General features: G+C 64.7%; 100 protein-coding genes (1 of these 100 cut by a window edge). 42 read left to right on the top strand and 58 right to left on the bottom strand.

The features are described from left to right. Positions 1 to 202, top strand: a 202-nt coding sequence (locus LI72_RS20525; protein WP_033926648.1) for a hypothetical protein, incomplete at its 5' end; no start/stop codon positions are given. Between the two features lie 184 nt (positions 203 to 386). Here LI72_RS20525 and LI72_RS20335 read toward each other — a convergent pair. Then, positions 387 to 641 (bottom strand): hypothetical protein, encoded by a 255-nt coding sequence (locus tag LI72_RS20335; RefSeq protein ID WP_197051925.1) that lies wholly within the window; start codon positions 639 to 641, stop codon positions 387 to 389. Positions 642 to 1133: 492 nt separating this feature from the next. On the opposite strand from LI72_RS20335, the gene LI72_RS20075 reads away from it, so the two are divergent. Further along, positions 1134 to 1898 (top strand): hypothetical protein, encoded by a 765-nt coding sequence (locus tag LI72_RS20075; protein WP_197051924.1) that lies wholly within the window; start codon positions 1134 to 1136, stop codon positions 1896 to 1898. 298 nt (positions 1899 to 2196) lie between these two features. Here the strand turns inward: LI72_RS20075 and LI72_RS14625 are convergent, their stop codons facing one another. Then, positions 2197 to 3204 (bottom strand): zinc-dependent alcohol dehydrogenase family protein, encoded by a 1008-nt coding sequence (locus tag LI72_RS14625; protein WP_033926645.1) that lies wholly within the window; start codon positions 3202 to 3204, stop codon positions 2197 to 2199. A 49-nt stretch (positions 3205 to 3253) separates the two neighbouring features. Here LI72_RS14625 and LI72_RS14620 point away from each other — a divergent pair, with 49 nt between their 5' ends. From LI72_RS14620 to LI72_RS14605, 4 genes are all read left to right on the top strand, one after another. Next, positions 3254 to 3757 (top strand): winged helix-turn-helix transcriptional regulator, encoded by a 504-nt coding sequence (locus LI72_RS14620; RefSeq protein WP_081985033.1) that lies wholly within the window; start codon positions 3254 to 3256, stop codon positions 3755 to 3757. A 124-nt stretch (positions 3758 to 3881) separates the two neighbouring features. Next, positions 3882 to 4355 (top strand): PaaI family thioesterase, encoded by a 474-nt coding sequence (locus tag LI72_RS14615; RefSeq protein ID WP_033926715.1) that lies wholly within the window; start codon positions 3882 to 3884, stop codon positions 4353 to 4355. A 202-nt stretch (positions 4356 to 4557) separates the two neighbouring features. Continuing rightward, a complete protein-coding gene (locus tag LI72_RS14610) occupies positions 4558 to 5913 on the top strand; it encodes an MATE family efflux transporter (protein ID WP_033926714.1) in 1356 nt (451 codons plus the stop codon). 67 nt (positions 5914 to 5980) lie between these two features. After that, the gene (locus LI72_RS14605) at positions 5981 to 6727 is read left to right on the top strand and encodes a haloacid dehalogenase type II (RefSeq protein WP_033926713.1); all 747 of its coding nucleotides are present in this window, start codon (positions 5981 to 5983) and stop codon (positions 6725 to 6727) included. Between the two features lie 55 nt (positions 6728 to 6782). Here LI72_RS14605 and LI72_RS14600 read toward each other — a convergent pair whose 3' ends face one another. Genes LI72_RS14600 through LI72_RS14590 form a run of 3 tightly spaced genes read right to left on the bottom strand, consistent with a single transcriptional unit; the run spans position 6783 to position 11247 of the window. Next, entirely contained in the window at positions 6783 to 8093 is a 1311-nt protein-coding gene (locus tag LI72_RS14600) for an HlyD family type I secretion periplasmic adaptor subunit (RefSeq protein ID WP_231562486.1), read from the bottom strand. Next, entirely contained in the window at positions 8090 to 9835 is a 1746-nt protein-coding gene (locus LI72_RS14595) for a type I secretion system permease/ATPase (RefSeq protein ID WP_033926711.1), read from the bottom strand. The genes LI72_RS14600 and LI72_RS14595 overlap by 4 nt, the downstream gene beginning before the upstream one ends. Beyond that, positions 9832 to 11247 (bottom strand): TolC family protein, encoded by a 1416-nt coding sequence (locus LI72_RS14590; protein ID WP_156139628.1) that lies wholly within the window; start codon positions 11245 to 11247, stop codon positions 9832 to 9834. Before LI72_RS14590 ends, LI72_RS14595 begins: the two co-directional genes overlap by 4 nt. 244 nt (positions 11248 to 11491) lie before the next feature. Here LI72_RS14590 and LI72_RS19140 point away from each other — a divergent pair, with 244 nt between their 5' ends. Further along, the gene (locus LI72_RS19140) at positions 11492 to 16465 is read left to right on the top strand and encodes a Calx-beta domain-containing protein (RefSeq protein WP_052129899.1); all 4974 of its coding nucleotides are present in this window, start codon (positions 11492 to 11494) and stop codon (positions 16463 to 16465) included. Positions 16466 to 16815: 350 nt separating this feature from the next. Here the strand turns inward: LI72_RS19140 and LI72_RS14580 are convergent, their stop codons facing one another. Genes LI72_RS14580 through LI72_RS14565 form a run of 4 tightly spaced genes read right to left on the bottom strand, consistent with a single transcriptional unit; the run spans position 16816 to position 22697 of the window. Beyond that, complete coding sequence (locus LI72_RS14580) at positions 16816 to 18123, bottom strand: MFS transporter (RefSeq protein WP_033926644.1); 1308 nt, start codon at positions 18121 to 18123, stop codon at positions 16816 to 16818. A gap of 44 nt (positions 18124 to 18167) precedes the next feature. After that, a complete protein-coding gene (locus LI72_RS14575) occupies positions 18168 to 20318 on the bottom strand; it encodes an acetate--CoA ligase family protein (protein WP_033926643.1) in 2151 nt (716 codons plus the stop codon). A gap of 34 nt (positions 20319 to 20352) precedes the next feature. Continuing rightward, on the bottom strand, positions 20353 to 21213 hold the full coding sequence (locus LI72_RS14570) for a p-hydroxycinnamoyl CoA hydratase/lyase (RefSeq protein WP_052129898.1): 861 nt from the start codon (positions 21211 to 21213) through the stop codon (positions 20353 to 20355). 38 nt (positions 21214 to 21251) lie between these two features. After that, entirely contained in the window at positions 21252 to 22697 is a 1446-nt protein-coding gene (locus LI72_RS14565; protein ID WP_052129895.1) for an aldehyde dehydrogenase, read from the bottom strand. A gap of 83 nt (positions 22698 to 22780) precedes the next feature. On the opposite strand from LI72_RS14565, the gene LI72_RS14560 reads away from it, so the two are divergent. Further along, positions 22781 to 23233 carry a MarR family winged helix-turn-helix transcriptional regulator gene (locus LI72_RS14560; protein WP_033926642.1) on the top strand — a complete coding sequence of 151 codons (453 nt, stop codon included), beginning with the start codon at positions 22781 to 22783 and terminating at the stop codon, positions 23231 to 23233. 89 nt (positions 23234 to 23322) lie between these two features. Here the strand turns inward: LI72_RS14560 and LI72_RS14555 are convergent, their stop codons facing one another. From LI72_RS14555 to LI72_RS14530, 6 genes are all read right to left on the bottom strand, one after another. Then, the gene (locus LI72_RS14555) at positions 23323 to 24009 is read right to left on the bottom strand and encodes a TetR/AcrR family transcriptional regulator (RefSeq protein ID WP_033926641.1); all 687 of its coding nucleotides are present in this window, start codon (positions 24007 to 24009) and stop codon (positions 23323 to 23325) included. A 159-nt stretch (positions 24010 to 24168) separates the two neighbouring features. Further along, entirely contained in the window at positions 24169 to 24669 is a 501-nt protein-coding gene (locus LI72_RS14550) for a DUF3299 domain-containing protein (RefSeq protein WP_033926640.1), read from the bottom strand. Positions 24670 to 24680: 11 nt separating this feature from the next. After that, complete coding sequence (locus tag LI72_RS14545) at positions 24681 to 26015, bottom strand: ABC transporter permease (RefSeq protein WP_033926639.1); 1335 nt, start codon at positions 26013 to 26015, stop codon at positions 24681 to 24683. Next, positions 26012 to 26671 (bottom strand): ABC transporter ATP-binding protein, encoded by a 660-nt coding sequence (locus LI72_RS14540; RefSeq protein WP_033926638.1) that lies wholly within the window; start codon positions 26669 to 26671, stop codon positions 26012 to 26014. Before LI72_RS14540 ends, LI72_RS14545 begins: the two co-directional genes overlap by 4 nt. Positions 26672 to 26687: 16 nt before the next feature. Further along, positions 26688 to 27008, bottom strand: a complete 321-nt coding sequence (locus tag LI72_RS14535; protein ID WP_033926637.1) for a hypothetical protein — start codon at positions 27006 to 27008, stop codon at positions 26688 to 26690. Positions 27009 to 27107: 99 nt separating this feature from the next. Then, positions 27108 to 27524: a MerC domain-containing protein gene (locus LI72_RS14530; RefSeq protein WP_052129892.1), complete on the bottom strand. Its 417-nt coding sequence runs from the start codon at positions 27522 to 27524 to the stop codon at positions 27108 to 27110. A gap of 79 nt (positions 27525 to 27603) precedes the next feature. Here LI72_RS14530 and LI72_RS14525 point away from each other — a divergent pair, with 79 nt between their 5' ends. Both LI72_RS14525 and LI72_RS19135 read left to right on the top strand, forming a co-directional pair. Continuing rightward, complete coding sequence (locus LI72_RS14525; RefSeq protein ID WP_156139627.1) at positions 27604 to 28857, top strand: GTP-binding protein; 1254 nt, start codon at positions 27604 to 27606, stop codon at positions 28855 to 28857. Between the two features lie 3 nt (positions 28858 to 28860). Further along, a complete protein-coding gene (locus LI72_RS19135; protein WP_052129889.1) occupies positions 28861 to 29433 on the top strand; it encodes a DUF1826 domain-containing protein in 573 nt (190 codons plus the stop codon). A gap of 8 nt (positions 29434 to 29441) precedes the next feature. Here LI72_RS19135 and LI72_RS14515 read toward each other — a convergent pair whose 3' ends face one another. The 10 genes from LI72_RS14515 to LI72_RS14470 form a co-directional block, all read right to left on the bottom strand. After that, a complete protein-coding gene (locus LI72_RS14515; protein WP_033926636.1) occupies positions 29442 to 31178 on the bottom strand; it encodes a hypothetical protein in 1737 nt (578 codons plus the stop codon). A 62-nt stretch (positions 31179 to 31240) separates the two neighbouring features. After that, on the bottom strand, positions 31241 to 32320 hold the full coding sequence (locus tag LI72_RS14510; protein WP_033926635.1) for a protein-glutamate methylesterase/protein-glutamine glutaminase: 1080 nt from the start codon (positions 32318 to 32320) through the stop codon (positions 31241 to 31243). 5 nt (positions 32321 to 32325) lie between these two features. After that, on the bottom strand, positions 32326 to 33189 hold the full coding sequence (locus LI72_RS14505; protein WP_156139626.1) for a CheR family methyltransferase: 864 nt from the start codon (positions 33187 to 33189) through the stop codon (positions 32326 to 32328). Beyond that, on the bottom strand, positions 33186 to 33668 hold the full coding sequence (locus tag LI72_RS14500; protein WP_033926634.1) for a chemotaxis protein CheW: 483 nt from the start codon (positions 33666 to 33668) through the stop codon (positions 33186 to 33188). The genes LI72_RS14505 and LI72_RS14500 overlap by 4 nt, the downstream gene beginning before the upstream one ends. Further along, positions 33665 to 35608 carry a methyl-accepting chemotaxis protein gene (locus LI72_RS14495; RefSeq protein ID WP_197051921.1) on the bottom strand — a complete coding sequence of 648 codons (1944 nt, stop codon included), beginning with the start codon at positions 35606 to 35608 and terminating at the stop codon, positions 33665 to 33667. Before LI72_RS14495 ends, LI72_RS14500 begins: the two co-directional genes overlap by 4 nt. Before the next feature lie 67 nt (positions 35609 to 35675). Next, on the bottom strand, positions 35676 to 37460 hold the full coding sequence (locus LI72_RS14490) for a methyl-accepting chemotaxis protein (protein WP_197051920.1): 1785 nt from the start codon (positions 37458 to 37460) through the stop codon (positions 35676 to 35678). A 48-nt stretch (positions 37461 to 37508) separates the two neighbouring features. After that, on the bottom strand, positions 37509 to 38009 hold the full coding sequence (locus LI72_RS14485; RefSeq protein WP_033926633.1) for a chemotaxis protein CheW: 501 nt from the start codon (positions 38007 to 38009) through the stop codon (positions 37509 to 37511). A 4-nt stretch (positions 38010 to 38013) separates the two neighbouring features. Then, on the bottom strand, positions 38014 to 40071 hold the full coding sequence (locus LI72_RS14480) for a chemotaxis protein CheA (RefSeq protein WP_033926632.1): 2058 nt from the start codon (positions 40069 to 40071) through the stop codon (positions 38014 to 38016). Next, on the bottom strand, positions 40068 to 40436 hold the full coding sequence (locus LI72_RS14475; protein ID WP_033926631.1) for a response regulator: 369 nt from the start codon (positions 40434 to 40436) through the stop codon (positions 40068 to 40070). The genes LI72_RS14480 and LI72_RS14475 overlap by 4 nt, the downstream gene beginning before the upstream one ends. Continuing rightward, the gene (locus LI72_RS14470; protein ID WP_156139625.1) at positions 40433 to 40744 is read right to left on the bottom strand and encodes an STAS domain-containing protein; all 312 of its coding nucleotides are present in this window, start codon (positions 40742 to 40744) and stop codon (positions 40433 to 40435) included. The genes LI72_RS14475 and LI72_RS14470 overlap by 4 nt, the downstream gene beginning before the upstream one ends. Positions 40745 to 41264: 520 nt before the next feature. On the opposite strand from LI72_RS14470, the gene LI72_RS14465 reads away from it, so the two are divergent. Beyond that, positions 41265 to 43364: a S46 family peptidase gene (locus LI72_RS14465; RefSeq protein ID WP_231562485.1), complete on the top strand. Its 2100-nt coding sequence runs from the start codon at positions 41265 to 41267 to the stop codon at positions 43362 to 43364. A gap of 18 nt (positions 43365 to 43382) precedes the next feature. Here LI72_RS14465 and LI72_RS14460 read toward each other — a convergent pair whose 3' ends face one another. Continuing rightward, on the bottom strand, positions 43383 to 44921 hold the full coding sequence (locus tag LI72_RS14460; protein ID WP_443018124.1) for a lipopolysaccharide biosynthesis protein: 1539 nt from the start codon (positions 44919 to 44921) through the stop codon (positions 43383 to 43385). A gap of 226 nt (positions 44922 to 45147) precedes the next feature. Here LI72_RS14460 and LI72_RS14455 point away from each other — a divergent pair, with 226 nt between their 5' ends. The 4 genes from LI72_RS14455 to LI72_RS14445 all read left to right on the top strand — a co-directional run bounded on the left by LI72_RS14455 (position 45148) and on the right by LI72_RS14445 (position 47400). After that, positions 45148 to 45423, top strand: coding sequence for a hypothetical protein (locus LI72_RS14455; protein ID WP_033926627.1), 276 nt, complete (start codon positions 45148 to 45150; stop codon positions 45421 to 45423). Between the two features lie 202 nt (positions 45424 to 45625). Further along, the gene (locus LI72_RS20515; protein WP_081985028.1) at positions 45626 to 46495 is read left to right on the top strand and encodes a DNA/RNA non-specific endonuclease; all 870 of its coding nucleotides are present in this window, start codon (positions 45626 to 45628) and stop codon (positions 46493 to 46495) included. A gap of 17 nt (positions 46496 to 46512) precedes the next feature. Next, positions 46513 to 46938 carry a hypothetical protein gene (locus LI72_RS14450; protein ID WP_156139624.1) on the top strand — a complete coding sequence of 142 codons (426 nt, stop codon included), beginning with the start codon at positions 46513 to 46515 and terminating at the stop codon, positions 46936 to 46938. A 51-nt stretch (positions 46939 to 46989) separates the two neighbouring features. Beyond that, on the top strand, positions 46990 to 47400 hold the full coding sequence (locus tag LI72_RS14445; protein WP_197051919.1) for a hypothetical protein: 411 nt from the start codon (positions 46990 to 46992) through the stop codon (positions 47398 to 47400). 15 nt (positions 47401 to 47415) lie between these two features. On the opposite strand, the gene ppc is transcribed toward LI72_RS14445, so the two are convergent. Then, positions 47416 to 50118 (bottom strand): phosphoenolpyruvate carboxylase, encoded by a 2703-nt coding sequence (gene ppc, locus LI72_RS14440; protein ID WP_033926624.1) that lies wholly within the window; start codon positions 50116 to 50118, stop codon positions 47416 to 47418. A 143-nt stretch (positions 50119 to 50261) separates the two neighbouring features. On the opposite strand from ppc, the gene LI72_RS14435 reads away from it, so the two are divergent. Beyond that, the gene (locus tag LI72_RS14435) at positions 50262 to 51773 is read left to right on the top strand and encodes an alkaline phosphatase (RefSeq protein ID WP_033926623.1); all 1512 of its coding nucleotides are present in this window, start codon (positions 50262 to 50264) and stop codon (positions 51771 to 51773) included. A 226-nt stretch (positions 51774 to 51999) separates the two neighbouring features. Here LI72_RS14435 and LI72_RS14430 read toward each other — a convergent pair whose 3' ends face one another. Then, positions 52000 to 53610 carry an amidase gene (locus tag LI72_RS14430; protein ID WP_033926622.1) on the bottom strand — a complete coding sequence of 537 codons (1611 nt, stop codon included), beginning with the start codon at positions 53608 to 53610 and terminating at the stop codon, positions 52000 to 52002. Positions 53611 to 53708: 98 nt separating this feature from the next. Here LI72_RS14430 and LI72_RS14425 point away from each other — a divergent pair, with 98 nt between their 5' ends. Then, positions 53709 to 53873: a DUF2256 domain-containing protein gene (locus tag LI72_RS14425; RefSeq protein ID WP_017669924.1), complete on the top strand. Its 165-nt coding sequence runs from the start codon at positions 53709 to 53711 to the stop codon at positions 53871 to 53873. Positions 53874 to 53877: 4 nt separating this feature from the next. Here LI72_RS14425 and LI72_RS14420 read toward each other — a convergent pair whose 3' ends face one another. The 4 genes from LI72_RS14420 to LI72_RS14405 are packed head-to-tail and all read right to left on the bottom strand — an operon-like array spanning position 53878 to position 58175. After that, positions 53878 to 54750 carry an HpcH/HpaI aldolase/citrate lyase family protein gene (locus tag LI72_RS14420; protein WP_033926621.1) on the bottom strand — a complete coding sequence of 291 codons (873 nt, stop codon included), beginning with the start codon at positions 54748 to 54750 and terminating at the stop codon, positions 53878 to 53880. Positions 54751 to 54764: 14 nt separating this feature from the next. After that, a complete protein-coding gene (locus LI72_RS14415; protein ID WP_033926620.1) occupies positions 54765 to 56843 on the bottom strand; it encodes a CHASE2 domain-containing protein in 2079 nt (692 codons plus the stop codon). Then, complete coding sequence (locus tag LI72_RS14410) at positions 56818 to 57792, bottom strand: MBL fold metallo-hydrolase (protein WP_033926619.1); 975 nt, start codon at positions 57790 to 57792, stop codon at positions 56818 to 56820. The genes LI72_RS14415 and LI72_RS14410 overlap by 26 nt, the downstream gene beginning before the upstream one ends. A 47-nt stretch (positions 57793 to 57839) precedes the next feature. Next, on the bottom strand, positions 57840 to 58175 hold the full coding sequence (locus tag LI72_RS14405; RefSeq protein ID WP_033926700.1) for an STAS domain-containing protein: 336 nt from the start codon (positions 58173 to 58175) through the stop codon (positions 57840 to 57842). A 167-nt stretch (positions 58176 to 58342) separates the two neighbouring features. Here LI72_RS14405 and LI72_RS14400 point away from each other — a divergent pair, with 167 nt between their 5' ends. Next, positions 58343 to 59572, top strand: coding sequence for a Coenzyme F420 hydrogenase/dehydrogenase, beta subunit C-terminal domain (locus LI72_RS14400; protein WP_033926699.1), 1230 nt, complete (start codon positions 58343 to 58345; stop codon positions 59570 to 59572). A gap of 23 nt (positions 59573 to 59595) precedes the next feature. Here LI72_RS14400 and LI72_RS14395 read toward each other — a convergent pair whose 3' ends face one another. The 3 genes from LI72_RS14395 to LI72_RS14385 form a co-directional block, all read right to left on the bottom strand. Beyond that, positions 59596 to 60270, bottom strand: coding sequence for a spermidine synthase (locus LI72_RS14395; protein ID WP_033926618.1), 675 nt, complete (start codon positions 60268 to 60270; stop codon positions 59596 to 59598). A 66-nt stretch (positions 60271 to 60336) separates the two neighbouring features. After that, positions 60337 to 60627 carry a hypothetical protein gene (locus LI72_RS14390; protein ID WP_052129878.1) on the bottom strand — a complete coding sequence of 97 codons (291 nt, stop codon included), beginning with the start codon at positions 60625 to 60627 and terminating at the stop codon, positions 60337 to 60339. Between the two features lie 159 nt (positions 60628 to 60786). After that, positions 60787 to 61971: an aspartyl/asparaginyl beta-hydroxylase domain-containing protein gene (locus LI72_RS14385; RefSeq protein WP_033926617.1), complete on the bottom strand. Its 1185-nt coding sequence runs from the start codon at positions 61969 to 61971 to the stop codon at positions 60787 to 60789. A 67-nt stretch (positions 61972 to 62038) separates the two neighbouring features. Between LI72_RS14385 and LI72_RS14380 the strand changes: the two genes are divergently transcribed. From LI72_RS14380 to LI72_RS14360, 5 genes are all read left to right on the top strand, one after another. Then, the gene (locus LI72_RS14380) at positions 62039 to 63085 is read left to right on the top strand and encodes a hypothetical protein (protein ID WP_052129876.1); all 1047 of its coding nucleotides are present in this window, start codon (positions 62039 to 62041) and stop codon (positions 63083 to 63085) included. 158 nt (positions 63086 to 63243) lie between these two features. Further along, positions 63244 to 63513 carry a GlsB/YeaQ/YmgE family stress response membrane protein gene (locus tag LI72_RS14375; protein WP_033926616.1) on the top strand — a complete coding sequence of 90 codons (270 nt, stop codon included), beginning with the start codon at positions 63244 to 63246 and terminating at the stop codon, positions 63511 to 63513. Between the two features lie 326 nt (positions 63514 to 63839). After that, entirely contained in the window at positions 63840 to 65063 is a 1224-nt protein-coding gene (locus LI72_RS14370; protein WP_033926615.1) for an efflux RND transporter periplasmic adaptor subunit, read from the top strand. Between the two features lie 191 nt (positions 65064 to 65254). Next, positions 65255 to 68434: an efflux RND transporter permease subunit gene (locus LI72_RS14365; protein ID WP_033926614.1), complete on the top strand. Its 3180-nt coding sequence runs from the start codon at positions 65255 to 65257 to the stop codon at positions 68432 to 68434. A 16-nt stretch (positions 68435 to 68450) separates the two neighbouring features. After that, the gene (locus tag LI72_RS14360; protein WP_033926613.1) at positions 68451 to 69704 is read left to right on the top strand and encodes a DUF445 domain-containing protein; all 1254 of its coding nucleotides are present in this window, start codon (positions 68451 to 68453) and stop codon (positions 69702 to 69704) included. Between the two features lie 166 nt (positions 69705 to 69870). Here the strand turns inward: LI72_RS14360 and LI72_RS14355 are convergent, their stop codons facing one another. Continuing rightward, positions 69871 to 71271, bottom strand: coding sequence for a protein adenylyltransferase SelO family protein (locus LI72_RS14355; RefSeq protein WP_033926696.1), 1401 nt, complete (start codon positions 71269 to 71271; stop codon positions 69871 to 69873). Positions 71272 to 71308: 37 nt separating this feature from the next. Here LI72_RS14355 and LI72_RS14350 point away from each other — a divergent pair, with 37 nt between their 5' ends. From LI72_RS14350 to LI72_RS14335, 4 genes are all read left to right on the top strand, one after another. Further along, positions 71309 to 72211, top strand: a complete 903-nt coding sequence (locus LI72_RS14350) for an alpha/beta fold hydrolase (RefSeq protein ID WP_033926612.1) — start codon at positions 71309 to 71311, stop codon at positions 72209 to 72211. Between the two features lie 20 nt (positions 72212 to 72231). Next, the gene (locus LI72_RS14345) at positions 72232 to 73395 is read left to right on the top strand and encodes a glycosyltransferase family 4 protein (RefSeq protein WP_033926611.1); all 1164 of its coding nucleotides are present in this window, start codon (positions 72232 to 72234) and stop codon (positions 73393 to 73395) included. Positions 73396 to 73467: 72 nt separating this feature from the next. Then, positions 73468 to 73851, top strand: coding sequence for a type II toxin-antitoxin system RelE/ParE family toxin (locus LI72_RS14340; RefSeq protein ID WP_033926610.1), 384 nt, complete (start codon positions 73468 to 73470; stop codon positions 73849 to 73851). Further along, positions 73835 to 74158, top strand: coding sequence for a helix-turn-helix domain-containing protein (locus tag LI72_RS14335; RefSeq protein ID WP_033926609.1), 324 nt, complete (start codon positions 73835 to 73837; stop codon positions 74156 to 74158). Before LI72_RS14340 ends, LI72_RS14335 begins: the two co-directional genes overlap by 17 nt. A 179-nt stretch (positions 74159 to 74337) precedes the next feature. On the opposite strand, the gene LI72_RS14330 is transcribed toward LI72_RS14335, so the two are convergent. After that, positions 74338 to 74895 (bottom strand): hypothetical protein, encoded by a 558-nt coding sequence (locus tag LI72_RS14330; protein WP_033926608.1) that lies wholly within the window; start codon positions 74893 to 74895, stop codon positions 74338 to 74340. 159 nt (positions 74896 to 75054) lie between these two features. Then, positions 75055 to 75930 carry a LysR family transcriptional regulator gene (locus tag LI72_RS14325; protein WP_033926607.1) on the bottom strand — a complete coding sequence of 292 codons (876 nt, stop codon included), beginning with the start codon at positions 75928 to 75930 and terminating at the stop codon, positions 75055 to 75057. Positions 75931 to 76033: 103 nt separating this feature from the next. Here LI72_RS14325 and LI72_RS14320 point away from each other — a divergent pair, with 103 nt between their 5' ends. Together LI72_RS14320 and LI72_RS14315 are read left to right on the top strand one after the other, a co-directional pair. Then, the gene (locus LI72_RS14320) at positions 76034 to 77191 is read left to right on the top strand and encodes an isovaleryl-CoA dehydrogenase (protein ID WP_033926606.1); all 1158 of its coding nucleotides are present in this window, start codon (positions 76034 to 76036) and stop codon (positions 77189 to 77191) included. Continuing rightward, positions 77191 to 78792, top strand: coding sequence for a carboxyl transferase domain-containing protein (locus tag LI72_RS14315; protein WP_033926605.1), 1602 nt, complete (start codon positions 77191 to 77193; stop codon positions 78790 to 78792). The genes LI72_RS14320 and LI72_RS14315 overlap by 1 nt, the downstream gene beginning before the upstream one ends. Positions 78793 to 78833: 41 nt before the next feature. Here LI72_RS14315 and LI72_RS14310 read toward each other — a convergent pair whose 3' ends face one another. Beyond that, complete coding sequence (locus LI72_RS14310) at positions 78834 to 79163, bottom strand: GIY-YIG nuclease family protein (protein WP_033926604.1); 330 nt, start codon at positions 79161 to 79163, stop codon at positions 78834 to 78836. 68 nt (positions 79164 to 79231) lie between these two features. On the opposite strand from LI72_RS14310, the gene LI72_RS14305 reads away from it, so the two are divergent. From LI72_RS14305 to LI72_RS14290, 4 genes are all read left to right on the top strand, one after another. Next, positions 79232 to 81115, top strand: a complete 1884-nt coding sequence (locus tag LI72_RS14305) for an acetyl/propionyl/methylcrotonyl-CoA carboxylase subunit alpha (RefSeq protein WP_033926603.1) — start codon at positions 79232 to 79234, stop codon at positions 81113 to 81115. Continuing rightward, a complete protein-coding gene (locus LI72_RS14300; RefSeq protein WP_033926602.1) occupies positions 81116 to 81568 on the top strand; it encodes a MaoC family dehydratase in 453 nt (150 codons plus the stop codon). It abuts the gene before it with no gap. Between the two features lie 146 nt (positions 81569 to 81714). Continuing rightward, on the top strand, positions 81715 to 83502 hold the full coding sequence (locus LI72_RS14295) for a DUF885 family protein (RefSeq protein ID WP_081985046.1): 1788 nt from the start codon (positions 81715 to 81717) through the stop codon (positions 83500 to 83502). 134 nt (positions 83503 to 83636) lie between these two features. Next, positions 83637 to 84089 (top strand): nuclear transport factor 2 family protein, encoded by a 453-nt coding sequence (locus LI72_RS14290; protein ID WP_081985043.1) that lies wholly within the window; start codon positions 83637 to 83639, stop codon positions 84087 to 84089. A 54-nt stretch (positions 84090 to 84143) separates the two neighbouring features. Here the strand turns inward: LI72_RS14290 and LI72_RS14285 are convergent, their stop codons facing one another. From LI72_RS14285 to LI72_RS14270, 4 genes are all read right to left on the bottom strand, one after another. Beyond that, complete coding sequence (locus LI72_RS14285) at positions 84144 to 84443, bottom strand: hypothetical protein (protein WP_033926600.1); 300 nt, start codon at positions 84441 to 84443, stop codon at positions 84144 to 84146. Positions 84444 to 84479: 36 nt separating this feature from the next. Continuing rightward, a complete protein-coding gene (locus tag LI72_RS14280; RefSeq protein WP_033926599.1) occupies positions 84480 to 87389 on the bottom strand; it encodes a M16 family metallopeptidase in 2910 nt (969 codons plus the stop codon). Between the two features lie 132 nt (positions 87390 to 87521). Further along, on the bottom strand, positions 87522 to 89681 hold the full coding sequence (locus LI72_RS14275; RefSeq protein ID WP_033926598.1) for a penicillin acylase family protein: 2160 nt from the start codon (positions 89679 to 89681) through the stop codon (positions 87522 to 87524). Between the two features lie 71 nt (positions 89682 to 89752). Next, the gene (locus tag LI72_RS14270) at positions 89753 to 90841 is read right to left on the bottom strand and encodes an aromatic ring-hydroxylating oxygenase subunit alpha (RefSeq protein ID WP_033926597.1); all 1089 of its coding nucleotides are present in this window, start codon (positions 90839 to 90841) and stop codon (positions 89753 to 89755) included. 112 nt (positions 90842 to 90953) lie between these two features. On the opposite strand from LI72_RS14270, the gene LI72_RS14265 reads away from it, so the two are divergent. Both LI72_RS14265 and LI72_RS14260 read left to right on the top strand, forming a co-directional pair. Then, positions 90954 to 91643: a GntR family transcriptional regulator gene (locus LI72_RS14265; RefSeq protein ID WP_033926596.1), complete on the top strand. Its 690-nt coding sequence runs from the start codon at positions 90954 to 90956 to the stop codon at positions 91641 to 91643. 126 nt (positions 91644 to 91769) lie between these two features. Beyond that, a complete protein-coding gene (locus tag LI72_RS14260) occupies positions 91770 to 92768 on the top strand; it encodes a glycerophosphodiester phosphodiesterase family protein (protein ID WP_033926595.1) in 999 nt (332 codons plus the stop codon). Between the two features lie 51 nt (positions 92769 to 92819). Here LI72_RS14260 and LI72_RS14255 read toward each other — a convergent pair whose 3' ends face one another. The 12 genes from LI72_RS14255 to LI72_RS14200 form a co-directional block, all read right to left on the bottom strand. Then, positions 92820 to 93524, bottom strand: coding sequence for an alpha/beta fold hydrolase (locus LI72_RS14255; RefSeq protein ID WP_033926594.1), 705 nt, complete (start codon positions 93522 to 93524; stop codon positions 92820 to 92822). A gap of 4 nt (positions 93525 to 93528) precedes the next feature. After that, positions 93529 to 94026 (bottom strand): cupin domain-containing protein, encoded by a 498-nt coding sequence (locus tag LI72_RS14250; protein WP_033926593.1) that lies wholly within the window; start codon positions 94024 to 94026, stop codon positions 93529 to 93531. Then, complete coding sequence (locus LI72_RS14245) at positions 94023 to 94988, bottom strand: fumarylacetoacetate hydrolase family protein (protein WP_033926592.1); 966 nt, start codon at positions 94986 to 94988, stop codon at positions 94023 to 94025. The genes LI72_RS14250 and LI72_RS14245 overlap by 4 nt, the downstream gene beginning before the upstream one ends. Before the next feature lie 20 nt (positions 94989 to 95008). Continuing rightward, the gene (locus LI72_RS14240; protein ID WP_033926591.1) at positions 95009 to 95938 is read right to left on the bottom strand and encodes an NAD-dependent epimerase/dehydratase family protein; all 930 of its coding nucleotides are present in this window, start codon (positions 95936 to 95938) and stop codon (positions 95009 to 95011) included. Then, a complete protein-coding gene (locus LI72_RS14235) occupies positions 95928 to 96695 on the bottom strand; it encodes an SDR family NAD(P)-dependent oxidoreductase (protein ID WP_033926590.1) in 768 nt (255 codons plus the stop codon). Before LI72_RS14235 ends, LI72_RS14240 begins: the two co-directional genes overlap by 11 nt. Positions 96696 to 96698: 3 nt before the next feature. Beyond that, positions 96699 to 97478, bottom strand: a complete 780-nt coding sequence (locus LI72_RS14230; RefSeq protein ID WP_033926589.1) for a cyclase family protein — start codon at positions 97476 to 97478, stop codon at positions 96699 to 96701. A 3-nt stretch (positions 97479 to 97481) separates the two neighbouring features. Further along, a complete protein-coding gene (locus LI72_RS14225) occupies positions 97482 to 97931 on the bottom strand; it encodes a hypothetical protein (protein WP_033926588.1) in 450 nt (149 codons plus the stop codon). Next, positions 97928 to 98248: a DUF2218 domain-containing protein gene (locus LI72_RS14220; RefSeq protein WP_033926587.1), complete on the bottom strand. Its 321-nt coding sequence runs from the start codon at positions 98246 to 98248 to the stop codon at positions 97928 to 97930. Before LI72_RS14220 ends, LI72_RS14225 begins: the two co-directional genes overlap by 4 nt. Further along, the gene (locus LI72_RS14215; protein ID WP_033926586.1) at positions 98245 to 99417 is read right to left on the bottom strand and encodes an alpha/beta hydrolase family protein; all 1173 of its coding nucleotides are present in this window, start codon (positions 99415 to 99417) and stop codon (positions 98245 to 98247) included. Before LI72_RS14215 ends, LI72_RS14220 begins: the two co-directional genes overlap by 4 nt. A gap of 5 nt (positions 99418 to 99422) precedes the next feature. Beyond that, positions 99423 to 100325, bottom strand: coding sequence for a VOC family protein (locus LI72_RS14210; RefSeq protein WP_033926585.1), 903 nt, complete (start codon positions 100323 to 100325; stop codon positions 99423 to 99425). A 44-nt stretch (positions 100326 to 100369) separates the two neighbouring features. Then, positions 100370 to 101488: an FAD-dependent oxidoreductase gene (locus tag LI72_RS14205; RefSeq protein ID WP_033926694.1), complete on the bottom strand. Its 1119-nt coding sequence runs from the start codon at positions 101486 to 101488 to the stop codon at positions 100370 to 100372. Between the two features lie 133 nt (positions 101489 to 101621). Then, positions 101622 to 102527, bottom strand: a complete 906-nt coding sequence (locus tag LI72_RS14200; protein WP_033926584.1) for a LysR family transcriptional regulator — start codon at positions 102525 to 102527, stop codon at positions 101622 to 101624. Positions 102528 to 102666: 139 nt separating this feature from the next. Here LI72_RS14200 and LI72_RS14195 point away from each other — a divergent pair, with 139 nt between their 5' ends. Further along, positions 102667 to 104973, top strand: coding sequence for a TonB-dependent receptor (locus LI72_RS14195; RefSeq protein ID WP_033926583.1), 2307 nt, complete (start codon positions 102667 to 102669; stop codon positions 104971 to 104973). After that, a complete protein-coding gene (locus LI72_RS14190; RefSeq protein ID WP_033926582.1) occupies positions 104973 to 105941 on the top strand; it encodes an MBL fold metallo-hydrolase in 969 nt (322 codons plus the stop codon). The genes LI72_RS14195 and LI72_RS14190 overlap by 1 nt, the downstream gene beginning before the upstream one ends. A 7-nt stretch (positions 105942 to 105948) precedes the next feature. Here LI72_RS14190 and LI72_RS14185 read toward each other — a convergent pair whose 3' ends face one another. From LI72_RS14185 to ligK, 3 genes are all read right to left on the bottom strand, one after another. Further along, the gene (locus LI72_RS14185) at positions 105949 to 106836 is read right to left on the bottom strand and encodes an amidohydrolase family protein (RefSeq protein WP_033926581.1); all 888 of its coding nucleotides are present in this window, start codon (positions 106834 to 106836) and stop codon (positions 105949 to 105951) included. After that, on the bottom strand, positions 106833 to 107885 hold the full coding sequence (locus LI72_RS14180) for a 4-oxalomesaconate tautomerase (protein ID WP_033926580.1): 1053 nt from the start codon (positions 107883 to 107885) through the stop codon (positions 106833 to 106835). The genes LI72_RS14185 and LI72_RS14180 overlap by 4 nt, the downstream gene beginning before the upstream one ends. Positions 107886 to 107987: 102 nt before the next feature. Continuing rightward, positions 107988 to 108659: a 4-carboxy-4-hydroxy-2-oxoadipate aldolase/oxaloacetate decarboxylase gene (gene ligK, locus LI72_RS14175; RefSeq protein ID WP_033926579.1), complete on the bottom strand. Its 672-nt coding sequence runs from the start codon at positions 108657 to 108659 to the stop codon at positions 107988 to 107990. A gap of 97 nt (positions 108660 to 108756) precedes the next feature. On the opposite strand from ligK, the gene LI72_RS14170 reads away from it, so the two are divergent. The 5 genes in view from LI72_RS14170 to LI72_RS14150 are tightly spaced (at most 54 nt apart) and all read left to right on the top strand, a layout consistent with a single transcriptional unit that may run on beyond the window. Further along, entirely contained in the window at positions 108757 to 109962 is a 1206-nt protein-coding gene (locus LI72_RS14170) for a LysR family transcriptional regulator (protein WP_033926578.1), read from the top strand. Positions 109963 to 110016: 54 nt separating this feature from the next. Further along, positions 110017 to 110880 (top strand): NAD(P)-dependent oxidoreductase, encoded by an 864-nt coding sequence (locus LI72_RS14165; protein WP_033926577.1) that lies wholly within the window; start codon positions 110017 to 110019, stop codon positions 110878 to 110880. Then, entirely contained in the window at positions 110877 to 111902 is a 1026-nt protein-coding gene (locus LI72_RS14160; RefSeq protein WP_033926576.1) for an amidohydrolase family protein, read from the top strand. The genes LI72_RS14165 and LI72_RS14160 overlap by 4 nt, the downstream gene beginning before the upstream one ends. Continuing rightward, positions 111899 to 112306, top strand: a complete 408-nt coding sequence (gene ligA / locus LI72_RS14155) for a protocatechuate 4,5-dioxygenase subunit alpha (protein WP_033926575.1) — start codon at positions 111899 to 111901, stop codon at positions 112304 to 112306. Before LI72_RS14160 ends, ligA begins: the two co-directional genes overlap by 4 nt. Further along, on the top strand, positions 112306 to 112684 hold the beginning of the coding sequence (locus LI72_RS14150) for a class III extradiol dioxygenase subunit beta (protein ID WP_033926574.1). The gene runs 464 nt beyond the window's last position; only the first 379 of its 843 coding nucleotides appear in the window; the start codon lies at positions 112306 to 112308; its stop codon lies beyond the right edge, outside the window. Before ligA ends, LI72_RS14150 begins: the two co-directional genes overlap by 1 nt.

Raw genomic sequence — 112684 nt, 5'->3', positions numbered from 1 at the left:
TGAAGTGTTTTGTCAACACGGCCTAGGCATTGTCAGTGGCAAGCAATCGGGCGGGACCAAGAACGCTGAAAAGGCACTGATAAAGGCCTTGGGCAAGGTTACCAAGTTGGGAGGCAATGGGCTTTTCATCATCACGCAAACGGATAGCTGGCTTGAAGGCACAAGCATTACAGGCGAGGCCTTGCTTTGCGCTTCTGAGTGATGCGCCCTGATAGCAACAGCGGAACAATAAATGGACCATTACGCGCGCACGCGCGCGGGAGTGTCGCAAAAATCGCGTTGACGCAGATACGTGCGGGCGCGCGCGATGTGTCCTGATAGTCCGTGACGCATTCCGCGCGCGCGTTACGGCATGACATAATCAGCGCCCGGGGTACGGTTTGGCGCTAGTCCGGCTCCGCCTCATCCTTTCCCCAAATCCCCGGTCGCTGCCCAAAATAGCCATTGGCAACCAAGTCAGCCATAATCACAGCCATCGATGCGCCAGACAGGCGGGCGGCTATGTGCTTGGCCATAGCCTCATGGGCGCGGTCGCTTTCCATCGCCAGCTTTGACCGCAACCCCGTCTTGGCAGTTGCGGGCGCTGCCTTGATGGCGTGGTATAGGATGGACTCCAGCTCGGCTTGGTCGATTCTACGCATGGTGTCAGAATGGCGCGCGGACCGGGTTGTAGGAAAGTGGAAAGGCTCGGTACAGCGCAAGACCATCGCCAGCCCTTCACTTAGTGCAATGGATCACACATCACCGCACGAGTGCATTGCATCAACGCGATGCACTCCAACGAGCTAGACCTGCATAATGCGACCCGATGCAGGTTTGGGCCAGGGGGCTCGGAACTTTTAGCGCTGGGCCCCTTGGTTAAATGGTGTCCATGGTAGCGCTCAGGCCTAGCCCTGCGTTGTCCCGACATCATACGCAGGTAGATTCCCCGAATTTTCCTTAGCCGAAAGCACGCGCGAGGATTGCGCAGGTTGTCCGCAGTCGGTTCGCCGCCATCGAGCTGGAATTTTTGGTATCCACCAACGCGCGCGCGTGTAGCTTATAGCGATGGTCACAACTGTATGCCGCACGATGCCGCGCACAGATTACTTGGGGGGGTTGCCATGCGTCCTATTTTGAGCTTTGCCTTGCTAATGACCCTTGGGTTGAACGGTTGCAGCGGAAGCAACGAGGCTGCCAACCAAAACGGGCAGAGCACGGCAATTGATTCCACGGCAATTGCCGAGGCCAGCCCAATTAGCCCGCCAGCCCCTACGCCGAATTTTGTCGAGGAAGAAGATGGGGTGTATTACTATGTCGGGGCTGTTTCGGAGGATGAACGAAAGCAGGGCAAGTCGACAGGCGATGTAATCGGCTTCCGTTATCTCGGATTAAATTCTGATGGGCATCACAGGATTGCAAACGTAGGATCCGATGGGGCTATGTTAGCATATTCCTCGTGCGCAGTCCCGTGTAAGATTATCAAATATGAGCACGGGGGAAGGACAGCCTTTAGCCCTAACTCTATCATTGGCGGTGCATATCAGGACGCTATGAATGGTCTGCTTAAACAAGAAAAAACAGACACCACCACTGCGTCGGGCGATTACCCTAAGACCGCAGCAACAGTCCCTAAGCCTTTCACCGGGGCGTGGGATGAATTGACCCAAGACGGTTGCCGCAACCGTGAGGCGCGTTTCTACCTCACCGACAAAGCGTTGTATAACTTCGAGGTAGCATGGGACGTTACCAAAGTGGTGCTGCTGTCTCGCGATGATATCGACATTCACACAACGGCACTCGGCGAAGACGGTAATCAGGTGTCAGAGATTTGGCAGTTTGCTTTAGCCGATGGCGGCAAGGCGTTAACGGGGAGAACCAAGGACAGCCCATTCTTTCGGCGCTGCCCCGGAACATAAGGTTTGGCTCTGGCCGAATCCGAACATGCCATTCTGCAGGACGCCACGCATAAGTGTGGTAAGAAACGTGGGATAGAAATGATATCCTTTGATTTTAATTCATAAAATCAGATTCTTGAGAGCGTAGTTAGACAGACACCCTCTCCGCCAGGTTCTCTTTCCGCAACAATCGTGAACGAATCCGCAGACTTATGGTGCTGTCACCTACCGGGTCCGGAAAAACCCGCCGCGCTGCGGGTCGATGCCGAATGCGATCACCACTGCCGCCGAAACGGCAGGGAATTCTCGCCCGGTCGGACTACCATTCGATGCCGATCTTGCCGAAGTGCGATCCAGACAGCTGGTACCGGAACGCATCGGCCAAGTCGGCAAGCGCGAAGCGGCGATCGATCACCGGGCGGATGCCGGTGGCCTCGATCGCGGTCACGAATTCGCGCTGTTGCTGGCACGACCCGACGACCAGACCGCCCAGCCGTGCCTGCTTCATCATTAGGGCCGCAGTCGGGACATCGCCTGCCAGCCCCGCGACCGTCCCGATCAGTGCGATATGCCCACCCAGGCGGACCGCCGCGATCGAATGGGCGAGCGTGCCCGCTCCGCCCAGTTCGAGCACCTGATCGACGCCGCGCCCGCCGGTCCAATCGGCCACCGCCCGGCCCCAATCGGGGGTTTCGCGATAATTGATCCCATGGTCGGCGCCCATCGCACGCGCCCTTTCGAGCTTCTCGCCGGACGACGAGCTGATCACCACGGTCGCGCCCATCGCCTTGGCGATCTGCAACCCCCAGATCGAGACGCCGCCGGTGCCGAGCAGCAGGACGCAGTCGCCTGCCTTGAGCCCGCCATCACCGACCAAGGCGCGCCACGCCGTCAGCCCTGCGGTCGTGATGGTCGCCGCTTCCACCGCATCATAGCCCTTGGGCGCGCGGGTAAAGGCCGTGGCAGGCACGACCACCGCTTCGGTGGCATAGCCATCCATGCCATCGCCGGGCGTGCGGGCGAAGCTGCCCAGCGGCGGCGTTCCGTCCTGCCAGTCGGGGAAGAAGCAGGACACCACCTGGTCGCCCACGGCAAATTGCGTCACGCCGTCGCCGATCGCCTCGACCGTTCCGGCGCCATCGGCCATCGGGATCCGCCCCGCCGGCGCTCCCATGCGTCCGATCACCACGCCCAGATCGTGGAAGTTGAGCGAACTGCCGTGCAGCGCGACGCGGATTTCGCCCGGACCCGGCTGGCCGGGATCGGGCCGTTCGGCCTGCGACAGCGTGTCGAGCGACGCGGGCGACCCTACAATCATGGCCTTCATGCATTTGTCTCCGGATTGACTTCAATGATTGAAGTATTAAGCCTCGTTCATGGTAAAGGTAACATCCTTTGCGGGCATGCGATGCCCGATTGCCGGAGCGCTGGAGGCGATCGGCGACAAATGGGCGCTGCTGCTGATCCGCGACCTGCTGTTTGCACCGCGCCGCTATGACGAATTGCGCGAGGGGCTGGGCATCCCGCCCGCCACGCTGGCAGCCCGGCTGCGGCACCTGGAATCCGGCGGGATTCTGGAGCGGGTCCGCTACCAGGAGCGCCCGCCGCGCGACGAATATCGACTGACCGTCAAGGGCCGCGATCTGTGGAAGGTCAGCATGGCCCTGCGCGAATGGGGTGACCGCTGGGATGCGTCCGGAACAGGCACGTCGCCGGTCGAGGTGATCGATCGCGAGACCGGTCATCCGCTGGTGCTGGGCGTGATCGATGCCACGACGGGGGTGGCGGTTCCGCGCCAGCGCATGTTGCTGCGCCCTACGGCGAGCTTTGACGCGCATGTCATGCGGATGCTCAACCCATCGAGAGGCGGCCGATCATGATGCCACCGATCGATGCATATTCCAATTTTCGCAGCGTCTGCAGCCCCTTCGGCTGGGGGCAGGTGCGATTAACGGGATCCTTTCTGGCGGAAACCCGCCGCTGTCACGAGCCATGGTGCCTATCATGAATACACCCGACGAAACCGCGCCCGATGGGCTGACGCAGCTCCAGGCGCTGCTTGGCAGTGGCCTCAAGGCCCCGATCGGACACACCCTGGGTTTTGACCTTGTCGAAGTGGAACGCGGCCGCGTGGTGTTCGAGGGCAAGCCCGGTCGCAGCGTCTACAATCCCCTGGGCGCAGTGCATGGCGGATATGCTGCCACGCTGCTCGACAGCGCCTGCGGCATCGCTACCCATTCGATGCTCGGGGCAGGGCGCGGACACACCACGCTGGAACTGAAGGTCTCCTATCTGCGCGGGCTGACCGAGAACAGCGGCACCGTCCGGGCGACGGGGCGGACCGTGTCCGTCGGAAGCCGCGTCGCCTTTGCCGAGGCCGAACTGCACGATGGCGACGGGCGGCTGTGCGCCACCGCCACCTCCACGCTGCTGGTCTTCGATGTCGCGCCGAGCAAACGCGGAAGCCTTCAGGCGTGACGCCACCCCCTACACATCCGTGAGATGAAGGCTGAAGCGATGAACACCCACAGGCAAACGATGACGCTGCAGGAATTATCCGGGCCGGTCGCCTTTTCAGCCATGGCATGGGCGTGCGGCAGAATCGCGATCCGCGGCGTCCGCGCCCTGTCGGCGGCCTGACCGCGTGGCCACGCACGCAGCGCAAACCCGCGCGGAAAAGATGCGCAAGACTGCAGCGGCGGCCGAGACAAGGGCGCAGCTGCTGCGCCATGGGCCGATCCTGTCCACGCTGGTCCGGCTCAGCCTGCCCAACCTTGTTGCGCTGTGTTCGGCGGCGATCATATCGATCGCGGAAACAGCCTATGTCGGCTCGCTGGGCGTCGCTGCGCTCGGGGGCATAGCGCTTGCCTTCCCGATCTTCATGCTGATGCAGATGCTGTCGGCCGGTGCGATGGGCGGCACGGTATCGGGGGCGATCAGCCGCGCATTGGGAGCAGGCGATGTCGAACGCGCGCAGTCTCTGGCGCTGTGCGCGCTGGTCACAGGTCTGGTGCTGGGACTGATATGGACGATGATCGTCCTTGTTGCCGGCCCCGGCATCTATGCGGGTCTCGGCGGGTCGGGCGCGGTGCTGCAGCAGGCGGTGGCGTTCTCCAACGTCGCGGCGCTGGCGATCGTGTTCATCTGGACGACCAACATGCTGGCATCCATCGCGCGAGGCATGGGCAGCATGGCGATGCCGGCATGGGTGCTGCTACTCGCCGGCCTGGCGCAAGTCGCCGTCGGCGGAACGCTGGGGCTGGGGCTGGGGCCTGCACCGCGGCTGGGCATGGCGGGTGTGGCCCTGGGGCAGGTCGTGGCCTTTGGCGCAGCCGCGCTGGTGCTGCTCGCTTATCTGCGCTCCACGCAGACGCGGCTGCCGCTGCGGTTCGACCTGGCGTTGCTGAAGCCCGCACGATTTGCAGACCTTTTGCGCGTCGGCGCAGTGGCGATGCTCTCTCCGCTGCTGTCGGTGTCGACGGTGCTGGTGCTCACCAATCTGGTGGCGCGGTTCGGGCCAGAGGCGCTTGCAGGCTATGGCATCGGGGTCAGGTTCGAATTTCTGCTGATCCCGATCGCCTTTTCGATCGGCGTCGCCAGTGTGCCTCTGGTGGGAACGGCGATCGGTGCAGGCGACATCGTGCGGGCGCGGCGCATCGCCTGGACCAGCGGTTCGCTTGCGGCATCGGTGCTGGGCGCGCTCGGGCTTGTGGTCTTGCTCTTTCCCGGAATCTGGGCGGACCTGTTCACCGATGACCTGGCGGCCAAAAGCGCCGCGTACAGTTACCTGCGCATCGCAGGCTTCGGCTATGCCTTTTTCGGACTGGGCCTGTGTCTGTATTTCTCCTCGCAGGGCGCCGGGCGGGTCGGCGGCGCGATCGCGGCGCAGGCGATGCGGCTGGCGGTCGCTCTCGTGGGAGGCTGGGCGCTGACAGCGCAGGGCGCGCCGCTGTGGACGGTGTTCGCCCTGTCGGCGGCGGCGATGGTGCCGATGGGGCTGGGCACCGCGCTGTTTATCAAAATGGCACGCTGGTGACAGCTGCGGTCCTGATGCTAACTGGCACCTGCAGGGCGGCCGGCATTGCCCGCGGGAGACCATGATCATGCACAGGCCCTTGCCCAAGGCATTCGGATTCGACGTGTTCGGCACGGTGGTGGACTGGCGCGGCGGCGTGATCCGCGATGTCGAACGGTTTTTCGCCGAGATCGGCCAAGGCGGGATCGACCCTGCGGATTTCGCCGATGCCTGGCGGATGCGCTATCTCGCGGCGATGGCGGCTTATGCTGCGTCGGGCCGGGGGTTCGTGACGCTCGATATCCTGCACCGCGAGATGCTCGACGATACATTGCGCCACTTCGGACTGGAGCCCGCATCGCTCGACCCGGAGGCGATCGACGAACTCAACCGGGCGTGGCACAGGCTCGATCCATGGCCCGATGCGGTCGCCGGGATCAGGCGCCTGAAGACGCTCTGTCCGGTCGTCACGGTGACCAACGGCAATATCGAGATGATGCTCGCCATGGCGCGCCGATCCGGTCTGGCATGGGATGCGCTGCTGGGCGCGGAGGTGACGCGGTCCTACAAGCCGGACCGGGAGGCCTATCTGCGTACCGCCGAAATTCTGGGGCTGGCGCCGCAGGACCTGTGTCTGGTCGCATCGCACCATGCCGACCTCGCTGCTGCGCGCGCATGCGGCCTCGCGACCGCCTTTGTTGCCAGGCCGCTCGAATTCGGTGGCCGCCCCGCCCCGGATGCAGCAGCAGCGCAGGACTGGGACTGGTCTTGCAACAGCATAGAGGAACTGGCCGACATCATGGGCGTGCCTGTCACCCCCGATCGTGCAGTTTGACACGCAGGAGACGCAGCGAAATCTGATCCACGAACCGTTCGCCGGGGCAGCTTCGCTATTCCCGGAAAGCGGTATCGGTCACGCGCGTGATCGGGGTCAGGATGTAGCTGAGCACGGACCTCTTGTCTCCGAGCAGGTTGACGGTCGCCACCATCCCGGCCCCGATGGGCAGCGGCTTGCCGCGCTTGTCGACCAGCGCGGATGTGTCGGTCACCACCCGCACCACATAGAAGGACTCGCCGGTCCGTTCATCGATCACGGCATCCGGCGAGATGCCGACGACCGTACCGCTGAGCGAGCCGTAGACAGCCGGATCATAGGCCGTGATGTCGACATTGGCCCGCTGCTTGAGGTGCACCGAGCCGATATCCTGCGGGCGAATGCGCGCCTCGACCTGAAGCTGCTCGCGTGCCGGAACCAGTTCGATCAGCGGCTGCCCCGGTGACACGCTGCCGCCGACGGTGGTGACCAGCACGCGGTTGATGCGACCGGCCACCGGCGCGCGAACCGTGGTGCGATAGACCCTGTCCGCCAGTGCCGGGGTCGACTGGCGACGCGCGCCCAGTTCCGCCTGCACGCTGGCAAGCTCGGTTGCGGCGCGGGCACGCCACTCCTGGCGTGCGCGGTTGGCCTCGGCAGCCGCTTCGGCCTGCGCTGCGCGGGCACGCCCCAGGGATTCAGCTGCGCCCAGCGCTTCGCTGGCCGTTACGCGCGCGGCATTGTCCGCTTGCAGCAACGCCAGCCTCGGCTCGATGCCGCGCTCGACCAGGGGCCGGATCATGTCGCGCTCGGCCGCGGCGGCATCGCGCGCCGATTGCCGTGCGGCCTGGACGGAGAGCGCCTCCTGCACCGACCGGCTGGCCTGCGCGCTGCGCGCCTGTGCGCCGGCCAGCAGGCTTTCCAGCTCTGCCATGCGCGCATCGTGCAGCGCGCGTTCGATGCGGGTCTGCGGGCTTGCGGGGTCGGGATAGACCGGCGTACGCCCGTCGATTTCGGCCTCCAGCCGGGCGATCTTGGCGGCAAGCGCGCCGCTGGTGGCCTGATTGCTGCCAAACTCGGCATTGGTCTGAGTGGGATCAAGCTTGATCAGCACCTGTCCGGCCTTCACGTCCGCCCCGCTCCGCGCCAGGATCTGGGCGACGACGCCGCCTTCGAGGTTCGAAATCACCTGCAGCCGCGAACTGGGCACCACACGCCCTTCACCGCGCACCGTCCGGTCGATTTCGGTGAAGGCGGCCCACAGGACAAAGATCACCAGAAAGGCCAGGATCGCCCACAGCAACAGGTTGGACGCGCTGGCCGGGCGCAATCGCGACAGCCGTTGCTCGATGGTGGTTTCGGGATCGGCGTTGTCCATGGCGCTCATGCGACCTTGACCGCGGTCGTCGAGGCTGCGGATGCGGGACCCGCATTCATCTTGCCCAGCACGGTATCGCGCGGACCGTCGGCGACGATCCGGCCATCCTCCACCACGATCACGCGATCGACCAGCCGCAGCATCGGCGGGCGATGGGTGATCAGCAGCACGGTGCGATCGGCGAGCTCGACCGCCAGGCGCTTGATCAGCCGCGCCTCGGTCTGCGCATCCATGGCGCTGGTCGGTTCGTCGAACACCATCACCCGGGGTGAACCGATTAGAGCGCGCGCCAGCGCTATCGCCTGGCGCTGGCCGCCCGACAGGCTTTCTCCGCGATCGGTCAGCGTAAGGTCATAGCCGTTGGCCATGACGCCGATGAAGTCGTGCGCCCCGGTAATCTGCGCGACCCGCAGCATTTCGGCTTCATCGACCCCGGTGCGTCCCAGCAGGATGTTTTCCCGGATGGTGCCGCTCAGCAGCACGCTTTCCTGGAGCGCCACCCCGATCCGGGCGCGATAGGCCGCAGGATCAAGCTGGCTGAGGTCAGTCCCGTCGATCAGCACCAGCCCGTCCGCGGGCGGATACAGCCCCAGCACCAACCGCGCGATCGTCGATTTGCCCGATCCCATGCGCCCCAGGATAGCGACCTTCTCGCCCGGGCGGATGCGCAGCGACACATCGCTCAGGGCGGCTTCAGCCTGGCCGGGGTAGCGGAAGCTGACCTTGCGCAGCTCGATACTGCCGGCAAGCTCCGCAGGCACCAGGGCCTCGCCGACCGGCCCCTCGGCGGGATGTGCCAGCAGGCCATTGATCTGCCGATAGGCGGTGCGCGTCTGGGTCAGCCGGGTCATCAGCTGGGCGATCTGCCCCAAGGGTGCGACGGCGCGGCCCGCCAGGATCGAACACGCGATCAGGCCGCCCATCGTCAGATCCTGGCTGGCGATCATGCCGACACCGGCCACGACCACGCCGGCATAGGAAATGGTGTTGGCGATGACCGCGACATTGACCGCGATCGCCGACACCAGCCGCTGGCTGAGCGAGACCTGCGAGTGTCGCTCCATCGCGGCCTGCCAGCGCCCCGACAGGAGCGGCGCGGCGTTGTTTGCCTTGACGGTCTCCAACCCGCCGATCGCCTCGACCAGGACTGCCTGCTTGAGCTGTCCTTCGCGCAGGGCACGGCTGGAAAGGCGGTCGAGCGCAGGCTGCAGGACCGCCGCCACGATCACCACCAGCGGCACCATGAACAGCGGCACGAACACCAGTGGCCCGCCGATCATGGCGATCACCGCGAGCGTGATCACAATGAACGGCAGGTCGACGACCGCGGTCAGGGTTACCGAAGCGAAAAAATCCCGCAGCGTCTCGAGCTCGCGCATCATCGCTGCCAGCGAACCGGTCGATCCCGAGCGCACATCCATGCGGATCGCTAGCAGGCGCCGGAACACATTTTCGCCAATTTCCTCGTCGATCCGCGCCCCTGCAATGTCGGCAAAATAGGCGCGCAAGGTGCGCAGCAGAAAATCGAACATCACGACAATGCCCAGCCCGAAGGTGAGGGCGATCAACGACGAGGTCGCGTTGTTGGGCAGCACCCGGTCATACACCGTCATCGTGAACAGCGATGTGACGATTCCGAAGAGGTTGATCACCGCAGCTGCCAGGGCCACCTTGACGTAGATCGCGCGGTTGCGCTGCATCGGCTCGGTAAGCCAGCGGGCAAAGCGCGGGCTGCGCTCTTCGATAGTCATCGCACGGAATCCCATGTGCTAGGCGAAAGCCTGTCAAAACCCAGCGCGGGGAGCAGCTGCCCGGTGCGCGCCAGGAGCACATAGCGCGCGATGTCGAGATCGACGATAGCCTGTACATAGGCGGTGGCGGTGGCAAAATAGGCGTCTTCGGCGCTGAGCACATCGAACAGCGATCCGCGCGCCACCCGGAACCGTTCGACCAGCACATCACGCGAGATCTTGGCCGCGACATAGCTGTTGCGGAGCGCCGTGAGCTGCAGTTCGAGCGCCCGGACATCCGATGCCGCCACCCGGATATCGCGTAGCGCTTCCTGCCTGATGCGGTCGGCGCGTGCCCCGTCTGCCATCGCCCGCGCTGCGGCCTGGTCGGCGCGCGCGTCGCCCCCGCCAAACAGACGCAGCCGGACATTCAGCCGGGCGCGGACATCGTAATCGATGTCGGTCTCGAACACGCCATAGCGGCCCGCCTCGATGCTGGCCGATACGGTGGGGAAGAGATCGGCACGCACCGCTTCGGCATCACGGGCCGCCGCATCGGCATCGGCGCGGGCGGCGCGGACGATGGGAGCCGAATCGGCCGTCTGTTCTAGCTGGTCGCCCTGCAGATCGGCGAGCGCTATCGCCACCGGTGCACGCAACAGTGTGGGAGGCGGCGGCCCCAGCAGTTCGCCAAAGCGGGCTTCGGCACCGGCCTGTCCACGCCGGTATCCCGCCAGTCGCGCCTGCGATTGAGCGATCGCTCCATCGATCCGCACCCGGTCGGAGCGCGCGGCAACACCCTCTTCGATCCGCCGGTCGATCGCCTCGCCCAATGTCTGCTGGCTGGCATCGAGCGCTTCGCCCAACGCTACCAGCGTGCGCATGGCAAACAGCTCGTACCAGGCCGCGACGGCACGCAACCCGATGTCTTCTGCGGTGGCTGCAAACCGCGCCTCGCTGCCCGCGACGCGTTGCTGCGCAGCGGCGATCCGGTCTGCGCTGGCACCAAAGTCGAACAGGGGCTGGGCCAGGCTGATCGTGGCATCGGTGCGCTGGCGTGCGCGCGAACGCTCGATGATGTTCTGCGGGTCATTGGAAAACTCGCGAGACAGGGTGCGAAAGCTGGACACCGAAAGCTCGCCTGCGGGCAGTTGCCCGGAGCGGGCGACGTTGCGCCCGGCCACAGCCTCGAGATTGCGCGCCTCTGCCTCGCGGATCGACGGGTTGGCCTCCAGCGCCTGCGCGAGCAAGGCGCGAAATGCGGTCTTTTCTGCCACCTCGCGCTCGATCGCGAGAAGGGGGTCTGTGTCCAGGTCCATCGCCAGCGGATCGCTCACGGGCGCCGGGAGCGACACCGGTTGGGCGCGCGCGGAGGACATGCCAGCATGCACCAGCAGCACGAGCAATACTGTCGAAGCTGCGATAGCGCGCAAGGTCGATCCTCGGGTTCAACGCTGCCGGGCAATGCGAATCCGGCAGGCAAGCGGCTGCGTTGGCGCAGTTCCATGGCGATTTGATGACAACCGGGAACATTCCCAAATCGGGGCGGTCATCGGTTGCGGTGTTAATGAATTTACTCGCAGCCACAAATACGTCACCAAAGCGTCACGCGGCGCAGCTAACCCCGCCGTCACGAAAGCCGACGCCTGCGCGCGGACTGTTGAAGAGGATGTTTGAATGCCCAGCCTGACCGCCCTTGGAACTGCGTTTACCGAAGATTTCAACAGCCTCGCGGCCTCGGGTACGAGCTCGACCTTGCCAATGGGTTGGTTCTTCAGCGAATCCAGCAACAACACGGTCTACACTGCCGGAACTGGTTCCTCGAACGCCGGCGATACCTACAGCTTTGGTGCTGCGGGAAGTTCGGAACGAGCGCTGGGGCAGTTGCGGAGCGGATCGACCATATCGACGATTGGGGCAACCTTCACCAACAACACCGGTGCTTCGATATCGACGCTCCAGATTTCCTATACGGGTGAACAGTGGCGTCTCGGCGCAGCTAGCCGTCCGACAGCAGACCAGATGAACTTTCAAATCAGCTTCGATGCCACCAGCCTAACGACCGGCACATGGACCGACATCGATGCGCTCGATTTCATCGCACCCGTGACGGCAGGCACCGTGGGCGCGCTCGATGGGAATTCTGCGGCCAATCAGCGCTCCGTCTCGTCAACGCTGACGCTCGCCAACGCCATTGCCGATGGGGCGACGTTCTGGATTCGCTGGGTTGATGTCGATGTTGCGAACTCGGACGACGGTCTGGGCATCGACGATTTCTCGATCACTGCGCTGGGTCAGGCCGCCAATCCGGGTGTCTTCTCGATCGCTGCGGGCTCGGCCAACGAAGATACCGGCACTGTCGATCTGGTCGTCACCCGCACCGGCGGCAGCAGCGGTGCGGCGACGCTGACCTATTCGGTCACCAACATCACCACCAGCGCGAACGACTTCCTGGCGCTCGGCAACACCATCGAATTCGCAGATGGCGAGACCAGCAAGACGATCAGCATCCCGATTGCCAGCGATACCGTGTTCGAGGGCGACGAGACCTTCCAGATCAGCCTCGACTCGACGACGGCAGGGACCATCGGCACCGCAACCGGTGTGGGGACGATCCTCAACGATGATGCGTCGCCCGTCGCGACGCTGTCGATCGCGGATGCCACGGTGACCGAAGGCAACAGCGGCACGACGCAGATCACCTTCACGGTCACGCGGACGGGCAATGCCAGCGGCGACGCGGCGGCAGACTATACGCTGACGTTCGGCAACGCCGACGCCGACGACTTTGCGCCCAACACGCCCTCGCTCGCTCGCGTGATCCTGGTCGATGGCGTGCTGACCGACGTGATCACGCTCGAGGTCAAGGGCGACACTGTGGTCGAACCCAACGAGACGTTCACGCTGACGCTGTCCAATGCCAGCATGGGCACACAGATCGGCAATGGCGTGGCCACCGGAACGATTCTCAACGACGATGTGGCTCCGCTGGCCAACGTGTTCATCAACGAGATCAACTACGATCCCGCCGGCACCGACACCAACGAGACCATTGAGGTTGCGGGCCAGGCCAGCACCGATCTTACCGGCTGGAGCCTGGTGCTTTACAATGGCAACGGCGGGGCAGTCTATTCGACCCTGGCGCTCAGCGGGACGATCGCCGACCAGAGCAATGGCTTCGGGACGGTCGCGGTGGCCGCCCCCGGCCTGCAGAACGGCGCGCCCGATGGTATCGCGCTGGTCGATGCGCAGGGCCGCGTCGTCCAGTTCCTCTCCTATGAAGGCGCGATGACCGCCACCAACGGACCCGCGCAGGGTCTGACCAGCACCGACATCGGCGTGCTGCAGAACAACGACACCATCGGCAACTCGCTGCAGCTGACCGGCACCGGATCGAGCTATGCCGATTTCACCTGGGTGGCGGGCCAGGCCAACACCTATTCGGCGGTCAACACCGGGCAGACCTTCCTGTCACCCAACGCGCCGGGAGAAATCCGCATCGGCGATGCGGTTGTGGTCGAGGGCGACAACGGCACCCAGAACCTGGTGTTCACCGTGCGGCGTGCCGGTGGCACCGCGCTCACCACGACCGTGGATTACACGGTGAACCTTGATGGCACCGCCAATGCAGGCGATCTGGCCGCCGGCGCGACCCTGACCGGAACCATCAGCTTTGCGCCCGGCGTCAGCGTCCAGCAGATCATCGTGCCGGTGCAGGGCGATCTGCTGCCCGAGGGCAACGAGACGCTGAGCGTCTCGCTCGCCAATGTCACCAACGCCAGCATCATCGATGGCCAGGCCACCGGCACGATCACCAACGACGATCCCGTTGACCTCGCGATCTTCACCATCCAGGGCCTGGGCCATCGTTCGGAGTTCGTAGGCCAGACGGTGATCACGCGCGGCGTGGTGACGGCGGTCGATACCAACGGCTATTATCTGCAGGACGTGACCGGCGATGGCGATGCGCGCACATCGGATGCGATTTTCGTGTTCACCAGCACCGCACCCGGTCGCTCGGTCGGCGACTCCGTCGAAGTCCGCGGAACGGTGACGGAAGCGCTTCCTGGCAACAACACGAACAACCTCACCACCACGCAGATCAACCAGACCAGCGCGACGCTGATCTCGGCTGGCAACGCCTTGCCGGCCGCAACGCTGATCAGCGCCGGGCCCGGCGGGGTCCTGCCGCCGACCGACGTGTTCGATAACGACAATTTCCTGGTCTATGATCCCGAAAACGACGCTGCCGATTTCTATGAATCGCTCGAAGGCATGCGGGTCACCGTGGCCGCGCCGCTGGTCACCAGCCCAACCAACGAATTCGGCGAAACGTTCGTGGTTGCCTCGGGCGGTGCCGGGGCAACGGGTGTCAACGCGCGCGGCGGCATCACCATCTCGGGCAATGCCGACGGGTTTGACGATTACAACCCCGAGCGGCTGCAGCTGGATGACGACAGCGGCCTGTTTGCCGGGTTCACGCCGAACTACACGCAGGGCGATGTCCTGTCCGACGTTACCGGCATCATCAGCTACAACTTCCAGTCGTACGAACTGCTCGTCACCGAAGCCGTGACCATCACGACCGATGCGGGCACCCCGACGCGCGAAACCACCGCGCTGTTCGGCACCAGCGATCGGCTCACGGTCGCGACCTCCAATGTCGAAAACCTCGATCCCACCGATGGCGCGGTGAAGTTCAACCTGCTGGCCAGCGACATCGTCTTCAACCTGCGCGCGCCCGACATCATTTCGCTGCAGGAAGTGCAGGATGCCGACGGTGCAGGCAGCGGCACCGATTACTCGGGTACGGTCACGGCGAACCTGCTGATCTCGGCGATCACGGCCGCAGGTGGCCCGCAATACGCCTATGTCGAGGTCGCACCGACCGCGAACAACACCACCGGCGGCGAGCCCAATGGCAACATCCGCAACGGGTTTCTCTATCAGGTCAACCGGGTCGACTATGTCGAAGGCAGCGCCACGCTGGTTCCCGGCGCCGCCTTTACCAACAGCCGTTCGCCGCTGGCCGCGACCTTCACCTTCAACGAGCAGTCGATCACCGCAATCGGGGTGCACTCGACCTCGCGCGGCGGCAGCGATGCGCTGTTCGGTGCGACCCAGCCCCCCGTCAATGCCGGTGAGGGGGCGCGCATTGCGCAGTCGCAGGCAATCCGCGCCTATGTCACCAATATCCTGAGCAACGATCCCGGTGCCAACATCGCGGTGCTGGGTGATTTCAACGGCTTCTATTTCGAAGAGTCGCTCGAATTGCTCGAAGAAGGCGGCGTCCTGTCCAACCTGCTGCGCACGCTGCCGGAAGAAGAGCGTTACAGCTATTATTTCGATGGCAACGCTCAGGCGCTCGACAACTTCCTGGTGACTCCGGGCCTGCTGGCCGATGTGATCTTCGATCCGGTGCACATCAATTCGGAACAGCCCGATGGCCCCAACCGCGCGTCGGACCATGATCCGTCGGTCGCCTCGTTCCTGCTGCCGCTGCCCAACGCTGCGCCGACCAATCTGGTGATCAGCAACGCTACGGTCGCTGAAAACAGCGCCGCCGGTTCGGTGATCGGGACGCTCAGCGCCACCGACCGCGCCAGCGACACGCTGACCTATACGCTGACCGACAACGCCGGCGGCCGGTTCGTGGTCGATGCAGCGACCGGCGTTGTGACGACAGTGGCGGGCCTCGACTTCGAGGCGACCCCGACCCTGACGATCAAGGCCACCGCAACCGATCAGGGCGGCCTTAGCACCGAGCAGAGCTTCACCGTCGCGGTCAGCAACGTCAACGAAGCCCCCAGCGCTCAGGGCGACATGGTCGCGGTCAACGAGGATGGCACCACCGGCAATCTTTGGACCCAGCTGCTGGGCAACGATACCGATCCCGACGCAGGCAGCGTACTTTCGATCAGCGCGGTCGATGACAGCCAGACGCTGGGCACGCTGATCTTCGATCCGGTATCGCAGAGCCTGCGCTATGTCGCCGACGACGACAGCTTCGACGAGCTTGCTCCGGGCCAGACCGTGACCGACCGGTTCACCTATACCGTACGCGATGCGGGCGGACTGACCAGCACCGCAACGGTCGAAGTCAAGGTCACCGGCGTGGCCGACGGCATCACCCGGTTTGGCGGGCTGTTCAGCGACACGCTGAACGGCACGGCGGGCGAGGACACGCTATATGGCCTGACCGGCAACGACACGCTCAACGGTCTGGGCGGCCATGACGAACTGTGGGGCGGCATCGGCAACGACAAGCTCTTTGGCGGTGACGGCAATGACATGCTCTCGGGCGGTATCGGCAACGACACGCTGATGGGTGGCAATGGCAACGATCGCCTGTCGGGGGATGTCGGCAACGATACGCTGACTGGTGGGGCTGGCCGCGACTCGTTCGCCTTCAGCTTTGTGGCAGGCAACGACACGATCACGGATTTCGACACGGCGCTCGATGTGATCCTGCTCGACAACGGTGTTGATATCACCCGCACCCGCGTGCGCGACTTCAATCGCGATGGCATCGACGATCTGGAGCTGACGCTGGAATTCGGCGGCACGGTGACCTTGCTGGGCGTCAGCGATTTCTCTGCGGTCAACATCCAGCGCGATGCCTTCCCGGTGTTCTCGGAAACGCTGTTCTGATCGGCGTCCGGGCGGCCGAAAGCCGCAGTTACCTTTGATCGGCCTGCCGGTGGGCGGGCCGATCGATGGCCGCCCTGGATGAAGCTTTGGTCCTGCCGCAGGCCGGTGAAGGCGGGCGGCTGTCCGGCTAGCCGGTAACCGACAGCATCTCGGCCAGCCGTCGCAAGGTCGGAAGACAGCGCAGTTCCAGCTCTTCGGCGCTCAGCCGCGCGGCCTGCGTCCCGACGCCGTGCCGCCAACCCTGCCAACGTGTCCTCCGATACCAATTCCGGTGTCGGCCAATCTAGCAGCAAAACACGATCATCCTATCATATTGTCCCCACCCGCAAGGCAGACGGTGGCGTATATTCTCAGGCCGTCGCGACGGCAGGGCGCTGCAGGCACAGCAGCGCAGCCGCCGAGACCAGCGAGCCTATGGCCATGCCCAGCGCGACGGCAGGAACGCCCAGATCGATGCTGAACAAAAGACCCGCCACGATCGGCCCCGCAGCAGCACCCCCGCGCCCGACACCGATGACAAACCCGGTACCGCTGCCGCGCACCGGAGTCGGAAAAGCCTGGGCGATCAGCGCATAAAGCCCGACGACACCGGCATTGGTGAAGAACCCCGCGGCGGCGGCCACCGTTGCCAGCGTCGCGATATCGCTTTGTCCTTGGCCGAATGCGGCGACAGCCATGAAGGACAGGACCATTGCGCCGACCAGCAGCCCGCGCACCGGGTAGCGCCAGCTGAGCGCGCTGAACAGCAGTGCGCCGCCCAGTCCGCCGACATTGGCCCAGACCAGCACGCCGCCGGCGGCCGAGGCCGCATAGCCCATGTCGACGACGATCTTGGGGATCCACTTGAGGATGAAGTAGAAGGTCATGATGTGGCAGAAATAGGCAAGGGTGAGCAGCAACGTTGTGGCCAGCAACCGCGGTGCGAACAGCTGACGCATGCTGGCCTTGGGCGCATTCGCGTCGACCTCGGGTAACATTGCGGTCTGCGGATGACCCATCCGCTTGAGGATCGCGTTGACCCTCGCCAGCGCATTGGCGGGCCGCTTGTGGACCAGAAAGCCGATGGATTCGGGCAGCAGCAGGAAGGTGATCGGCAGGAACAATGCCGTGACCCACGCGCCGAAGCTGAAGATGTCGCGCCAGTTGCCATCGACCAGCAGTTGCGATGCGAACGAGCCCCCCAGGATCGCCCCGACCGGATAGCCGGCGGCCATCAGCGCAACCGCCAGGCTGCGCGCACGGGCGTTGGCAAGCTCTGCCACCATCGCATTGGCGCAGGCCAGCATTCCGCCGATACCCAGGCCGGTGAACAACCGGAAGACCGACAGCTCGGTGACATTGCCTGCCAACGTTGCCGCACCCATCCCGGTGGCCATGATCGCGAGGCACAACAGCGTCGTGGGTCTGCGTCCGATCCGATCGGACAGCGTGCCCAGCAGAATCGACCCTGCCGCCATCCCGATCAGCTCCATGGACAGCACAAAGCCGAGCGCCGCCCGGTCGATGCCCCATTCGGCGGCAATGCCGGGCGATGCAAAGCTGATCGCCAGCACATCGAACCCGTCGAGCGCGTTGAGCAGGATGCACAGCACGATGGCGGCTATCTGTAGCCTGCCCATCGGCGCGCGATCCAGCACGGCGCGTACATCCTGTGTCATCCGATCACCCTCTCCGGTGCGATGCCGCAATTCGGCCCTGGATATTATGGTTGCTGTTCCGCCATGACCATCAGGGCATCCAGCGCAACCACGCCTTGGCCGCAAGGATAGACCATGACGGGATTGAGGTCGATTTCGCGGATGCCCGGCTCTGCCAGCATGATGCGGCCAAGCGTGGCCACCATCTGCGCCACCGCATCCACATCAAGCGCGGGAGAGCCGCGAAAGCCGTGCAGGATCGCGGCGCTCTTGAGCAGCCCCAGTTCGCGAACGATCGCGGCATGGGGCAGGTCGGGTGGCAGCAACCGGACATCCTGCAGGATTTCGGCCGTCACTCCGCCGAAGCCCACCAGAATGACCGGGCCCCATTCGGGATCATTCTTCGCACCGATAATCAGCTCGGTCCCGCGCGCGCCCATCGCCTCGACCAGCACGCCATCGAGCACCATCGCCGTATCATAAGCCGCGACATTGGCGTGGAGCCGGTCCCAGCCGGCACGCACGGCGTCCGCATCGGCAAGGTTCAGGATCACCCCGCCTGCATCGCTCTTGTGGCTGAGCGAGGGGGATTGCGCCTTGATAACCACCGGAAAGCCAAGTGCCGTGGCCGCGTCCACCGCCGCTTCAACGCTGGTGCATATAACGCCCTGCGGAAAGGCGATGCCCAGCGGCGCCAGGATCTGCTTGGCGCGGTATTCCGGAATGACCGCCTCGCCGTCGGGCAATCCTGGTGCGGGCAGGGGGGCGGCGTCGCTCGCCTGAAAATCGCGCCGCGCCAGCGCGTTGAGCCGCTGCAGCGCCCGCAACGCGCGCTCGGTCGACGGGAAATAGGGAATGCCGAGCGCGCGCAACTCGCCGACGAATTGCGGGCCGACCTGTGCGCCTTCGTCGAGCCCGGCAAGGATCACAGGCTTGCCCGGGACCAGCTCGCGCACCGCGCGCAGGATTGGCGGCAGCTTGATACCCACCGTCACCGGATCGGTCTGGATGATCCCGGCCAGCACGCTGCCGAAGCGATCATCGTCAAACACCGCCGCCAGCGTGCGATAATACAGATCAGGATCGACCAGCCCCTGCGCGGTGAGATCGAGCGGGTTGCTCACCCCGACAAACTCGGGCAGCGCCGCCCGCAGCGCAGGGGCGTTTGCGTCATCCACGACGGGCAGATCGAGCCCCAGGGCCTCGCACAGATCGAGCGTCAGCGCCTTGAATGCGCCGGATTCGCCCAGCACCGCAGGGCCGCCTGCGGGTATCGTCGGGCACCGCAGCGCGATTTCAGCGATGTCGCCCAGCTCTTCGAGTGTTTCAGCAAACACCACCCCGGCGCGCTCCACCTTGAGCCGCAACAGCTGATAATCGCCCGCCATCGCGCCTGTGTGGGTTGCGGCGGATTCGCGCGCGGCGCTGCTCTTGCCGGGGTGCAGCAGCACGATCGTCTTGCCCTGCGCGCGCGCGCGCCGTGCCGCGGCGAGAAAGCGCTGCGGCTTGCGGAACTGTTCGACGATCATCGCGATGACCCGGGTCTGGGGGTCGTCGATCAGATATTCGACATAATCTTCCACCCCGCTCGCCGCCTCGTTGCCGGTGGAGATCGAGAATGACAGGCCGAGGTCCCGGCTGGCCAGCGTGGTGCACAGCACGCAGGCCATCGCTCCGCTTTGCGAGACCACGCCGATGCCGTCGCGGGTGCCGAGCGGTGTTGCAAGGGTTTCGACGAACGTCAGCGGAATGCGGTCGATGAAATTGGTCATGCCCAGGCAATTGGGCCCCTCGATCACCATGCCGCTGGCCGCGGCGATGCGGCCGATGGCCCGCTGCTCTGCCACACCCTCTTCGCCGCCTTCGGCAAAGCCGGCGGAAAAGATGATCGCCGATCCCACCCCGCGCTCTGCCAGCGACCAGATCGTTTCGAGCACCGCTGCGCGCGGAATGGCAAGCACCGCGCAGTCGACGTTGTCGGGCAGCGCGGCGACCGAGGGCAGGCATGGCCGTCCCTCGATCTGGGCCCGCTTGGGGTTGATCAGGTGGATATCGCCCGCAAACCCGTTGCGCAGGAGATTGGACAGCACCGAATTGCCCAGCGCACCGGGTTTTTCCGATGCGCCGACGATCGCGACCGACCGGGGCCGCAGCAGGCGGTCGAGCGCGGCGGCTCCGGTGGTAGTGGCGGGCGGAAGGACGGTGTCGACGGACATGTCAGGGCGCTTTCCGGATGGCGTCTGGGTCGGATCAGGCAGAGGTCTTCGATCGGTCATAGGCGCCCAGACCCGGCTTGTAGGTCTTGTCGTCGATGAACTGCTTGATCCCTTCCTTGCGGCCGTCATTGTCGAAGCTGTTGGCGGCTTCCTGCGCGCGGATCAGATAATCCTCGGCATTGTCATAGCTCATCTCGCGGACCCGGCGGATGGCATCCTTGGTGGCCTTCAGGGCGATCGGGTTCTTCTTGAGCAGCACATGGGCCACTTCGTTCACGCGCGCGCTGAGCTGGTCGAGCGGCAGCGCCTCGTTGACAAAGCCCCATTGCGCGGCGGTCTTGCCATCGACATTTTCGCCCATCATCGCGTGATACATCGCGTTGCGGAAACTGGTGAGTTCGGTTGCGACCTTGGCCGCGCCGCCGCCGGGCAGGATGCCCCAGTTGATTTCGGACAGGCCGAACTGCGCCTCGTCGGCCGCAAAGGCGAGGTCGCAGGCGAACAGCGGACCATAGCCGCCGCCAAAGCACCAGCCGTTGACCATCGCAATGGTGGGCTTCTGGTACCAGCGCAGGCGGCGCCACCAGCCATAGCTCTCGCGCTGGGCACCGCGGGTGCCGCGCAGGCCTTGCGCTTCGGTCTCCCGGAAATATTCCTTCAGGTCCATGCCCGCCGACCAGGCGGTGCCTTCACCGCTTAGCACCAGGACGCCGACATCCTCGCGAAATTCGAGCGCATCAAGCACCCGCATCATCTGGCGGTTAAGCCGCGGCGACATGCAGTTGCGCTTGTCGGGGCGGTTGAAGCTGACCCATGCAATGCCGTTTTCGACGGTGTAGGACACGGTGGCGAGTTCGACCGGATCGATACCGTCGATGTTCAGGATATTGGTCATGTCAGAGGCTTTCCGAGATAGGCGTTGCAAGAAGGGTGTCAGATGGGGAAATGGCCGGGCTGGGTCTCGATGGTGATCCAGCGCAGGTCGGTGAAACTGTCGATGCCCGCCTGGCCGCCGAACTTGCCATAGCCAGAGGCCTTGGTGCCGCCGAAGGGCATCTGCGCCTCGTCGTGCACGGTGGGGCCGTTGACATGGCAGATGCCGGACTTGATCTGGCGCGCCATCCTCAGCCCGCGTGCGGTATCGCGGGTGAAGGCCGAGGCGGACAGGCCGTATTCGGTATCGTTGGCAAGTTCGATCGCGTGCGCCTCGTCGCGCGCGCGGATGACGGCCACGACAGGACCGAAGCTCTCTTCGCGGAACAGCCGCATGTCCGGCGTCACGCCATCGATGACATGCGCGGGCATCAGCACGCCATCGGACGTCCCGCCGTTGATCTGCCGTGCGCCGCTGGCGACGGCATCGTCGACCAGCGCCTGCACATGCGCCACCGTCTTCAGGTCGACGACCGCACCCAGCGGAGTCTTGCCCTCGCGCGGATCGCCCACCGCCAGCGTGGCGACCTTGGTGCTGAACTTTTCCGCAAAGGCATCGGCGATGGCCTCCACGACGATGATCCGCTCGGTCGACATGCAGATCTGCCCCTGGTTCATGAAGGCGCCGAAGGCGGCCGCCTTGACCGCTTCGTCGAGATCGGCGTCGTCGAGCACGATCAGCGGCGCCTTGCCGCCCAGCTCCAGCAGCACCGGCTTGAGATGTTCGGCGGCGCGTCTGGCGATGATCCGGCCCACGGCGGTGGAACCGGTGAAGTTGATCCGCCGCACCGCAGGGTGATCGATCATCGCGCCGACGACATCCCCGGCGTCTTCCGGGGCATTGGTGATCAGGTTGACGATACCGTCGCCCAAACCGGCCTCAACAAACGCCTCGACGATCAGCGCATGGGTGCGCGGGCATTGTTCCGATGCCTTGAGCACCACGGTGTTGCCGCAGGCCAGCGGTACCGCGATCGCGCGCACGCCCAGGATGATCGGCGCGTTCCAGGGGGCGATGCCCAGCACCACCCCTGCTGGTTCGCGCACCGCCATCGCGATGCAGCCGGGCTTGTCGGACGGAATCACCTCGCCGCTGATCTGGGTGGTCAGCGCGGCGGCCTCGCGCACCATGCCGCTGGCAAGCATCAGGTTGAACCGCGCCCAGCCTTCGGTCGCGCCGATTTCGTTCATCATCGCATCGACAAAGGCATCGGCCTTGGCGTCCAGCGCATCGGCAGCCTTGGCAAGCCGCGCGCGGCGGGCGTTGGGTCCCAGCGCGGACCATGCGGGGAAGGCGGCAGCGGCGGCATCGATCGCAGCGCAGGCGTCTTGCGGAGTCGCTGCGACCGCCGCCGTTGCGGCGGCGCCGGTAACCGGGTTATGGCGTGTGAAGGTTGCGCCGGCCACCACGGGCGCGCCACCGATGGAAAGGGAGATGGTGTGCATCTTGGGGATTCCTCTCACTCACTCTTATTGCTATATAGCATAGCTATAATGATTGTTATGCACAATAGCGGTTTTGAGATTTTATGACGGATCTCGCGGTCACGGATGCAGAGCCCGGGCGGCTGGCCGATCCTCTGGAGGATCTGCTGGGATACTGGCTGCGGCGTGCGTCTGGCGTGATGATGGCAGACCTCGGGGTGGGGATGGCCGAGGCGGATCTGCGCCCGACGGAGGCGACGATTCTCATCCTGATTCGGGCCAACCCCGGACTCACGCAGAGCGATATCGGGCGGGTGCTTGGCATCGCGCGCGCCAACATGGCACCTCTGATGGGGAGGCTGCAAAAGCGCGGCTTCATCCAGAAGGTGCGGGTCGATGGACGCTCGCAGGCGCTCACGTTGACCGAAGGCGGCATGGCCAAGGTCGAGGTGGCCCAAGCCATCATCGACGCGCACGAGGCGCGGTTCCAGTCGCGGATCGATCCGCAGATGCTGCCAGGGATGATCTCTTCACTGAGGGCGCTGGTCGGCACCTAGCGCTTTGGGCTGGCAATTCCGGCGTCGGCTTTCGGACCGGTGACAGCCCTGCGCCGGATACCCCGGTCTGGCCGCCATGCGAAGGTCGGTCAGTCCGCGCGCAGATACGCCAGCGACATGCGCGCCAGTTCGTGCTTCATCTGGTTCCAGTCATAGGCATGGACCGCCTCGACGCCCGTGCCTAGACTCAGCTGCCGCGCCAGCGTGGCAAAGATCACATGATAGCACGATTGCGCGCGAATCCTGTGATCATCGGGATTGCTCCCGCCGAATTCACCGGCATGCGCCAACAGCGCCTCGGTCATGTCGGTTTCCGCGCGCAAGGCCTGCTGGTTGCCCGGGATCGCCACCAGCGGATCGAACTCGGCCCGCTCCATCGTCAGGCGCAGCAGCGGGGCGTGCTTGCGCAAGATTTCGGCATAGCCTTCGACATAGGCGAAGAGAAAGCGCGCAAGCTCCGCGCAGTCGGCGTTGAGCCGCTGCACCAGGGCTGTTTCCTCCTGCGACAGCGCTTCGAGCGCTTCGGCGATCACCCCGCGGACCAGATTGTCCTTGCTCTCGAACCGCAGATAGATCGATCCGATCGAGACCTGCCCGCGTTCGCTGACCTCCTGCAACGTGAATTCCTCGTTGCCACGCTCCAGCATCAGGTTGCGCGCCGCTTCGAGCATGCGCTTGAGCGATGCCAGCGATCGGCCCTGCTGCGGCTTTCGGCTGACGTCCGCCACCGCAAGGGTTTTGGGCTCAGCCTTCTTCTTCATCATGCTGCCGTGCATGGTGAGGCTCCGTCCACGGCAGGGTCAAGGGCGTGCTGAATCACAGGCATCGAACCATCCGCTACTAATTCTCAGGATCAGTATACAATGCGCTGCGAATGGCTTTTGTGCAACTGCGAAAACATCCTTAATGAGGGTTTTTTGGCATTTTTCCGCCAATCAGGCAGGGCTTGCTTCCTTCATCCGGTAAAAGATGCCGCTCTCGTCCTGACCGGTGAGCTCGAGCACGCCGGTCACCACGATCATCTTGGTCTCGTTGGTGGGGAAGGGGATGTCGGCATACACCTCGATGAACTGGTTGGGCACCGCATGGAAATGGAAGGGGCAGCCCGGCGGATACGCGAGCAGCACGAAATGCTTCTGGCGGCCGCCGGTTTCCAGCGGCTTCATCCAGCCGGCCACCTTGATCCGCTTGCCCGCCAGGGACTTGACCGCCGGCGTGAACAGCGGCTTGGAATAAAGATAGCCATCCTTGCCGGTGCGGGTCTGCTCCTTGGTCGCCTCCAGCACCGCCCAGGACACGCCGCCCTTGGGGGTTGCAGCGGGCTTCCAGACATCATCGACGGGCGCCTTCTTGCCCTGTTGCATCGCGGCGTGACCCGCGGTCTGCGGCACGGCAATCAGGCTCAGGGCGGCGAGGGCGATCAGGGGCAGGCGCATGGAAGCTATCCTCAGCTGTAGCGGGCAAGCGTGGTGGCAAGGTCGACCCGGAAGATCCGGATCGCGGGGATCAGGGCGGCGACAAGGCCGATGACAAGCGCGGCGAGCAGGATCACGCCTTCGCCGGGAAGGAAGCGCAATGCCGAAAGACCCAGCTCGCCCAGTGTGGGGAAGCTGGCGGCAGCGAGCGCTATCAGAGCATGCGCGGCAGCGATGCCGCCCAGCGCGCCGAGCGCCGCGATCAGCAGGCCTTCGAACAGGATGGTGCCGAACACCATCGCGGGGCTCGCCCCCATCACGCGCAGCAGCGCCAGATCGCCCTCGCGCGCGCGGGTCGCGCTCCACAGGGCGACGAACAGGCTAAGTCCGGCGGAGATCGCGAGCAGCCAGCCGAAGAGCCGGGCGCCCTCGATGATCGATCCGAAGAGCCCGAGCAGCCGTGCCGCCTCGGCAGCGGGCGCTGCAGCCTGCAAGGCGCTCTGGCGGTTAATCTGCGTCGGCAGGCGCAGGGCGGCCGAGGCGTTGCGATAGCGCACCAGCAGCGCGGTGATCTCCGGCTCCATGCCAGGCGTCACGGGGCCAGCCTCGTCATCGTCATGATGGGCGGCGTCATCATGATGCTCTTCGCCCTCATGCTCGGAATGATCGGCATGATCGGCATGATCGGCCTCGGGCTGATGGCCTGCGTCATCCGCATGGTCGTCATGACCCTCGTCGTGATCATGCGCGATGCCGTGGACGTCCCAGACCGATTCGACCGAAGTGAGGATCAGCCGGTCGAGCACGGTTCCGCTCGGGGCCAGGATGCCGACCGTCTCGAACGGCGCATGATCGTGGCCCTGGCCGTCTTCCTCGCCGGTTTCCAGGCCGTGGCTGCCGATGAACTTCTGTCCCAGCGTCGCGCCAGTGCGTCGCGCCACCTCCGCGCCCAATACCACTTCGCTGGGCTTGGCGAAGCTGCGGCCCTGGGCCACGTTTGCGCCATACAACGGCAGCAACTGGTCATCGCTGCCGACGATGCGGAAGCCTTCGAAATTGTCGCCCAGTGCCAGCGGCACGACGCGCGCCACGCCAGGATCGGTGCGCAGCCGTTCCAGCTCGCCCAGCGGAATGTTTCCGGTCGGCACGTCGATATGATAGACGCTGGAGAGCACCAGCTGGAGCGGCGATCCCTTGGCGCCTACGACCAGATCGATCCCGCGCGCATCGCGTTCGAACCGCTCACCCGCCTGCTGTGCGAACTGCAGCAGCATTACCAGAGTCGCAACGGCGATCCCGAGCAGCAGCGCATTGAGCGCCACCGTCAGCGGGCGGTCGCGCATATAGGCCAGCGCCAGGCGGATCATGCCGCCGCCTCGGTCTGCCTGCTCGGGCCGATCTGCCGGACCGAAGGGAAGTGGTCGCGCAGCCGATCGTCATGCGTCACGATCAGCAGGCTCGCCCCCGCCTCGTGCGCGCATTCGCGCAGCAGGGCCGCAACCTTCTGCATGTTGTCGTGGTCGAGCGCCGATGTCGGCTCGTCGGCGATGATCAGGTCGGGCCGGCCGATCAGCGCGCGCGCAATGGCGGCACGCTGCGCCTCGCCCTGGCTGAGCTCGCGGGGGCGGGCATGGGCGCGATGGCCAAGGCCCAGACGGTCGATCAGCATCGCCACGCGTTCCTGCTCGGTGCCATGGCCGCTCAGCCGCTGGGCCAGTCGGAGATTGGCGGTGAGATCGAGCGCAGACACCAATTTGAGCGTCTGGAACACCAGCCCGATACGCCGTCGGCGCAGATCGTCGCGCGAGCCGGGTCCTATGCCCGTCATGCGCTCGCCGCCGATGGTGATGCTGCCTGCATCCGGGGTCAGCAGACCGCAGATCAGATTGACCAGCGTGGACTTGCCGCTGCCCGATGCACCGATGAGCAGGCTCTGTTCGCCCGCCGCCATGTCGAAACCGAAATCATCGAAGATCGTGCGTCCGGCATAGCGGAACGCCAGATTGTGAATCGCAAGGCTCATGACAGGATTGCGGCGGTCAGTCCTTGGTCGCGGTAAATCGCTGCGACTGGCTGGCGTTGGCATCGGCAGACACCGGGGTGAAAGCCGGGCTGGCTGAAGATTTCTGGGCGTTTTCGGCGCGTGCCTGTTCGCTCTGTTCCGTGGTCTGCTGTTCCGATGCAGCCGCGCGCTGGTCAGCCGGCGGCGCATTCTTGTCGGCAGGAACGGCCCAGGCCGCGTGCTGCGCAAACGGGTTGATCCGGGTAAAACCAAGACCTTCCAGGTCGCACGCGTTCGCCGTCTGAGCGGATGCGGCAAACCCTGCCAGACCGATGGTTGCTGCTGCCAAGATTCGCATGGTCGACACCCCTTTGCTATGAAGTGGCAACGTTACAACATATCAGGGAAGCTTGGCAAAGCCTTTGTTCGGATCGTGGATTTTAAAAGCCCGTGCCGCTCAGGCATGGAGATGCGCCTTGGGGTGTCGTGCGGCCCAGTTGGCCAGATGGGCCATCGCCAGAAGCATGCTGCCGATGCTGCTGATCGCGATCTCCTGCATGTCGGTCACGGGAAGCACCAGCGCCAGAACCAACAGGCTCAGCCCCGCAACGCCGGTTACCAGAATTCCCATGCGGGCCCGCTTGGCGGCCCTCACCAGGATCGTCAGACTGACGGGCCCTGCAATCAGCACGATCCACAGATGCAGGTCGAATGGCAGATCGAACGTCCGGCTGAGCGCGGGGGACCAGGCCAGCACCAGCGGTAGGAAAAGGCAGTGCGCCAGGCACAGGATCGATGCGGATATGGCAAGCCCTTCTGCCAGATCACTGGCTCTGGGCGTATCGCGCACCCGCGCCTCGGCGTCGCTGTCCATCGGTGATTTCTCCCCTTGTGCAATCTTGGCGCGATCTATAATGATATAACATCACATATCAAGCTGGAGAATGTTTCCCATGCCGATTTCGTCGCCCGCCCTGGACCGGAAGCTGCCCGTCACGGTGCTGTCGGGCTTTCTCGGTGCCGGCAAGACCACCTTGCTCAATCACATACTGGCCAATGTCCAAGGGCTGCGCGTTGCGGTGATCGTCAACGACATGTCGGAAGTGAACATCGATGCTGCGCTGGTCCGCGGCGGCGAGGCGGCGCTCAGCCGCGCGAGCGAAGAGCTGGTCGAGATGACCAATGGCTGCATCTGCTGCACCTTGCGCGACGATCTGCTGAAAGAGGTGCGCAGCCTCGCCGAAGCGGGGCGGTTCGATTATCTGGTGATCGAGAGCACCGGCATTTCCGAGCCGCTTCCGGTCGCTGCCACCTTCAGCTTTCGCGACGAGGCGGGCGAATGCCTGGGCGATGTCGCGACGCTCGACACCATGGTCACCGTTGTCGATGCGGTGAACCTGCTCAAGGACTATGCCAGCCACGAATTCCTCGCTGATCGCGGCGAATCGCTGGGCGAGGATGACACGCGCAGCCTGGTCGGGCTGCTGGTCGAGCAGATCGAGTTTGCCGATGTCATCATCATCAACAAGGCGTCCGATGTCAGCGCCGAGCATCTCGCCACCGTCACCAAGCTGTGCGCGTCGCTGAATGCCGACGCGCGTATCATCACCGCCGATCGGTCGAAGGTCGATCTTGGCCAGATCCTGGGCACCGGCCTGTTCGACGATGATCGCGCTGCGGAACATCCGCTCTGGGCCAAGGAGCTCTATGGCTATGCCAGCCATCGCCCGGAGAGCGAGGAATATGGCATAGAAAGCTTTGTCTACCGCGCCCGCCGTCCGTTCGCGCCGCAAGCCTTTTACGATTTTCTGACCGGCGAAGGGCTGGAAGGCGCGGTGCGGGCCAAGGGCTTTTTCTGGCTCGCGACGCGCCCGGCCTGGGTCGGCGAACTCGCCGTGGCAGGGTCGCAGACGATGACCGCGCGGATGGGGCGCTGGTGGGCGTCGGTGCCGAAGAACCAGTGGCCAGATGACAACCAGTTCGAGCAGTTCGTCGCGCACAACTGGGACCTGGAATGGGGTGACCGGCGGCAGGAGCTGGTGTTCATCGGCATCGGCATGGACGAGGCGCGGCTGCGCGCCGGGCTCGACGCCTGCCTGGTACAGGCCGATGGCTATACGCCCGAACGCTGGCAGCCGCTGCCCGATCCGTTCCCCGAATGGGGCGCAAACGCCCGCATTCTCGACCGCGCACTGGAGAGTGCCTGAGCCATGGCAGCGCTGAACGTTCTCGAACCCGCATCGGCCGCCACCCACCGGCGCTGGGAGGCGATCCGCGATCCCCGAACCCGGATCGTCATCGATGAGAATGCGGTGCTGCTGCCGCGGGGCGATATTCAGCCGCTGCTGGATATCGCCCCCTTCGGCCATCGCGCTGCAGGACGCCCCGACGCCATCCTGGCGGATATGCCGCCGTTGCCTGATGCGCTGGGCGCCGCAATCGCCGATCTGGCTGCAGATTTTGCGCGCGTGATGGGCTGCGACACCGTGCGGGTCCGGCTGGAGGGCGTGACTGGCAATGCCTGCCGCAAGGTGCATGCCGATTACACCGACCTCAGGCTGATCTGCACATTGGCGGGTCCAGGGACCGATTACACCCTGGGCGACGATCCCGACGGCGCGCTGCTGTGCATCCCCACCGGAATGGTGGCGCTGTTCAAGGGGCATGAATTCGGCCCCGGTCATGCCGCCTGCCTGCACCGTTCACCGCCGATCGAGGACAGCGGCGAGCGCAGGCTGGTGCTGGTGATCGATACGCCCGCGCGGAATGCCGCCGAGCGATGATGCGCTGATCAGAACAGGGCGTCGTCGAACAGCGCGTCATCATCGTCGAGCGCGCCGGGGCTGTCCGGCGCGCCGACGTTCGCGACAATCAGCGGCGCCATGCCGGGCAGCAGGAACTGGTCGTGGATGACGCGCTCGCTCGCCATGGTATAGCTGCGTGCCATGTCTTCCAGGATGGTTCTGACCGGATGATCGGGCCTGTCGGCCAGCATGCCTGCGGGGCCGATTTCCGCCTTGAGCAGCGCCTCGATCTGTTCGAGCGCATCTCCCAGGTCGAGGCTCCGCTCGAGTTCGTCGGTGGTCGACCGAAGCGCACCCAGAAGCCCGCTGGCCATGGTCTGGGACACCGCCATCGCATCCTCGGTCAGCTGCGCCCCATCGGCAATCGCGCTGAGCGACTGGTTCAGCCCGCCACCCCCTTGCGCATCATGATCTTTGGCCTGTTCGCGCATCCGCAACGAAATGGCGTTCAGGTCTTCCGCCTCTGCCGTGATGGCCGCGATCGTCTCATGCAGCGCATCGGAGTGCGCCCGGATTTCCTCCGCGATGACCGCCACCGGCCGGCTGATGCTTTCGACCCGCCTGCACCTCAGGCCGATGTTGATCGCCATCTGCTGGACCTCGATCCGCAGGATGCGCATGGCGGCGGCTCGGCCGGCCAGATCGTCCACCGTGTCGACGATGATGCGCAGCGTCTCGGCCGCCTGGTCGTCGGTCTTGCGCAGCTGGGTGATCATCGAATCGGCTTCGGCGATGCCCGCCTCGAGATTGCGCAGGAACACATTGCCATCGCCGTCGCTGCTGCCCTTGCTGAGCGCGATCAGGCGGTCCGCCTCCGGCACCATTGCGCGCAGCGATGTGACCAGCAGCCGGGTTTCCCGCCGAAACTGGTCGCCTGCGGCCACCACATGCGCCAGCAGCAGCTGCAGGATGTGGTTGCGCGCGGCGTTGCGGTCGCCCTCTTCCAGCTCGGTCTCGGCCAGCATGGCCTGCAGGCTCTCATAGCCCGCCAGCACATGTTCCAGCCATTGCCGGGCAATATCGCCCACCTGGATGGCAGCCAGCACGCCGGCCACATTGGCCTGGATCGACCGGGCGAGCGTCGCCGTGTCGTCGGCAAGCGCAGCCAGCAGCGCCTGGTGCGCCCGCAGCGCGGCGGCATCGGCTTCAAGCCGGTCGGGGACCTGGGGCACCACCCGTTCGCATTCGCTGGCCAGCAGCCGGTCGTGATATTCCATGCTGCGCAGGCTGGCGCCCAGCTCGTCCAGCTTGGTCTTCAGCCCCACCACCTCGACCTGGCCGACCTTGATCTGCCCCGACATGGTATTGGCAAAGTCCACGAACGTTTCGGCCCCTGATGCTGCGATCTTGACGTTGAGCCCGTAGATATCCAGCACCCGCAGCGCCCTGTGGACCTCTTCGACATGCAGCGACAGCCGGCGCGAGGCTTTTTGGATGGCGCCGATCTCGCTTGCGCGGTTCCGGGTCTGCGGGCCCACCTGCGACAACCGCCGCGCCGCCATCGTCAGGTTGCCCACCGCTGCTGCGCCGTTGCCAGACTGGAAGCTCGATGTCGCCTTGTGCAGCGCGGCGACAATCCCGTCGATCGATCCCACGGCCTGCACCAGGGTGTTGCCGACCTGGACGAAACGCGCATCGATGCCCTGGGTGATATCGCTCAACAGGTCCTGAATGGTATCCTGTGCGAAATCTGGCGGCGGCAGGGACTTGAGGGCAGGGCGCATGTCATTCTGGCCTTTCTTCGCCGGGGCATGGACCGCCCGGCAGCGCCCGTTCAGGCAAGTGTCTAGCGTGCGGTCGCATGGAGCAGTTCGCGGGCGATCGCGCCAAGCGGGACAATCTTGTCGACGGCATCGCGGGTGATGGCTTCCTTGGGCATGCCAAAGACCACGCAGGTTGCTTCATCCTGGGCAAAGGTGCGCGCACCGCCCTGTTTCATTTCCAAAAGGCCCCGCGCGCCATCATCGCCCATGCCGGTCATGATGATGCCGACCGCGTTGGATCCTGCGCTGTTCGCGGCGGACCGGAACAGCACGTCGACCGAGGGGCGGTGGCGCGATACCAACGGTCCTTCGCGCACCGAAACCAGATAGCGCGCACCCTGGCGCTGCAGCAGCGTGTGCCGCCCGCCCGGAGCGATCAGGACATGGCCGCGCATCACCGTGTCGCCGTCCTGCGCTTCCTTGACGCTGACCTCGCACAGCCCGTCGAGCCGCTTGGCAAAGGCGCGGGTGAACTGTTCGGGCATATGCTGCACCACGACGATCCCGGGGGAGTTGGCGGGCAGCGCCATCAGCACTTCGCGCAGCGCCTCGGTGCCTCCGGTGGATGCGCCGATGCACACCACCATCTCGGTCGTCCGGCTCATCGCGCGGCCGGTGGGCGGCATCAGCATGACATCGGCGGTCAGCTTCTCCTGCACCTGCACCGGGCGCGTCTGGGCCTTGCGTCCGCGCACCCTTGCCCGCGCCGCGCCCTTGACCGTCTCACGGATCATCATGCGCGATTCGGTCAGATGATCGGCAACGCCCATGCGTGGCTTGAGGATCACATCGACGGCGCCTGCCTCCAGCGCATGCATCAGCGTTTCCGAGCCTTCCTCGGTCAGCGACGAGCACATCACCACCGGCACGGGGCACTGTTCCATGATCTTGCGCAGGAAGGTGATGCCATCCATCCGTGGCATCTCGACATCCAGCGTGATGACGTCGGGCAGTTCGTCCTTGATATAGCGCGCGGCCGCAAACGGGTCCGATGCTGCGCCGATGACCTCGATCTCCGGGTCTTCCTGCAGCACCGACGTCAACGCCTGGCGCACGCTGGCGCTGTCGTCGATGATGAGCACGCGGATCTTGGGGACGGCCATCTGTGTCAAATCCTCTGGAAAATCGTGTTGCTGACGCTCTTCATGCTGCGGTCGAGCCCGACGTTCGATTCCGAATGGCCCAGCAGAAGGTATCCGCCGGGCGCAAGCTGCTCGCACAGGCGCTCGACCACGGCTGTCTGGGTGGGCTTGTCGAAATAGATCAGCACGTTGCGGCAGAAGATCAGGTCGACGGGATCACCGATGGGATAGTGGTGGTTCATCAGGTTGAGGCGGCCGAAGCTGACCTTCTTGCGCAGCGCCGGCGAAATGCGCACCTCGCGCCGCGATCGGTCCTTGGGCTCCATGACATAGCGGCGGCGCATCGCGGCCGGCACCGGCTCCACCATCTCTGCAGGGTAGATGCCCTTGATGCCGGTCTCGAGCATGTTGCTGTCGAGATCGGTCGCCAGGATTTCGTAATCGGGCCCGCCATGGGCCTGCGCGTAATCATCGAGCACCATCGCCAGGGTATAGGGCTCTGCCCCGTTCGAGCAGGCGGCGCTCCAGCAGCGCACGGTCCGCCGACCCTCGCGGCTGTAGGCGGGAAGGATCTGCGACACGATGTAATCGAAATGATTGCGCTCGCGGAAGAAGTCTGTCTTGTTCGTCGTCACCGCATTGAGCAGCGCGTCGATTTCTTCGCGCGCGACGTCGCTGCTCAGGATGTGCGCGCAATAGGCGTTGAGATTGGCGTGGCCGGTGGCGCGCACCCGCCGCCGCAGCCGGCCCTCGAGCATCGTGGTCTTGGACGGCGGCAACCGGATGCCTGCCTCGCTGTAGATCAGGCTGGCCAGCGCGCGGAAATGCTGCGGGCTGATGGCATCCGGGTTGAACACGGGCGCGCGCAGAAGCGGGGCGGCCATCGTCATGCCGCCTTCGCACTGGCGGACAAGGCGGGGGTTTCTGCGGCCGAGAATATGCTGGCGACATCGATGATCACGACAAAGCCGTATTCGCGGCGGACCACACCGGTAATATAATCCGAATTCCACCGCACCCCGATATCGGGGGCCTTTTCGACCTGGGCGGGTTCGATGGTGGTGACACCCAGAACCCGGTCAATGACCACGCCCAGCGCCAGCGCACGGTCTGGCAGCGGCATGTCCAGGATCAGGATGCGGGTTGCCAGCGTGGGCGTGGCCGGCGGCAGGCCTAGGCGGACGCGCAGGTCCACCGTCGGCACGCCTTCGCCGCGCACATCGGTCAGGCCGAGGAAATAGTCCGGGCCGTTGGGGACGTGGAACGGCTGGACATGGTCCAGGATCTCGCGGACCAGCGTGACCGGCACGGCGAATACCTCGTCGCCCAGGCCGAATTCGACCACCTGGATTTCGGACGGGGCGCTCATGCGGCCTGTCCGAAATCGGCGTCATCCTGATCCAGACCGCCGCGATCGAGATCCAGCGCGAAGCCCTTTGCGCGCTCCTGCTGATGCGCCACCGAGTTGGGCTTGCCGCGTGCCGCTGCAGGGGCGGGCTTGGCCTTGCCAGCGGGGCGGCGCGGCGCGGTCTTCACCGCCGGGCGCGCCATCCGCTCGGCAGCGGGCTTGCCTGTGCGTTCGCCCATCTGAAAGAAGGCGATGCTCTGCTGCAGCTCTTCGGCCTGGCCGGCCAGTTCTTCCGACGTCGAATTGATCTGTTCGGATGCAGCGGCATTCTGCTGCGTCACCTGATCGAGCTGCTGCAGCGCTTCGTTGATCTGTGCGGTGCCGATGTCCTGCTCGCGGCAGGCGGCACTGATCTCGGAGACCAATTCGGCGGTGCGGCGGATGTCGGGCACCAGGCGGCCCAGCATCTCGCCCGCCTCGGTGGCGGCTCGCACCGTTTCCGATGACATGGTGCTGATCTCGGCGGCCGCCCCCTGGCTGCGTTCGGCCAGCTTGCGCACTTCGGATGCCACCACGGCAAAGCCGCGGCCATGCTCACCGGCGCGCGCCGCCTCGACCGCAGCGTTGAGCGCAAGCAGGTCGGTCTGGCGGGCGATTTCCTGCACGATTCCGATCTTTTCGGCGATGGTCTGCATCGCGCTGACCGCCTTGTTCACGGCTTCGCCGCTGTGTTCGGCGTCCTTGGCGGACTGGCGGGCGATCTTCTCGGTCTGGGCGGCATTGTCGGCGGTCTGTTTGACGTTGGCCGCCATCTCTTCCATCGATGCGGACGCCTGTTCGGCCGCTGCAGCCTGTTCGGTGGCGCCTTGCGACACCTGCTCGGAGCTGGCGGCGAGTTCCTGGCTGCCTGCGCCGACCTGATCGGCCGCGCCGCCAATGTTGATCGCAAAGCGCGTCAGGCTGTCGACGAGATTGTTGATCGAATCCTTCATCCGGCGGTGATCGCCTTCGCATTCGATCTCGACCCGCTCGATCAGCGAACCCGTGCTCACCTGGTCGAGCACCCGGTTGCCTTCCGCGATGGGCAGCAAAATCGCATCGAGCATTCCGTTGATGCCATGCACGACCTGACCGAAATCGCCGGGGAAGTCGCCGGCGTTGCCGCGTTCCTGCAGCTGTCCTGCCGTGGACGCATCGATCAGGCGATGAATTTCGCCGATGATCGCCTTGAAGTTGCCGCGCAGCAGTTCGATCGTGTCGTTGATGAACGCCTTCTTGCCGGGCAGCTGCTCCATCGGCGCGTCGAAATTGCCTTCGCCAAACTGCCGGACGCAGGCCATTGCCTTCTTCTTGGCCGCGATGTGATTGACGACCATCGTGTTGACCGAATGCGCCATGGTCGCGAAATCGCCATGGAACTTGTCGGCCGGAACAAACACGTCGATATCGCCCTTGTCGTGCTCGGCCGACATGTGGTTCATTTCGGCGATCAATCCGCGCAGGTTGCCCCGCAGCAGCTCGATGGTATCGTTGATGAACGCCTTCTTGCCAGGCAGCTGCTCCATCGGCGCCTGGAAGTCGCCCTCGGCAATGCCCCTGACACAGGCCATCGCCTGCTTCTTGACGTTGATGTGGCTGGTCACCAGCGCGTTGATCAGCTGCGCAACCTCGCTGAAATCGCCGCGGAAGTCGTCGGGGCGAAGGCAGACATCGATATCGCCGCGAACATGCTCGGCCGACACGGTCTCGATCCCGCGCTTCAGCGCCGCCACGGGCGCGTTCATGGTATCGAGCAGATCGTTGACCGCCGCCAGGGTCTCGCGCGCAGGTCCCGTGGCCTGCGAAAGGTCCAGACGGGCCCGCGTATCGCCGTTGCCGATCGACTGGGTCAGGCGACGAATGTCCTCAATGGCGACATCCGCGTGCGAACTGGGCTTCAAGGTGATGGATGGGCGCAGCATGAAACAGGCCTCCTGGGCTGGTTAAGGTGTTGAAAGTTCTGGTGGAGTTATCCGGGGAGACGCTTGATCAGGCGGCCTGCCCGAATTCGGCGTCATCGTGATCCGCACCGCCGCGATCGAGGTCGAGCGCGAAACCCTTGACCCGATCCTGCTGGTGCGCGACCGAGTTTGGCTTGGCCCGGGGGGCTGCAGGCTTGGCAGCCTTGGCCTTTTGCACGGGGCGCCGCAGAGCCTTGGCGGCCGGGCGGGCATGGCTGGCGCCAGCGCCGGCTGCATGGGGATCCACGCGGAAGTAGGCGATGCTCTGCTGAAGCTCTTCGGCCTGGCTGGCCAGTTCTTCCGATGTCGCACTGATCTGTTCGGACGCAGCAGCATTCTGCTGGGTCACCTGGTCAAGCTGCTGGATCGCCTGGTTGATCTGCGCGGTGCCGATGTCTTGTTCGCGGCAGGCGGCGCTGATTTCGGAGACGAGCTCTGCGGTGCGGCGGATATCGGGGACCAGCCGGCTCAGCATCTCGCCCGCCTCGACAGCGGCCTTGACCGTTTCCGACGACATGGTGCTGATCTCTGCGGCAGCCCCCTGGCTGCGTTCGGCCAGCTTGCGCACTTCGGATGCCACTACCGCAAAGCCGCGGCCATGTTCTCCGGCCCGCGCCGCTTCGACCGCGGCGTTGAGCGCCAGCAGGTCGGTCTGGCGGGCGATTTCCTGGACGATGCTGATCTTCTCGACGATGGTCTGCATCGCCTCGACCGCCTTGCTGACGGCAACACCGCTGTTTTCGGCATCCTTGGCGGACTGACGGGCAATCTTTTCGGTCTGCGCGGCATTGTCGGCGGTCTGCTTGACGTTCGCCGCCATCTCTTCCATCGATGCGGATGCCTCTTCGGCCGCCGCGGCCTGTTCGGTCGCGCCCTGGGATACCTGTTCCGAGCTCGATGACAGTTCCTGGCTGCCCGCAGCGACATTGCCGACCGCAGCGACCGTATCCCCGACCACGGTCCGCAGCCGCTCGATCATCGCGATCAGCGCGGTGCCCAGCTTGTCCTTGTCCGACAGGGCGGTGTGCTCGATCGTCAGGTCGCCGTCGGCAATCGCTTCCGCCAGGTTCGCCGTCTGCCGCAGGTTCTTGCGCAGCAGCTCGATGGTGTCGTTGATGAAAGCCTTCTTGCCGGGCAACTGCTCCATCGGCGCGTCGAGATCGCCTTCACCGAACAGGTGGACACAGGCCAGCGCCTTCTTCTTGGCGGCGATATGGTTGATCACCATGGTGTTGACCGCATGGGCCATCACCCCGAAGTCTCCCTGGAACTTTTCGGCCGGGACAAACACGTCGATGTCGCCCTTGTCGTGCTCTGCCGACATCAGGTTCATCTCCGCGATGAGGCCGCTGAGGTTGCCGCGCAACAGTTCGATGGTGTCGTTGATGAAGGCCTTCTTGCCAGGCAGCTGCTCCAGCGGTGCCTTGAAATCGCCCTCGGCAATGCCCTTGACGCAGGTCATCGCCAGCTTCTTGACGCTGATATGGCTGTCGACCAGGCCATTGATCGCCTGTGCAATCACCGCGAAATCGCCCGGGTAGTCGGCGGGGCGCAGGCTGACGTCGATGTCGCCGCGCGCGTGCTCGACCACGACATGGTCGATTCCGGTCTTGAGCGCCTGAACGGGCGCGGTGAGGCTGTCGACCAGCTCGCCCACGGCAGCCAGCATGTCCCGGGCCGCGCCGGTCGATCCCGACAGATCGATGCGGACGTGTGTGTCACCGCTTCTGACGGCCTGTGTCAGGCGACGGACCTCCTCGATCGCAGCATCTGCATGAGAGGTCGACTTCACGGAAAAGGACGGGCGCAACATGAAACGGGTCTCCTGATTGAATGGGTCTCGCCGGGTGCGTGGCGTGTGCTACGAGCACGCGGCGTCGGTATCGGTCCTGAAAATCGCGCCCAGGTTGGGCAGCACGATGATGCCGCCGGATTGCCGGACGAGATCGTGGATGAAGTCGCGGCGCCAGCGCATGCCGACGGCGGGCGGCGTTTCGGCATCGCTGCGATTCAGCGTGGTCACTTCGTGCACCTTGTCGGTGCGCATGCCGATCTGGGTGGCCTCGCCGCCGATCTCGATCTCGATGACGATGATCCGGCTGTCGACGGTGACCTGGGCGGGCGGCATGTCGAAGGCCAGCCGCAGATCGGCGATGGGGATGATCTTGCCGCGAAAATTCACCACGCTGCTGACCAGCGGCGGAGCGCCCGGCACCTTGGTTTCGGGCAAAAGGTCCAGAATTTCGCGGACCAGCATGGCCTCCACCGCCAGCGTCTCTTCGCCAAGATCGAAGGTCAGCACTTCCAGCTGGCCATGATCGTCCCAGCGTGCCGAAGGGGGTCTGGAGAGAATATCCTGCATAAGCTCAGCCGGCTGCACGCAGCCGCTCCTCCTGGGTCTGGCCGACGGTGACGAGTTGCACGGTATCGAGGATCAGGGCGACGCTGCCGTCCCCCAGGATCGTCGCGCCGGCAAAGGCGGGGACATCGCGGTGCAGGGCCGACATGGCCTTGATCACCGTCTGGTGGCTGCCGATGATCTGATCGACGACCAGACCGACCCGCTCGCCGCCGGTGGCGATCACGACGATCTTCTGGTGCGGATCGGGGCGGGTGCCGGTCTCGAACATGTCGCGCATGCGGATGAACGGCACCAGCCGGTCGCGCAGGGTGACAAAGCTGCGACCGCGCGAGCGCAGGTCGTCTTCCAGGCTCAGCTCGATGCATTCCTCGACCGCACCCAGCGGAATGACATAACGGCCTTCACCGACCCGCACGAGCAGCCCATCGATAATGGCCAGCGTCAGCGGGATGCGCAGCGTCACCGTCGATCCTTCACCGGGCCGCGAGGTGATGTCGATGGTTCCGCGCAGACTCTCGATGGTGCGCTTGACCACGTCCATGCCGACGCCGCGGCCGGACAGGTTGGTAACCTGCGCTGCGGTCGAGAAGCCGGGCTGGAAGATCATCTGCAGCAGCTCGCTGTCGGTCAGCTGCTGCCCGGGTTCGATCAGCCCCTGGGCTTCGGCCTTGGCACGCACGCGATCGCGATCGATCCCGCGGCCATCGTCGCGGATCGTGATCAGCACCTCGCCGGCAGCCTGATGCGCCGACAGGGTGACCTGGCCGGCAGCGGGCTTGCCGCTGGCGATCCGGTCTTCGGTCGTCTCCAGCCCGTGGTCGCAGGCATTGCGGATCAGGTGCACCATCGGATCGGCGAGGCGCTCGATCACGGTCTTGTCGACCTCGGTGGTTTCGCCATGGGTGGAAAGCTCGATCGCCTTGCCGGTCTCGCGTGCGAGATCGTGCACCAGGCGGCGGAAACGGCCGAACAGGCTGGCGACCGGCACCATGCGCAGCACCATCATGGTATCGCGCAGCTCGCTGGCGAGGCGCTCGATATCTTCCGAAACCGATCGCAATGCCAGTTCGCCCACGGGCCCGCGCACGCCGCCATTGGCCAGCTGCGCGAGGCGGCTCTGCACGATGACAAGCTCGCCGACCCGGTCCATCAGCACATCGAGCCGCTCGGCGGGAACCCGGACGCTTTCGGCCGGCGTTCCGGTGGTGCGGCTGCGAGCGGCATCGGCAGGCGCGTTCGCACCGGCCTGTGGTGCCGACGGCTCGCTGGGTTCATCGACCGGCGCCGCGGCCACAAGCGCATGTTCTGCCACGACCTCGACCGGAGAGATCACCGGGCCATCCTCAGCATCGGCCAGCGGCGCGATGTCGAGCTCCATGTCGTCCATCACGAAGATGAAGACGTCCTCGATATCCTCGCGGGTGACATCGCCGCGCAGATCCACCTGCCAGCCAATATGGCACTGGCTGGCGTCAAGCTCTGCCAGGGACGGGATGCGGTCGGTGAGCGCGGTGACCTCGGCTTCGCCCAGACCGCGCATCTCGTCGAGCAGCGCCAGCGGGTTGGTGCCGTTGGTCATCGCATCGGGAGGAAGATAGAAGGTCACGCGCCAGCCCGATGCCTGGTCGGTGGCGGGCACGGCGGAGGCGTCCTCGTCGGCCGGCGGCAGCGCGGATGCGGGCTGGCTTTCATGGCCCAGTGCAGCATGCAGCCGCGCCAGAATCTCGTCGCCGGTGGCTGCCAGCCCGCTGCCGTCGCCATCGACCAGCGCCTGCATGTGGTCCATCGCCGACAAGATAACCGCTACCAGTTCCTGCGTTGCCGGCACCTGGCCCTTGCGCACGCGGTCGAAGGCGGTTTCGCAATGGTGCGTGAAGCTGGCCAGCGCATCGAAGCCGAACATCGCCCCCGATCCCTTGAGCGTGTGCAGGCCCCGAAAGACGGTATCGACCAGGTCGCGGCTGGTCAGATCGTGGGTGAGGTCGAGCAGCGCCTGTTCGATTCCTGCCAGCAGTTCGCCAGCTTCGACCCGAAAGGCGGCAATGGGGTCCTGGCCAGTCATCGGCTGAGCACCTTGGCGGCCACGCGCAGCAGCTGATCGGGGACGAACGGCTTGACCAGCCATCCCGTGGCGCCGGACTGGCGGGCGTCCTGCTTCATGCCCTCGTCGGACTCGGTGGTGAGGAAGATGATCGGCGTGCCCAGCTGGATCGGCAGCTTGCGGATTTCGCGGATCATCTCCAGCCCGTTCATCCGGGGCATGTTGAGATCGGCGATGATCATGTCGAACTTGGCGGCGCGGGCCTTTTCGAGCCCTTCGAGACCATCCTCGGCTTCAGTAACGGCATAGCCGGCACCGCTCAGCGCAATGCGGATGGCGATGCGCAAGCTGGATGAATCGTCAACGGTGAGGATCGAGGCAGTCACGGGAGAAGTCCTTCTTCAAGACAGGGCTCGTGAGCGCCTGCAAGGAGCGATGGCGAAAGCCCGGCACGGACGAGCACAGACGACAGATATTCATGGGAGGCGGGATGAAAGGTTGCGGGCTTGCCCGACGCCGAGGCGTAATTCACAGTCGCATAAGCAAGCTGCGCAAAACACAGGTCGGCATCGCAAAGTTCTGACATGTCAATGTTGACCGAACCATATTGATCCAGCCGCGCCACAATCTCATCGCGTAGAGTATTGCAATTTTGGATAGTGGCGCTGGAGCCAACTTTTAAGGTCGTGTCCATCCGTTTGGTCCCCCCTAGAACCTGTGACGATTTGACAACCAATTTCTCAATCAAAAGTTAAATTCGCGGTTCGGTTAATACGAATTGCGTCACTGACAGTGCAAATTGATTTGCATGCCAGCGGTGGGTGACGTTCGTATATTCAAAGATTGGAATATATCGCCTAAAAATCACGAGGTTGATCGATGTTTGCGGGAGCTGAGGCGAGGATGGCAGAGCGTTTCAATTCGATCATTACCGCAGCGGCAACCATTTTTATTAGACATCAGTTTGGAGATACTGGTGAATTCCGCGTTTGGGGATGTGGTAAACAACTTCGACTGGCCGCTGCGTGGTACGGAATGGCACTGATCCGACTCGCCTGGGGCCAAGTGCCTGTGTGGCTTGCCTGGGTCTCCTGCCGCCATGAGTGCGCTTGCTCCACCCGATGCCGCCGTCTATCTGCACGGCCATCCTATTTTCATGCGCCAGCTCCGGAGTTCCCCCGATGCGTTTACCCCTTTTGCTTGCTTCCACCATCTTGCTGATATCCACCCCGCTTCTGGCCGAAGAGGGCATGTGGCTGCCCGGGCAGACGCCCGCACTGGGCGAGAAGCTGAAGGAGGCCGGCCTGGAGCTGTCGCCTGCGGATCTGGGCAATCTCAACGCTGCGCCGCTTAATGCCATTGTTTCGCTGGGCGGCTGTTCGGCCTCGTTCGTCAGCCCCGAAGGGCTGGTAGCGACCAACCATCACTGCGTCTACGGATCGATCCAGTACAATTCCAAGCCCGGGCAGGACTATCTGACCGACGGCTTCCTCGCCAAGACCTATGGCGATGAACTGCAGGCCGCGCTCGGATCGCGCATCTTCGTGATCGAGGACCTGCGCGATGTCACGGCAGCGATGAACAAGGGCGTCACGTCCAAGCTCTCCGGGCTGGAGCGCTACAACCGGCTGGAAGCGAACCGCAAGGGCCTGATCGCTGCCTGCGAGAAGCAGGCCAACCGCCGCTGTGATGTGCGCCCCTATTTCGGCGGGCAGACCTATTTCCTGCAGCAGCAGCTGGAGATCAAGGATGTGCGGCTGGTCTATGCGCCTGCGGGCGGCATCGGCAATTTCGGCGGAGAGACCGACAACTGGCAGTGGCCGCGGCACACCGGCGATTTCGGCTTCTACCGCGCCTATGTTGCGCCCGATGGCGCGTCGGCGCCCTATTCCAAGGACAACGTGCCCTACAAGCCCAAGTCGTGGCTGAAGATTGCCGACAAGCCGCTGGCCGAGGGCGATTTCGTCATGGTCGCAGGCTTCCCCGGCGTCACCCAGCGCCACTGGACTGCGGCCGAGGTGCGGCACAATTTCGAGCAGGTCTATGCGATCGACCAGCAGCTGCGCGCGGATTATTCCGCCGCGATCGAAAAGGCGGTGAAGGGCAACAAGGACGCGGAGATCAAATACGCCTCGATCCTCAAGGGATCGGACAACTACAAGAAGAAGCTGCTGGGTGAGATCGCCGGCGCCGATGCCATTGATCTGCTGGGCCGCAAGGACAAGGCCGATGCCGACTTCCGCGCCTGGGTGGCGGCGGACGCGGCGCGCACCGCGCAATATGGCAAGGCCCTGGCCGATCTCGATGCCCTGGTCGCAGAATCGAACCAGGCGCGTGTCGACACTATGCGGCTGGGCACGGTCAACCGCGCGCAGCTGCTGACGGCGGCGCAGTTGCTCTATCGCTGGGCCAAGGAACGCGAGAAGCCCGACGCCCAGCGCGAGCCGGGCTTCCAGGATCGTGACCGCCTGGGCATCCGCGAGCGGCTGACCCAGATCGAGCGCCGCTTCGATGCCAGCGTCGACCGGGTGCTGTTCGAGCAGGCTCTGGGTGAATATGCCAAGGTCGCCGCCGACAAGCGCAACGCACCGCTCGAGGCCAAGATCGCTTCGATCGGCATGGACCGCATGTATGCCGATACGCAGCTGGGCGTCACCGCACAGCGTATCGGCTGGATGGACAAGCCGGCATCCGAGTTCGAGGCCTCGAGCGATCCGTTCATCCAGCTTGCCGTGGCCGCCTATCCCGGCGCCAAGGCCGACGAGGACAAGGCCAAGGAACGCGCCGGGCGCGTGCAGGCCGCGCGGTCGCAGGTGATGGCCGGCCAGCTTGCCTTCGCCAAGTCGCAGGGGCGCACGCTCTATCCCGATGCCAATGGTTCGCTGCGCTTCACCTATGGCAAGGTCACCGGCAAGCAGCGCGATGGCCTGATCTGGACGCCGTTCACCACCGCCGAAGGGCTTGTCGCCAAGCAGACCGGACGCGGCGAGTTCGATGCGCCCAAGGCCGCGATCGATACGCTCAAGGCGCGCGACTTCGGCACCTATGCCGATGCCAAGCTGGGCACGCTGCCGGTGAACTATCTGTCGACGGTGGATATCACCAACGGGAATTCGGGATCGGCGACGCTCAACGCGCGCGGCGAATTCGTCGGATTGGCGTTCGATGGCACGCTCGATGGCGTGGTGTCGGATTGGTCGTATGACGCCGCCATCAACCGCACCATCCATGTCGACAGCCGCTTCATGCTGTGGACGATGGACAAGGTCGATGGCGCGCAGCGCCTGCTGACCGAAATGGGCGTGGGCCAGTAATCGGCGGACCCGAGCGAGCTATTCTGTGCTGCCCTTGCGCATCCGGAATAGCTCGCGGTCATCGGGGCCGAAGCCGCGCCGCCAGATCACCCAGCCATAGACTCCCAGGATGGAAGGAATGCCGATGGCCAGCTCGACCCATTCGGGCAGCTTGGTAAAGCCATAGCCGACGACGCTCGCCGCTGCGGCTGCCCAGACCAGGGCCCAGCGCCAACCATTGACCGGCGCGCCCAGCAGCTTCGAGAGCAGCCGCGCCTTGACGATCGAGGCAAAGCCGAGCGCGAGTGCCAGCGCCAAGGCGACACTGGCGGCCTGGAACAGCGGCGGCAGGCCCATCGCCTGTGCCGTCAGGATCAGGGCAACGCTCAATCCGCCCTGCAGCGCCAGCATCGCCAGCGAGATCATCAGATTGCGGTGCCGCGCGATATAGACCAGCGCGGATTCGCTCACCGCTGCAGTTGCGGCCACGACCTCCGCTGCCAGCAGGAACGCCAGAGCGCCGGTGCCGCCGACGAAATTCGGCCCGACCAGCCCCATCACGCCTTCCCCCGGAATGCCCAGCGCCAGCGCGACGCCCATCTGCGCCGCGATGATCCAGAAGCCGACCTGGCTCACTTGCCGGGCGATCTCGGTCATCTTGCCGCTTTGCAGGTTGCGCGCGATCACCGGGCCCAGAATGGGGTCGAAGCTGGTCTTGAGCTTCTGCGGCAGGCTGGCGACCTGCTGGGCGATATAATAGATGCCGACCACCGCGGGCGACGCGAACAGGCCCAGCACCGCCAGATCGAGCCGGCGGCTGCCCCATTCGATGGCATCGGCCGCGGCCAGCGGGGCATTGCGCCGCGCCATGCGCAGCAGCTTGAGCGGGCGCGGGCGCCAGCCGGTGGGAACGCCGTAGTTGCGCATCATCGGCCAGATCGAGGCGATGAAGGCCGCCGCCATCGAGGCGATATAGGAGAGGATCAGTCCGTCGGTCGGGGTGAGATAGAAGAATATCCACGCGGTGATGCTGATCGTCCACGGTTCGATCACCGATCGTGCGCGCACCGTGGCGGCGATGTCGAAGCGATAGGCGAGCGCCGCGAGCGCGATATCCGATCCCGCGACCGCAAAGATCACCAGCGGCAGCAGCCGGTCGATGTCGCCCGCCTGGCTGTTGGGGAACATGATTTCGGGCAGCAGCATCAAGCCGGTTGCCGCGATGGCCGAGGCGATGAAGCTCACCAGCAGGCCATCGGCGACGACCTGGGCATGCGGGCGCGATGTGTGCGCCAGTTGCGCCGCCAGCCCGCGCTTCAGCCCTAGGGTTGCAATCTGGGCGGCAAATTCCACCACCAGCACGGCATAGGCAAAGCGGCCGAGGGCCTCTGCGCCATACAGCCGCCCGGCGATGAACAGGAACGGCAGCCGCGCTGCGAGCCGTAGCAGAAAGCCGAAGAAGTTGGTGCGGCCACCCTTGGCGAGTGCCTGGATGTCGCCGCCCGACGGAGCATCGGCGGTGGCGGAGCCATCGCCTTGCGCAGCGGTGCCGGACCCGGATGGGTCTTTGGGGGGCAATGGCTCCTGGCGCGGCGGCAATGATGTCAAAACGGTCTATCCAAGCCCAAATCCTGCTGCTCTAAAGCAGCTTTGGCACGCTTTGGCTAGGCAGCGTGTCCGGCAGGCGGGGCCAGCTGGCCGTGTCGCGCGACCGCGAAAAAATTTTCGAGCCTTGGCAACCCTTTGCTGCGCTGCCCGTAAAACCCCGCATGCATTGTGCATCAACAGGGTAGTGGAGCGAAATATGCGTAAACTGATTCTCACCAGCATCGCCAGCGTTGGCCTTATCAGCCTTGGCGCCTGCCAGAGCGAACAGGCCGACCAGGTCGAAGACCAGGCCGAAGCCGAAGCCGACGCGCTGGAAAACATGGCTGACGAAGCCCCCACCGAAGCGCAGGAAGACGCGCTCGACGCACAGGCTGACGCCGTGGAAGACGCCGGCGAAGAAAAGGCCAATGCGATGGACGACAATGGCGAAGTCGCTCCCAGCGAAGTTCCGGGTGCCACCCCGAACCAGTAAACCTTCCCCTTCGAAGGTAACAGGCGGCGGCGGATCGAAAGGTCCCGCCGCCGTTTTCGTGCGTCTGCAGGATAGCCGATGAAATAGCGCGAAATCGGATCAATCAAGCGCCTGCAGTTGGGCGGTGAGAGCTCCCGTCGATTGACTTGTTGGAAAATGTTGCTGATATGTTCTTGCCGTTTTTCCTGACAGGAGCGGCAAGATGCGGGATTCGGCGCATGAGCAACAAAGCGGTTTTGCAATCTGGTTGCGAACAGGGCGCTGGCCCGATCACGCTCCGGGCGCGGCGATCGAACGCAAGTTCAACCCCTGGCACGATCCGGACGACGGGCGCTTCACCTTTGCGGGCCAGGGGCGGCATTATGGGCAAGGGCGCGCTGGTTCTGCTGCTGCGGCGAAACCTCGCAAGCGCGGCAGGGTCGCCCCGGGCGGCGGATCGTTCGGCGGTGCTGGCGCTAGCGGGGCGTTCGGAAAGCCGGCGAGGGCCAAGCCAAAGCCGAGGCCAGCGCCAAAGACGCGCGAGCATCTGCCTGGCAGTTTTCCTTTCAAGCCGGCTCCGTGGCCGAGGCCGAGGCCTCCCGCAAGACCAGCGCCAGCGCGGCCAGTCAGAACGCCTCCGCTGCGACCCGTTGAGCGCAATGGATACACGTATCATCTGGATGAAAACGGCGATCCGCGCAAAGTTAACGTGCCCAAGCTGGCGAAGGCAGCGCAGACGCCGCGCTCAAGGTCGGCTCAGGCCAATGCGGGCAAACCCGATCGTCTTCCGACTGATGATGGGGGCCATTTCATTGCCCATCGGTTCAACGGTCCCAATGACGCCTTCAACCATTTTGCACAGGATAGATCCTCGAACAGAGGCCGATATCGCGTGGTCGAGCAGGAATGGGCGGACGCCCATAAGGTCGGCCAGGAAGTGTCCCTGAAAATGGAAATTGAATATCCCAAAGGGTCACGCCGCCCCGACTTCATAGAAATTTGGTACAATATAGGGGGAAAGGAAAAGCACGTCAAAATCGATAATCGTCCCGGCATGTCTCCACCAAAATCAAGAGGGAGTAGGAGGAAATGAAGGATTGGCAGATTGAGATGGCTGACATCATTCACGACGTCGCGTGCAACCTCTTGAGGAGGCATGGCGAAGATAATAGAGGAATTCTCGTTCTAGCTGATCTTTTTGGCGGGGTCGGTTATTCTGTCTACGTCGGAAGAAATCGATTTGTCGAATATATCTCTGTCGATAAGCAGGAAAACGTGAATGTAATGCTTTTGAACGATTTGAGGTTCGTGCCGCCGCCTGAAAAGGTGCCGCTAGGGATAGAAATTTTCATCAAGGATGGAGGGGCATCATCGAATATTGTTTATCCACAAGATGTGCCCGAAGATCAGCTGCCGTATGATGACCGAGAGTCCTTTGTCATTTCCTATTTCGGGGATTATCCAATCAAATATCCGCCGATGCCCAGCGACGCTGAAAACCTTCCGCGGTCCGGTTGGCGCACAAAAATGCGCTAAATGACAGCCAAGGCATTGCATACTGAACGATAGGCAGCGGCAATGTGGAATGTGAGCTCCAGGCGCTGGAAGGCCGATCTGCTCAGCGATCTTGCATCAACGCTGCGTGCGGAGACAAGTTTCAGTCCCCTGGGCACGCTGATGGTTGCCGCGGTGGAAAGCCGATACATCAGTATTGCGCGTTTCGTGGATCGGGGCAGCTATATCGCCTTTGGTCAGCCGGATTATGACAAGTATCGCGATACCCTGATCGAGCTCTGGGCAATGGAGCCCTTAGGTTGCCGGTGGGCCGAAATGCATTGTCTCATCCGGGGCAAGGAGGTGCGCGTCACCTATCTCTACCCCGAAGACATTGATGCCGACATTTCCGAGCTCGATCGCTGGCGCGACGCGGCGCAAGCGGTTATCGGCGCAAAGAGGATAGTCTACCCGCATGGTCGGGGCAGCTTCCAGGTCAGGTAATGCTTTCAGCAGACATCACCCGCTGTTCCTCAGTGCCGTGGCAATGGCGTTGATCGACAGCTGGATGCCCTCAGGGATCCGCTCGTCGGTCTCGCCTGCGCGGTGGCGCTTGATCAGTTCGATCTGCAGCAGGTTCAATGGCTCGATATAGGGCAGCCGCAGGCGGATCGAGGTGTCGAGCGCGGGATTGTCCGCCAGCAGCCGCGATTGGCCGGTGATGCTCAGCAAATTGTCGTGCGCCGCGTTCCAGCCTGATGTGATCTGGCCGAACACCATCTCGCGCAGGGCTTCGTCGGGCACCAGTCCGGCATAATGGCGCGCGATGCCCATGTCGGACTTGGCGAGCACCATCTCCATATTGCCGAGCAGCGCCTGGAAGAACGGCCAGCCCTGCGCCATGCTGGCAAGCAGCCCCTTGTCGGCAAAGCCGCCCAAAGCCTGGCCGACGCCGTACCATCCCGGCAGCATGATGCGCGCCTGCGCCCAGCTGAACACCCAGGGAATGGCGCGCAGATCCTCGATCCGCTGGCTCTTGGAGCGGCTGGCGGGGCGCGATCCGATCTTGAGGTCGGCGATCTCGCTGATCGGGGTGGCGGCGCGGAAGAACTGGTTGAAGCCCTCGGTGCCGTAGACCAGGTCGCGATATGCGCGGAAGGCATCGCGCGAGATCATGTCCATCGCCGCGGCAAAGCGCGCCTCGTCGCTTTCGCTCACCCCGTCATGGTCGAGCGTCGCAATCAGCGCGGCCGAGGTGATCGCCTCGAGGTTCAGCTCGGCGCTTTCCACCGTGCCGTATTTGGCGGCGATGACCTCGCCCTGTTCGGTGATGCGGATGCGGCCCTGCACCGTCCCCTTGGGCTGCGCACGGATCGCGGCAAAGCTCGATCCGCCGCCGCGTCCTACGGCGCCGCCGCGCCCGTGGAACAGCTGCATCGCGATGCCGGCGTCGGCAAACACCTTGGCCAGCGCGCGGCTGGCATGGTTTAGGCTCCAGGTGGAGGTGAGATAGCCGCCATCCTTGTTGCTGTCCGAATAGCCGACCATCACCTCCTGATAGCCGCGCGCCTTCACCAGGCCTGCGATTTCGGGCAGCGCAAAATAGGCGCGCATGATCTGCGGCGCGTTTTCGAGGTCGCCGATCGTCTCGAACAGCGGGACCGCCATGATCGCAGCCTGGGCCACCGCGCCGGGGGCCTCGCCCGGGCGGTACAGGCCCGCTTCCTTGAGCAGCAGATTGACCTCGAGCATGTCGGACACGCTCTCGGCCTTGCTGATGTTGTAGGCAGTGATCGATTGCGGGCCGTACATCGCGTGTGCGCGGGCAGCGGCCTCGATGATGGCGAGTTCCTTGGCGGTTTCCTCGCTGTAGTCGTGCCAGCGGTTGAGCAACAGACGGCCATGGCCGAGCTCGGCGCGCAGCAGCGCGATGCGCGCCGCCTCGTCGAGCGCGGCATAATCGGCGCACACGCCCGCGACCTTGAGCAGTTCACTCACCACGCGTTCGTGCACGTCGCTGTTCTGGCGCAGATCGAGCGTCGCCAGATGGTAGCCGAAGATCTCGACCGTGCGGATCAGCCGCCCGAGCGCGCCGCCGCTCGCCAGCATGCCCGCGCCGTCATGCGCCAGGCCATTGGCCAGCACGGCCAGGTCGTAGCGCAGTTCGCCGGGGCTGGCATAGGCCTCCCCCGCAAGCGCGGAGGGTCGCGGCGGCTGCTTGGAGGTGAGTGCGACATGCGTGGCGCACAGTCGCGCATAGATTCCGGCCAGCGCCCGCCGATAAGGCTCGTCGGCGCGGCTCGGCGCGTTGTCGCCGCTCTTTTCGGCCAGCGCGAGCACCTCTTGCGGGGTATCCGACAGGCCGGTGGCGATGGACAGATCCTGACCCAGGGCGTGCACGCCATCGAGATAATGCACCAGCGCGGTTTCCGCCTGCCGCCCCAGCGCATGGCGCAGCGCATCGGCAGTGACGAACGGGTTGCCATCGCGATCGCCGCCGATCCAGCTGCCCAGCCGCAGGAACGCCGGCGGGCGGTGGCCCAGCACGCGCTCCCAGCGGGCATAGAGCATCGGCAGCACCGGCAGGAACACGTCCTGCATATAGGCGCGCGCGTTCTCCACCTCGTCGGCGACGAACAGCCGCTCGCGGCGCAGCGGCCGCGTCTGCCACAGCAAGGCGATCTGGCGGTGCAGCGCCTCGTCGATCCGGTCGCCGCTGGGCGTTTCGGCAAGCCCGGCATCCTTCATCTTCAACAGATCGGCGACGCGGTTCTTGTGGTCGATCATCGACTTGCGCCGCACCTCTGTGGGGTGCGCGGTCAGCACGGGCACGATCAGGCTGTGATCGAGCAGATCGGTGATCGCCGAATCGCTGACGCCATGAGCACGCAGCCGCTCCACCGCCTCTGCCAGCGTCGCGCCGGACTCCTGCGCCACGCCCTGCCGGTCCTCGGCGAGGTTGGCGAGCATTGAAAACAGCATGAAACCGCGCACGAAGGCCAGCGTGTCGTCGAGGTTGAGCGAATCCAGCCCGGTATCGATGCCGTCGGCCCCGGCGACGCCGCGGTGCCGGTCGACGCTCGCCGAACGGATGTATTCGGTCTGACGGAACAGCTTCTCGCCGCCATAGGCGCGGATGACGTCGCCCAATATCCGGCCCAGATAGCGGATGTCGGGGTTCTGGCTGATAGGGGCGGGGGAAGCGGTGTCAAAGTCGGCCATGTGCCTATGCTGCGCTGCAAAAATCCTGAGGTCAAGGGTGTCCGTGGCGTCTATGCAATCGTTTGCAAAGGACGGATGGGAAAAAGTCTCGAATTTGTCACGGGTTCGTGACAGAGCGGCGGGGCTGTTGAAGGAGACCTCGAATGAACCGTCCGCTTGCCGCCTTGCTGTGCCTTTCCGCTCTCTGGGCAGCGCCGGTGATGGCCCAGCACAACGCCCCCAAGGAGGCCGCTCCCGACAAGGAGCGTGGCGAGCAGACGGCCGCCGATTACACCGCGCAGGGCCAGGCGCAGCTGCAGGCGCGGCTGGCGATGCAGGCGCGCACCGGCAAGGCGAAGAATCTCATCATCTTCATCGGCGACGGCATGGGCGTCAGCACGCTGACCGCGGGGCGCATCTGGCAGGGGCAGAAGGCCGGACGCGATGGGGAATCGAACGAGACCGCGATCGATGCGCTGCCCTTCTCGGCGCTGGTCAAGACGTACAGCCATGACTTTCAGGTCGCCGATTCCGCGGCCACCGCGACCGCCCTGGTCACCGGCACCAAGACCCGTTCGGGCATGCTCTCGGTCGCGCCCGCCGCGTTGCGCGGCAAGTGCGAGACCGCCGCAGGCAAGGACGTGCCGACCATCTTCGAACAGGCGGGCAGCGCGGGCAAGGCTCTGGGCCTCATTTCCACCGCACGGATCACGCACGCGACCCCGGCATCGGCTTATGCCCACAGCGTCGATCGCAACTGGGAAAGCAACAGCGAACTGCCCGAAGGCGTCAGTTGCCGCGATATCGCGCGCCAGCTGGTCGAATGGCCACAGGCGAGCCAGCTCAAGCTGGTGCTGGGCGGAGGGCGCACCGCGTTCACGCCCAAGGACCAGACCGATCCCGAATATGCTGACAAGAAGGGCAACCGCACCGACGGTCGCGACCTGATTGCCGAGTGGAAGAAGCGCCATCCCAAGGGCCAGTATATCTGGAACGCAGCGCAGTTCGGGGCGATCGATGCTGGCAGTGACGCTCCGGTGCTGGGCCTGTTCGAACCCAGCCACATGCAGTTCGAGGCCGATCGCGCAGGCGACAAGGCGGGCGAGCCTTCGCTGGCTGACATGACCGCGCTGGCGATCGACAAGCTGGCGAAGTCGGAACAGGGCTATGTGCTGATGGTCGAAGGTGGTCGCATCGACCATGCCCATCATGGCGGCAACGCGCACCGCGCGCTGGATGATACGGTTGCGTTCGACGCGGCGATCGCCAAGGCGCTTGAGAAGGTCAATCTTGACGAGACCCTGGTGCTGGTCACCGCCGATCACAGCCATGTCTTCACCATCGCAGGCTATCCGCCGCGCGGCACCTCGATCTTCGGCCTCGCCAGCGTGACCGAGGACGGCGAAGCGGTCAACGCCAAGGACGGCAAGCCCTACACGACTCTGGGCTATGCCAACGGTCCCGGCGCGAAGGTCAACGAGCCGCGCAACGATCCCTCGCAGGAAGACACCGAAGCGCTGAACTATCTGCAGCAGGCGACCGTTCCGACCTCAGGCGAAACGCATGGCGGCGAGGATGTGGTGCTGAAAGCAGCCGGCCCCCAGGCGCACCTGTTCCACGGCACGATCGAGCAGCACAGCATCTATCACATCGCAAAGCACATATTGGGGCTTTAATCGCATTCTCCCCTCCCGCCGCTAAAGCCCTCCCCCTCGATGGGGGAGGGTTGGGTGGGGGTGAGGGCTCCAGATTGCGTCGAGGGTGAGATACTGCGGAGTTGGCGCCTAGCAGAACCGTCACCCTCACCGCTGCGACTAAGGCAGCAAGCTGCCAAGTCTCGCTGCCTCTCCCATCAAGGGAGAGGCGAACCCGGACCATGTTTTCCCAAGGGAGGGGAGAGGGTCAGCGCCCGATCGGGTCCGCCACCGCGTCCGCCCGCGGCGCATAGCCCGGCGCGACGCGAGCCTTGCTCGCCTGCTCGAACGCGTAGCCCGCCTTGATCACATCATGATCCTGCCACTGGCCGCCGATGATCGACAGGCCGACCGGTAGCCCGGCGACATATCCCATCGGAACGGTGATGTGCGGATAGCCGGCGACGGCGGGCATCTGGCTTTGGCTCGGGCCGATGCTGTGATCGCCATTGACCAGATCGCTGACCCAGGCGGGTGCGTTGCTGGGGCCGACGAGGAAGCGGACATCGTGCGCCTTCAGCAGCTTGTCGATGCCTTCCGCTCCGGCGAGGCGCTTGGATTTGGCCAGCGCCTCCTTGTATTCGGGATCGTCCAGCCCCTTCTGGCTTTCGGCCAGGTCGAACAGTGACTGGTCGAACCAGGCGAGTTCGGTCGCGGCGTTTGCGGTGTTGAACGCGATCACGTCCTTGAGCGTGCGCGCCGTGACCTCGGGGGGCGTGGTCGCGAGATAGGCGTTGAGATCGGCCTTGAGCTCGACCATCAGCACCTTGAATTCGGCCTCGCCCAGCCCCTCCAGCCCGGTGCGGCTGTCCTTGATCTCGACCAGCACCGCGCCTGCGGCCTTGAGCTTTTCCAGCGCGGCGTCGAACGCGGCATGGACGCGGGCATTGCCACCCTTGCGGTCGGTGAGCACGCCGATGCGCACGCCCTTGAGATAATCGGGCGAGAGGCCTCCGGCATAATCGGTCTTGCGCGCGTCTGCCTCTGCGGTGGCAGGGTCGGCGGGATCGGTCCCGGCGAGCGCGGTCAGTACCAGCGCGGCATCGGTGACCGAGCGCGCCATCGGCCCGGCGGTATCCTGGCTGTGGCTGATCGGAATCACGTGGGTGCGCGAGACAAGGCCAAGCGTGGGCTTGAAGCCGACCAGTCCATTGATCGACGAGGGGCAGATGATCGAGCCATCGGTCTCGGTGCCGATGGTCGCTGCCGCCAGGCTCGCAGCAGCAGCAGCGCCGCTGCCCGAGGACGAACCGCAGGAATTGCGGTCGAGCGCGTACGGATTCTTCACCAGCCCGCCGACGCTCGACCAGCCGCTGACCGAATCGTTCGAGCGGATGTTGGCCCATTGCGACAGGTTGGTCTTGCCCAGGATGATCGCGCCCGCCGCGCGCAAACGCGCGACCAAGGGCGCATCGCGGTCGGTCACATTGGCGAGCAGGGCCGTCGATCCGGCGGTGGTGGGGATGGGGCCCTTCGCCTCGATATTGTCCTTGATCAGGATCGGGATGCCATGCAGCGGTCCGCGCAGCTTTCCGGCCTTGCGCTCTTCGTCGAGCTTGCGTGCTTCGCTCGGCGCATCGAACATGACGGCGATGACGCTGTTGAGCCCGACGCTGCGATCCTCGTCGATCCGGCCGATCCGGTCAATATAGGCCTGGACCAGCTGCTCGCTGGTGACCTTGCCCGAGTTCAGCATCGCGGCGAGTTCGGAAATCGATTTCTCCTCGACATCCACCATGACCTGCTCGGTCTGGGCGAATAGCGGAGCCGGGGCGGCAAGCGGGGTGAGGGCGGCGAGAGCCAGGGCAAGGGTGCGCATCCGGCCACGATAGCGCGCGCCGGTCGCCGGGCAAGATGGGGCGTGCGATTTTTGCGATGCCTCTGGCGGCCCGGCTTGCCCGCGCCCATATCGCCGCCATGCCCGAGAAACGCTACACCAAGTCGAACCTGCCCGAAAAGACCTGCGAGGCGTGCGGGCGCCCCTTTGCCTGGCGCAAGAAATGGGAGCGCGACTGGGACAATGTGAAAACATGCTCGGAGCGCTGCAAGGGTGACTTGCGGCGCAAGAACCGGGCGGGCTGAGCGTCTAGCCTTGCGCGGTGATCGCTTGCGCGATCGCGACCTGCTGGTGCGCCTGCTCCAGATGCAGCAGTTCGGCCATCCGGCCCTCGACCCGGATCGCACCCTTGCCGGCATTTTCGGGCAGCGCGAACGCGGCAATCACCGCGTTGGCCCAGGCGAGCTCGTCTTCGCTCGGCGAGAACACCGCGTTGCACGGGGCGATCTGATCGGGGTGGATCAGCGTCTTGCCGTCGAACCCGAACGTCAGCCCCTGCCGCGCTTCGGCTTCGAACACATCCAGATCGCGGAACTCGTTGCACACCCCGTCGAGCACGGCCACGCCATGCGCGCGCGCCGCAGCCACTGTCAGGGTGAGGATCGGGAGGAAGGGCGTCCGCTCGGGCGTCAGCTTCGCGCGCATTTCCTTGGCGAGATCATTGACCCCCATCACGAAGGTCGACAGCCGCGTTGACCCGCCGAGCGCTGCCAGCGCGTCGAGATGCGGAATTACCGCGCAGGTCTCGATCATCGCCCACAGCTTCAGCCGCGAAGGCGCGTCGGCCAGCGCCGCGTTGCAGGCGGTGATGTCGGACGGGCGGCTGACCTTGGGGATCAGAACCCCGTCGACATCGGCATGCACGACGGCGGCAAGATCATCCTTGCCCCAGGGCGTGTCGAGCGCGTTGATGCGGATGATCAGTTCGCGATGCGCGAAACCGCCTTCGGCCGCTGCTGCAATCGCGGCCTCGCGCGCGCTTTCCTTGGCTTCGGGCGCGACCGCGTCTTCCAGATCGAGGATGATGACATCGGCGGGCAGGCTGCGCGCCTTGGCCAGCGCGCGCGGATTGGAGGCGGGCATGTAGAGCGCGCTGCGCCGGGGTCGTGCGGTGTCGAACATGGGTCCTCCTGTGATCAGGCGGGATTAGCACCCAGATAGCGGAAGGCAACCACGGTGAGGTCGTCGCTGGCGTCGGTGCCGTCTTCAAATCGGCGCACCGCCCCGCGCAGGCTGGCGACCATCGCCGCCGCGCTCGACTGATCGGCGGTCAGCGCATCACGGGTGCGCTGGTTGCCGAACAGCTGTTCCTGCCGGTTCTGCGCCTCGGTCACGCCGTCGGTGATCAGCACCAAAGCTTCGCCGGGCTGCAACACCAGCGCTTCGGCGGGCCAGGGATAGTCCATGATGCAGAAGGGCGGGCCGCCCTCCATCGCTTCTTCGATCACCGTGCCGTCGGTGGCGATGCGCAAGGGGTTGTCGTGCCCGGCATTGACCATCTCCACCCGCCCGGTGGCAAGATCGATGATGCCCAGCAGCATGGTCAGGCCCAAGGCATCGCCGCTGTCGCGCATCAGTTCCTCGTTGAGCAGGGCTGCGGTGTCAGCAAGGCCTCCGGGCCTGCGCAGCATGACGCTGCGTGCCAGGGCCTTGGACAGCGCCATGAACAGCGCGGCCGGCACGCCCTTGCCGGTGACGTCGGCGATCAGGATCACGATGCGGTCTGCGTCCAGCCGGATGATGTCGTAGAAATCGCCGCCCACCGATTTGGCCGCTTCCAGCTGCGCGGCGATGTCGATGCGCGGATCGAGCCTCGCCAGCGCCGCGCGGTCGGGCAGCATGCCCAGCTGGATCGAGCGCGCGGCATCCAGCTCACCTTCGCTGCGGTTCTGTGCATCGCGCAACGCCGCCCGCTCGCGCCGCGCCTCGCTGAACAGCGCGGCGGATACCGCCAATACGCTGCCGGTGCCCAGCAGCAGCGGGCGGACGGGATCGAACAGGATGTCCCCCAGGCGGAACAGCAGCCAGCTCGCCAGCGGCAAGGCGCACGCCGATCCCAGCAGCACCAGCCAGCTTGCGCGACCACGCCCCGGCGCAGTCGACGCCAGCAGCAGAACCAGAGCGAGCAGCACACCTGTCAGCCATTCGGCCGCCTGGCTCCAGCCCGGACGGACCAGCCAGCCGCCGCGGCTGATCGCATCGGCGGCCTGCGCCTGGACCAGCACGCCGAACATCTCCGCGCCGAGCGGCGTGGCGACGATATCGGGCGACCCTTCGGCGGTGAGCGAGATGACGACGATCTTGTCCTCGAGCTGCGCCAGGTCGAAGCTTTCCGACATGATCTCGATCGCGGAATAGACATGCGCATCGGGTATCTGGGCAAAGTGCAGCCGCATCCGGCCGCGGTCATCCACCGGGATCGCGCGCTTGCCGATCGTGACCTTGCCGGGCGTCATCCTGATCTCGGGATCGACTCCCGTGCGCTGCTCCAGTGTGACGCGCACCATTTCCAGCGCCAGCCCCGGGACCAGGGCCTCGCCGGTTTTCAGCACCAGCGGAACGGCGCGCACCACACCATCGGAATCAGGCGTGCCGTTGAGCATGCCAAAGCCCGGCGCACGCGATTCGAGCGCTTCCAGATTGGTCTGCACCACCGGGTAGCGCGGCAGGCTGGCAGGCGGAGTGCCGGTGATCGTCGCCCATTGGGTCAGCGTCGCAGGATCGGCCCCGCCCAGCGTCACCCCGGCGCGACCGAGCACGACCGGCGCGGTGCTGATCGCATCCGAAAAATCGCCATCCTGGCTTTCCAAGCGTTCGATCCATGCCTGGATGGCAGGATCGGTGGGCGCATAAAGCCGCGAGAATCGCGTCGGGCTGACCGCGTCGGGTTCGACGAACAGGATGTCGAACCCGATCGCCGCCGCGCCGCCTTCGGTCAGCCGCCGGGTCATGGTCGCGAGCACGCTGCGCGGCCAGGGCCAGCTGCCGATGACATCGAGGCTTTCCTCGCCGATCGCGACGACACGCACGTTGCTGTCGGCCATCGAGCGCGGGGCCAACCGTTGCCAGCCATCGAACACCGCATTCTGTTCGCGATCGCCCAGCGCCAGGCTCAGCAGCCCGGCCAGCACAAAGCCGCCAAGCGCGGCCAGCCACAGGCTGCGCGACGGGCGCGCAATGACAATGGATCTAGAGGGAGACTTCAAGGCCGTCATAGGCGCACAGCACCTCCAGCGGAGCATGCTCGCGGGTCAGTTCCTCGTAGCGGACGCTTTCGGCGTGCATCCGCGCGATATCGGCATCCGAATAGACCGGTTCGTGGTGGAACAGCGCCAGCCGTTTCGCGCGGCCGCCATGGCACAGGTCGATGGCGACGATGTTGCTCGAATGGCCCCAGTCCTCCTTCATCGAGACGCTGTCGGCGAGCGAATACATCGTGTCGCAGATGACAAGGTCGGCCTCGCGGAAGAACTGCTCGACGTCTGCCTCGCCCTCCATCTTCTCCATCTTGTGCTCGCTGTCGGTGCTGAACACCGCGACCTTGCCGGCGGCATCGGTAAAGCGATAGCCGAAGCTAGTGTGCGAATGATGCTGCTCCATCATTTCGACCTGCACCGCGCCGATCTGATAGGTCTCGCCGGTCTTCAGCGTGCGGAACTCGATTCTGGCGCGCAGCCAGTCGAACGCGACCGGGAAGGAGATTTCCTCCTGCTGGCGGCGCAGCGCGGTCTCGGCATCCTCATGGCCCGAATGGATGATGATGTGCGCATTGGGGTCGAACGCGGGCACGAAGAACGGGAAGCCCATGATATGGTCCCAGTGCAGGTGCGACATGAAGAAATGATAGACCCGCGCGTGGCCCTGCGCGCAGCGGCGCATCGCGTCCAGCCCGAAGCCGCGCAGCCCGCTGCCCATGTCGCAGATGATGTAGGCGTCTCCCGCATCCGGATCGCCCGCCTCGATCTCGACGCAGGTGGTGGCGCCGCCAAAGGTGCTGCTGGTGGCAAAGTCCAGGTCGTTGCGCGCGAAGCTGCGCGCTTCCTCGATGTCGGCAAAGCTGCGGCCCGATGCGGCCAGCAGGGCCTGCGCCACTTTCTCCTGCACGACAGACGCGGTCGCCGCCACTGGCAGCGATCCGCGCGTTCCCCAGAACCGGACCAGCATCCTATCCCCCCATTTGACTGCGCCTTGCCGTCCCCCGATGCGACGTTCTAGATGGCTGCCTCTATGCTTTCGGTGACAGCAAACAGCTTGTCATAGCGGCTGATGGCCAGAATTTCCCGCATCACTTCGTTGGGACGCGCCAATGCCATGGCGACCCCTGCCGCATCGGCCTGGCGCTTGGCCAAGGTCAGCGCCCTAAGGCCGCGCGACGACATGTAATCCAGTCCGGAAAAATCGATGATCAGCTTGCGGCCCGGTGCCTCGGCGGCCAGGGTCACGCTGCTCGCCAGATGTTCGGTAAATGCTTCGGCGGTGGCCTCGTCAACGCGGCCATCGGGGCTCGCAACAATGCAACCCTGTTGCTGGGTGCTGGACCATTGCATGTCTTCTGCCTTTCGCATGATGAATCAACGTAGCGACAAATTGCGGCAGTGTGAAGTTACCCCTGCGCATTGCCGTTAAAGGCTTTACGAATCAGCGATTATTTGTCGAAAAGCGGAAAAAGGGGTAAGACAAGAGGATGGACACGGGGCCGCAAAGTCGGAATCGCGTGACGACCGGGGAATTCCCACCGGCCGTCCCGCGCAGCCTGTGTACCGATTGCGGTATCTCGCGCAGCAGCGACCCCAAGGCGTGCGGGCGCGCGTGCCAGTTCATCAAGCCCGATTACGAAGCGCTCGAGCGCAAGGTGCAAGGTCGTGCGCGCGATCCCGAGCGGCCCGATGAGCTGTTCTTCGGTCCCTTCCGCCGCATGGTCGCGGCCGAGATGATCAAGCCGTCGCCCGGCGCGCAGTGGACGGGCATCGTCACCCGGATCGGTGAACGGTTGCTCGAAACCGGCGCGGTCGATGCCGTGCTGGCGATCGGACCGGACCCGGAGGATCGCTGGCGGCCCACGCCGGTGCTGATCACCCGCGCGCAGGACATGGCGTCGGTGCGCGGGATGCGGATGGGCTATGCCCCGCTGCTCGCGCTGCTCGAGCCCGCGCGCGATGCCGGGCACCGCCGGATCGCGCTGATCGGCATACCTTGCCAGGTTCACGCGCTGCGCGCGCTCGAGGACGAGCTGGAGTTCGAGCGGATCTACGTCATCGGCACCCCTTGCGCGGACAACACCACGACCGAGAATTTCCATCTGTTTCTGGGACTGTTGTCGGAGCAGCCGGAGACGATCAGCTATCTCGAATTCCGTTCCGATTATCATGTCGAACTGCGCTTCGACGATGGACGGGTGCAGGAAATTCCGTTTCTCAAGCTGCCGATTGCCGATCTTCCGGGGGATTTCTTTCCGCTCACCTGCCGCACCTGTGTCGATTACACCAACGTGCTGGCCGATATCACGATCGGCTATATGGCAGGCGGCGGCAAGCAGTGGCTGGTCGTTCGCAACGAGCGCGGCGAGGAACTGATCGGGTTGCTCGGGGATGATCTGCGGACCCGGGACGTCACCAGCGCGGGCAATCGCGCCGGGCCGGTCAAGGGGTTCCTGGCCAATACCGAGCGTGCGGCCGGAGGGCTGCCGCTGCGGCGCATGCCCAACATCCTGCGCGGCATTTTCGGCTGGCTGATGCCCCGCGTCGGTCCGCGCGGGGTCGAGTTCGCCCGCGCGCGGGTCGAGATGAAGGCGATCGAGACAGTGCTGCACCTGCGCCGCTCAGCGCCGGCCAAGATGAAATCGATGATCCCCGATCATGTCTGGGCGCTGGTCAAGCGTTACGGGGTCGAGCCGCTGCCGGGCGAGCGATCCAGATTGCCGACCGATATCGACGCTTTGCCCTGATCTGCCGGGGAACGCTTGCTCGGTCAGTCGTGCATGGCGAGCCAGATCGTGTGCCGCGCGCCCCCGCCGGTGGTGCGGGCACGAACGATCTCTTCCCGGACCGCAAATCCTGCCTTGCGCAGTCTTGCGGTAAACCGGGCATCCGGGCCACTGGACCAGACCACCAGCACCCCGCCGGGGCGGAGCGCCGCGCGCGCCTGGTTCAGCCCGCTGGCGGTGTACAACGCGTCATTGCCCTCGCGCGAAAGGCCATCGGGGCCGTTGTCGACGTCCAGCAGGATCGCGTCATACCGTGCGGGCGCGGCGCGAATCAGCTGGCCGACATCGGTGACACAGATCGTGACCCGGGGGTCGTCCAGCGTGCCCGCGTGCAGATGCGCCATCGGCCCGCGGGCCCAATCGACGATTTCAGGGACCAGTTCGGCGACATCGATCGATGTCTTGGGGCCGAACGCTTCCAGCCCGGCGCGCAACGTAAACCCCATCCCCAGCCCGCCGATCAGCACGCGGGGAGCAGCCACGCCTGCGATACACGCCTGCGCGAGCCGGCTCATCGCCTCTTCCGATCCGCTCAAGCGGCTGTTCATCAGCTCGTTTGCGCCGAGCATGATCGAGTATTCGGTACCTCTGCGGATCAGGCGCAGGGGGTCGCCGCCGCCCGGGACATGGGCAGTCGCCAGCAGTTCGCGCGGGATCATGCTGATGCGCTCAGTGCAGCATCAGCAGGGCAGGGCAGCAGCAAGATGGCGGAGAAAATCCGGCGATCAGCCGCCCGTGCACATCGGGCCACCGGCGCAGACCTGCCCGGATTCGACCAGATCGCGGACATTCTGGTTGCCCTTGGCGCTGATCTGGCGCCATTCGGCGACCGTCTTGCAGACCTTGGTCTTCTTGACCAGCGAACCGGTGACCTCGATCTTGCGGCAGCGGATCTTGTTGTCCTCGGTTTGCGCATCGCCGTCGGCTGCGGCATCCTTGGCGTGGACGCTGGTCGTGGCGAGCGGCATCCACAGACACGATGCTGCGGCGGCCAGGATCAGTGCAGATTTCTTCATGATGTGTTGTCCATCCCCGTCTTGGCAGGCTTTGAAAAGCCGTGCCGCTTACCCGTCGATGCTGCCGTGGAAGGAATCACAGAGCACCCGTCTTAACAACGCAAGCGTATCATGCCGGTATATTGAAACAAACAGTAATTTTTGCGCGCTGGTGCGAAATCAATCGAGGTTGGTGTTGAAGCCGCTCGCATCGGCAGCCTCGAAATAGCCCGCGATGATCGCCTGCTCTTCGGAACTAAGATGCGGGTTCCAGACATCGAAGATCAGCACGGCGCGCATTTCGTCGCTGTTGTTCCAGGCTTCGTGCTCGATGGTGTCATCAAAGGCAAAGGCCTTGCCGACCTGCCACTGCCGCGTTTCCCCGCCGACGCGGAAGCTGCAGCCATCGGGCACCAACAGCGGCAGGTGAATGATGGCCCGGGTATTGGTCACGCCTGTGTGCGCGGGGATATGCGTGCGCGGCTTCAGAATGGAAAAGAAGGCGGTTGGGGCTCGCCCGGGAATATGGCTCTGCGGGATGGAGGCCAGTGCTCTGGCGGTGGCGGGGCAGCGATCGAGCACCGCGGGGTTGGGCCTGCCATATTCCCACAGGAAGCACGCGCCCCAGGCGAGTGATTGGTCGAGCGGGGACCATTTGCTTTGCGGCGCGCCTTTCTCCATCCGCACATACGGGCGCAGCGCGTCGCCAGAATCGGCGAGCAGCGCCAGCATCTCGTCGCGGATCAGGCTGGTCCGCGCCTCGATCTCGGCAAACCAGGGGAAATGGGCTTCGTCGAAGAACTCGTCGGCCGGCAGGAACGGATAGCACAGGCCGTTGCACTCGTTGACGTAGATCTTGCGCTTGCCCAGCGCGGCATCGACAAATGTGCGGGCGCGCCTGGCGGCAGGCAGCGGCAGATTGGCCGAAAAATCGCCGAGGGCTTCGGCGACCTGATATTCGATGGTCCGTGTGCAGGCGATGCAAAAGTCACGACCGGCCGCCAGCACGGGCACCAGCGCTTCCGGCAGCGGATCGATATGTGCCGCCAGCTGGAGCACGGCCTGCCAGGCGGCAAGCGCGCGGGGATCATCGCCCAGCCGCTGGTGCGCCTCAGCCTTGCGCAACCAGGCCATGAAGTCGCGCCGATCGATGTCGATCGCAGCGTCGATCGCGGCAATCTCGCCCGCATCATCGCCCAGCGCGCGGCGGGCGGTCGCGAGGTTGCGCCAGAGCGCGGTGGCGGCAGGATCGGCCCGAACCGCCGCATCGAAGGCGCGCGCCGCGTCGCCGAAACGCCCTTCGCGCAGCGCGACCATCCCGGCGCTGTTCAACGCAACCGGATCATTCTGTGCTGTCACTGACATATGGTGTTGAGTCCCCCGACCACGTCCTGCTTGCCACGCCGCCGGGGGATTGGCAAGGATCGCCGCCATGACCGAAACCGGCCCCGATTTCGCTGGCGACAAGGCCGCGATGGTGCGCGATCCGCACTGGCATGCTCACCGCTATGATCCCGCCATGGATGCGTTCCAGTTCCGGCATGTCGCGCGCGAGCAGCACCGCAAGGCGACCTTTCTGACGGACGAGTATCTGGGCGAAGCGACGCGTATCGTGCCGGTGCCGCGGCCAGAGGCGCTGGCGGCAGGGGCAGGGCGCGCGCCACTGCATTTCGTGTTCCATTCCGCCTTCTGCGCCTCGACCATGCTGGTGCGGGCGCTCGACGTCCCGGGGCTGGCGATGGGCCTGTCAGAGCCGATGCTGTGCAACGATCTGATGGGCTGGCGCTGGCGCGGGGCCGACCGGCGACAGGTGGCGGCCGTGCTCGATGCATCGCTCGCCCTGCTGCAACGCCCCTTCGGCCCCGACGAAGCCGTGGTGGTCAAGCCGTCCAACATCTTCAATCCGCTGATCGGCGCGGCGATGGCGCTGCGACCAGAAAGCCGGGCGCTGCTGCTTTATGCGCCGCTGCCGGTGTTCCTCGCCTCGGTGGCGCGCAAGGGGCTGTGGTGCCGGCTGTGGGCGCGCGAGCTTCTCGAGGGGCAATTGCGCGAAGGCATGGTCGAGATGGGGTTCGGCCCGGCCGATCTTTTCCGGCAGAGCGACCTGCAGATCGCAGCGCTGGGCTGGCTGGTGCAGCATCGCCTGTTCGGCCAGATTGCGCGCCAGTTGGGGCCGCAGCGCGTGGCGACACTCGACAGCGAAACGCTGACGCAGGACAAGCCCGCGGGCCTGCTGGCGCTCGCCCGGCATTTCGGACTCGGGCTGACTTCCGACCTGCAGGCGGCGCTGCTCGCCAATCCCGCGCTCACCAGCCATTCGAAGTTCGGCCAGGCGTTCACGATGGAGGATCGCGCGGACGAGCAGGACTTTGCGCGGCGCGCTCATGGCGATGAGATCGACAAGGTGCACCTCTGGGCACTGGAAGTGGCGCGGGTGAACGCCATTGCGATCGACCTGCCGTACCCGCTCGTCGCCTGAGCAGACCCAGCCCCGGTGGCGGCGCGTACTGGGTGCCTTGTAAAATAGCGCAATAACCTCGCCATTCGCCTGCCGCAGCTTGGAACCGTTTCGTCGCTCTGCCGTACCTGCTGCCATGATGACCGGAACGCGGACATCGGGCAAAACAGGAGGACAATATGGGTTTGATTCTGGCGCTGATCATGGGCGGCATCATGGGCTGGCTGGCCAGCAAGGTGATGAACCGTGATGCTCAGATGGGCATTCTCTGGAACGTCGTGGTCGGTTGCGTGGGATCGGTCCTGGGTCGCTTCCTGTTCGGTGGACTGATCGGCGGCGGCAGCCTGCGCGCCGACGCGTTCGATCCGCTGACGCTGCTGAACTCGTTCATCGGCGCGGTGGTACTGCTGGCGATCGTCAACTTCATCCAGCGCGGCCGCGCACGCTAAAAGGTCACGCCGCACCGGCAAGACACTTTTCCGTCGCACCAAGGGGAGCGTCGACCGAAGGGTCGGCGCTCCCCTTTTTGCACGCCCGTGTGCCGAGCTGAAATTGCCATTGGCTGTGACACCGTCTAGAGACGCCCGGTGCGGCGCAGCATTATGGCTTGCGCGCGGTGACTTAATTAGATAACACAGTGCCATGAACTTCTCCCGGTGCAACAGCACGGGTATGGGGGAAAGTCCTTTGCCGATGGGCGGGCGCGGCGCGGATGCGCGGCTGATCCGGGGACTCATCGAGTGACAGGGCGGCGTGGTTTGGACGGAATCTGGCAATGAATTACGAATCGAGCTTTGGCGGCGACACGATCACCGCACGTAGCGAAGACCTTTACGGATCGGACGTCGATACCGCTGCGAAGACGCGGCGACGCAACACGATCATCGGGGTAATCATTGCCTTGGCATTGCTGATCGCAGCGGGCGTCTATTTCTTTGGCGGAGATTCCGAGACCGCAGCCAGCGAGGCCGCCAAGGCCGGCGCCGGCGGCACCGACTCGCAGGCTCCCGCAGTCACCGTGATCGTGCCTGGCTCCGGCTCGGTCGAACGGGTGATCAACGCCACCGGAACGCTCGCCGCCCGCCGCGAAATGCCGATCGGCATCGCGGGCGAAGGCGGGCAGGTGGTCCGCGTGCTCGTCCAGCCCGGCGATTGGGTGAAGACCGGGCAGGTGCTCGCGATCATCGATCAGGACGTGCAGAGCCAGCAGGCGCGTTCGCTCGCTGCTCAGATCCAGGTCAGCCAGGCAGACGCCGTGCTGGCGCAGAACGAACTGGACCGCGCGCTGCAGCTGGTCGGTCGCGGCTTCATTTCCAAGGCCGATGTCGATCGCCGCCGGGCAACGCGCGATGCCGCCGTGGCGCGGGTCGAGGTGGCTCAGGCGCAGCTGCGCGAGGCGCAGGCGCGCAACGGCCGCCTGAACATTCGCGCGCCCGAAGCCGGCCTCGTGCTCGAGCGCAATGTCGAACCTGGCCAAGTGGTTGGCGCGGGCAGCGGCGTGCTGTTCCGCATGGCCGCGCGCGGCGAAATGGAGCTGCGCGCGCAGATGGGCGAGGCGGATCTGGCAGCCTTGAGCGTCGGCGTCCGTGCCGAGGTCCGTCCGGTCGGCACCGCCAAGACCTTTACCGGTCAGGTGTGGCAGGTCGCCCCGATCATCAACGAAACCTCGCGCCAGGGCATCGCGCGGATTGCGCTGGGCTATGACAAGGCGCTGCGGCCTGGCGGCTTTGCCAGCGCTGCAGTGGTCAGCGGCTCGTCGCAATCGCCGGTGCTGCCCGAATCGGCCGTGCTCAGCGATGACAAGGGCAGCTATGTCTATGTTGTCGGCAAGGACAACAAGGTGGAGCGGCGCGATGTCACCACTGGCACGGTCACCGCACGCGGCATTGCCATCGCCAGCGGGATCACCGGCAAGGAACGCGTCGTGCTCTTCGCAGGCGGCTTCCTCAATCCTGGCGAGACGGTGCGCCCGCAGATCCAGGGTGCCAAACGCGGCTGAAAGGCATCTGCGGGGTGACCGATGCGTCGTTCCCGCCCTGCCGATTGTCGAAAGCGGCCGTGCGTTGGTCGAGCGACCGGAGCCGGGAGAGGCGCAGGCGGGCCGCGCGGGTTGCATGGCCTATGCATCTGGCCGTATGAGAACAGCGTAACTGACACGGGCCGTTTGCCCGGCGGGTTGAGGACAAAGCGATGAATTTCAGGAACATGTCGGCCTGGTCGATCCGCAACCCGATCATCCCGCTCGTCTTCTTCACCGGTCTGCTGTTTGCCGGCATCCTCAGCTTCATGCGCATGGATGTGGTGAACAACCCGGACATCGATTTTCCGGCCGTGCAGATCATGATCTCGCAGCCAGGCGCGGCGCCGACCGAAATCGAAAACCAGATTACCCAGCGGATCGAAGCTGCGGTGCGCAGCATCAACGGCGTCAAGAACATCAGTTCGACCGCGAGCGAAGGCTCGTCGAGCACCTTTGTCGAGTTCGAGATCGGCGTCGACGTCATCGAGGCGGTGAACGAGGTCAAGAACTCGGTCGATCAGATCCGCGGCAGCCTTCCCGAGGGCATTCTCGAACCGTCGGTGACCAAGGTCGATGCGACGGGCGAGCCGATCGCCTATTACGCCGTTGAAGCCGACGACATGACGATCGAGCAGCTCAGCTGGTTCGTCGACGATACCGTCACCAAGCGGCTGCTGGCGATCGATGGCATGGCCGAGGTCGATCGCTTCGGCGGGGTGGACCGCGAGATTCGCGTCGTTCTGGATCCTGCGCGGATGCAGGCGCTCGGTGTCACCGCCAGTGTGGTCAACAATGCGCTGCGCCAGATCAATATCGATGCCGCGGGCGGTCGCGCCGATGTCGGCGGCACCAAGCAGTCTCTGCGCGTGCTGGGCAACGCCGATACTGCATTCGACCTTTCGCAAATGCAGGTGCCGCTCGGCGGCGGCCGCACCATCAAGCTGACCGACATCGCCACAGTGACCGATGGCTATGGCGAGCCGACCTCGATCAGCAAGGTGCGCAACAAGGAAGTCGTGAATTTCGCGATGACCCGCTCCAAGGGCGCATCCGATGTCACGGTCTATTATGAAGCACTCGATGCGATGGAGGACCTGAAAAAGGAAAATCCGGGGATCGAGTTCATCCCGCTCGGCACCAGCGTCGAATATACCGAAGGCCAGTATGAAAGCTCGATCGCCTCGATGATCGAAGGCGCCGTGCTTGCCGTCGTGGTGGTATTCTTCTTCCTGCGCGACTGGCGCGCAACGATCATCTCGGCGATCGCGATCCCCCTGTCCGCTATCCCCACCTTCTGGTTCATGGACCTGCTGGGCTTCAACCTGAACTTCCTGTCGCTGCTGGCGCTGGGTCTGGTGGCAGGCGTATTGGTCGATGACGCAATCGTGGAGATCGAGAATATCGTCCGACATATGCGCATGGGCAAATCCGCCTATCAGGCATCAATCGATGCGGCCGACGAAATCGGTCTGGCGGTGGTGGCGACCTCGTTCTGCATCGTCGCGGTGTTCCTGCCCGTAGGCCTGATGCCCGGCATTTCGGGTCAGTTCTTCAAGAACTTCGGCATCACCGTGGTGGTCTCGGTGCTGATGAGCCTTGCCGTGGCGCGCATGATCACGCCGATGGTCGCGGCCTATTTCCTGGAAGCCAAGGGCCACAGCGCGCACGGCGAGGGCAGGCTCATGGACATGTACATGAAGGTCCTGGGCTGGTCGCTCGATCAGAGCCGGGCCCGTGCCTTCCGCGGCGAAAAGGCCGGTTTCGGCCGCAAGTTTGCCGCGATGTTCCTCGACCATCGCGTGTGGATGATGGGCGTGGGACTGCTGGCCTTCGTGGTGACGGTGATCCTGTTCATGATCACCCCCGCGCAGTTCCAGCCGACGATCAACGAAGACAACAGCCGCATCCAGATCGAGATGGTGCCCGGCACCACGCTGGAGCAGACCGAGGTCGTCGCCGACAAGGTCGCCGCGATCATGTACAAGCAGCCCGAGGTCGAGCGTGCCCTGATCCGTATTCGCGAGGGGACTGGCACGATCTTCGTTACGCTCAAGAAGGATCGCGAGAAGAAGTCGTTCGAGTTCGAGCGCGATCTTGCCAAGACGCTCCAGGCAATCCCCGATGCGCGGGTCAGCTTTGCCTCGCAGTCCGGCGGTGGCGGCACCAATCGCGATATCTCGATCATGCTGACCGGCTCCGATCCCGAGAAGCTGTATGCGGCCGCTGGTACCCTGGTCGAGCAGATGAAGGGTCTCAAGCTGATCACCGGCCCGCGGGTCAACGCCGATATGCGCAGGCCTGAAATCATCATCAAGCCGCGGACCGATCTGGCCGCCCAGCTGGGCATCACCACTGCGGCGCTCAGCCAGGCGATCCGTATCGCAACGCTGGGCGAGATCGAGCAGAACGCCGCGAAATTCTCGCTGTCGGATCGCCAGATCCAGATCCGTGTCGTGCTGCCCAAGGAATCGCGCAATGACTTCAAGACGATCCAGAACCTGCCGGTGCAGACCGCAGCAGGCGGATCGGTTCCGCTGAGCCGCGTTGCCGAGATTTCCTTCGGCTCGGGTCCCACCACCATTCAGCGCTACAACCAGGAGCGCCGCGTGTTCATCGGTGCCGATCTGGCGCCCGGCGTCGTGACCGGCGAGGCGATGACCGCCATCAACAACCTGCCGATCATGAAGAATCTGCCGACAGGCGTCAGCACCAAGCCGTTCGGCGAGCAGGAATGGCAGGCCGAACTGGCCCTGAACTTCGTGATCGCGCTGGTTTCTGGCGTCCTGCTGGTGTTCGCGGTGCTGGTGCTGCTCTACAAGCGGCTGATGTCGCCTTTGGTCAATATGGGCTCGCTGGCGCTGGCGCCGCTGGGTGGCATCCTGCTCATCTGGGCCACCGGCCAGCCGGTATCGATGCCGGTGCTGATCGGGGTGCTGATGCTGCTGGGGATCGTGTCGAAGAACTCGATCCTGCTGATCGACTTTGCCATCGAGGAAATGCACCACGGCGTTCCCAAGTTGCAGGCGATCATGGAGGCCGGGCACAAGCGCGCGCAGCCGATCGTCATGACCACGGTCGCAATGACTGCGGGCATGGTGCCGACCGCCCTGTCGCTTTCGGGCGATGGCGCCTGGCGCGCGCCCATGGGGATCGTGGTGATCGGCGGCCTGATCGTTTCGACGCTGCTGACCCTGGTCATCGTGCCCGCTGGCTTCAGCCTGGCAGACGGCATCGAAAAGCGGGTCGGACCCTGGCTGAGCCGCAAGCTGCTGACCTACAAGACCGGCGACAATGCTGCGGACGAAGCCATGTTGGCTGGCAAGCCCCACGGTATCCAGCCTGCGGAGTGAACGGCAGACGTCCGTCATGACCGCTGTGGCTCTGCCCAGAAGCGCTGATCCGGCCTGGCGCATGCGGGCCATCGCCACCGGAATGCTGGTGGTGATGGCGGGCGTGTTCCTGGCGACGCACTGGGCCGAGGGCCATGTCGATGCCCGCTGGGGCTATGTCCGTGCCTTTGCCGAAGCGGCGATGGTAGGCGGCCTTGCGGACTGGTTCGCGGTCACCGCTCTGTTCCGCCATCCGCTCGGCCTGCCGATCCCGCACACCGCGATCATCCCGCGCAACAAGGATCGCATCGGCGACACGATGGCGCAGTTCCTGCGCAGCAACTTCCTGACGCCACTGGTGGTGGCACGACGGATGCGCACGATGAATGTCGCGGCGGCGGCGGGGCGCTTCCTGGTCCAGCCGACAGGCGGTGAGGGGCGGCTGCGGCTTGGCGCATCGAACATGGTCGCCGATGTGCTGGAATCGCTCGATCAGGACCGATTGGGTGGCAACGCCAAGGAGGCCCTGCGCCAGCAGCTGGAGAAGCTTGATGTCGCGCCGTTGCTCGGCCAGATCCTGAGCGCGGCGATCGCCGACAACCGCCATCTGCCGCTGATGGACGGCATCATCAAGTGGACGCAGCGCACGCTGTTTGCCAACGAAGACCTGCTCAAGGACATGGTTCGCAGCCGCGCCAATTCGATCATGCGCTGGACTGGGCTCGACGAGAGGCTCGCCACCGGAATCATCGATGGCTTGCACAACCTGTTGTTCGACATGGCCGAGGACGTCGAACACCCGCTGCGCCACAAGGTGGAAGAGGGGCTGGAGACGATGGCGTTCCGGCTGCTCAACGACCCCGAAATGCAGGGCAAGGTCGCCGAGATCAAGGCCGAGATGCTGGCCAACCCGGCGATGGCGCGCTGGCTCGACGGCATCTGGGAACGCAGCCGCGCCGCGCTGCTGCGGGCGGCACGCGATCCGGACAATGCGCTGTCCGGCCAGTTCGGCGACGGGCTGCGCCAGATCGGTGAATCGCTGCAGAACGATCCGCGCATGCAGCAGCAGATCAACCGCTTCGCCCGCCGCACCCTGGTCGGCATCGCCAACCGCTATGGCGACCAGATCGTGCGGCTGGTGTCCGAGACGGTGCGCCGCTGGGACGCGCGTACGATCACCGACCGCGTCGAGAATGCGGTGGGCAAGGACCTGCAGTTCATCCGCATCAATGGAACCTTGGTCGGCGGCCTGGTGGGCCTGGCGATTCACACGGCAACGGTGTGGCTTTAAATAAATCCTCCCCCAGCTTGCTGGGGGAGGGGGACCGCCCGCGCAGCGGGTGGTGGAGGGGCAGCGGGCGCGTGCCGCCTATAAGTCGATGTGCCACCTCGCTTCCCCTCCACCCCAGACCTTCGGTCGGCGGCCCCCCTCCCCGAGACAAGCTCTGGGAGGATTTTCAACCCCGCAAAGCCTCGCCCATCGTCCTGACCGCGTCCACCTTTGCGGACAGCGGGCCCCAGTCGTCGCGCTCGGCGATCGCCGCCCAGATGTCCTCGACCTCACCGATCAGCATCGATTGCGGTGCATCGCCCTGCCAGTACGCATGCGTCCGCACGCGCGCAGGCGCATAGCCCGCCTTGACCGCCCCGAACGCTGACCACAACGCCTCGCCCTCGGTGCCCTGCTGATCCGCGGGGCATTCCGGCGTGGCATCGCCCATCCAGGCGAAAAAGAACGCATCGATGCCCAGCCCGCCCTGCATCATCAGCGCCTCGGCCGCGCCCACCAGCGCGCGGTCCGTCTCCATGCCCTGCGGGACGACGCCCAGCCGCCAGCAGAAGCGCCGCACCAGCGCCTGCTGATACAGCGGCCCGAACCGTTCGAGCGCAGCGATCAGCGGCGGCGCGTCGCTGATCAGCCGCAGCGCGACGGCGAGCTGGCCGAGGTTCCAGTGGATCGCCTCGGGCTGCCGCGCAAAGGCGTACAGGCCCCCGTGGTCGAAATAGGCCGCGGTGAACCCCGGGTCCCAGGTCGGCGCGAACCGCCACGGACCATAGTCGAAGCTTTCACCGGTGATGTTCATGTTGTCGGTGTTGAGCACACCGTGCACGAACCCTGCGACCATATAGCTGGCGGCAAGGTCTGCCATGCGCTCGACCGCGAGGTTCAGTAGCGCCGCGGCATCGTTCTCGCCGTTCTGCTGGTCATACAGCGTCTCGAGCGCGTACCGCACCACCCGATGCATCTTCGCGGCATCATCCTCGAACGCGATCCGCTGAAAGGTGCCGAAGCGGATATGGCTGTGGCTCAGCCGCACCAGCACCGCCGATCGGGTGGGCGAGGGTTCGTCGCCGCGCCACAGGCTCTCGCCGGTCTCGATCACCGAGAAGGTCTTGGATGTGTGCACGCCCAAGGTCTCGAGCATCTCGGTCGCCAGGATCTCGCGTACCGCGCCCTTCAGCGTCAGCCGCCCATCGCCATCGCGGCTGAACGGCGTCTGCCCCGATCCCTTGGTGCCGAGGTCGAGCAGCCGCCCCTTATCGTCGCGAAATTGTGCGAACAGAAAGCCGCGCCCGTCGCCGATCTGCGGGTTGTAGTTGCGGAACTGGTGGCCGTGATAGGCCAGCGCCAGCGGCTGCGGCAGGTTGCCGGGCATCGGATTGAACCGCCCGAAATGGTGGCACCACCTCTTGTCGTCCAGCGCATCGAGCCCGATGGTGGCGGCATGCCGGTCGTTGCGGAAGCGCAGGATCGTCTGCGGGAAATTGGCCGCCTTGACCGGGTGCGCGATGGCATCGGCAATGGACAGGATCGCGGGATCGGCGCGGGTGGAAGCGGCTTGCGGTTCTGGGGTCATCGGGCGATAGTGGGGTTTGAACGGAGCGCGCGCAACCATGTCCAAGCCAGATCAACCCTATAGCGACGGTTTCTGGTGGTCCAATGACGGGCTGCGGCTGCATTTTCGCGATTATCCTGCGCGGCCCGAAAACGCGCATCGCCCGCCGATCCTCTGCATCCCCGGCCTCACCCGCAACGCACGCGATTTCGAACAGGTCGCAGCTCGCCTTGCGGGCGACTGGCGCGTGATCTGCGTCGACCTTCGCGGGCGCGGCGACAGCGCCTATGCCAAGGACGCGATGAGCTATGTCCCGCTCACCTATGTGCAGGACATGGAGGCGCTGCTGCGCGCCGAGGCTATCGAGCGGTTCGTGGCGTTCGGCACGTCGCTCGGCGGGCTGATCACGATGCTGCTCGCCTCGACCCGCCCCGGGCGCGTCGTCGGTGCGCTGCTCAACGATGTCGGGCCGCAGCTGGAGCCCGAGGGGCTGGCGCGCATCCGCGATTATGTCGGCCAGGGCCGCTCGTTCCCCACCTGGATGCACGCAGCGCGCGCGTTGTCCGAAGCGCAAGGCGCGGTCTTCCCTGGCTATGGCGTGAGCGAATGGCTGGACCTTGCCAAGAAGACGATGAAGATCGGCGCGGGCGGGCGCATCGTCTATGATTACGACATGAAGATCGCCGAACCGTTCGCGGTGCCGGGCGGCGAGGCGGGGGTCGATTTGTGGCCCGCGATGGCGGGGCTCTCGCCCGCGGCGGTGCTGATTGTGCGCGGCGCGCTTTCCGATGTGTTCAGCGAGGCGACGGCGCAGCGGATGCTGACGATGCTGCCGCAGGGCCGGTTGCTGACGGTCGAGAACAAGGGCCACGCGCCGACGCTCGAAGAGCCTGAAGTGGCCGCCGCGATCGACGATCTGCTCACCCGCGTCGATGCCGCGGTGCTTGCGACCCACCCGTAAGCGGTTATAGCCTCGAGCCCATGAAGCCCCCTGCCAAATCCGCGACCCGGCCCGCGCGCATCCTGCATCTGCACAGCACCTTCGACCTGGGCGGCAAGGAGGCGCGCGCGGTGCGGCTGATGAACCATTTCGGGCCGCAAGCGCACCACACCATATTGACGGCGGTGCCCGGCGCGCTGGGCGCGCGGCCTGCGATCGCGCCCGGCATCCGCGCCGATTTCCCGACCGATGCGCCCTCGCTGGCGGGCAAGCCCAGCATCGCGCGCTACCGGCAGTTCGTCGACTATTTCAAGAATTTCGACCTGATCCTCAGCTACAACTGGGGTGCGATGGATGGCGTGATGGCGCGCACCATTTTTGCCGGCACCACGCCACTGCCGCCGGTGATCCACCACGAGGATGGCTTCAACGAGGACGAGGCGGTGCGCCTCAAGCGCAAGCGCAACTGGTTCCGCATCATGGGGCTCGCGCGCACCGAGGCCTTGGTGGTCCCCTCGCACACGCTCGAGCGGATCGCCTTCGATATGTGGAAACAGCCCGACAGCCGCGTGCGCCGCATTCCGAACGGCATCGATATCGCAGCGTACGCCAAGCGCCCGCAGCGCGGCGCGATGCCCGGCTTCCAGCGCCGCGATGGCGAGATCGTGATCGGCACGCTCGCAGGCCTGCGCGCAGTCAAGAACCTGCCCCGGCTGGTCCGCGCCGTCGCCGCGCTCGATATGCCGGTGCGGCTGGTGATCGTGGGCGAGGGGCCCGAACGCGCCGCGATCGAGGCCGAAGCCGCGCGCGTCGGCCTGACCGATCGCCTGCTGATGCCGGGCTTCCTCAAGAACCCTGCGCGCTATATCGGCCTGTTCGACATCTTTGCTCTGTCGTCGGACAGCGAACAGCAGCCGATCTCGGTGATGGAAGCAATGGCGGCAGGGCTTCCGGTGGCCGCGCCGATGGTGGGCGACGTCGCCAACATGGTCGCGCCGGATAACGCGATCCTGCTGGGCGAACCGGGCAGCGAGGCCGGCCTGATCGACAACCTCAAGCGCCTCGCCAGCGACCCCGCGCTCCGCGCGTCGCTGGGGGCAGCCAACCGCGCGAAGGCCGAGGCCGAGTTCGATGAGCGCAAGATGCTGGAGAGGTATGCGGCGCTGTATGGGCGAGCGATGGGGCGGCCGGAGTTTGGGCGGTAAACAACTTTGCCGACTAGGGTGAGGCGGTTGGCGCATTGACAATAGACCGCACTGAGTGCTACCTTTTGGCACATGAATGCGGTCGCCTCAAAACCTGCCCGCGTGTTCAAAACCGCTTGGTTCGCCAAAGCGGCCCGCAAGGCGCGTATCACTGACGGTGAATTGTGCGTTGCGATTGCGCAGGTCATGCTGGGGCAGGCCGATGATCTTGGCGGCGGCGTTTTCAAGAAGCGCCTCAACAAGAACCAGCATCGCGCGATCATTGTCGCCAAGGTGGGGCGGCACTGGATGTATGAATATCTGTTCGCAAAGAAGGACAGGGCCAACATCGAGAATAACGAACTGGCGGCCTTTCGGAAGCTGTCCAAGATTTATGAGACACTGACCGAAGCCCAGATTGCGCACTTGCTTGCCGATGGCGACATCATGGAGATTTGCAATGACGACCAAAACTAAATTTAAGAGCGATGCTTTCGAGGCGATCCACGCCTCTGCCGCTGCGCTGCGCAAAGTGGGGGCTATCGATAAGGCGACCATGCGCACTTTCGACGAAAGCTGCCTGTCAGCGCCACCCGCCTTCAAGCCCGAGCAGATCAAGCAACTGCGCGAAGCCCATCGCGTGAGCCAGCCGGTGTTTGCGCGTTATCTCAACACCAGCGAAAGCACCGTAGAGAAATGGGAAACCGGTGCCAAACGCCCCAGCGGTATGGCGCTCAAACTGCTGGCGATTGTGCAGAAGCATGGGTTGGGGGTGCTGGCTTAGGCTGGGGCGTGTCGGTGTTTCAGGTGCATTTTGATATCAAACCATATGGCATCGGCAAGTCATGCTTAGATGCCGGGTGTGTTTGTGGGCACAGATGTCCTCAGAATTCAAGCGAAGCGGCCACGGTGGGTTTATTACCGGAAAAGCTACCGCCGGGCCGTTCCCGGCGGTAGTTCGTTTCAGACCACAATTGAAAAATCCTTGCCCCCCCATTGGACTCCGGCGCATTCACAGGCTCGCTTAAGCCATGCCTCCGTTTCCTGGGCGGAATTGTTGGTACCGTACCACCAACCGCTGCCCAAGGAGGCGGCATATTTCTCGGATAGCCCCTTTGCATCGTACAGGTGTGCGGCATCATGTGCGACGATACGCTTCGTCGTAGTTTTGATCTTCGATAGCTTGTCGAGAGTTCCCGGACGATGCTTCTCAAGCGCTATCAGCCCAGCGGCGAGCAAATCCTTCAGCGAGTACAGGGTTGTCGTTTCTCCAAAAACAGAGAGGCAATATTCTCCCCGCCGACGACTCGCCTTCTTGGGGACAGGAGCGATTTCAACGCTTCCGCTTGCGGGAATAACCTTCTCGTCTGCAAGGTCGATGATCGAGACCGGCTGAAAGGTTTCGGTCTCAAGCGACAACTTCGTCGGACTAAGTACGCGAACATTATAGGTCCTCTGCGGATCCGCTGTGGCAAGAAGTGAAAGCAATTTAGTGGTGGATACATAGGACACGACAGCCATACGACAGTTCCTTTCAAGACGCAGTCGTATCCTTATAAGGATATCCTAATAAGTTAGCAACTCCTTATAAGCTAAGTCCCGGTAGGGCCATCAGGAAAGTACGCACTGCCGCCGGCTGCCGACCATGCCACCCCGCACCTCGGCGTAAAATTTCTTCCTTCACCCCCAAACCCCACCAATCCGCTCCGCCAGCACCCCACGCACTCGCGCCACCACCGCTTCGGGCACCGCGTCCGCCTTGCGCACCAATAGCCCCAAAGTCCGCATATGCGCGAAGTCTTCCATCGGAACGCGCGCTACCCCCGGCGCGGTGAAGCAATCCGGCATCACCGTCACGCCCACGCCTGCGGCGACCAGCGCCAGGATGCGATCGTCGTTTCGCGAGCGGGCGGCGAAGAAGGGGCGGACGCCTCTTGCCGTGAAGTGCTGGCTGGTCGCGGTGAGCAATTCGCAATGGCGGCGCACCAGCATCACGTTGTCGGCGAGCTCGTGCGCGGCGATCGAGGCGCGCTGGCCAAGCGGGTGGCTGGCGGGCAGGGCGAGGCCATAGCCTTCGGATGCCACGGGATCGAACTGCGCGCGATGCCGTCCCTGCGGCTCGGTGGTGATGGCCATGTCGATCCGCGCCGCGTCCAGCCGGTCCTGCAGCTCGCTCGCGCGGCCCTCGACGAATTCGGTGCGCAGGCCGTCGATCTCGCCCAAAGACCCGGCCATCGCGGCAATGATCGCCGTGGGGATGCTCGAGAGGACGCCGAGCCGGATGATGGCATCGGGTCGGCCCTGCTTCATCGCCTCCTCGGCCAGGTTGAACTGTGCCTCGATGGCCCTTGCGTGCTCGGCGAATTGTGCACCCGTCGGTGTCAGATCGACCCGCCGATTGGAGCGGTGGAACAGGCGCTGCCCCACGCTTTCTTCCAGCCGCGCGATGCCCACCGAGAGCGTCGGCTGAGTGACGTTGAAACTTTCTGCCGCGCGGGTGAAATTGCCATGCTCGACCACGGCGAGGAAGTAGCGCAGCAGATAGCGTTCGATCATAGACACCGTCTAGGATAAACCCCGGTCGATATCAATTTTCCTTTGTTGACCGCTCGGGCTAAAAGCCGCTTCAATCGAACGATAAACGAGAGGATGCCTTTTCATGTCCACGCTCCCCGATTTCGACTTCGCGCTCGGCGAGGCTGCGGACATGATCCGCGACACCACCGCACGCTTCGCCGCCGACAAGATCGCGCCGATCGCTGCGAAGATCGATGCCGAGGACTGGTTCCCTGTCGAGCTGTGGCCGCAGATGGGCGAGCTCGGCCTGCACGGCATCACCGTGAGCGAGGAAGACGGCGGCCTCGGCCTCGGCTATCTGGAACACGTCATCGCGATGGAAGAGGTGAGCCGCGCGAGCGCCTCGCTGGGGCTGTCCTATGGCGCGCATTCGAACCTGTGCGTCAACCAGCTGCGCCGCTGGGGCAATCCGGAGCAGAAGGCGAAATATCTGCCCGGGCTGATCTCGGGCGAGCATGTCGGGTCGCTGGCGATGTCCGAAGTGGGCGCTGGGTCCGACGTGGTCTCGATGAAGCTCAAGGCCGAGGCTGTGCCAGGCGGATACCGGCTCAACGGCACCAAGTTCTGGATCACCAACTCGGCTTATGCTGAGACGCTGATCGTCTATGCCAAGACCGGAGAGGGATCGGGCGGGATCACCGCGTTCATCATCGAAAAGGATATGCCGGGTTTCAGCATCGGCCAGAAGATCCAGAAGATGGGGATGCGCGGCAGCCCCACCGCAGAACTGGTGTTCAACGATTGCTTCGTGCCGGAAGAGAACATCATGGGCCCGCTGAACGGCGGCGTCGGCGTGCTGATGAGCGGCCTCGATTACGAGCGCGCGGTGCTGGCCGCCGGGCCGCTGGGCATCATGCAGGCGTGCCTCGACGTGGTGCTGCCCTATGTGCGCGAGCGCAAGCAGTTCGGCCAGCCCATCGGCGCGTTCCAGATGGTGCAGGCCAAGGTCGCCGACATGTACGTCGCGCTCAATAGCGCCCGCGCCTATGTCTATGCGGTGGCCCGCGCCTGCGATGCGGGCAAGACAACGCGGTTCGATGCCGCAGGCGCGATCTTGCTCGCCAGCGAGAACGCGGTGAAATGCTCGCTGGAGGCGATCCAGGCTTTGGGCGGGGCGGGCTATACCACCGACTGGCCGGTGGAGCGCTTCCTGCGCGATGCCAAGCTGTACGACATCGGCGCGGGGACCAACGAGATCCGCCGCTTCCTGATCGCGCGCGAACTGATCGGAGCGCGTTGATGTCTGCCCCCACACTCGACACCAAGATCGACACGAATTCAGAGACCTACCGCGCAGCATATACGCACAATATTGCTTTGCGCGATGAGCTGTGGAGCAAGGTCGGCGAGGCCGCGCTGGGCGGCAACGCCAAGTCGCGCGAGCGGCACACATCGCGGGGCAAGCTGCTTCCTCGGGAAAGGGTTGAGCGGCTGCTCGATCCGGGCGCGCCGTTCCTCGAGATCGGCCAGCTGGCAGCATGTGACCTGTACGATGGCGAAATTCCCGGCGCGGGGATGATTGCAGGCATTGGCCGCGTCTCGGGTCGCCAGTGCATGATCGTGTGCAACGACGCCACGGTCAAAGGCGGCACTTACTATCCGATGACGGTGAAGAAGCACCTGCGCGCGCAGGAGATTGCCGAGGCCAACCGGCTGCCGTGCATCTACCTCGTTGATAGCGGCGGCGCGAACCTGCCGCACCAGGCCGAGGTCTTCCCCGACCGCGAGCATTTCGGTCGCATCTTCTTCAACCAGGCGAACATGAGCGCCAAGGGCATCCCGCAGATCGCGTGCGTGATGGGCAGCTGCACCGCCGGCGGCGCATACGTCCCCGCGATGTCCGACGAGAGCGTGATCGTGCGCAACCAGGGCACGATTTTCCTTGCAGGGCCTCCGCTGGTCAAGGCCGCGACGGGCGAGGAAATCAGCGCCGAAGACCTGGGCGGCGGCGATCTGCACGGGCGCAAGTCGGGCGTGGTCGATCATGTCGCGGAGAATGACGAGCACGCGCTGACCATCGTGCGCGACATCGTCTCGCACCTGGGGCCGATCCCTCAGCCGAATATCGATCTGCGCGATCCGCGCGCGCCGAAGTTCGATAGCGAAGAGCTGTACGGCATCATCCCGTCGGACGTGCGCGCGCCGTATGACGTGCACGAGGTGATCGCGCGGCTTGTCGACGGGTCCGAGTTCCACGAGTTCAAGGCGCTGTACGGCAGCTCTTTGGTGTGCGGGTTCGCGCATATCTGGGGAATGCCGGTCGCGATCCTCGCCAACAACGGCGTGCTTTTCAGCGAGAGCGCGGTCAAGGGCGCGCATTTCATCGAACTCGCTTGCCAGCGGCGCATCCCCTTGCTGTTCCTGCAGAACATCAGCGGCTTCATGGTCGGGGGCAAGTACGAGGCGGAAGGCATCGCCAAGCATGGCGCCAAGCTGGTCACCGCAGTGGCGACCGCGAGCGTGCCCAAGGTCACCGTGCTGATCGGCGGCAGCTTCGGCGCGGGCAATTACGGCATGTGTGGCCGGGCCTATTCGCCCCGCTTCCTGTTCAGCTGGCCGAACTCGCGCATCAGCGTGATGGGCGGCGAGCAGGCGGCCTCGGTGCTGGCGACGGTCCACCGCGACGCCGAAAGCTGGACGCCCGAGCAGGCGGAAGCCTTCAAGGCCCCGGTGCGGCAGAAATACGAGGACGAGGGCAATCCGTACTACGCGACCTCGCGCCTGTGGGATGATGGCATCATCGACCCCGCGCAAACGAGGGACGTGCTGGGCCTGGCGTTCGCGGCGTGCCTCAATGCGCCGGTCGAGGAGGGCACGCGGTTCGGCGTGTTTCGGATGTGAGGGGGGTGGAGGGGCAGCCCCCACGTCACCCTGAACTTGTTTCAGGGTCCATCTCGCCTGCCGCGCGGCGGCACAGGATCAAAACCAAAGCCCACCGCCAGATCGATCCACTGAGGGTTTTCGCTTTCGATCAGGTTGATCTTCCACTGCCGGTGCCAGCGTTTGAGCTGCTTTTCCCGTTCGATCGCGCCTTCCATGGTATCGAACAGTTCAAAGCGGACGAGGCGATGGACGCTGTAGCGCGAGGTGAAGCCCTTGATCTCGCTAGTGCGGTGCTGGTGCAGACGACCGATCAGGTTCGATGTTACGCCGATGTACAGCGTGCCATAGGCGTCGCTGGCCAGAATGTAGACGCACGGTTGCCGGTCCATCAGGCCCCTAGCAATGCCGCACCATGGACCCTGAAACAAGTTCAGGGTGACGAAGAAGGTTGCACCCCATGCTGAAATCCCTCCTCATCGCCAACCGCGGCGAGATCGCCTGCCGGATTATCCGCACCGCCCGCGCCATGGGTGTGCGCACCGTTGCGGTCTATTCCGACGCCGACGCCAGGGCGCTGCATGTGCGGTCTGCCGATGAGGCGGTGCATATCGGGCCGTCGGCTGCGCGCGACAGCTATCTGGTGGGCGAGAAGATCATCGCCGCGGCCAGGCAGACCGGCGCGGAGGCGATCCATCCGGGCTATGGTTTCCTGTCCGAGAACGCGGAATTCGCGCAGGCCGTGATCGCTGCCGGGCTGATCTGGGTCGGCCCCAAGCCGGATTCGATCCGCGCGATGGGGCTCAAGGACGCAGCAAAGAAGCTGATGGATGCCGCAGGCGTGCCGACCACGCCGGGCTATCTGGGGGACAATCAGGACCCTGATTTCCTTGCCGAGCAAGCCGCCAAGATTGGCTATCCGGTGCTGATCAAGGCGGTCGCGGGCGGCGGCGGCAAGGGGATGCGCAAGGTGGATGCACCGGCGGACTTCGCCGACGCGCTCGTCAGCTGCAAGCGCGAGGCGGCGGCGAGTTTCGGCAATGATGTCGTGCTGCTCGAAAAGTGGATCGAAAGCCCGCGCCATATCGAGGTGCAGGTGTTCGGGGACAGCCACGGCAACGTCGTCCATCTGTTCGAGCGCGATTGCTCGCTGCAGCGCCGCCACCAGAAGGTGATCGAGGAAGCGCCTGCACCCGGCATGGACGAGGCGACGCGCGAGGCAGTGTGCGGCGCGGCGGTGCGCGCGGCCAAGGCGGTGGATTATCAGGGTGCAGGCACGATCGAATTCATCGCCGACGGCTCCGAAGGCCTGCGCGCCGACCGCATCTGGTTCATGGAAATGAACACGCGGCTGCAGGTCGAGCATCCGGTGACAGAAGAGATCACCGGGGTCGATCTGGTCGAATGGCAGCTGCGCGTAGCGAGCGGCGAGCCGATCCCGCTCAGGCAGGATGAGCTGGCCATCAACGGTTGGGCGATGGAAGCGCGGCTCTATGCGGAGGACCCGGCCAAGGGGTTCTTGCCGAGCATCGGGCGATTGGCGCATTTCTCGCACTACAGCGATTACGGCGACCGGATCGAAACCGGTGTCGAAGAGGGCGACCAGATTTCCCCCTTCTACGATCCGATGATCGCGAAGCTGGTGTCGACGGGCGAGGATCGCGAACTGGCGATCGACAACCTGAAATCGCTTTGCGAGACGGTCGAGGTGTGGCCGGTCAAGACCAATGCGGGGTTCCTGGCCCGGCTGCTGGACGAGCAGGCGTTTCGCGACGGCCATGTCGAGACCGGGTTCATCGCGGCGAATCTCGATCGGCTGGTAACCAAGCCTGATCCGCAGGGCCTGGACGAAGCGGTAAGGTTGCTGGTTCCGCGCCATGTCCGTGATGTTCCCCATGGGCTGCGCGGCTTTCGCTTGAATGGCGCGCGTCTGGCCACCGGGGTCTTTGCGGTGGACAGTGTGCCGCGCACGCTCGCGATCGATCACAATGCAGAGGTTGACTATGTCGGCATGCTGCGGTGGCAAGAACATGACGACGGCATCGTGATGTTCGAGCAGGGGGAGCCTTATACGGTGGCCCTGGCTTCCGTGCGCGGCTCGGGCAGTGGTGCCGCCTCCTCCGGCTCCATCCTCTCTCCCATGCCGGGCAAGGTCATCGCGGTGGATGTGACCGCAGGCCAGTCGGTCACCAAGGGGCAGAAATTGCTGACGCTCGAGGCGATGAAGATGGAGCATTCTTTGGTCGCGCCGTTCGATGGCGTGGTGGCAGAGCTCAACGCCAGCGAGGGCGCACAGGTGCAGGTCGATGCGCTGTTGGTGCGCATCGAGGCGGTGGAAGCGTAAATGGCAGGCAAGTTTTTCGACGAGTGGCAGATCGGCGACCGGATCGAGCATGAGATCCGCCGGACTGTGACCGAGACCGACAATCTGCTGTTCAGCACGATGACGCACAATCCTCAGCCGCTGCATCTCGATGTCGAGGCGGCGAAGGCGAGCGAGTTCGGGCAGATCCTCGTCAACGGCACCTTCACCTTCAGCCTGATGATCGGGCTGTCGGTTGGCGATACAACGCTGGGCACCTTGGTGGCGAACCTGGGCTATGACAGGCTCGTCATGCCCAAGCCGGTGTTCATCGGCGATACCATGCGCGCGACCAGCGAGGTGACCGAGCTGAAAGAATCGAAATCGCGCCCCAACGCCGGGATCGTCACCTTCACGCATGAGCTGATCAACCAGCGCGGCGAGGTGGTGTGCCGCTGCCTGCGCTCGGCGCTGATCAAGAAGCGGGACGCCTGACGCTGCGCCGGTTTTCGCCCGCCGTCCAGTGACGATAAGCGGCAATTCAATAGCTTGTCGTTTTTCGTATACTATTTGCTTGACCATCTGATTGCATGCTGCGTCTAATGTGGCTCGTCCAACGCAGCTACGTCCGGGGTCTCACCATGCGCGCATCACGTCTTCTGGTTTCGCTTCTGCTGGGGGCTGCGAGCCTCGGGGCAGGCCCGGTTTTCGCACAGGAAGCCGCGCCTGCAGCGGCGACGGTGAAGCCCGCCCCCGGCCCAATGGATGCCAAGCTGCGCGCGCTCTACGATGCCGAATGGGAATGGCGGCAGAAGGAATATGCGCAGGTCAAGGAGGGCGGCCGCTGGGTGCAGGGGGATCGCTTCTCGGACGAAACCGCCGAGGCGCAGGCGCGGCGGCTGGCCTATTGGACCGATGTCCTCAAACAGCTCGATGCCATTCCGATGGACCAGCTGTCGCCCGACGAGCAGGTCAATGCCGCGGTGTTCCGCCAGTCGGTGTGGGAGAATGCCAACAGCATCGAGTACAAGACCTATGAAGCCCCGTTTAACAGCGACACCTTCTTCTGGGGCGGGCTGAACCCGCGCCAGGGCTTTGGCAACGCCACCGGCTACAAGCGCTATCTGGGGCGGATGAACGACATCCCGCGCTTTTTCGACGAAAACATCGTCAACATGCGCGCTGGTCTGGCGCGCGGCTATACGGTGCCGCGTGTCGGCATCGAGGGGCGCGATGCGACGATCGAGGCCTATACCGTCGCGGGCGAGGCCAACCCGTTCTACGACGCCTTCCGCGTGATGCCGCAGAACATCGCGCCGGACGAGCAGGCCAGGCTGCGCGCCGAGGCGCTGAAGGCGATTGAGACGTCGGTGGTGCCGGCCTATGCCAAGCTGCTCAATTTCATGCGGTCCGAATACATGCCCAAGGCACGGACTCAGATCGACGCCTATTCGCTGCCCGATGGCAAGCGCTTCTACCAGGATCAGATCAAGCTCTATACCACGCTCGACCTGACGCCCGAGCAGATCCACGAGATCGGCCTGAAGGAAGTCGCGCGGATCGATGCCGACATGCAGAAGACGATGCGCGAGACGGGGTTCAAGGGCACGTTCCCCGAATTCCTGCAGTTCATGCGCACCGACCCGCAATTCTACGCTAAGACTCCGCGCGAGCTGCTGTCCTACGCGGCTTATGTGACCAAGCGGATGGATGGCAAGCTCAAGGAAACGTTCAATTTCCTGCCGCGCTACCGCTTCACCATCCTGCCGGTGCCCGATGTCATCGCGCCGATCTACACCTCGGGACGCGGCGGGCTGGATAGCTGCCTGTTCAACACCTACGACCTGCCGTCACGGCCGCTGTACAACCTGACCGCGCTGGCGCTGCACGAGTGCATTCCGGGGCACAGCTTCCAGGCCGCCGTCGCGCTGGAAGCGCCCGACCGGCCCGATTTCCGCCGCCAGACCTATTTCTCGGGCTATGGCGAGGGCTGGGGCCTGTACACCGAATGGCTGGGGACCAAGCTGGGCCTGTACGAAACGCCTTATGAAGAGTTCGGCCGCCAGACCTTCGAGATGTGGCGCGCGGTGCGGCTGGTGATCGACACCGGCATCCATACCAAGGGCTGGAGCCGGCAGAAGGCGATCGATTATCTCGCCGGGCACACCGCGCTGGCGCAGCGCGATGTCGAGACCGAGGTGGATCGGTACATTTCCTGGCCCGCGCAGGCGCTGGCGTACAAATTGGGCGAGATATCCTTGCGCAAGATGCGCGCCAAGGCAGAGGCCGAACTGGGCACCGCGTTCGACCAGCGGCCGTTCCACGACACCTTCCTCAATCTGGGGTCGGTCCCGCTGCCGGTGATGGAGCAGAAGATGGAAGAGTTCATCGCGGCCGAAAAGGCCAAGCTCGCCAAGGCGGGCAAGTGAGCCTCTTTACCCGCTGTGAATTCGTCACCCCCGCGAAGGCGGGGGGCCCGCTGTCGTCGCAGAGTGTGTCGCAAAAGCGGGATCCTCGCGTACGCGGGAGTGACGAGGGACGGCGACTTGGGGTATTTGCAGCACTGGCGCTGCTTTGCGCCGCGCCAGCCCATGCCGAAGCGCCCTCGCCAGAAGCCGAAATTCGCACGGTCATCGCCGACATGCAGGCCGCCTGGAATCGCGGCGATTTCGAAGGCTATATGCGCGGCTTCCAGAACCCCGGTGTGGTGTTCGTCTCGCGCGGGCAGTTCCAGCGCGACTGGCAGGGCACGCTCGATCATTATGTCCGCGATTATGGCGGCGCGCCCGAACGGCGGGGGACGCTGCATTTCTATGATATCAAGGTGGAGATGTTGGCGCCGGATGCCGCGCAGCTGATCAGCCGCTATCACCTCGACCGGCCTGTGGACCCGCAATATGGCATCAACACCCGGCTGATGCGGCGGGTTGGCGGGCGCTGGGTGATTGCGCTCAACCATGTGTCATCGGCCGACACGCCCGATCCCAACGATCCAGTCGCGGCGCACCGGCCATAAAAAACCCTTCCCATGGCGAGCACGGGGAGGGTTTCTCGAAATTCCAGCGAAAGCTTACGCCTTGCGGGTGCCGGTCATCGCCATGGTGCCGAAGGCGCCTGCCTTGACCTGGCCGGTGATGGTGTCGCCATCGACGGTGGCGGTACCTTCCAGCTTCATTGGCATCGGCACCTTCATGTCCATCGTCCAGGTCAGCGTGTTACCGTCGACCTTGCCGTCGGTGATGTCGAGCGCGCCCATCTGGCCGGCGTTCGATCCGGTCCAGCTGTCGCCGTCGACATTGACGGTCAGCACCGACTTCTGGTCGCCCATCGGCGATTTGGTCACGCAATCATATTGTCCAGCTACTGACATGTTCAGTCCTCTCTTGGGTGGTTGAAAATACTAGGCTTACTTGTCTCCGGCTGCCGGGGCAGCACGGCGAACTTCGATCGGCATGTTCAATGCCTTGAGCTGTTCCTCGACCTTGGCGGCATCGCCCACGATGACCCAGGTCAGCGCCTTGGGGTTCAGAGCGCCCCGCATCGCGGCATTGAGCTTTTCGGCATCCATGCCGCGATACTGTGCTGCCAGGCTTTCGGCATAGTTGGTCGGGCGGCCATAAAGCGCGTCCGACTGCATCTGCGAGAGCACCGAGGACGAGCGCTCGTAGGTGCCCGCCAGTTCCAGGCTGTTGCCCTTGACCGTGCGGTCCAGCTCTTCGGGGGTGACGCCCTTGTCACCGATGAAGCCGTTCATCTGCTCGATGATCGCAGCGACCGAAGGGCCTGTCTGGTTGGTCTGCACCGGCGCAAACGCGAGGAACGGCACGTCGTTCTTGGGGCGCTGGATCAGGGTGCGGGTGCCATAGGACCAGCCCTTGGTTTCGCGCAGGTCCATGTTGATGCGCGAGAGGAAATCGCCGCCCAGAATGTCGTTGGCCGTTTCCAGCGCGAGCAGATCGTCGGTGCCCTTGGCTTTGAGCACCTGACCCGCCAGAATCAGCGACTGCGGCGAATTGGGACGGTCGATCAGGATGATGCGGCCCTGGCCTTCGGGGATCGCTGCGCTGAAATCCTTCTGCATCAGCGCCATGCGGTTCGACGGCCATTTGCCGAAGCGCGCCTCCAGCATCGGCAGCATGTCCTTGAGCGTGGTGTCGCCGACGACGAAGATCGACGCGCGCTCGGGCCGCATCCACTGGCTGTGATAGGCCGCGATCTGGTCGCGGGTCAGCTTGCTGACCACGGCCGGATCACCGGTGCCGGTCAGCGGCACGCCATAGGGGTGGCTGGTGCCGTAGAGCAGCGGCGGCAGGTTGCGCAGCGCGATGCCCTGGGGCTGGGTGTTTTCCGCCTGAATGCGGGTCAGCTGCTGCACGCGCACGCGCTCCAGTTCCTTGGCATCGAAGGCAGGCATGCGGATGACATCGGCCAGCAGGTCGAGCGATGCGCCGAGGTTGGGCTTCATCGCGCTCATCGACACGATCGTGCGATCAAGATCGGACGATGCGCTGATGTTGGTGCCCAGTCGCTCCTGCGCTTCAGCCAGCTGCACTGAATTGAGCTTCTGCGTGCCTTCCTGCAGCAGCGCAATCATCAGGCTGTTGGTGCCCAGTGCGTCCTTGGGATCGCTGGCAAAGCCCGCGTCGAAGCTGACGGCGACGCGCACCACTGGGACCGCGGTCCGCTTGGCGAAACGCACCTTGATGCCGTTCGAGAGCGTGGCTTCCTCGACATCGGGGAAATCGAGATCGGGCACGCTGCCTGCTTCGGGGAAGGTCGAGCGGTCCACTGCTGCCAGCGGCTGCTTGCTGGCAGAGCCTGCCGCCATCGCATCGTCAGCCATGCTCGAATAGAAAGCAGGCGCCGCAAGGACGCCGGTGCGCATCGCAGGGCCCGATCCGGTCGCCTGGCCTGCGCCGCCGCCAGCGTCATCGGCATAGGCATCACGCTCGCCGGGCAGAACGTGCAGCTTGGCGACCGGGCGGGTCAGCCACTTCTTCATCGCGGCGGTGACCTTTTCGGGCGTCATCGCCGCGAGCATGTCGAGCTGCTTCTTGTAGAAGGCGGGGTCGTCGGAATAGAGGGCACCTTCGGCCAGCGTCACGGCCTTGCCGGTAAAGCCGCCGACCTGTTCGAGGCCGGTGATCCGGCCTGCGGCCTCACGCGTGGCGACGCGCTGGACCTCATCGGCGGTCGGGCCGTTGGCGATGAAATCGGCGAGGATCGCATCGAACCGCTTCGACACGGCGTCGATGTCCGCGCCGGGCTTCACATCGACATAGGCTTCGAACACACTGCCATGAACGAAAGGCTGCGCCGATGCAGTGACCGCAACGGCGGTCTGTTCGTCACGCACCAGAATGTTGTCGAGCCGCGAGCTGGCAAGGCCGCCGAGAACGGTCGCGCCAACATCCAGCGCCGCAAAATCGGGATCGTTGAGGCCCGGGACGGTCCAGAAGCGATACAGGCGCGCGGTGGGCACCTTGTCCTTCATTACCGCGACCTTCTCCGCATCCAGCGTCGGCAGCGGCGGGTTCAGCCTGGCAACTTCAGGGCCCTTGGCGATATCGCCGAAATACTTTTCCACCAGCGGCTTGGCTTCGGCAACGTTGATGTCGCCCGCCAGCACCAGGATCGCGTTGTTGGGGCCGTAGTGATCGGTGAACCACTTCTTCATGTCGTCGAGCGAGGCAGCCTCGAGGTCGGCCATCGATCCGATCGTCGAGTGGCCATAAGGATGCTCGGGCGGGGTCAGCATCTCGATCTGCTTGTATTCGACCAGACCATAAGGCTGGTTGTCGCCCTGGCGCTTCTCGTTCTGCACCACGCCGATCTGGTTGGTCAGCTTGTCCTGGGTGATGCCGTTGAGCAGATGGCCCATGCGGTCGCTTTCCAGGAACAATGCGCCTTCCAGCCCTGCCTTGGGCACAGTCTGGAAATAGTTGGTGCGATCGAACCAGGTGGTGCCGTTGAAATCGGTCGCGCCCAGCTTCTTGAGATATTCGAAATAATCGCCCTGGGCGTTTTCCGATCCGTTGAACATGATGTGTTCGAACAGATGGGCATAGCCGGTCTTGCCCTTGGGCTCGTGCTTCGAGCCGACATCATACCAGATCGACACCGCAACGATCGGCGCCTTGCGATCTTCGTGGACGATCACGGTCAGCCCATTGGACAGCGTGAACTGCTGATAGGGGATGTTGACCGTCTTGACGAGGTCGGCCACCGGCGCGGCCTGCTGCGCGTGCGCAGGGGCGAGCGCCACGGCGAGCGCCAGCGAGGAGACGGCGATAAGCGAACGAAAGGGCTTGAGCATGGGAATTGAGCCTCTCTTGGGAGCGTATTGGTTTGTTCTTCCGGGTGTCACCGGTGTGTCGCAGGAGCGCCGGTGCCGCCTCGGGTTGCTGATTGAAACCATAAGCGTTGCGAGCCTTGTTTCAAGCGACAATCACGGGCGATAGCGCCGCTTGGCATGCGGCATCAGCTGTTCGCGGGTGAAATAGACAGGCTTCGTCTTGTGTTCGACGAACAGCTTGGCCTGGTCGGTGTAATGCGGGCTGTCGGGCCGGGTGGTGGCAGCGCCGAATGGCTGGATAGACCGCGACGTCAGCTTGCCGTCCACATCCCATTCGACGAACTGGATGAAGCTGTCGCCATGGCGGACGGCAAAGCGCCCGTCCTTCTCGTCGACATCCCACAAGGTCGCCGCGCGCAGCGTGTCCGAACCGCCGTCCATCGGCAGGTCGACCTTGCCCTGGCGCAGCCGCAGCACGGTGCCGAGCTTCGGATCGAGCGACTGGAAGTGCTTTTCCAGATGATCGATCGCGGCCACCAGTTCCTCGCGCGCATCGGGCAGCGGCAGGCGGCGATAGCTCTGCCGCATTGCCGGGCGCATAAGCATCAGCGCCAGGGCATCGCCCTTGCCCTTGCCGTCCATCTGCCAGTCCCAGGCGCGCAGCAGCGCCTGCGCTTGCGGAATGCGCGTGTCGCCATCGGCCTTGACCGCCAGCAGCGCATTGATCCAGCCGGTGGCATAATCGGACTTGTCATAGCCGACATCGTACTTGATCCGATCGAGCGTCGCCGCATCGATCTGTCCCGCGGCCTCGAACAGCTTGATCGCTTGCCGCGCGCGGTTGGTCATGTCGGCTTCGATCCCCATCAGCGGGGAGAAGGTCGCCGGGTCGAGCTCATCGCCCGGGCCCGCCGCGACATAGGGCGTGTTGTTGGCATTCATGATGTAGCCGGAGGCCGGATTGACCAGCATCGGAACCCGATCCCAGGGCAGATGGCTCTTCCAGATCAGGTCGCTGCGGTTGCCCGGCAGCACGCCGCGCCAGTTTGCACCGGGCTTGCGCGCCGGGAACAGCGCGTTGTACGCCATGGCGATATTGCCCTCAGCATCGGCATAGATGAAATTGGTCGCGGGCACGCCCTGGATGGCCATTGCCGCCTTCCACTCGTCGAAATTGCGCGCCTTGTTGATGCGGAAATACTGCTCGAGCATCTTGAGTTCGTCGATCCCGGCATAGCGGATCGCGAATGCGCCCTTGGCGTTCACGATCACCGGGCCATGGACCGAGCGGTAGACGGTCTGCGGATAGGGCAGGGTGAACGGCCCCATCTTCACCTTCAGCCACACCCGCTTCGATTCAAGGTCGCGCCACTTTCCATCCAGTCTGTACTGCGTCTTGTTGTCGTTCAGTTCGAGCTTGTAGACATCGATCAGGTCGGGCCGGTTGACCGTGTTGGTCCAGCCCAGGGTCTTGTTGTGGCCCAGGAACGGATAGGGCGATCCCGGGAAGGTCGCGCCCGCGAAATCCCAGCCTTCATCCGAATGCACCACCAGCTCGTACCACGCCACGCCGCCGCGCCAGGGCTGGTGCGAGTTGGAGATCAGCCGCGTGACATTGTCGGCCGAGCGCGCCGGTGCGACCGCAAAGGCGTTCGACCCGTTCATGTCGGGCTCGGGGCCGATCGGCGTGATGCGCGCAACGTCCTTGCCACTCTCCTTGGGGCCGGAGAGCTTGGGGCCGCCCTCGATCGGCAGGTCCTTGCCCTCGACCAATGCGCCGAGCACGGAATCGAGCCCGAAGAAAAAGGGCGAGCGCAGCACGAACCCGGCGGCGATGTCCTGCCCGTTCAGCGGGAACAGGCCGGACAGACGGACCTCTTCGGGGTGCTTGTCGGCATAATGGTTGAGGCCCGCGGCATAGGCATCGAGCAGGGCGCGGATATCGGCGGGCAGCGTTTCGTACTTGCGATCGACGGTGCCGCGAATGTCGAGCAGGTGCGCTGCGAAATCGACCTTCGCGCCATCCGCGCCCGTCATCGCGCCGGTGCGCGCGCGCGTCATCGCCGCGACTTCCTGGATCGTCGAGAAGTCGTCCTCGCTATGGGCATAAGCGACGCCATAGGCGACGTCGGGGTCGGTCTTGCCGAAGATATGCGGCACGCCGAAATCGTCGCGGACGATCTCCACATCATAGGTGCGCGCGGGCGGCGCCTTGCCCGATTCAGCCACCAGCGGCTCCCACAAGGCGAGCGCCAGCGCGGTGACGGCGATAAGGACGAGGAGGCCGAGGGCCAGACGTTTGAGCACACGCATGGCGCGCACCTTATCAAGCAATCGGCGCGCGTCTACTGACAATGCTGTAGGTAGTGCTGCGATTTACCGCATCAGGCGGCGGCACTGCTTTCTGCGGCAATCGCCTGCTCGATCAGGCGGCGCGAGCGAACCCCGCCGGCGTCGATGTTGAGCAACAGCAGGCGGCGGTCGGGATGGCTGTCCAGATTCCTCTGCTGGCGTTCCAGCATTTCCATGTCCTCGGCAAAGATCTTGCCCTGACCTTCGCGGATGGTGGCGGTTAGCGCTGTATCGTCGACCGCAAAGCGACGCGCCATGCCCCAGAAGTACCAGTGCGAGCCCTCGGTCTCGGGAGTCATGAAATCGACCACTACCGAATAGGCCTTGCGGTCGAGCGGGGCATCATAGCCACCTTCGCCCACCGGCGCGACGCCGACCTCGATCTCGACGCTGCTGGGCAGGTGGAAGTGGCAAAGCTGCCAGCGGTCGACCGGACCGCCATCGGGCAGCCCCGCACCGCGCAGCGCCATCGCCCAGAACGGCGGCGGCTCGATCGCGTCCATGAACCGGCTGGTCACCACCTCGTCGCCGACGATCCGCGTCTTGACCGGCGCTTCGTCGATTTCCTTCTGGCCGATGCTGGTCGAGTGCACATAGGTCTCGTGCGTCAGGTCCATCAGATTGTCGACCATCAGCCGGTAATCGCAGGCGATGTGATACAAGCCACCGCCATAGGCCCAGCCTGCATCTTCGGCCCATTCCAGGTGGCGCAGCCTGGCGGGATCGGCCTGAGCGGCATCGCCCGGCCAGACCCAGATGAAGCCATAGCGTTCGATCACCGGGAAGGTGCGGATCGGCGGGAAGCCCCCCACGCGCTGGCCGGGCATGCCGACCGTCTTGCCATGGCACCCCATGGCGAGGCCATGATAGCCGCAGACCAGGGCACCATCGCGCACGAAGCCGAGCGATAGCGGCGCGCCGCGGTGCGGGCAGAAATCCTCCAGCGCAGCGACCTCACCCCCTTCGCCGCGAAAGAACACCATCGATTCTCCGCAGATGGTGCGGCCCAGCGGCTTGCCGTCGATCTCGTCTGGCATGCAGGCGACATACCAGGTGTTGCGCGGCCATGGCGCTGTGGCACGTGCGACGCCGCGCTCTTCCAGATCGGGGGCGGTGGCCATCGGTATCTCTCCCTGCTATGCAATTATTGGATCCAATAATCGGAATCCTGATGCTGTGCAAGTCGGATGAGAGGGCTTGCCGGGCGCGGTGCAAAAGCTATGACCATCACCGATGGACCAAGCGATGAAGCCCGGCCAGCGCGTGCTGTTCGCACTGCGCAAGATGATCGTATCCGGCGAGATCCCCGATGGAACGCGGATCGCGGAGATCGGCACGGCGGAGCGCTTCGGCGTCTCGCGCATGCCGGTGCGCACCGCGTTGCGCACGCTGGAGCAGGAAGGGCTGGTGGTGCGGCTGGGGCGGCGCGGCTATGCCGCCCGCGGGCCGACGCCGACGTCGATCGAGGACGCGGTCGAGGTGCGTGGTGTGCTCGAAGGGCTGGCCGTGCGCATCATTGCCTCACGGCCGATCGCGCCCGGCTTCGTGCGCAAGCTCCAGGCGTGCCTCGCCGAAGGCGATGCCCTGTTTGCAGGCGACGACTTTGCCGCCGAGGATATCGACCGCTTCTACAACTACAACCTGGCCTTTCACGATCTGCTGCTCGATACCAGCGGCAATGGCGCGATCCTCGTCGCGCTGTCGCGCAACAACCATCTGCCGCTCGCTTCGGCGGGGGCGCTGGCGGTGGACTGGGACGATCTTGCAAGCGCGAGAAGGGGCTTGCATGCCGCGCATCAGGACCATCATGCGGTCGCCGAGGCGATCCTCGCCGGCAAGCCTGAAGAGGCCGAGGCGCGCATGCGCCGCCACGCCCGCGCCGCGCTGATCCCCGGCATGATGCCGCTGGTGGGGCCGCTATAGCAGGCAGCGGTGACCGAGCATTTCGAGAACAAGACCCCCGTTTCGCAAACGACCCATTGCAGGCATTCCTGCATCGGCAATATTGGCCTATAGCAGGGGCATCCGCATCGAAACCGAGCCCGGCTTATGAACCGACGTCGCGTATTTCTCATGGCCGCACTTGTCGTGGTTTGCGCGGTCTATCTTGCCAATGCCTCGTGGCTTGCGCCTGCGCCAAAGGGCAAGGCCCAACTGATGGCTCACAGGGGAATCCACCAGCTTTACAGCCGGGTCGGGATCGACAAGGACAGTTGCACGGCCAATCGGATGCTGCCCCCGACAAACCCGTATATCGAGAATACCCTTCCATCGATGGCAGCCAGCTTTCGTGCTGGAGCCGACATTCTCGAAATTGATGTCCATCCGACGACCGACAACGAGTTTGTCGTCTTTCACGACTGGACGATCGATTGCCGGACCGAAGGCAGCGGAGTCACGCGCGAGAAATCGCTCGCCTATCTCCAGTCGCTTGATGTCGGCTATGGATATACTGCCGACGGCGGCAAGACATTTCCTTTTCGCGGCAAGGCCAAGGGGATGATGCCGTCGCTCGCCCAGGTTCTCAGGGCCTTTCCCGAGCAGCGCTTCCTGATAAACTTCAAGAGCCGCTGGATTCAGGAAGCCGATCTGTTGCGCGACTATCTCGATCGGCATGGCATCAAGTTGGATAGCAGGATCATGGTTTATGGCCATGAAAGACCAGTTGGGCGCTGGAAAACCATCTACCCGAACGGCTTTGCGTTCTCCAAGGCGGATATGAAGGCGTGCACCCTCGATTACATGAAGGTGGGCTGGAGCACCAGATTGCCGGAATCGTGCGTCAACGGCGCCATCGGGGTGCCCATCAACTACCGGCATTTCATCTGGGGTTGGCCCAACCGGTTCCTCGATCGGATGCGGCAGACCAACACCACCGTGATATTCTTTGGCAGTATCGACAACGAGAACGGTGCACCGGGAATAACCGACCCACAAGAGCTGGACGCTGTTCCAGCCGGCTTCGGCGGCTTGATCTGGACTGACGCGATAGAGAACGTGGGGCCAGCGTGGGAAAAGAGGTCGCGGGCGCTGAGCGATGGGGCCTGAGCAACCGCAGGCGCGTCGGTTTTGTCGCCATCTCGCCGAAACCAAACAGGTTCAGCTTGCCATCCATTCGCGCAAAGCCGCGCTGACGGCCTCCGGCGTTTCCATCGGCGCCATATGGCCTGCGCCTTTGAAGACCACCAGTCTTGCACCTGCAATGGCATCGGCGATGGGCACGTGCTGGTCGGGCGGGCTCCACAGGTCGAATTCGCCGACACCGACCAAGGTCGGGCAATGGATCTGCGCCAGCAGCGGTGCAGCATCCAGCCGGTTCACGAGGGCGGTGATTTGCTGCCGGTGGATGGCGGGCGTCATGCGTTCGATCATCGCATAAAGTGTCGCGCGCAGCGCTGGATCGGTATCGAGCAGGCCCGGTCTGACCATTGGCGGAAGCCAGGCATCGGCGAGCGCGGTCATGCCTTGCCCGGCGCTGATGTCGAGCATCGCCTGGCGCTTGGGCAATTCCTCCGCGCCGGCCGGATGCACCCCGGTATCGAGCAACGCCAACCGCGCCACCCGCTCGGGCGCCAGGCGGAACACCTCCAGCGCGACGCGCCCGCCCATCGAATGGCCGACGATCGAGAAGCGCGCCGGTGCCGTGTCCAGAATGTGCGCTGCCATGCCGCCCAGCGAATCGTGCCGGGTCAGGTCGGGGACGATGACGTCGTAATGCGCGCCCAAGGCCGCGCTCTGGTGCGTCCAGACATCGTCGTCACACAACAGCCCGGGGACAAGGATAACGGTTTCGCGCGAAGTCATGGGATCAGGGCATTACATCGGGCAGGGGCGCTCCGTCTACAGTCACCGGTGCCGCCTCGATCAGTACGAAGACGATGCGGCAGGTCTCCGTCGGCGAAGGGTTGCGCCACAGGTGGATGGTCCCGCGCTGGACGATGATATCGCCCGCGCGCGCCGTCGTGACCGCGCCATCGTCCAGCTCCAGCTCGACCGCGCCCGACAGCACGATGCCGTAATCGATGCTGCTCGATCGGTGAAAGGGCGAGACACCGCCCGGCACCATGTCGACGATGCGGATCACCGATCCCTGATGCAGCGTCAGCCCGGCGTCGCGCGTCCGGCCATCGGTCTCGTCGTTGTTGTCGGCAGGCACCGTCGCGGTGGTCCACACCAGGCTGAACGCCGCGTCACCCGAGGGGATCGGTTCGACCGGCAGCAGGTCGTCGCTGCGGATGATCGCGCGGCCTGAGGCATCGTGCCCGGTGACGATGCGGCGGACGGGGGGCGAGGGTACGGCGCTCATCCCTTGACCACCTTCTGGTCGATCGCACCGAACAGCAGCCCGCCATCGGGCAGCCGCGCCTCCATCCGCACGGTGTCCCCAAAGCGCATGAAGCCGGTGCGCGCCTGGCCTTCGTCAAGCATCTCGATTCCGCGCCGCTCGGCGATGCACGACGATCCGATCTCGCGGAAATTGCTGTTCGAGACCGTGCCCGATCCGATGATCGTCCCCGCGCACAGCGAACGGGTGCTCGCGGCATGCGCGATCAGCTCGTGAAAGCCGAATTCCATCGGGCCGCCCTGGGCATTGCCGAAGCGCTGGCCGTTCCAGTCGACGCCAAGCGGAAGGTGGACACGGCCCTCGCGCCAGGCCTCGCCCAGCACATCGGGCGTCACCGCAAAAGGCGCGACCGAACAGGCGGGCTTGGCCTGCACCCAGCCAAAGCCGGTCTTCATCTCGATCGGCGCCAGCGCGCGCAGCGACCAGTCGTTGATCTGCACCAGCAGCTTGATGTGGGTCATCGCCGCTTCGGGGGTGACGCCCATTGGCACGAAATCGGTGATCACGCCGAACTCGCCTTCGAAATCGATGCCGTCCTCCTCGCGCGGCATCGGCACGTCGGCAGTGGCGGAGAGAAACTGGTGCGACAGCCCCTGATACATCAGCGGGCGGCCCGCGGGCGGCGGCTCTGTGCCGAACAGGGTCTCCATCAGCTCGCCGTGGCTGCGATAGGCCGAACCATCGAGCCATTGCCAGGCGCGGGGCAGCGGCGCGGCAAGGGCAGCGTTCTCGATGCTCTCGCCTTCGCCTGCGTCCAGCCGGTGTGCCAGCGCGCGCAAGGCTGGCTCGGCGTTGGCCCAGCCATCGATCGCCTGCTGCAGCGTTGCGGCGATGGTGCTGGCGGGCAGATAGCGGCTGCCATCAAGGCTGACGACGATCAGCGTGCCATCGGGCGTGCCGGTATCGAGGGTAGCGAGCTTCATCGAGAGGGTCCTTTCGTGGATCAGAGATCGGCCAGCGCGTGTGCGACCAGCGCGGCAAGATCGCCGTCGTGGCGGAGGCCCATCGCATCGGCGGCAGGCGTGGCAAGCGGCGGCTGCGCCCCGAAGGCGGCCTCGATGGCCGGATCGGGCGCATAGGTCGCGCGCGCCGGATCGGCCCCGGCCTGGCGCGCAACTTCGGCCACCAGATCGCCCATGCGCACGCGCAGCGCGGGCAGGTTGAGCCGGGTGGTTTCCGGATCGCTGGCGAGGGTCAGCGCGGCCGTCATCTGGCCCACCAGCGCCCGGCGCGAGAGCAGCCAGCAGGTGGCATCGGCCGAAACGGGCAGGGTGATCGGCTCGCCCGCCTTCAGCGCGTGAAACAGGTTGCTCAGGAACGCCGATTTCATCCCCGATGGCGCCAGCGGACGCGCGACGATGCCGGGCAGCCGCAGCGAAAGGCCGCGCACCGCGCCGCGCCGGGTGAGGGTCGCAATCCACTCCTCCAGCATCGCCTTGTGCGCGCCGTAGCGCAGCATCGGGCGCACCGGTGTATCGTCATCGACATGCTGCGGCAGCGGGTCGCCGAACACCGCGATGCTGCTGGCGAACAGCAGGCGCGGAGCGTTGCCGTGCGCTGCGGCGGTATCGATCAGCGCCATCGGAGCTGCAACATTGATGCGCGCGGCGAGCGCCGGATCGCTCTCGGCTGCGCCGCCCGGGATGGTCGCGAGGTGGATGATCGCGCCCAGTGGCTCGGCGGTCAGCCGGGCGATCAGCGCGGGGTCGTCGATTTCGCCGGGCAGGGCGGTGACACCTGGCAGGTCTGCATTGTCCAGCCCGGTACGGTCGGTCGCGATGACAGGCCGCGTGCCTGCCAGCGCGCGCACCAAAGCCTGGCCGACGAAGCCGCCCGCGCCGGTGACAAGGATAGGGGCGGGATCAGCTGCCATCGGTGATCGACGTTCCGCCATCGATGGCGATCTGCTGGCCGGTGATGAAGCTGCTATGGGGTGAGGCGAGGAAGGCGCACAGCGCCGCGACATCGTCCACCTCTCCGACGCGGCGCAATGGCGTCATCTGCAGGCGGCGGTCCATGAACGCGGCATCGGCCATCAGCGGCTCGGACAATGGCGTGCGGATCAGGCCCGGGGCGATGGCGTTGACGCGCACGCCGCGCGGCCCCCATTGCACCGCCAGATTGCGCGCCAGCTGCGCGACGCCCGCCTTGGCCAGCGCATAGGCGTTGATCGCGCCGTTGCCGCGCAGCGCCGACAGGCTCGACATCAGGATCACGCTGCCGCCACCGCGCGCGGCGATCGGCGGCAGGGCAAGGCTGGTGAGGGCAACCATCGAGCGCAGGTTGATCGCCATCACCCGGTCGAAATCGTCGAGCGTCCAGCTGCCCGGCTCGCCGGTGATGCCCGCGTTGCACACCAGGATGTCGATGCCGCCAAAGGCCGCCAGCGTGCCTTCGATCAGCCCGGCCAGCGCATCGCCTTTCGTGACGTCGCAGGCGATGCCGCGCACCCGGTAGCCTTGCCCCGCCAAGACGGTTTCCGTCTCGGCCACATCGCCTGGATCCTCGCTTGATACGACGACATTCGCGCCCGCTTCGGCAAACATCTCAGCGATTGCGAGCCCGATGCCCCGCGTCGATCCGGTGACGATGGCCGTGCGGCCCGCAAGATCGAACGCGCCCGGCCCCATCGGTCAGTCTTCGATGATCGCCACCGCACGCGTCCATCCGGCAGAAGCGCCGCGGATCTTGTGCGGGAAGCAGCTGACGGTGAAGCCATGCGCGGGCAGGCTTTCCAGGTTGTGCAGCTTCTCGAGGTGGCAGTAGCCGATATCGCGTCCGGCCTTGTGCCCTTCCCAGATCAGCGAGGTGTCGCCGGTCTCCGCAACCTTCCTGGCCGTGTGGCTGAACGGCGCATCCCAGCTCCAGGCGTCGGTACCGGTCACGCGGATGCCGCGCTCCAGCAGGTACATCGTCGCCTCATAGCCCATGCCGCAGCCGATATTGACGAACTCCGGATTGCCCACCGCGCCGCCTGCGGCCGTGTTGATCAGCACGATCTCGAACGGTTGAAGCTCGTGGTCGATGCGCTTGAGTTCGGCTTCGACATCGGCCGCGGTGACGACATAACCGTCCTCGAAATGCCGGAAATCGAGCTTCACGCCGGGGTTGAAGCACCATTCCAAGGGCACTTCGTCGATGGTGATCGCGCGCTGGCCGCCATCCATGGTCGGGTGGAAGTGCCAGGGTGCATCGAGATGCGTGCCATTGTGCGTGGTCAGCGTGACCCATTCTGCGGCGGCAAAGCCCGCGCCATCGGGGGTCTGCTCGGCCGTCACGCCGGGAAAGAAATGCCCCAGCTCCGCAATCGTGTCGGCGTGCTGCTGATAGGTGATCTTGGGCCGCATGAACGGCGGATCGGTGATGACGTCGTTTTCCAGATAGATCGACAGATCGACGAAAGTGCGGGCCATGGTTTATCCTCTCGGCAGAATTGCACGCAATGCGGCGGGCGTGATGATCAGGCCCAGCAGCCCGCCATAACCGATTTTGAGCGCCAGCGCGCTGGCCCAGGGCATCGCCTCGACCTTGCCGATCCACAAAAGCGCGGTGATCATGGCCGCCAGAGCAAGTGCGGCAACGGCGAGAGCCAGCGCGCGCTTGACGATGGCGGCGATCGCGGGCGGTGTGCCCGGCATACGGCCCGTGAGCAGCTTGGCGCGCGTCTGCAGCGACGGCATCAGCGCTGCCATGAAGCCGGCCGCGAGCGTTTGCGGAATGAAATCGAGAGCCAGCCCGCCCGCGGCGAACACTGCGATCAGCGGTCTTTGCCCGAACACCAGCAGAAAGAAGGCCGCGCTGATGGCCATGGAAATGATGACCGAGATCAGCGTGCTGGTCCGCACATGAGCGGCGACCGCCGTCATCCGTCGGTCCAGTTATAGGCCAGCGGCACCTCGCGGAACGCGAAGCGGTCGATGTGTCGTTCCAGCGCGCCCTTGAGCCCGTCGCGCTGGCCCTCGGCGCTGGCGTGGATCGTGCACACCAGAGTGTCGGCCTCGGCATCGAGCGTGACCAGAGCGTCGGCAGGCCAGTCTGCCCCGCGCGCATCCCTGGCAAAGGTGATTTCGCCATGGTTCTTGTCGAAGGTCACCGGAAGATTGTGTTCCCAATGCTTGCAGACCTGCTGCAGGTATTTGGACGCACTTGGAGTGAGGATGCGGGCGGTGGCGATGAAGGTCATGATTGTGCCGTTCCTGACGTATGTCCGCCCAGCGTTTCGGCGAACCAGTCGGCGATGTAATCGCGCCCATAAGCCATGTTGTCCGCGCCGACATGCTCGACCCCGCCCTCGCGCGGGGTGAAGATCTTGAGCTCGCGCTGCGGGCTGCTGGTCAGCTGCTCGTAGCTCTGATGCGCATATTCCAGGCCGATCTGGCGGTCCTGCTCGCCGTGCGTGACCAGGAACGGCACCTTGATCCGCTCCATCACGCCGTCGAGCGTCATGTCCTTCGTCTTGGCATGGAAATCGTCCATGTCGGTCGCACCGAACACCCACATCACATGGGCCCAGTAATGCGGCACCGGATTTTCGCCCTCGCGGCGCAGCCGCTTCTGCTGGACTTCAGCCCAATTGTGATTGGCACCCCAGACCGCGCCGCTGGCAAAGCGAGGCTCGAAGGCCACCGCGCGCGGCGCGAAATGGCCGCCGAGCGAGATACCGGTCATCCCGATGCGCTTGGGGTCGACATCGCTCTGCTGTTCCAGCCAGTCGACCGCAGGCGATGCCCATTTTTCCGCATGCGGCGTTGCGGGAAGGTTGTAGAGGCGCAGCGCCTCGCCCGTGCCCGGCTGGTCGACGCACAAGGTGGAAATGCCGCGCCTGGCCAGCGCATGCGGCAGCCAGGACCAGTAGAGCAGCTCCTTCGAGCTATCCAGGCCATTGCAATAGACCACCACCGGCTTGGGGCCTTCGCCCGGCGTACGGCAGTAGAGGGCGGGGTATTCGCTGCCCTCATACGGGATCATCACCCGCTCGACCGGATGGTTGCCCAGCGCCATCGCGCGCTTGAAGGTTTCCTGCGCCTTGGCGAAGGTCGTCACGCGCTCGGGGCTGCCATGGCCCTGCATCCGTTCACCCACCAGCAGATAGAGTGCGGCACGCTCCAGCTTGGCCCCGGCGGAAAAGCTGCGGCCCTTGGCCTCGTCCTCGGCGGCCAGGCCGATCAGCTTGTCGCCCATCGCCACCCACTGCTGCAGAAACTGCGGCGTTCCGGCATCCGCGCCATTGGCCGCCGCATCGCGGATCGGCTGGCACATGTCGATGATCTCGCCGATCTGCCCGCCGCTCTCGATCGCGATCGCGACCGAGAGGTTCCAGATGTAGTTCGGAAAATATTCAAAAAGCGCCATGGGGCTCAGACTCCGGCAGGCTGGAAAAGGCCGGCATCGGGGGCCGGGTGGGGCATGGTCTGCGGTCCGCCGATGCCCACACCCCATTGGTCCATGACCATGGGTGCCGGCGTGTGCACCTTCGCTTCCCAGGTGGCATCGTCGACCTGCTCGAGTTCGGCGGTGTACTCGACCGCAAAGCCCGCGGGCGTGGTGAAATAGCTGAAGGTGTTGTTGCCCGCCGTGTGGCGGCCGGGGCCCCAGCGGATGTCGGTGCCCTGCTGCTTCAGCCGGTGGATGCCGCGCATCATGTCGTCCACGCTCAGCATGTCATAGGCGACATGGTTGAGGCACGCAGGTCCCGGCAGCAGCGCGATGCGGTGGTGCCACTGGTTGCAGCGCAGGAAGCACATGAAATCGCCCAGCCAGTCGCTGACTTTGAAGCCCAGCACATCGATGAAGAAGCGGACCATTTCCTTGTGGTCGGGCGAGTGCAGCACGATATGGCTGATCTTCTGCGGAATGCCTTCCCAGCGGGTCAGTTCGCGCGACGTGCCGCGTGCGACATCGCTCGAGATCTCGAACGGCAAACCGTCCTTGCTGAAGAAGCGGAAGCCATAGCCGCCGCCCAGCGTGTCGAGCTCCTTCGGCGCGAACACGATCTCGCAGCCATAGGCCGCCACCTTGACGTGCAGCGCATCGACATCGGCACGGCTGTCCGCGGCGAGGGTGATGATGTCGATCCGCTGCTGTTCCGCCGCGCGCAGGCGCACGACATACAGCTCGTCATGCCCCTCGGCCGCGAAATGCAGCATGCCATCCTTTTCGCCCGCGTCCTTCAGGCCCCAGACGTCGCGATAAAACGCCGCTTCGGCGGCAAGATCAGTGACGGCATAGCCGACATGGCGAATTTCACTAACGCGTGCCATGATGTAGGTAACTCCTTGAACGTCTTGAATAGATGGCCGGCCGGTCAGATCGGTTCGGCGACCTTGATGAACATTTCCTGGGTGGCCGCCGCGTTGTCGACCAGCGGGCCCTTGCCGATCTGGCCAAAGCAGATCGCGCGCGAAGATTCGACGATGTAGCGGCAACGCTCGAACCGACGGTCGCGATAGGCGGTGAGCGCAGCGTCGATCGCATCGCCTGCAACCAGCTCCTCGGACAATACCAGCGCATCCTCGATCGCCATGCCGGCGCCCTGGCCCAGATGCGGCGTGGTCGCATGCACCGCGTCGCCCAGCAGTACGACGCGGCCCTTGTGCCAGGCGCCTTCGAGGAACATCCATTCGAGCGGCTTGTAGACCACCTCGTCATCCTGGGTGATCTGCCCGACCAGCGCCTGGATGGCGGGCGATGGCACGCCGGCGATCTTGGCGCGCATCGTGCTCGCCAGATCTTCCTTGGCGTACCAGGGATTGCCCGGCTCGGGCGTCGTGACATACATGTACATCAGCTCGTCCGAGAGCGGGACCAGGCCGATGCCGGTCTGCCCCTCATAGGCCTGCAGGCCTATGACATCGGGCGTGCGCTGGAAGTTGTAGCGCCACACGGCCTGGCCGGTGAACTCGGGCTGCGGCGCATCGGGGAAAATCATCCCGCGCGTCTGCGAATAAAGGCCGTCTGCGCCGATCACCAGATCGTACCGGCCAGTGCTGCCATCGCTGAAGGTGACCGAAACGCCCTCGCCATCATCGTCCAGCGTCTCTGCGGTGATGCCCAGGCGAATCCCGGCCCCGGCGCCCTTGGCACGATCACCCAGCACATTGTGCAGTGCGCGCCGCCCGATCCCGACATTGCCGGGATAGCCTTCGACCAGCCGGGGCGTGGGGATGTCCGCGACGCAATGCCCGTTTGGCAGATAGACCTGCACCCGGTCGAACCCGAACCCGGCGCTGATATAGTCGTCGATCAGGCCCAGCTCGGTCATCGCGCGGACGACATTGCCCTGCTGGATGATCCCCACGCCATAGACCGACCAATCGGGATCGCGCTCGATCACCTCGACTTCAAAACCCTTGCGGCACAAGGCGATGGCAGACGTCAGTCCGCCGATCCCGCCGCCAACAACCAATATGCTCAGGTCCTTCACGCGCTGCCTCTCCATGCGCCCCATCCGCACCGGGGCACTTATCAGGAGACTTCAATAGGGGAGGACCGTTAAATCTGTAAATCTTATTGAATTGATTGGTTTTGATCGATCTTGTTGATCGTTCGGGGCATCGTCAGGGCAGCCTGCTGTCGATCCGCAGCTGTTCGCGCAGCCATTGCAGGCCTTCATCGTTGGCGCGGGCGCGGTTGTATTGCATCATCTCGCGCATCAGCGGAAAGTCGAAAGGAATCGGCGCGATCGCCAGCGGAAACATGCTGGCCATCTGGCGCGCCAGCCGCTCGTGCATCAGCGCGAGCCGATGCGTTTCGATGATCAGCCACGGTACCACCGTGAACGATGATGCCGTCATGTCGATCCGGCGGAGCCGGCCCATCTGCTCCATCATCTTGTCGGCAAACGCGCTGGTGCGCTGGTTGCCCATCTGGATACCGACATGGCTCGCCTCCAGCAGGTGTGCCTCGGTCAACGGGCGTTCGAACACCGGGTTGCGGTTCCATCCGACGATCACATGGCGTTCCTCGAACAACAGTTCGGCGGGCTGGTTGGGATTGGTGAAGTCCTCCGGCGTGATGAGCAGGTCGAACGCGCCTTGCGCAATCAGATCGGCGCTGCCATCGGAAGGCAGGATCGATTCCAGACGGATGCTGGGGGCGCTCGTCGCCAGCCGCCGTGACAGCGGCGCAATGATCGCTGCGGTAATATAGTCGGACGCGATCAGGCGAAAGGTGCGTTGCGAAGTGGCAGGATCGAAGCTGGTGGAGGTGGAAATCAGCGCATCGATCTGGCGCAGCGTATCCTGAACCATCGGCACCAGGGATTCCGCATAGGCGGTCGGGAACATGCGCTTGCCCTGCAGCACCAGCAGGTCGTCGCCGAAATAGTCGCGCAGGCGCCCCAGCGCGGCGCTCATCGCCGGCTGGCTGAGGTGCAGCTGCTCGGCCGCGCGCGACACGCTGCGCGTTTCGATCAGCACGTTGAACGCCACCAGCAGGTTGAGATCGAGGCCCTTGAATCGCATCGACTTAACCTATCATTCAAATGATTGGATTACCATTAAAACAAAAGATTTAACCTATGGCTAGAGCGTGACCTAAACAGCAGCATCGATCAAGCGGCTGCCCGAGCAGGCAAGCCCGCAGTTTTTGGGGAGATGTATGATGAGAGCATTGTTGCTGGCGACCAGCACGCTTGCCGCGCTTAGCGTTCCGTGTGCCGCACTGGCGCAGGAGTCTGCACCCGCGAGCGCAGAGGCAGAGCAGACCGAAGGGCTGAGCGAAATCGTCGTGACCGCCCAGCGTCGCGAGGAAAGCCTGCAGCGCGCCGCCGTCGCGGTCACCGCGGTTACCGGCGATGATCTCACCAAGTCGGGCATTACCGAAACCGCCAATCTGGGCCGCCTGGTCCCTTCGCTGGTCGTTCAGCCAACAGGCGGCACCACCAGCTTCTTCCTGCGCGGCGTCGGCACCAATTCGCAGAATTCGTTCGCCGAAAATGCCGTCGCGTTCAACTTCAACGGCATCTATGTCGGCCGCCCGACTGCGCCGGCCGGCGTGTTCTACGATCTCGAACGCGTCGAGGTGGTCAAGGGGCCGCAGGGCACGCTTTATGGCCGCAACGCCACCGGCGGCGCGATCAACGTGATTCCGAAAAAGCCGGTGCTGGGCACGTTCAGCGGCGAGGGCCTGTTCGAATACGGCAATTACGACAGCAAGAAGGCCTCGCTCGCGCTGAACATCCCGATCGGCGATACGGTCGCGCTGCGTGTGGCAGGGCAGATCGTCGATCGCGACGGGTTCATCTCGGACGGCTATGACGACGACAAGGGCGAGGCCTTCCGTGCCTCGCTGCTGATCGAGCCGTCCGACAGCTGGTCGATGACGCTGGTTGCGGACTATTACAATCAGCACGGCAAGGGTTCCGGCGCAGTCTTGCTGCCCGAGGCACGCTATGCCGTGCCGGCGCTCGAGGACCGGGTGAGCGTTTCCGATCCCCGTGCTCAGGCTGCGGTGCGGAATCTGGCACGAGGGATATTTGCGCCGCCGTTCTGCGGCGGGCCCGGCAATTTCGTCAACAGCGGCTGCGTCGCGCTGGCAGGCACCGACGGCTTCCTCGACAACGAATTCATCGGCGTCAGCGCGACGATCGTCGGCGACATGGGCTTCGGCACGCTGACCGTGATCCCGGCCTATCGCCGGTCGGACGTCAAGTTCCGCACCTATCTGCCGGGCTTTGCCGGAGACGTGACCGATCTTGCCGAGCAGATGTCGCTGGAGGTCCGCCTGGCGTCCAACGAGGACCAGCCACTGCGCTACGTGCTGGGCGCTTTCTATTTTGGCGAGGATCAGGTCACCGAGAACTTCTTCCGCCAGGGCAACATCTCGACCACGCGCTTCAACCCGCGGCTGGAAACAGAGAGCCTCGCGGTCTTCGGGCAGTTGACGTTCGACCTCACCGATGGGCTGCGGCTGGTTGCGGGCGGCCGGTACACCAAGGAAGACAAGTCGCAGTTCACATCGACTGCGGCGGGCGGACTGCCAGGGCCAGTGCTGCCGCCGCTGAGCGCGCCGTTCACCGGTGACCTTTCGTTCGAGAAGTTCACCTGGAAAGCCGGTGTGGAATGGGACGCGGGGCCGCAGTCGCTGGTCTATGCCAATGTCGCCACCGGCTTCAAATCGGGCGGCTTCTTCGTCGCCCAGCCGCCCAACAACACCTTCGCGCCCGAAACGCTGACGGCTTATACCGTGGGCGCCAAAAACCGGTTCTTCGACAACAAGCTGCAGCTGAACATCGAGGCATTCTATTGGGACTACAAGGACCAGCAGATTACCTTTGTCGGTGGTGTGCGCACGGGCGCGGGTCTTTTCGCGCAGGGGTCGACCACGGTCAACGCAGGCAAGTCGCGCATCTATGGCGCAGAGTTCGAGGCACGCTTTGCCCCCAGCCGCAACGACCTGTTCAGCCTCAATGTCCAGTATCTCAACGGCAAGTACAACAGCCTGCAAACCGCCAACTTCTCGCCGACCGGCGCGCCGGTGACCACGGGTTGCACCACCTTGGGCAGCCGTCTGGCCAATCCAGGCGTCAATGCCGCGCGCTTCTATGACATCGATTGCTCGGGCAACCCCACGGTCAACTCGCCCAAATGGGCGGTCAATCTGGGCTATGAACGCACGTTCGAACTGACCGGCGATCTCAACCTGATCTTCGGTGCGCGCGGCAACATCGAAAGCAGCCGGTTCCTCAACTCGAACTTCCGTCCGGAAGAGCGCCAGGGCAGCTTTGCCATGGCCGATGCCTATGCCACGCTGGAAAGCGCCGGCGGGTGGAGCGTGACCGGGTTCATCAACAACATCACCGACGAAGAGGTGCTGGCGCGTGCGGGCACGCGGCCGATCCTCGACTTCCCGGTGGGCACGTTGCGTCCGCCGCGGACCTATGGCGTGCGCGTCGGGTTCAGCTTCTGATGGCGGGGGGCGTCATCGTGCCGGTGCTGGCGATCTTGCTGGCCGCTGCACCGGCTGTGGCGCAACCATCGCCCCAGGGAGATGGCTTCATCACATTGGGCACGATGGGCGGGCCGGTGCCGTCGGCCGACCGGTCGCAACCTGCCAATGCTTTGGTGCATCAGGGCAAGGTCTATCTGGTCGATGCAGGGGACGGCACGGTGCAGCAGCTGGCGCGGGCGGGCATATTGCTGCCGCGTGTGCGCGCGGTCTTCATCAGCCACCTGCATGCCGACCACACGGGCGGGCTTTCCGCTGTGCTTGCGCTGCGCAATCAGACCAACCAGCGCGATCCGATCACCGTCTACGGCCCGCCGGGCACCCGCGAGCTCGTCGCGGGCATGGTCGCATCGATGCAGCCGGCAGCGCGCGTCGGCTATGGCATTCCCGGCCAGCCCTGGGCGCCGCCCGCCGATACGGTGCGGGTCATCGAACTGGGCGATGGCGAGCGGCTGACGGTCGATGGCATGACGGTCACCGCCGCGCAGAACTCGCACTACGACTTCGCACCGGGCAGCGCCGAAGACCGCAACTACAAGTCGCTGAGCTTCCGCTTCGACCTGCCGGGGCGCTCGATCGTCTATACCGGCGATACCGGGCCGAGCGCAGCGGTCGAAACGCTGGCCAAGGGCGCGGATCTGCTGGTCAGCGAGATGATCGACATGGGCGGGACGATGGCCAATGTCGCGCGCAATTCTCCCGACATGCCGCCGGAGGCGGAGCGCCAGCTCGAACAGCATCTCTCGACCCATCACCTGACCCCGGACGCCGTGGGGCAGCTCGCGGCCAGGGCTGGGGTCAAGGCGCTCGCGATCACCCATTTTGCGGCCGGCACGCCCGATCCGGAACGGACCAAGGGCTATGTCGCTCAGATCCGCAGCCATTTTCAGGGGCCGGTGACGCTGGCGAACGACCTCGACCGGTTCTGACCGGCGATCAGTCTGCCCAGTAAAGCCGCATCGGATTGGCGACCAGCAACTTGTGCTGCAACTCTGCCGTCGGGGCGATCTGCGGGATCGTATCGACCAGATGGCCGTCATCGGGCAGCACCTTTTCCATGTTCGGGTGCGGCCAGTCGGTGCCCCACAGCACGCGGTCGGGATAGGCCTCGACCAGCGGGCGCACTGCGGCGACAAAGTCCGCATAAGGCGGGCCAGCGGCATCGAGCCGGTCGGCGCAGGTGACCTTGGTCCAGATATCGTCGCGGCTGTCGAGCAGGCGGCGAAACGCGGTCATGTCCGCGCCACCCGGGCCCTGAGTCACATCGGGGCGGCCCATATGGTCGATGACGATCGGCACCGGAATCGCCGCAAGAAACGGCAGCATCTCTTCCAGAATATCCGCCTCGAAATAGACCACGACATGCCAGCCCAGTCGTTCGATACGGCGTGCAACCTCGAGAAACTTGTCCTTGGGCGCGTCGTCGACCAGCCGCTTGAGGAAGTTGAATCGCACCCCGCGGATACCGCCTGCGTGCAGCGCGTCGAGTTCGGCGTCCGTGATCGCAGGATCGACCACCGCAACCCCGCGCGCCAGACCGTTCGACCGCGCAATGGCCTCCAGCGTCGCGCGGTTGTCGGTGCCATGGCAGCTCGCCTGGACGATGACATTGCGCGCAAAGCCCAGGTGATCGCGCAGCGCGAACAGCGCGTCGGGCCCGGCGTCCTGCGGCAGATACTTGGCCTTGGGGCTGAACGGAAACTCCGCCTGCGGGCCGAAGACATGGCAATGCGCATCGACCGCGCCCCGCGGCGGGGTGAAGCGCGGCTTGCTGGGCTCGAGCGTCCAGCTGCGGATGCGGCCATCGGTGTCGGTCGTGCTCATGCGAAAACCTCTCCATCCATCAGCTTGCGCGCGGTGCGCAGCATGCCGGCTTCAACCGGCTGGCCGTCAGCATCGACGGTCACGACGCATTCGGTAACCCCCGTGGGGTGCTCGACCCCCAGGGTCTTCGACGCGCCCTCGGGAACATGAGCGACCTTGGCCGCTGGCGATCCCTCGATCAGACAGGCGGTGGCGACACTGACCGCACCCAGCACGCCGATCGAGGCATGCACGCGGTGCGGGATCAGCGAGCGCACGGCAATCGCGCCGCCCTCGCGCGGGGCTGCCACCAGCATCATCTTGGGCACGGATTTGGCGGTGACATCGCCCAGGTTCATCAGCGGCCCGGCCTTCAACCGGATCGCCTCGACCCTTTCCTTCATCGCGGTGTCGGAATCGAGCGTGTCGCGGTCCTCATAGCCGGTGATGCCCATGTCGGCAGCGGCAATGACCACGCAGGGCATGCCATTGTCGATCATCGTCACCGCAACGCCATCAATTTCATCGACGCCGTTGCCGGTGGGCAGCAGCGCGCCGCAGGACGAGCCTGCGGTATCGCAAAACGCCAGCGGGATCGCCGAGGCGGTGCCCGGGACGCCGCTGATCGCGGCATCGCCGGCATAGTCGACCACGCCGCCAGGGGTGGCGACGGTCGCAACCGCCACCTGCCCGGTATTCTCCATGAAGATCGCAACGCGCGTCCTGTCGCCGGTCGGCGCCACCAGCCCGCGCTCGATCGCGAACGGACCGACGCCTGCCAGGATGTTGCCGCAGTTCTGCGCATCGGTGACGATTGCCTGATCGACGAACACCTGCAGGAACAGGTAATCGACATCCACGCCGGGCCTGTCGGATTGGCTGACCACCGCGACCTTGCTGGTCAGCGGATCGGCGCCGCCCATGCCATCGATCTGCCGCTCGTCGGGCGACCCCATCACACGCAGCAGAAACGCATCGCGCTCGGCTGTGTCGGCGGGCAGGTCGTCCTTCAGGAAATAACCGCCTTTGGACGTGCCCCCGCGCATCCACATGCACCGTGTGCCGCTCATGAGCCCCTCCCCTTTAGGGGAGGGGTTGGGGTGGGGGACTGGGCGCGCAATCCGGCGGACCCACCCCCAGCCCCTCCCCTGAAGGGGAGGGAAGCGTTTCGATCAGACATATTTCAAGCCCATCTCTTCAAGGCGCGGGCGCATGTTGTAGATGTCGAGGCCCAGTTCGCCCGCTGCCAGCCGCTGCCGCTTGGCCTCTTCGGCAGCCTCACGCGCCTGCGCCTTTTCGAGTACTGCAGCGGCATCGGTGCGCTTGACCACGCACACGCCATCATCATCGGCGACGATGACATCACCCGGTTCGATCGCCGCGCCCGCGCAGACGATCGGTACGTTGACGCTGCCCAGCGTGTTCTTGACGGTGCCTTGCGCAAATACCGCCTTCGACCAGACGGGAAAGCCCATCTGCGTCAGGTCACGCACGTCGCGCACGCCGGCGTCGATAACGAGGCCACGGCAGCCGCGCGCCATTGCGCTGGTTGCGAGCAAGTCGCCGAAATAGCCGTCGACGCACGGGCTGGTGGGGGCGAGCACCAGAATGTCGCCCGGCTGCAGTTGCTCGATCGCGACATGGATCATCCAGTTGTCGCCGGGAGGCGCGGAGATGGTGACCGCATTGCCCGCGATCCGCGCGCCCGCATAGATCGGCCGCATATGATGCGCGAGCAGGCCGATGCGGCCCTGTGCCTCGTGCACGGTGGCAACGCCCGCCGCGCCGAGGCCATCCACCACGGTGAGATCGGTACGGGCGATATTCTGAACCACGATTGCCATGTCAAAGCTCCTTGCTGCCCTGCCGTGGCCCCCGCCAGGGTCCTTTCGCCAATCCAACTTGTGGACGGGCAATAAGATTTTGCTATGTCTTGATACGATGATTCAACCGTTCGATCTCAACTTGCGCCATTTGCGCGCGCTTGTCAGCGTCGTCGCGCTGCGCAGCCTCAACCGTGCGGCGGAGACGGCGGGGCTGTCGCAGCCCGCGCTGACCCAGGGGCTGGCCAAGCTGGAACGGCAGCTGGGCGTGCTCTTGTTCGATCGTCATTCGGGCGGGGTCGATCCGACGCTGGCGGGGACTGCGCTGGCCGAACGGGTGGATCGGGCGTTCGTCCATCTGGCGGCTGCCGTGCGGCGCCCTGGCCGGGGTGCGGCGCGCGGCTTTTCCCGGCCCGAGCAGCTGATGACCGCGACCCAGCTCCAGGCCTTTCTCTATTTCGCCGATGCGCAAGGCTTTGCCGGGGCCGCAGCGGCGAGCGGGCTGTCGCAGCCGGGAATCCATCGCGCGGTGCGCGAGCTCGAGCAGATCAGCGGGCAGGTGCTGGCCGAGCGACGCGGGCGCGGCATGGCGCTGACTCCGGCGGGCCGAGCGATGGCACGCGGGGTGCGGCTGGCGGCAGGCGAAATTGCCGCAGGGATTGCCGAGGCACTGGGCGAGACCCATCCCGCGACGCGCATCGCCATCGGTGCGATGCCGCTCAGCCGCGCCTTGGTGGTGCCGCGCGCGATCGCGCATTTCCTGCGTGATTGCCCCGGCACCGTCGTCGATGTGGTCGAAGGGTCGTGGCGCGAACTGGTCGATCCGCTGCTCGACGGGGTCATCGATCTGATGATCGGTGCGCTGCGCGACGAGCCGCCATCCGAGGTCGAGCAGGTTCCGCTGTTCACCGACCGGCTGGCGGTGTTCGGGCGCAAGGGGCATCCGCTCGCGGGCAGGCCGGTGCAGCTGGAAGAACTGCAGGCGCAATCCTGGGTGGTGGGGCCGCAGGGCACGCCGCTGCGCGCGCACTGGCAGGCGCTGTTCGCAGGCGACCCGCCACCGGTGCCGGTCGAATGCGGGTCGGTGATGGTGATCCGCGGGCTGGTGACGCAGAGCGACCTGCTGACCTTGCTGTCGCCCGACCAGATTTCGGTCGAGATGGATGCCGAGATGCTGGTGCGGATCGATCTGGACCTGCCGGGCAGTGTGCGCACCATCGGGCTGACCACGCGGCGCGGATGGCGACCGACGACCGCGCAGCAGCGGCTGGTCGAATTGCTGCAACAGGCCTCTGTGGAAACCAGACTTCAGGAAAACCAATAGGAAGCCGTGCAATTGGATTGGTGGTGGGTCGCGCTCCTCGCCTAGGCCACCGGCATGACCAGCAACGTCACCTTTATCGGCTTTGGAGAGGCAGGGCGCGCCTTTGCCTCGGCAGGTGCACGCGCCTACGACGTCAAGGCGCACGATGAAGCAAAGCGCGCCGACATGCTTGCTGCCTTTGCGGCAGGCGGGGTGCAGGGCTCCGACGATCCAGCAGAGGCACTGGCGCAGGCGGACACCGTCCTGAGCCTGGTCACCGCGGATAAGGCCGTGGCGGCGGCGCGCGATTATGCGCCGTTGCTGCCCGCCGGTGCGCTCTGGCTCGACATGAACAGCGTCTCGCCCGGCTCCAAGCGGCAAGCGGCCGAACTCATCGAGGCCGCGGGCGGGCGTTATGCCGATGTCGCGGTGATGGCGCCGGTGCTGCCCCAGCGTCTGGGCGTGCCGCTGCTGGTCGCGGGGCCCCATGCCAGCGAGGCTGCGCAAGTCTTGCAAACGCTGGGCTTTGGCCATGTGTCGGTGGCGGGAGCCAACGTCGGCGATGCCTCGGCGATCAAGATGATCCGTTCGGTCATGGTCAAGGGTCTCGAGGCGCTGACCACCGAATGCGCGCTGGCAGCCGAGCGGGCAGGAGTCAGCGATGCGGTGATCGCCTCGCTCGATGCCAGCTGGAAGCCGCAGGGCTGGGGCGAACGGTTCGATTACAATCTTGATCGGATGATGGCGCATGGCCTGCGCCGCGCTGCCGAGATGGAAGAGGTTGCCGTGACGCTTTCCGATCTGGGCGTCGACCCGGTGATGACGCGCGGCACGATCGAGCGTCAGCGCGCGATCGGTACGCTGGGCCTTGTCCCGCCCGAAGGCCTGGAGGCCAAGCTGGCCGCGATTCAAACCCCCGAACCTGCGAGAACCGCATGACTTTGATCATCGATTGCCACGGCCATTACACGGTCCTGCCCAAGGCGCATGACGCCTGGCGCGAGGAGCAGAAGGCCGCGTTCAAGGCGGGTACGCCATGCCCGCCGTACCCCGAGATTTCCGACGACGAAATCCGCGAGACGATCGAAGCCAACCAGCTGCGGCTGATCAGGGAGCGCGGCGCGGACCTCACCATCTTTTCGCCGCGCGCATCGGCGATGGCACCGCATGTCGGCGACGAGGCGGTAGCGCGCGAATGGGCGCGGCGCTGCAACGATCTGATCGCACGCGTCGTCGGCCTGTTTCCGGATGTGTTCGCCGGCGTGTGCATGCTGCCGCAAAGCCCGAAGGCCGATATGCAGGGTTCGATCGAGGAGCTCGAGCGCTGCGTCACCGAACTCGGCTTTATCGGCTGCAACCTCAATCCCGATCCGGGCGGTGGTCGCTTCGAGCATCCCCCGCTGACTGACCGCTTCTGGTACCCGTTCTACGAAAAGATGGTCGAACTCGACGTTCCTGCGATGATCCACGTGTCGGGTAGCTGCAACCCGGCGATGCACGCCACCGGCGGCTATTATATCGCGGCCGACACCATCGCCTTCATGCAGCTGCTTGAGGGCGACCTGTTCGCCGATTTTCCGACGCTGCGCTTCATCATCCCGCATGGCGGCGGTGCGGTGCCCTATCATTGGGGGCGCTATCGCGGCCTGGCCGACATGCTCAAGAAGCCTGCGCTCGATACCCATCTGATGAACAACATCTTCTTCGATACCTGCGTCTATCACCAGCCAGGGATCGATCTGCTCGCCGATGTGATCGACAACAAGAACATCCTGTTCGGCAGCGAGATGGTCGGCGCGGTGCGCGGCATCGACCCCACCACCGGCCATTATTTCGACGATACCAAGCGCTATGTCGACGCGCTGGAGATCAGCGATGCCGAGCGGCACATGATCTTCGAGGGCAATGCCCGCCGCGTCTTTCCGCGGTTGGACGCGCAACTCAAGGAGCGCGGCCTGTGAACCATCAGGACATCCACGCCTATCTCGCCGAGTTTGAGGACATTCCCGGCACCCGCGTTTTCACCGCGGCCAGGGCGCGGCAGGGCTATCACCTCAACCAGTTCGCGATGAGCCTGATGAAGGCCGACAACCGCGCGCGGTTCAAGGCGGACCAGCGGGCTTATCTCGATGAATGGGCGATTTCGGAAGAGGCCAAGCTCGCGGTGATCGCGCGCGATTACAACGCGATGATCGATCTGGGGGGCAACATCTATTTCCTCTCCAAGCTGTTCTCGACCGACGGCATCGCCTTTGCCGAAGCGGTGAGCACGATGACCGACATGAGCTGGCCCGAATACCGGCAGATGATGATGGATGGCGGCCGCTCGCCCGAAGGCCTGCGGTCGATCAGGGAGAAACGCTGATGGCCCGGATTACCGCAGGCGTGGCCAGCAGCCACGTCCCCTTGCTCGGCGTCGCGCACGACCAGGGCAAGGAACGCGACGACTATTTCGGCCCGATCTTCGCGGGCTATGACTGGACGCGGCAATGGGAGAAGACCCAGAAGCCTGATGTGGTGATCCTGGTCTATAACGACCATGCATCCGCCTTCGACATGCGCTTCATCCCGACCTTCGCGATCGGGTGTGGCGAGCGCTACAAGCCGGCGGACGAGGGCTGGGGCCCGCGCAAGGTGCCCGATGTCATCGGTCACCCCGACCTCGCCTGGCATATCGCGCAGAGCCTGATCCTCGATGAGTTCGACATGACGATCATCAACGAGATGGACGTCGACCATGGCC

This window comes from Sphingomonas sp. 35-24ZXX (assembly GCF_000786215.1).
Taxonomy (GTDB): domain Bacteria; phylum Pseudomonadota; class Alphaproteobacteria; order Sphingomonadales; family Sphingomonadaceae; genus Blastomonas.
The sequence above is the reverse complement of the archived record's forward strand: the minus strand, read 5'-3'. Positions and strand labels throughout refer to the sequence as shown.

Bases quoted from the DNA above. Each gene is read 5' to 3' on its own strand.
- LI72_RS20335 (WP_197051925.1), bottom strand. From the start codon at position 641: ATGCGTAGAATCGACCAAGCCGAGCTGGAGTCCATCCTATACCACGCC.
- LI72_RS20075 (WP_197051924.1), top strand. From the start codon at position 1,134: ATGACCCTTGGGTTGAACGGTTGCAGCGGAAGCAACGAGGCTGCCAAC.
- LI72_RS14625 (WP_033926645.1), bottom strand. From the start codon at position 3,204: ATGAAGGCCATGATTGTAGGGTCGCCCGCGTCGCTCGACACGCTGTCG.
- LI72_RS14620 (WP_081985033.1), top strand. From the start codon at position 3,254: ATGGTAAAGGTAACATCCTTTGCGGGCATGCGATGCCCGATTGCCGGA.
- LI72_RS14615 (WP_033926715.1), top strand. From the start codon at position 3,882: ATGAATACACCCGACGAAACCGCGCCCGATGGGCTGACGCAGCTCCAG.
- LI72_RS14610 (WP_033926714.1), top strand. From the start codon at position 4,558: ATGCGCAAGACTGCAGCGGCGGCCGAGACAAGGGCGCAGCTGCTGCGC.
- LI72_RS14605 (WP_033926713.1), top strand. From the start codon at position 5,981: ATGCACAGGCCCTTGCCCAAGGCATTCGGATTCGACGTGTTCGGCACG.
- LI72_RS14600 (WP_231562486.1), bottom strand. From the start codon at position 8,093: ATGAGCGCCATGGACAACGCCGATCCCGAAACCACCATCGAGCAACGG.
- LI72_RS14595 (WP_033926711.1), bottom strand. From the start codon at position 9,835: ATGACTATCGAAGAGCGCAGCCCGCGCTTTGCCCGCTGGCTTACCGAG.
- LI72_RS19140 (WP_052129899.1), top strand. From the start codon at position 11,492: ATGCCCAGCCTGACCGCCCTTGGAACTGCGTTTACCGAAGATTTCAAC.
- LI72_RS14580 (WP_033926644.1), bottom strand. From the start codon at position 18,123: ATGACACAGGATGTACGCGCCGTGCTGGATCGCGCGCCGATGGGCAGG.
- LI72_RS14575 (WP_033926643.1), bottom strand. From the start codon at position 20,318: ATGTCCGTCGACACCGTCCTTCCGCCCGCCACTACCACCGGAGCCGCC.
- LI72_RS14570 (WP_052129898.1), bottom strand. From the start codon at position 21,213: ATGACCAATATCCTGAACATCGACGGTATCGATCCGGTCGAACTCGCC.
- LI72_RS14565 (WP_052129895.1), bottom strand. From the start codon at position 22,697: ATGCACACCATCTCCCTTTCCATCGGTGGCGCGCCCGTGGTGGCCGGC.
- LI72_RS14560 (WP_033926642.1), top strand. From the start codon at position 22,781: ATGACGGATCTCGCGGTCACGGATGCAGAGCCCGGGCGGCTGGCCGAT.
- LI72_RS14555 (WP_033926641.1), bottom strand. From the start codon at position 24,009: ATGCACGGCAGCATGATGAAGAAGAAGGCTGAGCCCAAAACCCTTGCG.
- LI72_RS14550 (WP_033926640.1), bottom strand. From the start codon at position 24,669: ATGCGCCTGCCCCTGATCGCCCTCGCCGCCCTGAGCCTGATTGCCGTG.
- LI72_RS14545 (WP_033926639.1), bottom strand. From the start codon at position 26,015: ATGATCCGCCTGGCGCTGGCCTATATGCGCGACCGCCCGCTGACGGTG.
- LI72_RS14540 (WP_033926638.1), bottom strand. From the start codon at position 26,671: ATGAGCCTTGCGATTCACAATCTGGCGTTCCGCTATGCCGGACGCACG.
- LI72_RS14535 (WP_033926637.1), bottom strand. From the start codon at position 27,008: ATGCGAATCTTGGCAGCAGCAACCATCGGTCTGGCAGGGTTTGCCGCA.
- LI72_RS14530 (WP_052129892.1), bottom strand. From the start codon at position 27,524: ATGGACAGCGACGCCGAGGCGCGGGTGCGCGATACGCCCAGAGCCAGT.
- LI72_RS14525 (WP_156139627.1), top strand. From the start codon at position 27,604: ATGCCGATTTCGTCGCCCGCCCTGGACCGGAAGCTGCCCGTCACGGTG.
- LI72_RS19135 (WP_052129889.1), top strand. From the start codon at position 28,861: ATGGCAGCGCTGAACGTTCTCGAACCCGCATCGGCCGCCACCCACCGG.
- LI72_RS14515 (WP_033926636.1), bottom strand. From the start codon at position 31,178: ATGCGCCCTGCCCTCAAGTCCCTGCCGCCGCCAGATTTCGCACAGGAT.
- LI72_RS14510 (WP_033926635.1), bottom strand. From the start codon at position 32,320: ATGGCCGTCCCCAAGATCCGCGTGCTCATCATCGACGACAGCGCCAGC.
- LI72_RS14505 (WP_156139626.1), bottom strand. From the start codon at position 33,189: ATGACGATGGCCGCCCCGCTTCTGCGCGCGCCCGTGTTCAACCCGGAT.
- LI72_RS14500 (WP_033926634.1), bottom strand. From the start codon at position 33,668: ATGAGCGCCCCGTCCGAAATCCAGGTGGTCGAATTCGGCCTGGGCGAC.
- LI72_RS14495 (WP_197051921.1), bottom strand. From the start codon at position 35,608: ATGCTGCGCCCATCCATCACCTTGAAGCCCAGTTCGCACGCGGATGTC.
- LI72_RS14490 (WP_197051920.1), bottom strand. From the start codon at position 37,460: ATGTTGCGCCCGTCCTTTTCCGTGAAGTCGACCTCTCATGCAGATGCT.
- LI72_RS14485 (WP_033926633.1), bottom strand. From the start codon at position 38,009: ATGCAGGATATTCTCTCCAGACCCCCTTCGGCACGCTGGGACGATCAT.
- LI72_RS14480 (WP_033926632.1), bottom strand. From the start codon at position 40,071: ATGACTGGCCAGGACCCCATTGCCGCCTTTCGGGTCGAAGCTGGCGAA.
- LI72_RS14470 (WP_156139625.1), bottom strand. From the start codon at position 40,744: ATGGACACGACCTTAAAAGTTGGCTCCAGCGCCACTATCCAAAATTGC.
- LI72_RS14455 (WP_033926627.1), top strand. From the start codon at position 45,148: ATGCGTAAACTGATTCTCACCAGCATCGCCAGCGTTGGCCTTATCAGC.
- LI72_RS20515 (WP_081985028.1), top strand. From the start codon at position 45,626: ATGCGGGATTCGGCGCATGAGCAACAAAGCGGTTTTGCAATCTGGTTG.
- LI72_RS14450 (WP_156139624.1), top strand. From the start codon at position 46,513: ATGGCTGACATCATTCACGACGTCGCGTGCAACCTCTTGAGGAGGCAT.
- ppc (WP_033926624.1), bottom strand. From the start codon at position 50,118: ATGGCCGACTTTGACACCGCTTCCCCCGCCCCTATCAGCCAGAACCCC.
- LI72_RS14435 (WP_033926623.1), top strand. From the start codon at position 50,262: ATGAACCGTCCGCTTGCCGCCTTGCTGTGCCTTTCCGCTCTCTGGGCA.
- LI72_RS14430 (WP_033926622.1), bottom strand. From the start codon at position 53,610: ATGCGCACCCTTGCCCTGGCTCTCGCCGCCCTCACCCCGCTTGCCGCC.
- LI72_RS14425 (WP_017669924.1), top strand. From the start codon at position 53,709: ATGCCCGAGAAACGCTACACCAAGTCGAACCTGCCCGAAAAGACCTGC.
- LI72_RS14420 (WP_033926621.1), bottom strand. From the start codon at position 54,750: ATGTTCGACACCGCACGACCCCGGCGCAGCGCGCTCTACATGCCCGCC.
- LI72_RS14415 (WP_033926620.1), bottom strand. From the start codon at position 56,843: ATGACGGCCTTGAAGTCTCCCTCTAGATCCATTGTCATTGCGCGCCCG.
- LI72_RS14410 (WP_033926619.1), bottom strand. From the start codon at position 57,792: ATGCTGGTCCGGTTCTGGGGAACGCGCGGATCGCTGCCAGTGGCGGCG.
- LI72_RS14405 (WP_033926700.1), bottom strand. From the start codon at position 58,175: ATGCAATGGTCCAGCACCCAGCAACAGGGTTGCATTGTTGCGAGCCCC.
- LI72_RS14395 (WP_033926618.1), bottom strand. From the start codon at position 60,270: ATGATCCCGCGCGAACTGCTGGCGACTGCCCATGTCCCGGGCGGCGGC.
- LI72_RS14390 (WP_052129878.1), bottom strand. From the start codon at position 60,627: ATGAAGAAATCTGCACTGATCCTGGCCGCCGCAGCATCGTGTCTGTGG.
- LI72_RS14385 (WP_033926617.1), bottom strand. From the start codon at position 61,971: ATGTCAGTGACAGCACAGAATGATCCGGTTGCGTTGAACAGCGCCGGG.
- LI72_RS14380 (WP_052129876.1), top strand. From the start codon at position 62,039: ATGACCGAAACCGGCCCCGATTTCGCTGGCGACAAGGCCGCGATGGTG.
- LI72_RS14375 (WP_033926616.1), top strand. From the start codon at position 63,244: ATGGGTTTGATTCTGGCGCTGATCATGGGCGGCATCATGGGCTGGCTG.
- LI72_RS14370 (WP_033926615.1), top strand. From the start codon at position 63,840: ATGAATTACGAATCGAGCTTTGGCGGCGACACGATCACCGCACGTAGC.
- LI72_RS14365 (WP_033926614.1), top strand. From the start codon at position 65,255: ATGAATTTCAGGAACATGTCGGCCTGGTCGATCCGCAACCCGATCATC.
- LI72_RS14360 (WP_033926613.1), top strand. From the start codon at position 68,451: ATGACCGCTGTGGCTCTGCCCAGAAGCGCTGATCCGGCCTGGCGCATG.
- LI72_RS14355 (WP_033926696.1), bottom strand. From the start codon at position 71,271: ATGACCCCAGAACCGCAAGCCGCTTCCACCCGCGCCGATCCCGCGATC.
- LI72_RS14350 (WP_033926612.1), top strand. From the start codon at position 71,309: ATGTCCAAGCCAGATCAACCCTATAGCGACGGTTTCTGGTGGTCCAAT.
- LI72_RS14345 (WP_033926611.1), top strand. From the start codon at position 72,232: ATGAAGCCCCCTGCCAAATCCGCGACCCGGCCCGCGCGCATCCTGCAT.
- LI72_RS14340 (WP_033926610.1), top strand. From the start codon at position 73,468: ATGAATGCGGTCGCCTCAAAACCTGCCCGCGTGTTCAAAACCGCTTGG.
- LI72_RS14335 (WP_033926609.1), top strand. From the start codon at position 73,835: ATGACGACCAAAACTAAATTTAAGAGCGATGCTTTCGAGGCGATCCAC.
- LI72_RS14330 (WP_033926608.1), bottom strand. From the start codon at position 74,895: ATGGCTGTCGTGTCCTATGTATCCACCACTAAATTGCTTTCACTTCTT.
- LI72_RS14325 (WP_033926607.1), bottom strand. From the start codon at position 75,930: ATGATCGAACGCTATCTGCTGCGCTACTTCCTCGCCGTGGTCGAGCAT.
- LI72_RS14320 (WP_033926606.1), top strand. From the start codon at position 76,034: ATGTCCACGCTCCCCGATTTCGACTTCGCGCTCGGCGAGGCTGCGGAC.
- LI72_RS14315 (WP_033926605.1), top strand. From the start codon at position 77,191: ATGTCTGCCCCCACACTCGACACCAAGATCGACACGAATTCAGAGACC.
- LI72_RS14310 (WP_033926604.1), bottom strand. From the start codon at position 79,163: ATGGACCGGCAACCGTGCGTCTACATTCTGGCCAGCGACGCCTATGGC.
- LI72_RS14305 (WP_033926603.1), top strand. From the start codon at position 79,232: ATGCTGAAATCCCTCCTCATCGCCAACCGCGGCGAGATCGCCTGCCGG.
- LI72_RS14300 (WP_033926602.1), top strand. From the start codon at position 81,116: ATGGCAGGCAAGTTTTTCGACGAGTGGCAGATCGGCGACCGGATCGAG.
- LI72_RS14295 (WP_081985046.1), top strand. From the start codon at position 81,715: ATGCGCGCATCACGTCTTCTGGTTTCGCTTCTGCTGGGGGCTGCGAGC.
- LI72_RS14285 (WP_033926600.1), bottom strand. From the start codon at position 84,443: ATGTCAGTAGCTGGACAATATGATTGCGTGACCAAATCGCCGATGGGC.
- LI72_RS14280 (WP_033926599.1), bottom strand. From the start codon at position 87,389: ATGCTCAAGCCCTTTCGTTCGCTTATCGCCGTCTCCTCGCTGGCGCTC.
- LI72_RS14275 (WP_033926598.1), bottom strand. From the start codon at position 89,681: ATGCGTGTGCTCAAACGTCTGGCCCTCGGCCTCCTCGTCCTTATCGCC.
- LI72_RS14270 (WP_033926597.1), bottom strand. From the start codon at position 90,841: ATGGCCACCGCCCCCGATCTGGAAGAGCGCGGCGTCGCACGTGCCACA.
- LI72_RS14265 (WP_033926596.1), top strand. From the start codon at position 90,954: ATGGACCAAGCGATGAAGCCCGGCCAGCGCGTGCTGTTCGCACTGCGC.
- LI72_RS14260 (WP_033926595.1), top strand. From the start codon at position 91,770: ATGAACCGACGTCGCGTATTTCTCATGGCCGCACTTGTCGTGGTTTGC.
- LI72_RS14255 (WP_033926594.1), bottom strand. From the start codon at position 93,524: ATGACTTCGCGCGAAACCGTTATCCTTGTCCCCGGGCTGTTGTGTGAC.
- LI72_RS14250 (WP_033926593.1), bottom strand. From the start codon at position 94,026: ATGAGCGCCGTACCCTCGCCCCCCGTCCGCCGCATCGTCACCGGGCAC.
- LI72_RS14245 (WP_033926592.1), bottom strand. From the start codon at position 94,988: ATGAAGCTCGCTACCCTCGATACCGGCACGCCCGATGGCACGCTGATC.
- LI72_RS14240 (WP_033926591.1), bottom strand. From the start codon at position 95,938: ATGGCAGCTGATCCCGCCCCTATCCTTGTCACCGGCGCGGGCGGCTTC.
- LI72_RS14235 (WP_033926590.1), bottom strand. From the start codon at position 96,695: ATGGGGCCGGGCGCGTTCGATCTTGCGGGCCGCACGGCCATCGTCACC.
- LI72_RS14230 (WP_033926589.1), bottom strand. From the start codon at position 97,478: ATGGCCCGCACTTTCGTCGATCTGTCGATCTATCTGGAAAACGACGTC.
- LI72_RS14225 (WP_033926588.1), bottom strand. From the start codon at position 97,931: ATGACGGCGGTCGCCGCTCATGTGCGGACCAGCACGCTGATCTCGGTC.
- LI72_RS14220 (WP_033926587.1), bottom strand. From the start codon at position 98,248: ATGACCTTCATCGCCACCGCCCGCATCCTCACTCCAAGTGCGTCCAAA.
- LI72_RS14215 (WP_033926586.1), bottom strand. From the start codon at position 99,417: ATGGCGCTTTTTGAATATTTTCCGAACTACATCTGGAACCTCTCGGTC.
- LI72_RS14210 (WP_033926585.1), bottom strand. From the start codon at position 100,325: ATGGCACGCGTTAGTGAAATTCGCCATGTCGGCTATGCCGTCACTGAT.
- LI72_RS14200 (WP_033926584.1), bottom strand. From the start codon at position 102,527: ATGCGATTCAAGGGCCTCGATCTCAACCTGCTGGTGGCGTTCAACGTG.
- LI72_RS14195 (WP_033926583.1), top strand. From the start codon at position 102,667: ATGAGAGCATTGTTGCTGGCGACCAGCACGCTTGCCGCGCTTAGCGTT.
- LI72_RS14190 (WP_033926582.1), top strand. From the start codon at position 104,973: ATGGCGGGGGGCGTCATCGTGCCGGTGCTGGCGATCTTGCTGGCCGCT.
- LI72_RS14185 (WP_033926581.1), bottom strand. From the start codon at position 106,836: ATGAGCACGACCGACACCGATGGCCGCATCCGCAGCTGGACGCTCGAG.
- LI72_RS14180 (WP_033926580.1), bottom strand. From the start codon at position 107,885: ATGAGCGGCACACGGTGCATGTGGATGCGCGGGGGCACGTCCAAAGGC.
- ligK (WP_033926579.1), bottom strand. From the start codon at position 108,659: ATGGCAATCGTGGTTCAGAATATCGCCCGTACCGATCTCACCGTGGTG.
- LI72_RS14170 (WP_033926578.1), top strand. From the start codon at position 108,757: ATGATTCAACCGTTCGATCTCAACTTGCGCCATTTGCGCGCGCTTGTC.
- LI72_RS14165 (WP_033926577.1), top strand. From the start codon at position 110,017: ATGACCAGCAACGTCACCTTTATCGGCTTTGGAGAGGCAGGGCGCGCC.
- LI72_RS14160 (WP_033926576.1), top strand. From the start codon at position 110,877: ATGACTTTGATCATCGATTGCCACGGCCATTACACGGTCCTGCCCAAG.